Source organism: Pseudoalteromonas sp. APC 3250 (assembly GCF_030407915.1).
GTDB lineage: Bacteria > Pseudomonadota > Gammaproteobacteria > Enterobacterales > Alteromonadaceae > Pseudoalteromonas > Pseudoalteromonas tetraodonis.
The window spans coordinates 1-81,431 of record NZ_JASDCM010000018.1 but is presented as its reverse complement, the minus strand read 5'-3'; the positions used below and the strand labels follow the sequence as shown (position 1 = coordinate 81,431).

Sequence of the window (81,431 nt, the reverse complement as noted above, 5' to 3'; positions counted from 1 at the left end):
AGTATCTGGAGAGTCTAACGATTGTTCAACTGCTTTTGTTTTAAATTCAATTGAATGACTACGCCTAGTTTTGATTTTCATAACACTTATTCCTTAAATAAGTGTCCACTTTTATAGAGTCGTATCAACCTTTGACCTTTAACCTTTGACCTTTAACCTAGGAACCTAAAGCCCGTAGCTCGAAACCCGTGGCCCGCACCCCGAGGCCCGAGGCCCGAATCTCACACCTAAATTTCAGGCATAAAAAAAGCCGCATAAAATGCGGCTTTGGGGGTTTAGTCTCACTTCACTTTGGGCGTGTCTCCAAAACTTAGTGAATACGTTACCAAGGAACTGTTGTTAACCTAAGAGGTTAATTAAATTGACTCTAGGGCAATTTTAACCATTTCGTTGAACGTGGTTTGACGCTCATCTGCAGGTGTTGCTTCGCCGGTGATTACATGATCACTGACGGTAAATAATGCCATTGCTTTTGCGCCGTATTCTGCTGCTACGCCGTATAAGCCAGCTGTTTCCATATCAACAGCGAGTACACCTAGCTTGTCTAGATCTTTATAAAACGTGTCGTCTGCTTGATAAAAAGTATCGGTAGTAAATACGTTACCTACTTTCGCATCAATACCTAAATCTTTAGCTGCATTTACGCCGTTTAAAAGTAATTCAAAGTTAGCAATGGCAGCAAAGTCAGTACCACGAACGCGGGCACGATTTACGTTTGAATCTGTGCTTGCACCTTGTGCAAAAATTACGTCGCGAATTTTAATATCGCTACCAATACCACCACAGGTACCTATACGAATAATATTTTTAACGCCAAAACTGACAATAAGCTCACGAGCATAAATTGACATTGAAGGAATGCCCATGCCAGAACCCATAATGCTCACTGGCTTACCTTTGTAAGTTCCAGTAAAGCCGTACATGTTACGTACGCCGGTTACTTGCACTGCATCATCTAAAAAGTTTTCAGCAATATATTGTGCGCGTAGCGGATCGCCTGGCATTAATACTGTTTCGGCAAAATCACCTACGTTTGCACTGATATGCGGAGTACTCATCGATTGTTTTCCTTTTGTTTGGCTAAAAGCCCTATTACTTTAAAAATAACGAGCGTATTTTTAAGTTACTTAACTGTGTTCAGCTTATCAATAAAGCCATCACCATATTCTAACGCTTTAAGATTAAACCATTGTGCAAGCGTTTGGCCAATATCGGCAAAGCTATTGCGTTCGCCCAGCGGGATATTTTTCATCCCTGTCTGATAGGCAATAACCGGCACATATTCACGGGTGTGCTCAGACCCTGGAAAGGTCGGGTCACAGCCATGATCGGCGGTGATCATTAATAAATCATCCGGCTTTAATTGCGCTAAAATAGTGGGTAAGTAATCATCAAACTCTTTGAGCGCTTTCGCATAGCCAACAGGATTACGGCGGTGACCAAACTTTTCATCAAAATCAACTAAATTGGTAAAAATCAAACTGTGATCCGGCGCCGTCGCCACCACTTCGCTGGTTTTTTCTAGCAAGTTAATTAACCCTGGCGCTTTATGCTTTTGGGTAATGCCTTGATGCGCATAAATATCTGAAATTTTACCAATACTGATAACTTCGCCACCGTCTTTTGCAAGTACATCAAGCAATGTTGGCGATGGCGGTAATACTGAATAATCACGACGATTACCTGTTCTGGCAAAATCTTGATTATTAGAACCCAAAAATGGCCGCGCAATCACTCGTCCTATATTCATTTCATCAAGCAGCGCCCGTGCGATTTCGCAAACTTGATAAAGCTTCTCTAGGCCGAATGATTCTTCATGCGCGGCTATTTGAAACACACTGTCAGCTGAGGTGTAACAGATTGGTTTACCTGTTTTTACGTGCTCTTCACCTAGCTGCTCTAAAATCGTGGTTCCTGAGGCATGGCAATTGCCTAAAATGCCCGGAATACCTGTGCGAGCAATAAACTCGTCTACAAATTCTTGTGGGAAACTCGGCTGTGTTTTAGGGAAGTAACCCCAATCAAATAACACTGGCACGCCTGCCATTTCCCAATGACCCGATGGCGTGTCTTTACCGCTTGAAAGCTCTTTTGCGTAACCCCATGCACCTTGTGGTTCATGCCGCTCAGCAACTAAACAGGGTTCTTTACCAGCGGCTTCACATGCATCCACTAACCCTAATTTTGAAAGGTTAGGAAGCGAAAGCTTACTGCCAGTCTCGTCATAATATGCCTTGAGTAAATGTGCGAATGTATTAGCACCAACATCACCAAATTTATCTGCATCGGGTGCTGCGCCAATTCCTAAACTATCCGCCATTAAGATAATTGCTCTTGCCATTGTGACCTCACATCTGTTCTAGGTGGTTACTTTATCTGCTCTTCGAATTTTCCGTACAGGACATAAGTCCTGTTTCATAAAACCTAAACATTATAAATTTGCACTCTTAAGCGAAGCAAAAGAGATTAATCGTGTCTTTTTTGCTATTGTGATCTACCAACAATATATCCTTCTGTGTGGGTGAGAACTTTAGTGACACGAACTATTATAGCTATTGCAGGCGCATCGGCGTCCGGCAAATCTCTATTTAGCCAAACTATTTACAATGAATTGGTAAATGAGCTTGAACCAGGCGCTATCGCCATTATTGAAGAAGATGCTTATTACAAGGATCAATCGCATTTGCCGATGGCACATCGTACGCAAACGAATTACGACCATCCTGATGCATTTGAACACGAGCTATTGCTTGAGCATTTAACGCAACTTCGAAATGGCCACTCTGTTGAAGTACCAACTTATGATTATGCTCAGCATACACGTAGCGATAAAACGCGCCGTGTGGCTTCGGCTAAAATACTCATTGTAGAAGGTATTTTATTACTGAGTGATAAAGCGCTTAATAAAGAATTTGATATCAAGGTGTTTATAGATACGCCATTGGATATTTGTTTAATGCGCCGAATGCAACGCGACATGGAACAAAGAGGCAGAACATTACAATCTGTTGTTGAGCAATATCAAGCAACTGTTAGACCGATGTTTTATCAATTTATTGAGCCTTCAAAGCATAACGCTGACTTAGTTGTGACTCGAGGCGGTATGAATCGCGTTGCGATTGATATTATAAAAAGTAAAATAAAGTACATTTTACAAGAATAACAACGGGAAACGTTTGTATGACAACATTTATGAGCTTAGTAGGCATGCTAGTGCTACTAGGCATCGCTTTTGCGGCCTCAACTGATCGCAAAGCAATAAAACTAAGAACCGTGGGTATCGCATTTTTAATGCAAGTCATTATCGGCGGTTTTGTACTGTTTTTTGAAGCAGGCAAAAATGTATTAGCGAGTATGTCTCGCGCCGTTTCATCGGTTATTGGGTATGCCAACGATGGAATTGGCTTTTTATTTGGCCCATTAGCATCGCAAGATACACTTGGGTTTATTTTTGCCATTCAAGTATTGCCAGTGATTGTGTTTTTCTCAGCACTTGTTGCTGTGTTATACCACTTAGGCATTATGGATTGGATAATTAAAATTTTAGGCGGTGGTTTACAAAAATTATTGAAAACCTCTCGCACCGAGTCGCTTTCAGCCACCGCAAATATTTTTGTTGGCCAAACTGAAGCGCCACTCATTGTTAAACCGTTTATTGCGACAATGACCAAATCTGAGTTATTTGCCGTAATGGTAGGTGGTTTGGCCACCGTAGCAGGCTCTGTAATGGCCGGTTACGTAATTATTGGTGTAGACCTTAAATATTTAATTGCAGCCAGTTTTATGGCAGCACCAGGTGGTTTCTTAATGGCAAAAATGATAGTGCCAGAGACAGAAACACCTAAAGATGATTTAGCCGATATAGATTTAGGCGACGATAAACCGGTTAATGTTATTGACGCAGCAGCATCAGGCGCAGCAAACGGTATGCACTTAGCATTAAACGTAGGTGCCATGCTTTTAGCATTTGTTGCACTGATTGCGTTATTAAACGGTTTATTAGGCGGTATTGGTGGGTTGTTTGATTACCCTACATTAACGCTACAAGAAATTTTAGGTTACTTATTTGCCCCTGTTGCATGGTTATTAGGTGTACCGTGGAATGAGGCAATTTTAGCCGGCAGCTTTATTGGTCAAAAGTTAGTAGTGAATGAGTTTGTTGCTTACTTAGACTTTATAAATTATCGCGATACGTTAAGTGCGCATACACAAGCAATTGTTACCTTTGCTTTGTGTGGCTTTGCTAACTTATCATCGATAGCCATTTTACTAGGTGGATTAGGCGGTATGGCGCCTAGTCGGCGAAAGGATATCGCACGCTTAGGGCTCAGAGCAGTGTTAGCAGGATCTATGGCTAACCTTATGAGCGCAGCAATTGCTGGGTTTTTCCTCTCGCTAGCTTAGAAACTTAATGAGACGATCCAACTGTTGCAAAACAATAGGATAGCGCTTTAAGGGGTTAAAGCACTATCTGACTTGAACGATACTTCACCAAGGGCCGCAAGGCCCTTTTATCGTTTTTATAGCCTCTACTTTCTAAATCCTCAGCAATTCATACCTAAAAATTCCCTAGCAAAGCTTTCATTCACGCACTCCTTACGCCATCAAAAGCCATCATTGCACTCACTAAAAAATATGAACAACTGTGTAACTGCAGAAGCATTTAATTGTCAGCCCTTTACAAGGCACTTGAGAGTATAAAAGGTAGCGAAGTTAACAAGAATGAATGGCTGTGAAGAGGTAATATAGGCATTATTAAGTGGAAACTTTTTGAGCTTTTCTGTGCTTAGGCGTGTTTATTATTGTCTATAGGCTTAATTTTTTACATAACGTTTAATGTAAGGTTCATAGCCAAACTCTGCCTTAAGCTGCTCAAGTGCTTGATTAAAGCGTTTTACTACCACAGGTGAAGCGGCTTTGTTAAAGCCAATATAGTTGCCTTTAAGCTCATCCACATGAATTTGCTTGAGCTTCACCAAGTCATCCCTAGAGTACCCAAATGGCTCAGTTTGATGATCAATAGTAAAGTCAGAGCCAATAATTAAATCGATGCGTTTTTTAAAAAACAGTCGCATAAATGAGTCTGCTTCACTAAACAGTAGTAAGTTTTTATCGGTAACAAACCCAAGTCGACGCACCAGCATTTCATAAATGTCGCCTCGCACTATGCCCAACGAGTAGTTTTTAGCTTGTGAAATATCATTCATCACAATATGATCGCTAGTTTTTAATTTAAAAAAGTAGGTTTGGCTCGATACCAAAGGTCCCACCCATTCAAAAAGAGGAATACGTTCTTGCGTTTTTGCTAGAGAAATGATGGCTGAGTGTGGATTATTTTGCACTAACTGATAAGCACGCTTCCAAGGTAACATAATAAATTCGCACTCTAGTGCGGCACGAGCACAAGCATCTTTCACTATGTCATGATTAATACCCGCTAGCTGCCCAGCTTCATTTTGAAAATTGTAAGGGGCAAAGCTTTCGGTATAAATAACCAATTTAGGCGCATTAGCCTGGATATTATGGCTAAATAGCAACCCTAACGCTAATAATGTAAATTTAAAAATAAACACCCCCTATAATTTAAGTAATAACCTTAACCTAGAAAGCGTACAGAAACTATTAATTTATAGCACTTTTATAATGTTAAAAATAGCAGGTGATTTGAGAATGACTATCGTTAATAATACCAATCCGCAATAATACTCAATCATTTTGCGGGGCTAAACGTGTCGCTATCTGTGTTAAAAAATTCTAATTTCGAACAACTAAATAGCGAATTTTTTGCCTAGCTATCAACCCGTTTTTCCTGCCTCAAAATAGACCGCTTAATTAAGCGAATTGGTATAAATTTACAGATGGTGGGGAAATATTCTTAAATTTTAGACACAAAAAAAGCGCCTTAAGCGCTTTTTTTTCATTTTACTTAAAAGTAAAATTATAGAGCTGTGATGTTATCAGCTTGAGGACCTTTTTGACCTTGTGAAAGAGTGAACTCTACACGTTGGCCTTCAGCTAAAGTTTTGAAACCTTCGCTTTTGATTGCTGAGAAATGTGCGAAAACGTCTGGACCATTTTCTTGCTCGATGAAACCAAAACCTTTAGACTCGTTGAACCACTTAACTGTACCTGATACGATGTTAGACATAGTATTATTCCTGATATAAAAATTAAATTGTGCCCTAATGGGCGGTGTAGCAAAAAATGAGATGGTACTTAAAAACTTCAGGACGGTACTACAAGTATTACTTATACAACAACGAAATGGAGATTTATAAATTATCATGCTTTCTTTCTAGCTGCGGACTACTATATAGAGTTACAGACTCAAGTCAACCCTTAATGCGATTTAATTTATAAAATAGCTTAAGCAGCCCGCTTTATAAATTAAGTACTTGTTTAAAGAGCTTAAAATTCAAATTCTAGTGCCATTCTAAAGCTATGATTTTTCTCTGACTGGCTGATTTCAGTAATAAAACCGGCTTCCCACTTTAATTGTTTTTGTCCATCAAAGCGATGTAACCCTATAAATCCGGGGCCAATACCGACAAAGTCTTCGCCAAGATAAACCTCAACCGCGGGCTGAAAAGCAGACAAATAGCGGTAGCGATATTGCGCTCTAAATTCGCTTTCCCACTCATTTTGTATATCTTGGCCCCACTCGTACACTAAAAATGCATTCATAGTGAGACTTGCACGACCAAACTCTTTTTCAATCACAAAACCGGTGGTTGCTTCGTATGCGTCGGCGTCATGCTGTTTTTCAAATTCAAATAACGCGCCCCAATCAGCCCATAGCCTGCCCTGCTCTATTAACTGCCAACGGAGTTCTAACTCATACGCTTGCAAGCCAAAGTCACCATTATCATCGCGCTCGCCCACTAAATAGCCTTCCAATGCCATGGTGTCGTTAATTGCGCCGCCTAAGCCAACGCGCTGCGCTAAAATATTACCACTGTCGGTTTGATGTGACACAAGCCGCCACTCTAGCTCGCGCTCAAACGGCAACACATAAGGATGATAAACTTTATCAACCACTATGCCATCAGCATAAGCCAGCTTAGGTATTAATAAACAAAAACCAATTAATACAGTGGCTGCAAATAGGTTTATTGCTTTCATGATTGTTCCTTAGTTATTGATTTAGGAATAAAATAACAAACTGATAAAAATAACACGCTGCTCAGCACATAACTTAAAACACTGGTTAAATTAGGCGTAGCCTCATAACCGATAAGTGCGCGCAAAACCCGTCCAAACTCTGAGTTTTCAGTTAAAATAGCACGTAAATCCCATACGGTTGCCGTTGTTGCTATCAAATCAATTTGGCTCGCCAAATCAAGTGCCACAACCAGTTTTGCCGCACTGTTTAATGCTAACAATACCAATAAAGGGATAAGCCCAAAGCGCTGTTTGATTGCACTCAATAAAAAATACAACAACACACTAAAGCTACTGCATATCCCTAAGCCTAAAAAAGTGCCAATAAATAAGCTTTGTGCTGCTTCGTTGTTTTGCCAAAAGCCAATCAGGTAAATAATGTAATGACTTAAATAAAGAGTCATTACACTGATAATCGCAATCATAAATGCAGGCGTTGCTTGTTTAATGGCGTAGTACAGCGCACTGATAAACACTAAAATACATAAAGCAATTTGGGTATATTCTAAACCCTGGTAGTCGAACAAGGGACTAATTAGCGGAGCACTTTTTACAAATAAAAATGATAGCCCCACACCTAAAACAAGCATCCCCAGTACCTTCACTAAACTTTGCTTGGCAATCACTTGGAGTAAAATAAGTAAAATGGCCACCGGCAATAACTGATTGAGGCTCATCACAAGGCTAGTTATTAGCATCAGAACCCTCCTTTTCGGTCGCTATTACAGCACCACGCGCCGTATTGGGTGAAAACTCGCCAAAAAATTCATAACGCCCAGGAGTTAACGGCCCAATATAAATAACGCTTTTGCGATTAGGGTAAAGTACTTTCTCTCGGTTGAGATCGAAACTGTCGAATTCTTCAGGCGTACTATCTTGATTTTCGATTAACAAGCGTACCTTTTCATTGGCCGGCACCACGATTTCTGCGGGATAAAACAAATGATCTTTAAGTACAATAAGATAGTCTTTACTGGCGGCGTTAAATGATAAAAATACGCAACAATATAAATAGGGGTGAATAAGTCGTTTAATCACATTTAGCTCCTGCAAAAACTACCTGTACTTTTAAGCCGCCCAAATCGCTGTCTGTTAAATTAATTTCAGCGCTATAAATAGCAATAATGTGCTGGACTATTGCCATGCCTAAGCCCGCACCTTGTTCACCCGAAGGATGTTGGTCACCGCCAACGCGATAAAAACGGTTAAATATCCGTTGTTTTTGATCGTCCGTCATACCTGGACCGCTGTCTTCTATTTGCCAAATACGCTGCCTGTGCATCTGCTTTAGGGTAATTTTTATTTGTCCGTTTGCAGGCGCGTACTTTATAGCATTACTCAGTAGGTTTGAAATCAACGTCACTAAGGTAAACTCATCACCGTTAATAGTAAAGTCATCTCCCTCAAGGCTAATAGTGTGATTTTTAGCCTCTATTTTTTCATATAGTTGGCTAACTACTTCTTGCGTGATCGCTAATAATGACTGTTCTTTAAACTGCTTTTGCCACTGCTCTGGCTGAGTACGCCCTAGTATTAGCATTTGCTCCACTATATTGGTGAGTCGATTAATACCTTGAGTCATGGCTTGTAATTCTTGGTTATCGCCTTGTTGGGCGGCCAAATTATGCACATTAATTTTTAAACTGCTCAGAGGTGTACGTAATTCATGGGCGGCATCTGAGGCAAAAAAACGTTCTCGTAAATAGGCCGTTTCTACGCGTTTAAATAAGTCGTTTAAGCGGCTGATCACTGGTTTTATTTCTTCATCCGTCACCTGCCAATTGATCGCTGTGAAATCATTTGCTTGGCGCAGGGCTAACTGTTTTGATAAACGGGTTAACGGTGCCAGTGCATATTTAACAAAAAAGCTAATAAATAGCGCAAGCAAAGGAACCGCCCATAACATGGGTAACATGGCTGATAAAATCACCGCCTCGGCAAGCTCAAACCGCTTAGCAATCGGCTCGGCAACAATAACGGTGCGTAAAGAAGTAGCAAAAACGAATACCCGCATTCGCTGCCCTGCAATATTAAGCGTTTGAAAACCTGCTTGATATTGGCTCAAATCAAGATTTAATTCGTCAGAACCGCTAAGTAGCTCACCACTTTGCCAAATTTGATACAGTAACTGGGCGCTTTCTTGCATTTTTGGCGCCATAGCGTTTATAGATAGAGGCTGTTGCATCAAGACTCCAGCCACCACTTTTAGCTCACTATCGAGTAATTGCTCACCATGGCTCATACTTTTTTGATAGCCTTTTACTAAAGCTAAAAAGCAGGTTAACACCATCATTGACAGTAAGATAAGTGTTAAACGCTTACGAATTGACATAGAGCATGGTTACCTTTGTAAATTCAAGTTTGTGCAATCTAGGGGTGTTTTAATCACGTGAGCTATCTCTTTCCCACAACATAGCCAATACCACGGAGAGTTTTAATAAAATCGCTGGGGAATTTTTTTCGTAGGTGATGAATATGCACCTCAATGGTGTTAGAGCCAACCTCTTCACCCCATTGATAGAGTTTATTTTCTAATTGCTGCTTAGATTGCACGCGACCTTGGTTTTCCAGTAACGCTTTTAGCAGCATGTACTCTTTTCGCGGCAGAGAAAGTAGCTCATCGTTAAGTGTGACACTGTGCGCTGACGTATCCATAGTAACATCACCACATTGTAATAAGCTCGACTGAGCTTGATTTACACGTCGGCTCGCTACGCGCAAACGAGCAAATAATTCGGCTGGTTCAAATGGCTTAGCTAAATAATCATCAGCCCCCATATCAAGCCCTTGCACTTTATCATCTATGCTACTGCGAGCGGTTAGTATCACCACCGGAATGACTTTTTTTTGTGCTTTTATGTGCTTTAAAATTTGCGAACCATCACCATCAGGTAAGCCTAGGTCAAGTATAACCAACTCTATTTCGCCACTGCCTAAACATTGCAACGCATGCTTAACCGTTGCGCTGTGTTCTACACTGTAGCCTTCTTGGCGCAATGAACGGCAAAGCCCTTGCGCCACAAGATGATCATCTTCAACTAATAATAAATGCATTGTTTGTTTTGTTATCTCTTTAGTTTTTTATCAACTTTAGCTAATAATTGGCTAATTGCTTGCTGACGATATTTGTCCGCTTTAGCGCGAGTATCACGAATACCGGCCGCTTGTGCAACTAACAAATGGGCTTTGGCTTGCTTATATTCACGTTCGTCGTATAAAAACTCACCATACAAGTAATTAGTATCAATGCCTTTTTGATTAAAAGCGAGTGCTTGCTTAAAAAACTTATCGGCGGTGTCATCATCACCAAAGCCAATTGGCCACCCTGGTACTTTACTGTATAAGGTTGCCAGGCTGGCATACGCTGAGCCACCTAAAGCACTGTCGTCTATTTTAAGGGCTTGCTCTAATGATGCCTTTGCATCTTTGGCATAACCCAACGCCCCTAAGCCGCCTTTTGCACCCGCAAAACTTGCCAGCACAATGCCGTTCCATGTATAGCTATTTGCTGAATTAGGATAGTTTTCGATAAATTGAGCACTTTGCTCACTCAGTTGAGTAAAGGCTTTGATTTGTGCGTCATCTTTAAGCTCATAATTAGCGACCGCCCACTGCTGTTGAATAGCGAGTAAGTCGCTTTGTTCATCTGCAAATACCGGCGATGAAAACACACTAACAATGCTTAAATAAGCTGTTAAAGTAAATTTTTTCATAATAAATCCTCTATTATTTAGGGTCTGCTGACCTTTCAAGGTTGAATTTGCAGCAGCCTGTTTGGTATTTAGGCAAGGCAGCGCCTATGTGGTGTGGTTATTCCCCATAAATTGGCGATAACGCAGCATCAATGCCAAACAGGCGCTGCCCGAAGGGTTCTGCCTAGGGGCGATTTACTCTTTGTTGCTCGGTTTTTACTTAGCCCACTAGGTTACAAACCTCGCGCCGCGATTAAATCGCCCCTAGTTTGAACAAATTTCAATCCGCAAAGGTCAACAGACCCTAGTGAACAACTAACCTAAAAAGCTTTTTATTTTAGGGAGTTGTTTAGCAATTGCGTTATCTACAATACGTGGAAAAACGCCATTGATACGTGCAAAAAGTTTCTCAGGAAAACCAATAAATCGTCTGGTTTTATTTGAGTTTAATAACGCAACTAACTCATCAGCCACCAACTGCGGAGAGTCCATTTGATTACCAAGCGCTTTGTTCATTGCCCGCGTTTGAGCATCATTAATGTCGGTATCAGTTGCTCTAGGTGCCAAATAAGTAACTCTAACGCCAGTGTCTGAAAGCTCTCGTGATAACGCTTCGCTAAAACCACGCAAACCAAATTTACTGGCACAATAAAGTGTTTGATATGGGTAACCTATGCTACCAAAAGACGACCCAACATTAACTATGGTGCCTCTATTCGCTTGCAGCTGCTCTAAAAACAGTTGGCATAGTTTCATCGGGACGGCTAAATTAGTGCTCAGTAGATTATCAATTTGTTCACTACTACAACGACTTAAGCTTTGCATAACATTAATGCCTGCATTGTTTATGAGTAATTTAGCACCGCCCAATTTTTTGGCTTTAATTGCCAATGCCAGCATGTTTTCTGCAACGGTTAAATCTCCTACAAAAGTCATACTACCTGGGCACTGGCTACTTAGCGCATTTAGCGCATCGCCATTACGCCCTACTAATAGTAATTGCCAACCTTGTGCGTGCAGTGTTTTGGCAATCGCTTGGCCAATTCCCCCTGTGGCTCCTGTTAACACACATAAGCCGGTATTCATGCGTGTTGCTCTTGCGCTGATGCTTTAAAGAACGGCTCGTCATCTAAAGCGCGGAAAATATCACCGTACAAACGATAAAAACATTTTGCGCCATGTAAAATAGCTTGCTGATCGGCCTCATTAGTAATTTTGTTCATCAAGTTTTCAAAAAACTTTACGTGCTCTATATCAAGCGCACCATGAGAGGTTAAATAGCTAAATGCTTTTTTAGGTAAACCAACTGCATCAGCAATATTTGAAGCTGCGCCATCAGCCAGGGCAATTGAAGTCCCTTCGAGTACATGAACCATGCCAAAAAAGCTTAATGGATTTTTACGAGCGATACTGTCATACGCATACGAGACCATCATTTCGGTAGCAAATTGTGGCTTACTATGGCGCACGCTTTCTTTATCAAAACCACACGCGGCAATATCGTTAAGCACCCATTCTTGGTGGCCAATTTCCTCTTCAATGTATTCGGCTACGGCTTCACGTAACCATTCTTGTTCGTCGGTTAAACGGGCACCTAACGACATCATTAATGGCACAGTGTGTTTTACATGATGATAGGCTTGCGCTAAAAATGACGCATACTCTTCAAGTGATGCTTGGCCTTTAAAAACGCGCTGTATAATTGGCGCAGCTAATAAGTACTCGCGCTCGTTTTGAGTTTGTGCTTTTAATGTATTAAAAAAATCAGTCATGGATCACTTCTCCAAGTCGGTAAAATTGTTCAAAAATAAGGTTAAATTGCTGGCTAATAGCCTGGCGCTTAGGACGATTATTGGTCGTTAGTAACCCTTGCTGAACACTTAAAGGCTGAGCTAACCGATGCCACTTTTTAACTTGTGCATAATCGGGTAACTGTTGATTTATAAATTTCATATGCTCACTGAGTTGTTGCTCACTCAACTCAGGGATTGCATAAATAATCGCGGTTAAAAAAGGTTTGCCCTCACCAAAAACAACGGCTTGTATAATCGCGCTTTGGCTCAATATTAATGACTCAGGCCATTCAGCACTGACATTACGACCCATGCTGGTAATAATCAGGTTTTTAAGTCGCCCTTTTATATAGAGCTTATTGCCATGCTGGGTCACTAAATCGCCTGTTGCATACCAGTTATTTGGGTTATGCGGCGCTTGATTTAAATACCCTAAAAATAGCTCACCCTTTATGTACAACTGGCCTTTTTCGATTTTGGTTTGTATGTGCGGTAATACAGTGCCGGCACTCTTTAAATCATCATTTTTGGGCGTATTTAAACTTACGACAGATGCCGCCTCTGATAATCCATACCCCTGATAAACAGGTAAATTAAGCTCTCTGGCGGTGGCAATTAAAGCATCACTCACGAGCGCTCCGCCAACTGCAATAAACTGTAATGACTTTGGCGGCTGCCAACCTTGTTTTGCAAACGCTACTAAACACGTTAATAACTCAGGTACTAAAATAAGGGTGTTAGGTTTTACACTGTCAATTGCCCTAATTAGTTTTTCAGGATTTTTTAACCCTGAGCCAACAAAACCCAATTCGTTTAACGGCATTAAATGTACACAACCGCCACTTAATAATGGTGCATAAATACCTGCAATATTTTCCAGTAATACAGGTAATGGCAGTAAACATAAGTGAGTTGGTTTACTTATACCTATTTGCTCACATAACGATTGTGCAACTTGCATTTGGCTATGAGTTGATAAACACACCCCTTTTGGCTCGCCTGTAGAGCCTGACGTAAAAGTGATTTTTTGCGTGCCCTCAAAGTAACGAATCGATTCTTTAACGTTGAGCTGATAAATATATAAGGTGTAATGATCAAACAAAGTAATAGACAATGTATGCGCACCCAAAGAAAGCCTTGGCATATCACTTATAAACAGCTGTGCACCACACTGTGCCAACACATATTGCGTTTGTTGTTGACTAAAAAAATGGGCGATCGGTATAGCCACTTTATTAGCAACGCTGGTCGCAGCATCAAGTACCAACCATGCAGGTGTGTTATCAAGTTGAAATGCAATTGCATCAGCATCTGAATTTGCAAAAATTTCCGCTACTTTATTAATTTCGTGAAGCAGCTCAGCACCTGTGAACTGTTGTGTTTGATTCGCAAAATGCGCAACTACCGCCGGCTGAGTAGCTAAATCACTTAAGCTATTTAACATACTCATACCGCCTCCAGCGCATTGATTAATGCCGTAATGCCATGTGTATTTTGTTGTTTAATATCAAGTAGCATTGGCGTATTAAGTACTTGTAGATGTGCTTGCTCTAAATTAACAATGCATACTGTAGGCTGGTTCGCGTAGTAACTTCCCCATCTTTTTGGTTGCTCAACAACACTGCTGTTAGCCAATGCAATTTCATTACACGTTACCCCTAATAAACGCAATAAAGCGCGTACATGTTTGGTGGCACAAAAAACCAAATTAGTAGCACCAATAGCTCTTAAAGCTTCATTAACAATAATAAAATGCGATAACGTGGCTTTTCTGTGTGTTGAATAGAGATTACCTAACTCAAACACTTTACTGCGCTGTGTGTCCATTGGTAAAAACTGCTCAATGGGCGCTGCTAAATATTGTTCAATAAATAAAGGAGAAGTGGCGTTTCTAAGCCCTAAAGTGCAATGCCCTTGCTGAGTTTTATACTGACAGAGTAATGGCATAAATGAAGTTAGGCTGGCATTGTACGCAGCTAAAAAGCCTTGTTTTACTGTATCTTCAAGGCGCTGACGGTGTTCATCACATTCTCTGGCGCTCACAAACTGTGTGAACGACTGAAAAAGTGTTGATGCTGACTGTTGTTGTTGAGCTAATTGCATAAAAGCATCGCCTGTATTAAATCTATAGGTAGAATTTAATAGGCGAAACTTAAATAAAACTTAAGGTAAATTAATTTTTTAAAAATTTAATTTAGACTGGCAATAACGGTTTTATTTCGGCCCGTTTCTTTTGCATGATAGAGCGCTTTGTCAGCACATTTGTATACTTGATCAATATCATCACTGTGCTGCGGCCATGTAGCAATGCCGATGGAGACATTTATACAACCAATTTTGGCCATCGGTGTATTCGCCACTTCATTACGTAACCGCTCAGCAATAACAAACGCACTATCGCTATTTTCGTTCGGTAATATAAGTAAGAATTCCTCCCCACCAGTTCGCGCGACAATATCATCTTTGCGAGATACCTGCTTGATCACACACGTTAAAGTTTTTAGTACCTCATCGCCCACATCATGGCCAAAGGTGTCATTAACCCGTTTAAAAAAGTCGATATCTATTTCTAGAACCGCAAAGGGGATCTGTTCTTGAATTAATTTATCTAACAATAAATACAAACCTCGCCGATTATGCGCACCAGTTAGCGGATCGGTGAGTGCATCTTGGCGTAATTGCCCCATTTTCGACTGCAGTATATTAACTCCTTCTAACATGGCTGCTTTAAGTTGCTGACTTTCAAAATACCAAGATTTAATACTTTTAAGATTCGCCACGTTTTGTTGATCAGTCGATAAATTTGCACTGTCAGCTAGTAACCTAAGGGGCTTAGCAATAAAATGCGCTAACACACCAATCAATACAAAAGTAATTAATACAATTGGTAGCATTCGCTTAAGCACCAGCCCTTGAAAAGTATCTAACGTGGCAAGTGTTGCCACCTCACTTCGCTGGGCAACTACGCCCCAATTAGCAAGTTTAACGGGCGAATATCCAGCAAGCATAGACACGCCTTGGCTATTTAAAACCCGGGTGTATCCATCTTCGCTTTGCAAAACACGCTCTATTACAGGGTTATTAATGACTTGTTCGCCAATCCGCTCAGTCTCAGGATGATAAAGTAAGGTTTTATTATCAGCCACCACATAAAAGTATGCCCCGCCATCGTAACTATGCTGTTTTAATAAGGCGTTTAAAATGCTCTGTTGTTCTAAATAAAAGCTACCGCCAATATAGCCATAGTAGTTACCCATCTCGTCAAATAAAGGATAAGAAAGTACAACAATTAAGTTATTCGCAAGCGATACATAAGGACGACTAACCAATGGACGCTGTAGTTTAAAGGCTTGTTTAGAATGAGGTGAATTAACGGTTTTATTAATAATATTTAATGAAACAGGTGAGGCCGCTTTAACGACACCTTGCATGTTAATTGCTACCGAATTAAAGCTATGTGTTTGGTTTAAAAGGCGGTTGGTTTCAGCTTGGAGTAACTCAGTATTGGTAATATCTTTAGCAATAATTTTGGCTGAAAACTCAAGTTGCTGCATCGCAGCTGCTAAAAAGTGATCGGTCGCCGAGGCAAGCTTACTAGCAAATACATGGTTACTTTTAAGAGTATCTTCTATTACCCGTTCTTTTTGTACTTGGTAACTAATGTATAAACCACTGAACAAAATAGCGGCTGTAGCAGTGATAGCTAACAACAGAATTAATTGCCTAAGTTTAAAAGTAAATGGTGATCGAAAACGCAACTTATTATCATCCTAAGCAAATAAAAACGACTGCTATGTACTACATATATCCTAAATATAATACAGAAATTAAACTAAGTAGCCTAATTTTTGTTATTTTTGGAATAATAAAATGACATTTATTATATATGTCGGGTTTTGCAGTTAAGCTCAATAATAGTTAAGCTGCATGCACTTTATTTTTATTTAGCCTTGAGGTGTGTGTTGCTAAATAAGTACCTGTTGTCGTCTTCTCTTTTTTTAATCGGATGTTTCATGCCAATAAAATCTTCTTTTGCCGATTCTGCGCTGTCACTTGAACAGCAACTTGGGCAAAAGCTCATGCTCGATTTACGCTATTTTTGTCACCAAGGCAGCAGTGAGCGCTGCAGAACAGCGTTAACTGAATTACCAGATACACTAGCCAAAGCGATTAGCCGTTATGATGTTGGCGGGGTTATTTTATTTTCTGAAAACACCCAAAGTATTGAACAAATAATTAGCCTTAATCAGCAACTGCAACAAGCTGCGTCTCACTCTAAATCAGGCTTACCGCTTTTTATTTCAATTGACCAAGAAGGTGGACGAGTAGCACGACTGCCACGCGATGTGGCCACTTCATTTACTGGTAATATGTCAATTGGCGCCACCTACCCTGAGCATGGCACTTATTTCGCAACTCAAACCGCGAATGTTCTTGCCACGGAGCTTTCAGCATTGGGGATTAATGTAAATTACGCGCCAACCGTTGATGTTAATATGAACCCAGACAATCCTGTCATTAATGTCCGCTCTTTTAGTGAAAACCCCGATGAAGTTGCGGCAATGGGTGCAGCACAAGTTATTGAATTTGAAAAAAATGGCATTATTAGCGCACTAAAGCATTTTCCTGGGCATGGCGACACCAATGTAGATAGTCATACCGGCTTGCCTAAAGTGATGCATTCAAAAGAGGTGATTTACGCACAAGATTTAGCGCCCTTTAAACACATTATTGAGCAGCATAGTCCGGGCATGATAATGACCGCGCATATTCAATACCCTGAGCTTGATAGCAGTACATTAACCAATGTAGACAGTAAGCAAATGATCAAGCCCGCGACAATGTCGCGTAAAATCATGACCGATATTCTACGTAAAGAACTTAACTATCAAGGTGTGGTGGTAACCGATGCACTTGATATGGCAGGTATTAGTCACTTTTTTAGTCCAACTCAAGCAATTATAAACACCTTTGCCGCTGGGGTTGATATTGCGCTGATGCCAATAGAGATTAGAACGCCAGATGACATTAAAAAGCTCGATGCTCTCATTGAGTCATTAGTCAGTGCGGTTAAATCAGAGCAACTAAACGCACAGGAAATTGCGCATTCAGCACAGCGTATTATCTCACTTAAAAGTAAATTTAAATTAAACGCTTTTCCTGATCCCATTAAAGCATTAGCCAATGCCAAACACATTATTGGTAATAAAGCACATCGCGAATTAGAAGCGTCACTGGCATTAGCGGCGATCACCCAAATAAAAAATAACAACAACACCTTGCCACTTAAGCTTAATGCTGGCCAACACATTCATATTATTATGCCCGATACGCGTAAATGTATGGCCATACAACAAGCCATAACGGCGCTCAGCTCACACGCATTAGTTTTTAGCTGTAGCAGTTTACAAGGTTTTGACCCTGTTGATGCTCAGCGTAATATAAACCAAGCTGATATTATTATTGCTGGGAATGCCACGCCTAATCAAAGCGCGGTGGAAATTGGCGGGATGGATGATTTAGCCGATAACCCAGACTTTGCCCTCAATAACGCAGAGCAACCTAAAGCACTTGAATCATTACTTAAAATGGCTAACAAGCACCAAATACCCACCGTGTTTATTAGTTTGCGAGCCCCTTATGATATTGCGCAGTTTGGCGACTCTGCCGATGCAGTATTAGCTTCATATGCTTATAATATTGACGTAGACAAAAACGAGCAAGTATCTGGGCCTGCGTTTACAGCACTTGCTAAAGTATTACTCGGTCAAGCCCCTGCTAAAGGCAGCTTACCGGTAACTATTAAACAATCAAAGAGCCACTAATATGAAACTCAATTGTGATTTAGGTGAAAGCTTTGGCGCGTGGAAAATGGGGCTTGATGATCAAGTAATGCCGCATATTGATATGGCAAATATTGCCTGTGGTTTTCATGCGGGCGATCCTAGCGTTATGGCCAATACTCTTAAGCTCGCTAAACAGCATAATGTTATGATTGGCGCTCACCCAAGCTACCCCGATAAACAAGGATTTGGCAGACGCTCAATGAACCTAAGTGTGGCCGAGCTCACTCAGTGTTTACACTACCAAATAGCTGCCCTTGATGGTATGGCAAAGGCACAAGGATTAACCCTTAGCTATGTTAAACCCCACGGGGCACTTTACAACGACATGATGAAACACCAGCCACTACTTAGTGCTGTGATGGGCGCGGTTGCCAGCTACCCTGCTGACCTAAAATTAATGATACTGGCCACGGCCGATACTAAACACCACCATACAATGGCACGTCATCTTGGACTAACGCTTGTTTTAGAAGCGTTCGCAGACAGGCTATATACTGATCAAGGGCACCTCGTAGCAAGAAATATAGCAGGCAGTGTGCATGATAAAGCAGCATTATTGGCTCAGGTTAAACAGCTTTTAACTAGTAAAAGTGTGACTACCCAGTCAGGAAAATCGTTAAAACTTAACGCCGATAGTATTTGTGTGCACGGTGATAACGCCCAAGGTGTTGCGCTTATTGAAGACATTAAGGCACTTTGCAGCGCGAGCGTATAACTTCCTCTAAGCTGTAAACCCCCTTTACAGCTTTTACTTTCTTTTATCACCTTCATTCATTGGTAGTTTTAAATACTGGCTTCGTCGCATCTGACTGTTAATTATCCCTCTCCTACCCTATAAATAGAACAGTGATTTAAAACAGGGATAAATAATGAAAACGCTTTTAGCTATGAGTCTTATACTGGGCAGCAGTCAATTAGCTGTTGCCAATACCGATACATTACAACTTCAAGATATCTTCAATCTTGAATATGCCAACCAAATAGACATAACAGAAGACGGTAAAACCGTGTATTTTGTCCGCAACCGCATGGATATTAAAACCGACCGTAAAGTAGGCAATATTTGGTCTGTTGATTACAGCACAGGGCAACTACAGCCATTAACTTCTGGTGTATATATGGATTACTCGCCAGTAGTCTCTCCTGACGGACAGCGACTTGCTTTCATATCAAACCGAGATGGTAGCAACCAAATATATATTAAATGGTTAAAAACAGGGGCTATCGCTAAGGTTAGTAATTTAACTAGCAATCCAAGCTCACTAACTTGGACTCCTGATTCAAACCAGCTGGTGTTTAGTATGTTTGTTCCAATGGCGGCGTCTGCGCCTGTCAGCTTACCTGGAAAACCAAAAGGTGCCACGTGGGCAGAGCCTGCTAAATATATTGACGATGTTTATTATCGTGCCGATGGAGGGGGTTATACTGAAAAAGGGTTTAGTCAATTATTTACACTTGATGCCAATGGCGGTAATGCTCAACAACTCACCAACGATAATTTTAATAATGGTGGGGAAGTCAGCTTTAGTAAAGACGGTAAAACATTGTATTTTTCTGCTAATCGCAATGAAAATAATGAATTGAAGCCCACTAACACTGAGCTCTATCAACTCGATTTATACTCGCTAGCCATTCTCCCTCTAACTGAGCGTAATGGGCCTGATCAACAACCTAAAGTGTCACCTGATGGCAAATACCTTGCCTATACAGGGTATGACGACAAGCGTACTAATTACGAAAACACCCAACTCTATATTCGCGATTTAAAAACAGGGAATACTCAAAGCCTAACCACCGATTTTGATAGAAGTGTTGGCCAAATTAAGTGGAGCGCGAACTCAAAAGGGCTTTATTTTAGCTATGCCGATGAAGGGCAAACTGCGCTGGCTTATCAACCTCGAAGTGGCAAACGCAAAGTGATTACCGAACAAATAGGCAGTGTGGCGTTTGGTCGCCCTTATTCCGGTGGCGATTTCGATATTAGTGAAAATGGTCATGTTGCATTTACATTGGCCGATACCCAGCGCCCTGCTGATGTAGCCACAATAAAGCGCGGTAAAGCGCAGCGCTTAACCGATTTAAATTCTGATGCACTCGCAACCAAGCAACTCGCTGAGGTTGAAGAATTATGGCTTAAATCAAGCCACGATGAGCTGCCAATACAAGGCTGGGTTGCTTACCCACCGGGTTTTGATAAATCAAAAAAATACCCACTAGTGCTTGAAATTCATGGCGGCCCTGTCGCTAATTATGGCCCGCACTTTAGTGCCGAAGTACAACTTTTTGCCGCTAAAGGGAACGTGGTTTTATACATGAACCCACGTGGTAGTGATTCATACGGTAAAGAGTTTGCGCAAACCATTCATCATAATTACCCCAGCAATGACTACGATGATTTAATGACGGGTGTTGATGCGCTTATTGCAAAAGGGTTTATTGATGAATCTAAGTTATTTGTAACCGGTGGCTCTGGCGGCGGTGTATTAACAGCGTGGATTGTAGGTCATACAGATCGTTTTGCTGCAGCCGTGGTTGCCAAACCGGTGATAAATTGGATCAGCTTTGTACTCACTGCCGATTTTTATCCATTCTTTGCTGACTATTGGTTCCCAGGTAAACCATGGGATCATATTGAGCATTACATGAAACGCTCACCCATCAGTTATGTAGGTAATGTTAAAACCCCGACCATGTTACTCACGGGTGAGGCAGACTACCGTACGCCTATTTCAGAAACAGAGCAGTTTTATCAAGCCTTAAAATTGCAGGGGGTTGATACCGCGATGGTGCGTATTCCAAACGCTTCACATGGTATTACTGCCCGTCCATCTAACTTAATGACCAAAGTGGCTTATATTCAATGGTGGTTTGATAAGCATTCGAAATAAAACGCAGAGTTATGAGTGACGAGCTATATAAGCTCGTTGCTCGAAGCTCACAAGTGTAAACCCCCTTTACAGCAATAATGTGAGTAACCCCTTACATACTCAAACTAAATATCGGACTTAGCTTCAGACTGAGTTGGTAAAAAATCGGTTTATAGAAGAAATAGTGCTGTGAGTTAGTAAAAAATCGGTTTGAGTCACTGTTTATAAGCCCTCAGTTAGTAAAAAAATGTTTTATAAGCTGCAGCAGTTAGTAAAAAATCGGTTTATTACTCTCTCGATACCTGCCTAAAACCTTTAAATTAATCGTTTAAGTGGCCAAATTGTGGGTTAGAAAGACAAATACCCCCCTTTAATAATAAAAAATGGCCGTTATTAGCATGGTTAGTTAAAATCTGATCTGTATTAAGAGCAGCTAGTTAAATCGTGATCTGCTTTAAGTCAGTTAGTTAAACTCTGATCTATATGCGGCAAAAAACAGTTAATTTATCGTGCTTATACGTGTCAAAGCGTAACCAGACTATCAAGCCCTACAGCCGAGCATAAACATCCTTGAAATTTTATTTACACTTTTAACCTGCATTGCATTGAAAAATCTCACTAACCAAATGGCTAGTAAAATACTGATCTATTAAATTTTGCCTTTATGCAAGCATAAAAAAAGGGCCTTGCGGCCCTTAAGTAACACTATCTAGTTGAATTAAAATTGGTTCATGGTGTTAGCTTCACCACCGGCTTTAAGTGCATTCTCACCTGAGAAGTACTCTTTGTGTGTATCACCAATGTTTGAGCCTGCAAGGTCTTGGTGTTTAACAGACGCTTGCTCACGACGGATTTCTTGACGCTGTACATCACGTACATAAGCCAGCATACCTAAGTCACCAAAGTAACCTTCAGATAGAATATCTGTGCTTAATGCTGCTGTGTGGTACGTTGGTAGCGTGATTAGGTGGTGGAAAATACCCGCTTCACGTGCACCATCGCGTTGGAAGTTTTGTACTAATAAGTCAGCGGCTGCTGCAAGCTCTGTTGCATCCATTTCTGGAGCCATAAGCGCTTTGTTATCATCAAGACTTGGGTAAGCGCTCAGGTCACGACCTTCTTCCTGCCATTCTTGGTATACTTGCTCACGGAATTTCAGCGTCCAGTTGAACGATGGTGAGTTGTTGTATACTAATTTAGCATCTGGTACTTGCTCTTTTACGCGATTAACGAGTTCAGCAATTTGTTTTACATGTGGTTTTTCTGTTTCAATCCACAGTAAATCAGCACCTGACTGTAGGCTCGTTACACAATCTAGTACTACACGGTCTTTTTCAGTGCCTTCGCGGAACTGGTATAAACCATTGTCTAGGCGTGTTGGCTTACAAAGCTGACCATTAAGCTTCATTGCTGTTTCGCCTTCATTTAAGTCATCAACACTGTTTACTGGGGTTGTTTCTAAAAATGCATTGTATTGGCTTGCTAAGTCATCTGGTTTTTTTGAAACCGGTACTTTTTGCGTAAGGCTTGCACCTAGTGAATCGGTACGCGCAACGATAATACCGTTATCAATACCTAGCTCTAGGAACGCGTAACGCACTGCGTTAATTTTTGCTAAAAAGTCTTCATGTGGAACCGTCACTTTACCTGCTTGGTGACCACATTGCTTAGCATCTGATACTTGGTTTTCGATTTGGATAGCACATGCACCCGCTTCAATCATCTTTTTAGCTAGCAGGTAAGTTGCTTCTTCGTTACCAAAACCGGCATCAATGTCAGCAATAATTGGTACAACATGCGTTTCAAAGTTATCAATTTTGTTAAGTACTGCTTGAACGTCGCCGCCGTTTGCTTTTGCGTCGTCTAGTTCGTTAAATAAGTGGTCAAGTTCACGTGCATCCGCTTGCTTTAAGAAGGTATAGATTTCTTCGATAAGTGCCGGCACTGATGTTTTCTCATGCATACTTTGATCTGGAAGAGGACCAAACTCAGAACGAAGCGCTGCAACCATCCAACCACTTAGGTATACGTAACTGCGCTTAGTTGTTTTTTGATGGCGCTTAATTGCCATCATCATTTGTTGCGCAGTAAAACCATGCCAACAACCTAAAGACTGTGTGTACTGGCTTGTGTCTTTATCGTATGCAGCCATGTCTTCACGCATGATGTCTGCTGTAAATTGTGCAATATCAACACCAGAGCGAAAACGATTTTGTAAACGCATACGTGTTGCGTATTCAGGATTAATTGTTTTCCATGCACTGCCTTGTGATTGGCATAATGTTGCTAGTGTATCTGTTTCGCCTTGATATGTTGTCATAATAAAGTCCTTCGAACGGGTATTAATATTTATTGTTGAGAGAGTGACTACATCACGTTAGCTCTGTAGCGCTTAATTAAACATTAGGCTTATTTTTTAGATTTAGTAAATTTATAGTTTTTATTGCGGCTATACATATAGTGAATGACTAAAAAGCATTCAAAGCCACTTTTTTGCGATATGGTAGGTGTACGCATATAAAAAATTGCACACTGTCGGACCGTTTAAGGATATTAATTATGAGCCACACTCTCACCCATTCAGGACTCAGCGTTGATAAGCAACTTGCTGAATTTGTTAAAAAACAATTATTACCTGGTACCCATCTTGATGAACACCAGTTTTGGAAAAGCTTTGCCCACATAGTGCAAACACTTACACCATTGAACAAATCACTACTGGCTAAGCGTGAACAGCTACAAAAGCAAATTGATGACTACCACCTTGCAAATAAAAATGCTGACCAAGCTCAGTATCAAGCGTTTTTAAAAGATATTGGCTACCTAGTTGATGAGCCTGAAAATTTTAGTATTGAAACTCAAAATGTAGAGCCAGAAATAGCGTTGACTGCAGGGCCACAGCTAGTTGTGCCGGTTAGTAATGCACGCTTTGCACTTAATGCAGCTAATGCACGTTGGGGGTCGTTGTACGATGCTTTATATGGAACCGATGTATTAAGCGAAGACGACGGCGCCGAAAAAGGCAGCCAATACAACCCTGTTCGTGGCTTTAAAGTAATGGCTTACGCAAGGCAGTTTTTAGACAAAGCATTACCGCTTGAAAATGGCTCGCATATTGAAAGTACTAACTATTCTATTGTTGACGGCGCCCTTGCTATTACCCTGCGCGACAGTTCGCACACCACACTTAAAAACCCTGAGCAACTGATTGGCTATCAAGGTGAAGCACAAAACCCGAGTGTTATTTTACTTAAAAACAATGGATTGCATATTGAGCTGCAAATAGACCATCACCACCCTATTGGTCAAGCTGATAAAGCAGGGTTAAAAGATGTGGTGCTAGAAGCCGCACTAACAACCATTATGGACTGTGAAGACTCGGTTGCCGCAGTGGATGCAGAAGATAAAGTACAAGTTTACAAAAACTGGCTTGGTTTAATGCAAGGCAACTTGGTTGAAACGTTTAGAAAAGGCGACAAAATGGTCGACCGCACGTTACAAGCTGACCGACAATATACAGGTCTTGATGGCCAAAAACTGACCCTCAAAGGGCGCAGTATGATGTTTGTGCGTAACGTGGGACATTTAATGACAAATCCAGCCATTACCGATGTAAGCGGCAATGATGTGTTTGAAGGCATTATGGATGCCATGTTCACCGCAACAGCCGCACTGCACGATTTAAACACTAAAAATGCCATTCAAAACTCAACTGCACAAAGTATTAATATTGTAAAACCAAAAATGCATGGCCCTGATGAAGTGGCATTTGCTAACACCTTGTTTGGTATGGTTGAAGAGGCACTGAGCTTGCCTAAAAACACCCTTAAAATGGGTATTATGGACGAAGAGCGTCGTACATCTGCTAACTTAAAAGCATGTATTCATGCAGCAAAAGAGCGTGTTGTATTTATTAACACCGGCTTTTTAGACCGCACCGGTGATGAAATACATACCTCTATGCAAGCGGGTGTTGTATTGCCTAAAGCCGCTATTAAAGCACAGCCTTGGATCAGCGCTTACGAAGATCGCAACGTTGATATTGGCCTAGCCTGTGGTTTAAGCCACAAAGCACAAATTGGTAAAGGTATGTGGGCAATGCCCGATAAAATGGCGATGATGATGGAGCAAAAAATAGCGCACCCTCAATCTGGTGCAAATACCGCTTGGGTGCCCTCCCCTACTGCCGCCACATTACACGCAATGCATTATCATGATGTTGATGTATTTAGCCTGCAGCAAAGCATTGCCACGCGTCAAATAGCAAGCCTAGAGAGCTTACTTACACCGCCGCTCATGCCAAACCCTGAAACGCTGTCAAAAGAAGATATTCAAAGCGAGCTTGAAAACAACGCGCAAGGTATTTTAGGCTACGTAGTACGCTGGATTGACCAAGGAATAGGCTGTTCTAAAGTGCCTGATATTAACCATATTGGTTTAATGGAAGACAGAGCCACCTTACGTATTTCAAGCCAACATATCGCCAACTGGCTACATCATGGAGTATGTAGCAAAGAGCAAGTGCAAAAGGTAATGGCAAAAATGGCTAAAGTTGTTGATGGCCAAAATGAGCATGACAGCCTTTACACACCAATGGCAACTAATGAGCAGACATTAGCTAAAAGTATTGCGTATCAAGCTGCTTTAGCACTGGTATTTGAAGGGGTTAGCCAACCGAGCGGTTACACAGAGCCGCTACTACACAGCTACCGCTTGAAATATAAAGCACAGCACTAACTTAAAACTTAACCTAAAAATAAAAAAATCAGCTTTACTAGGGTCTGTTGACCTTTCAAGGTTAAATTTACAGCAGTCTGTTTGGTATTTAGACAAGGCAGAGCCTATCTATACCCAAATTACCTTAATCTGCGAGTTTCAGTTGGAATTAAAAGCTATTTTGACAAGGCATTGATTGAAAATAATGGTTATTCCCTTGTTAAAATCAATAACGCAGCATAAATAGCTTTTAAACCAACCCGTAGGGCGTTTCACAGGAACTTACTCCCTTCGTTGTTCCTTTTTAAAAGGGAGGACCATTATTGCAAAGGGAACGCCTTGATATTAAGTCCCTGTGAAACGCTGAATTCTGTATATTAAGGCAATTTGGGTATAATGTGGTTATTCCCCATAAATAGGCGATAACGCAGCATCAATGCCAAACAGGCGCTGCCCTTCGGGTTCTGCCTAGGGGCGATTTACTCTTTGTTGCCTACATGGATGTAGGTAAGGGGCGTGAGCAGGACGCGGAAGCTTTGCTCGGTTTTTACTTAGCCCACTAGGTTACAAACCTCGCGCCGCGATTAAACCGCCCCTAGTTTGAACAAATTTTAATCCGCAAAGGTCAACAGACCCTAAGCTAATTTTTTATAACGCTAGTGAATAATCACTATTCAGATCGCTACGAATTAATTTTTAATGGTCGCGTTGTGATAAACATTTTGTACGTCATCGCAATCTTCAAGCATATTGATAAATTTATCAAAGTTGGCAATAACTTCTTCGTCAGTAATTTCAACATGTACTTGTGGCACAAAGGTAATTTCATCAACTTCAAAGTTAATGCCTTCAAATGCCTCTTCCAGTGCCGTTTTAGCTTTAAAATACTCAGTATGCGGTGCAAACACCGATACCTTGCCATCTTCGGCTTCTACATCGGTTACATCAACGTCAGCCATCATGAGGGCTTCTAACACAACTTCGTCGTCATCGCCCGCAAATCCTAAAACAGCAAGGTGATCAAACATATGTGCAACACACCCAGGCGTACCTATTTTTGAATCTGTTTTAGTAAACGGTAAACGTACATCTTTAATTGTGCGGTTTGGGTTGTCGGTTAAACAGTCAACAATCACCATACAATTACCAGGGCCGTAACCCTCGTAACGGGCTGAAGAGTAATCTTCCCCTGCCCCGCCGGCTGCTTTTTCAATTGCTTTTTCGATTACATGCGCAGGAACTTGGTCTTTTTTGGCTTTTTCAATTAAGCGGCGCAATGTTTGATTTACATCGGGATCAGGTTCACCACTTTTGGCTGCAACGTAAATTTCTTTACCGTACTTCGAATTTACTTTAGTTTTCGCATTGGCTGTTTTAGCCATCGAACTTTTGCGGACTTCAAATGCTCTGCCCATCTTGTGCCTCTATTGAATACGTTCTGTTTTTGATATTTTACCAATTCAAAGCGTATTGGGCTAGTGGTTCAACATGTTATGCTGTGCAAAAGCTGTGGGGTATTAATTTAAATAATACCCGTTATGCTATTAGCGAAATAAAATACAGCGCAATTTAACATAATTCCACTTTTTCAGCGTAACTTTCAACTAACGACACTAATTCATCAAATGCATGAATAACAAAATCGGCTTGTTCGGCATACCCGGGGGTTACATCAGGTGCATACAAACAGGCACGCATATTAGCATTGTGCGCCGCTTGTATGTCGTATAAATAATCACCAACATAAATCACATTATCAACCGGCATTTCCCATTGAGTTGCAACCGTTAATAAAGCGCTCGGATCGGGTTTTGCTGGTGCGTCTGTTCGGGTGAGTACTGTTTCTATTGGTAGCGGGTTATTCTGTAACTTTAATGTCGCCGCCTTATCAAAATTACGTGTAACAATGGCCATAGGTATGTTTTTAGCTTGTAGCGCTTTAACAGCCTCTACAACGCCAGGTAGAAGCTTAGCCGATTGTGCATCTAACAACTCATGCTGATGCACTATATTCATTGCTTCTTCACGCATATAGGGGGAAGGCAGTTGTTCTATGTAATCGAGTAAGTCTTGCTCTGCAGGGCAACCTACTTGGGCTTTTATCAATGAAAAGTTTAATTCTGAAGATACTAAAGTTCCGTCTAAATCAAAAATAACACCTTTGATTGCCTCAATTTGCGTTTTCATTTCATTCCTTGCGCTAAATAATTAGCTCAGTATGCTAGGTTTGGCTTAGGTTATCTAAACCTTTAATAAAAAGTATATCAATAAACATATAAAAAACAGCTCAGTCCATTGAAATTTAATTATAGCTCATTTGATAACGTAATAGTTTGGGTTTGTATAACTGGTATAGTAAAGACTTTACGATGCAATTAATTAACTCGATCAGCTATAAAGGAAAGTGCGCACCCTCTAAAGGTGCGCAATAATAGTGGTTATTTCGGCTCAAATTTCGCTTCAAGCCAGGTATCGTCTTGGCTAAAGTTTAAGGTTTTTATCTGTCCTCGCCCTTCAACATTCACCATATTCACTTGTGCAGGCCACAAATCACGCAGTGCACCATGACTCATTCTAATGCCCTCAATCTCATCGGGAATAGCAGCTTCTTGGTACACCCAAAAAAACTTACCATCCACTTGTGCACCTACATAATTAAGGGTGAGGGGCTCACCGCTCAAGGTTTGTAAGGCAACATGGGATTCAACATACTTGGCAAAGCGTTTTTGGTCACGCTTGTTACTCATAATATCCACTTTGCCTTGAAACAAGTTACCAACAGCATGCTCTGTGTCATGTAAATAAAAACGATGCATCAATTCAATATTGTGCGTACGCTGATTAAATAACACGGTTGTAACGGATGATTTTAATTGATGCGCCATACTTGGCGCAGCAATTAAAAAACAAACAATAATAAGCAAAAAACGCATTATTATTGATCCTCGTCGTTATTTTTTTCGTCTTTTGGCTCGTCTTTTTTCAGCTCTGTTTTGATATCTTGCATAATATCGCGGCTTACTTTTGCCTTACTCTTTTCACGTTTATACACTTCAATACGCGAAGGAATAATACGACGTGGGTAGTGGTTATTTTCTACATCAACATCCGCTGTTTCCCAGCCTGGATCAACCGTTACTGAGGTAAGCGGTTTGTTTTTGTCGGTAATAATCAGCTTTCGTACGTTTTTGTGATTACGACGCCAAATTTCTGCAGGAATATAACGTTCCTCTTTAGTGCCATCTTCATACGTTAGCTCTAAAAGGATTGGCATCACTAAGCCACCGAGGTTTGAAAACTCCATCACGTAGTAGTTTTTGTCTTCTTCAAGCGCGCGATCAAGTGTTTTACGCTCCCACGGCTTTAAGCCTTTTAAAAACTTATTGTACGTATTACGCTCTTTGTTTGTAACGGTAAAGCGATCGTTTTCGTCATAAAAGTCTGTCACATCTGGATTTTTTTCAACCCACGTTTTTTTACCTTCAGCGCGATTACGCTCAACAAATAATGAACTTGGCTTATCAGCTTCAATATCACGTAAACGTTTAAAGTCAATATCTGGATTTTTGGTGTCTAAACGTAATTGATATACTTTATCAAGCGAGATATCAACATGGTCTGTGGTGTAGAACCAACCACGCCAAAACCAATCTAAATCAACACCTGAGGCTTCTTCCATAGTACGGAAAAAATCAGCGGGAGTAGGGCGTTTATACTTCCAGCGCTGAGCGTACTCTTTAAAGGCAAAATCAAATAATTCACGCCCTAAAATCACTTCACGTAAAATATTTAATGCCGCAGCAGGTTTAGTATAGGCATTAGGGCCTAAACGTAGCACGCTGTCTGATTGCGTCATGATAGGCACTTGAGTCTCTGACTTCATGTAAGCAACAATGTCACGTGGTTCAACGCCCCATGGAATCGTTGGATCCCATTCACGCCCAGCAACACCGTCTAAAAAGCTATTTAAGCCTTCATCCATCCAAGTCCATTGGCGCTCATCTGAATTTACAATCATTGGGAAGTAGATATGACCTACCTCATGGATAACAACACCAATTAAAAAGCGTTTTTCTGCTTGAGAGTAAGTGCGTGTACCATCGTCTTGTAAATCTGTACGTGGGCCATTAAAAGTGATCATTGGGTATTCCATACCCCCTACAGGGCCATTAACTGACTGCGCAGTTGGGTATGGGTAATCAAATGAATACTGTGAATACACTTCCATCGTGTGTACAACCGCTTCAGTTGAGTATTTCTTCCATAAGTCGCCACCTTCTTTAGGGAAGAACGACATCGCCATAACGAGTGGTTGTTCATCACCACCTTGCTGGTAACCTTTAGCATCCCACATAAATTTACGTGATGATGCCCAAGCAAAGTCACGAACATTTTCTGCTTTAAAATGCCATGTTTTTGTTTTGTCTGTACCGGCTTTTTCGTTTTCGAGCGCTTCTTCTTCGGTAACAACAAACACAGGGCGTTTTGCTGTTTCAGCTTCTTTTAAACGCTTGCGCTGAGTGCTGGTCAATACCGAGCTTGGGTTATCAAGCTTACCAGTTGCCGATACAATATGATCCGCAGGAACCGTAATTTCAACATCGTAGTCACCAAACTCTAAAGTGAACTCACCACTACCTAAAAACGGTTTGTTTGTCCATGCTTCGTAATCGGTGTAAGCCGCTAAGCGAGGAAACCACTGTGCAACCAAGAAAATATCGTTACCGTCTTCTTCAAAATGCTCGTAACCTGCACGTGCGCCTACCGCGTCTTCTTCAACGAGGTTAAACGCAAAGTCCATACTAAACTCAACATCCTTACCGGGTTTAAGTGGGGTATTTAAATCAATGCGCATTAAGGTATCAACCACAGTCACGCGCAGTGCTTTACCATCTTCATCTTTAACATTGCTAATGGTGTAACCCAGTTCATTATCGTCCATAAATTGCTGACGACGTAAATCACCTAAGCTTAACTTAGCAGGCTTTGCATCTGGCTCGTTCTGTAGGGTACTTTTAAATGTTTGCGTGGTTTCTGCAATTGAGTCATTTTTAAAAATATTTTGATCAAGCTGAAGCCATAAATACTTTAATGTATGCGGAGAGTTATTTTTATATTCAATTGTTTGACTCCCCGTTAAGCGACGCTTTTGCTCATCAAGCTTTACATCAATATCGTAATCAACGCGTTGTTGCCAATAATTTTCAGCAGGGGCACCTGCTGCACTGCGGTAAACATTAGGCGTAGGTAAAGCTTCATCTAGTTGACGAAACTTATCAACATAACTGCCTTTAGTTTGCTCAACAGATGAGGCAAGCACAGTGCTTGCCATTGCCAAAGGCAATACAAACGCGCTCAGTGTAAATAAATTTTTCTTCATTGTTAATCCTGATCGATTTTAGTAACGCTACTGTGACAAATTTACAGCTTAGCTTCAATAAAATAGCGATAAAACCCTGCTTTTATAGGGTGATATTCCCCACCTTTTTGTAAATACAATAAATAGCGTTTTATACAACAAAAAAGAACGGACATTTCGTCAGAAATTGAATAAAAAAACAAAGGCAATTAATACGCCAAACAAAACTGTAAAGGGGGTTTACAAAACACACTGGCTATTAGGGTTTGTTGACCTTTCAAGATTAAATTTGTAGCAGATTGTTTGGTATTTAGGCAAGGCGGAGCCTATGTGGTGTGGTTGTTCCCCATAAATAGGCGATAACGCAGCATCAATAACAAACAGGCGCTGCCCGAAGGGTTCTGCCTAGGGGCGATCTACTCTTTGTTACTCGGTTTTGACTTAGCCCACTAGGTTACAAACCTCGCGCCGCGATTAAACCGCACCTAGTTTGAACAAATATTAATCCGCAAAGATCATCAGACCCTATTAAAAGTAGAGATAAAAGCAAAAAACACAGCTATTTTCATTAAAAAAGCTAAATAACGCAGTTTTAGGTTGATCTTTACTATGGTTTGTAATTAGAATCGCCCACTTTTTTAATTTGAGAGCATTTTTTTAGCGTTTCTCTCAAATATTTTTTGTTCTAACTAGTCGTAACAAGTGTGGTGAGTTTATGGATTTTTATGTCCTAAAAAAGCAGCAAAAACTAATTGCAATACCAGCAGACGTGCAAAATTGTAAGCAGTATATAAACTCGGGTTATCTGTATATTGATAAAGTCGCTGCTTGTAATGAAACTAATGCACTGCAAGTATTACAAGCTAAAAAAGCCAAAGCATTAAAGTGGCCTTTAACAATCGCGCTCGCTGCTTTGCCCGTTATTTTTATAGCTTGGTATACTTTAACCTAAAGCGATACTTGCATCTTTAATTGCCTTGGGTATATTGGCGCTCTTATGGTTTTTTAAGAGCGCAAAATGAAAGTTCTTCACACTTCAGACTGGCACCTAGGTCAGCAATTTTATGAACATGATCGCCGTCATGAACACCATGCTTTTTTCTCTTGGCTGTTAACCACCCTCGTTAACCAACAAATCGATTTATTGCTTGTTGCAGGTGACATTTATCATACTGCCACACCGAGTGCTAGCGCCGAAAACCAACTCTATCAATTTATAAAAAACGCCAAAGCCCAGTGCCCACAATTACACGTTGTTATTATTGCGGGTAATCATGACTCCGCTAATCGTATTTTGGCTGCACAACCCTTATTAGCCCAGTTTGATACTCATGTGGTAGGGCGGTTTGATCCTGCTAAACCCAGTGACGTTGTAATAACGATTAATAACGATGATAAACGCGCTGTGGTACTCGCTATGCCTTTTTTACGCACCAGTGACATAAGCACGCTTAGCCAAACCGAAAATGGCCCCAGTTACGCACAGGGCGTTGCAAAAGCCTATGAACTTGCTCTTGAACATGCGCTAACACTTAACGCTGAAAATACGCCTTTAATTGTTATGGGTCATTTGCATGCAAAAGGCGGTAATATTTCCGGTGACTCTGAACGTAATTTGGTCATTGGCGGTGAAGAAGCTATTTCAGCGTCGGTATTTGGTAAGCAAGCCAATTACGTCGCACTAGGCCACTTACATAAAGCACAACTAGTAGCTAAAAATGAGCAAATACGTTACAGCGGCACGCCTATTCCAATGTCGTTTTCAGAGAGAAAGTATACCCATCAAGTAAATGTGGTTGAATTTAGCGAGCAAAAAAACCAACCGTTAAACACCACTGTAAACCCCCTTTACATTCCGCGCTTAGCTGAAGTCATTGTACTTCCTGAAGGAGAATGTGTGCCTTTAGCGCAGCTGTGTGAGCAAATAAAAGCACTCGATACAGAGCAATACGACATTGCTCCTTACTTGCGAGTAAAACTTAAATCAAGTGATATCGATACCACCTTTCGAGAACAAATCGAGCAAGCACTTAAAGGAAAACAGGTTAATTTTTGTGGCATAGAGCGAGTTCGTGACCAGCAAATGAGTAATTCCTCAGAAACGGTATTTGAAGATTTAAGTTTTGTGGAAATGCTCAACCCAATTAGCTTACTCGAACAAGCATTTAATAATGATAAAGATATGGCCGCAGCGACCGTGCCCAATGAATTAAAAGCACTGTTAACCAACGTAATTGAAGAACTTGAACAGGAGCAACTGCTATGAAAATAACGGCTGTTCGTATTCATAATTTAGCCTCTATTGCCGATGCCGAAATCGACTTTTTAGCCTCACCACTCAAAGACGCAGGCCTCTTTGCCATTACAGGTGACACCGGCGCAGGAAAAAGCACCGTACTCGATGCTATCTGCTTAGCACTTTATACTAAAACTGCGCGTTTGAAAGGCGATAAAGGTAACCTAATTGATTTTAATGGCGATAACATTAAGCTTAACGATGCCCGCAATTTATTGCGCCGTGGCAAATGGGAAGGGTACGCCGAAGTAGATTTTAGTGGCCAAGACCAACAGCTTTACAGAGCACGTTATAGTATTCAACGTACGCATAAAAAAGTAACCGGCAAACTTAAAGTGGCCGAACATACTTTACATAGCCTACCCGATGAAACCTTAATTGCTGACAAAAGTGGCACCTTAAAAGCCATAGAAAATAAAATAGGTTTGACCTTTGAGCAGTTCTCGCGTGCGGTGTTACTAGCACAACATGAGTTTGCCGCCTTTTTAAAAGCCACTGGCGATGAGCGCGCGCAGCTTTTAGAGTGCCTGACTGGCACCGATAAATTTAGTCGAATAGGGCAGCGTATATTTGAGCGCAACAAAGCTATTAAAGATAAATTTGAATTACTAACGGCAAGTTTAGCCAGTTATACGTTATTGTCTGACGATGAGCTGAGTGAAAAACAACAAACGCTGGCTGATTTAAAACAACAAATTGAACACACTAAAACAACTTTAGCAACGACAGAGCAAGGCGTTAATTGGTATAAGCAAGCACATAGCTTGGAGCTGACATTAAAAAATGCTCAGCAAAACGAGCAACAAGCACATGCCGCACTCAATGCTGTTAAAGCGCAAACGGAGCAAGCGAAACAAGCGCAAAGTGCGCTTGAAATTAAAGATAACCGCCAGCGCTGTGAAAGCTTAACAGCACAAAATAGCCAGTTAAATACACAAATAAAACAATTAAACGAGCTTGATCACAACGCGCTGATCACCGAGCAAGCAAGTAACGTTAAAAAACAGCAAAACGAATTAGATACAGCAAAACAACAAAAGCTAACAGCAGAGCCTCTGATTGCAAAAGCGCGAGAGCTCGACAGCCAATTAGCAATATATAACCAAACTATAAAAAGTCTGACTCAACAAAGCGCCAAAGAGCAGCAACAATTAAGTGATTTACAACAGCAGCTACAACAAAACAAAATAAGTGCAGAGCAAGCCACAACGCAAATCACAGGGCATCAGCACTGGTTGAACGAGCAGAGTCAATTAAAGCCATTGGCAACTGATTGGAACTATTTTCATCATAGTTTTAAGCAGTTTTTTAATACTCAGACACAACTAAAAACAACCCAGCAGCAAGCTCAGGCTCACGCAGAGCAACAAACAATACTCACAGCAAAACTTAGCGAGCAAAATAAACAACTCGAACAAGCAGAGCAAACGCTTACAACGCAGCAGCAAAGCCTAAATAAGCTAAACCAGCAGCACGCTCAATTTAACATTGAACAATGCGACGTTAAGCTTAAAAACATTGATTATTTAAAAGATCAGCGCACACGCTATAAGCAGTTTAACCAAGAATTAAAACACACGGTGCAACAGCAACGTGATGTGGCAGAAAAGCTCAGCCACAGTGAACACTCTAAAACTACGCTGCTTACGCATTTAACCAGCAAAGAGCAGGCACTTAAACACGCAGAGCAAGCGCTTAATCAAGCGAGGCTTCGTGCCAGTGAGCATGTTGAGCATTTACGCGCACAACTGGTTCCAAATGAGTCGTGTGCCGTTTGTGGGGCTACAGAGCACCCGTTCGCGAGCAATCAAAGCCAACCTTTTACAAACCTAATAACCGACTTTGAAAATGCATATAATAACGAAAAGCAGCAACACCAAGATGCTCAAACACAGCTTCATCAGCACCAAACACAACACGCGGTTTTGGTGGCAGAGCATGCTCAGTACAGCCAAGCCATTAGTGATGCACAAGCCAAAATGCTGGAAATTAAAAATACCATGCAAGCGGCTAAAACCGAGCTTAATGAGTTAACAGTTGAGCAGCTTGATGAAACTTATAAGCAATTAAGTGAACAAAAAACACAGTATTTTTCGGCGCAAAAACAGCTCAGTAATTTGCAAGAAACTGTTAACCAGCTGCAAAGCACAGTTAAAAAAGAACAAGCGACACAGCAACAATTAAATACACAGCATGTTGAGCTGAGCAATCAGCAATCTCAGCTTAATAACAAATGCGATGAACTAGCAACTCAAAGCGAAGCGCTTATAAAAGAGCTCAATTTACATTTTAAACACAGTGATTTTTGGCACGCATTGCAAGCAGGCTCGTTACCGCTTAGCGATTTAGCTCAGCAGGTAGAACAATATCAGCAAATCCAAGCACAGCTTGAACAAAGTCAAAAACAATTCGACAGCGCCAATGTACAGTTACAACAACTAACACCGCTTATAACCAAAGCAGAGCAGCGAGTTAACACGCTCAATGAAGAATTAACTCAAACACAGCAACAGCACAATAATACGCAGCAACAGCGCTTAGCCTTGTTTGATAACCAAACTATTAGCGCCGATGACTACCAAGCTAAACTGTCAGCACAGCTAGAGCACTGCCAAAACCAATTAAGTGCCAGCCAACAAGCACACGACAGTGCCGTAAAACAGCGCGATGAACACGCCATCACGCTTAAAAACCTTGAGCATCGTCTGGCAGATAACCACCAAGAGTTAGTGATGCTTGAAACGCGTTACAACGACTGGTTTAAAGAATTTAACATCCTTCATGGCGATATCAGTCATGAGCAAGTCACATTTTTACTAACTATCAGCAACGACGATATTAAAACTCAGTTAAAACAAGGCGAGCAACTATCGCAAGCAGTCGTTGATGCCAGTGCCGCGTTAAAGCAACAGCAACAAGCTAATGAACAGCATCAACAAAATAATCAGCCAACGCAAAGCGAAGCACAGCTAATTGAGCAACAAAACCACTTAAATACCCAGCAAACACAATTGCAAAATAGCTTACTCACCATCAACACCGCGATTGAGCAGCACAACCAAAATGCAAAAGCGCTTGAGGGCAAACAAGCTGAACTGAGCCAGCTCAAGCAACAGGTTGACCAATGGCATTTACTTAATAAAGTACTAGGTGATGCCACAGGTAAAACAATGCGTAATTTAGCGCAAACACAAACACTCAAAATATTGCTGCATTATGCTAATAGCCATTTAAAAACCCTTAACAAGCGTTATGAGCTCACTGCAATTGCTGAGTCACTTGATATAGCCATTATCGACCGCGATATGGCCGATGAACAACGCTCGGTCAATACGCTATCTGGCGGTGAATCGTTTTTAGTGTCGTTGGCATTAGCACTGGGACTTGCCTCACTATCTTCGAACAAAGTGCAAATTAACTCGTTATTTGTTGACGAGGGCTTTGGAACACTAGATAGTGAAACACTCAGTATTGCCATGGACGCGCTAGATTCATTGCAAGCGCAAGGTAGAAAGGTCGGTGTAATTTCACATGTAAGTGAAATGAGCGAACGCGTTGCTACGCAAATTCATGTCGCTAAAAAACCGGGTGGATACTCCACCATAAACGTAATTTAAGGAGACAGCATGCCCACTTTCAAAGGCGAAGAAGCACAAGAATATGATAACCGCATTACCCGTTTAGTCCCAGGCTATGAGCTACTTCATCAACTAACCAATGCACAACTGCAAACCACGTTAAGCGACGATGCACACATTTTAGTGATTGGTGCCGGCACAGGTAAGGAAGTATTAGCATTAGCACAAATAAATCCTAAATGGCAGTTTACTGCCCAAGACACCTCCAGTGATATGCTCGATATTGCAAAACAGCGCTTTGCAGAGCAAGGTATTGATAGCCGTGTCACTATTGAATGTAGCCCAGTTGATAAAGTAAAAGCGAAAGCAGACGCCGTATTATGTTTACTGGTGATGCATTTTGTAGAAGATAACGGCGACAAAAAACAAATTCTTAAAAGCATTAAAACTAACCTTAAAAAAGGAGCGAATCTTTACATTGCTGATTTAATGCGCCCAGAAACAACATTTGAGCGTGAGTCACAATTAAACACCTGTGCTCAATTAGGCTTAACTGAAGCTGGCAAAACTCAAATGGGGCATAACCTCGAAAGAGAGTTTTACCCCCTAGATCGTATGCGCTTTAGTGAACTACTGAATGAATGTGGATTTGGTATTCCAAAGCTTTATTTTAAAGCACTTGGCTTTAGCGGTTACGTTGTATAAATTTTTGTCAAAAAAAAAAGCTAATATCATAATGATATTAGCTTTATTGCTTAACACGAGTTTAAGCGGAGTGAGTGCGCTTTAAAGCCCACTCCTTCTATAATTAGATGCAAACGATGTTTTCAGCTTGCGGGCCTTTTTGACCTTGAGTAACAGTAAACTGTACACGTTGGCCTTCAGCTAGCGTTTTAAAACCGTCGCCAGAGATAGCACTGAAATGTGCGAAAACGTCTGCGCCAGATTCTTGCTCGATAAAACCAAAACCTTTTGCTTCGTTAAACCATTTTACTGAACCAGTAGTTGTATTAGACATAATATGTATCCTAAAAATTAATTAAAGTGTGCCTGAAAAGAGGCGATTGAGCCGAAAAAATAGTTAACTTGAGGATATCGCGTAGGATTATTACTAAAACAACGGGGTACTAACAAATAAAACAAAACTTCTTTCAAACTTATAAATATTGATGGGTTAACACTAACCCATCAATTAAAACTATTTAGATGCAAACGATGTTTTCAGCTTGCGGGCCTTTTTGACCTTGCGTTACAGTAAACTGTACTTTTTGGCCTTCGGCTAATGTTTTGAAACCGTCGCCAGAGATAGCACTGAAATGTGCGAAAACGTCTGCGCCAGATTCTTGCTCAATAAAACCAAAACCTTTTGCTTCATTGAAAAATTTTACTGTACCAGTAGTTGTATTAGACATAATAATATCCTAAAAAAATAATAAAAAATTTGCCTTAAAATAGGCGTTTAACAGGAAGAAAACAAACATTTAACTTGAGGATATCGCGAAGGATTATTACTAATAACAACGAGGTACTTACAAATAAACAGGGCTTTCTATCAACCCGATGGCAAGCAGAATAACAGCAATACACTTTATAACAAGCTTTATTTACACTTTATTTTTACCTATTTAGGCAAAGCCCGCTGCCATAGGCTTTGCAGCGTCATCGCCTTAACTTTTTAAAGTTCGTGTAAAACATAACCTGTTAAAAGTGCAAGTTACGCGCTCTTACAATATCTTTCATCACAATGGTTGAGGTTAAACGTTGTACACCCGGTAAGGCTGATAGCTTGTCATCGTAGAGTTGCTGAAACGCGGCTAAATCTTTAGTAACGACGTGTAATAAGTAATCAGGGGTGCCAAATAAGCGTTGTGCATTGGTGATCTGAGGAATAGCATCCACCGCTTGCTCTAATTTGCTTAACGACGCTTTATCACCTTCTTTAATAGTAATAAATACTAACGCAGAAAAGTTTAAACCCACTTTTTCAGGTGATATTTCAGTTCTGTAGCCAACAATTGCTTTGCTTTTCTCAAGCTCTTTTACACGACGATGACAAGGTGACACGCTTAGCCCAACACGATCAGCCAATTCAGAAAGGGTGAGCCTGCCATCAACTTGCAACTCAGCAAGAATTTTCCTATCTATGGTATCCATAGTTGATTATTTCCTAAAATGAACGCTTATGTCAGTAAAATACAGTAACTTTTACTCATCAGAAAGAAATAAAATAGCAGCTCACTTATTTTGGGTTTTAGCGCATGGATACGTATGGATATTAATATTATTTTTTCTTTTTGGCTGGTATCAATCTTGTTTGTACTTACCCCCGGTGCCGATTGGGCTTATACAATCAGTGCAGGTATAGCGGGTGATAAAATCATTCCTGCAGTAGCGGGGTTAATACTTGGGCATTTAATGGCCAGTTTAATAGTGGTGGTAGGTTTAGGCGCGTTATTAGCATCGCATGCCATGTTTATAAAGCTGTTAACCTTATTTGGTGCTTTGTACATAATTTGGATTGCCGTATCACTGTACCGATTTCCTCCAATGCCTGCAGCCTATAACGATGGCCAAGAACACACCTCAGATACGCCTCTAAAGTGGGTGAGAAAGGGCTTTATAATTAGTGGCTTGAATCCCAAAGTGATGCTGTTATTTTTAGCCTTATTGCCGCAGTTTGTTTTACCAACACTGTCATTTTCTATTACTGAACAATTGCTGCTACTTAGCATTATTCATTTAGTTGGCTGTGCGCTGGTATATTGGTTAATAGGGGTAAGTGCCAGAAAAATCCTCAGCAATAATCCGGCGCTCTCACTAAAATTTGGCCGTGCATCGGCCTGCATCCTATTTATTTTGGGCTCGCTCATGCTAGTTGATAGCGCTAACACACTGAGCGTAACACTTACCTAAAAAACGAAAGTGGCTTAGATTATTCGCAACTGAGCCACTAATTCACTCAAACGGGCAATTTTAATATTACTCAGCTGCCTATAATCAAAATAGGGGCATACAATAATATTCTGGCTTTTATCTATAGCAAACTCATCATCAAGCCAATCAAGTTGGGCGTTTAACTTACCTTGTTGTATCAAGTTTTTAGCGTGAGTTCTTCCTGCAATAATGTGCAATTGATTTTTATGCTCAGTAAGCACCGGCGCACTAAAGAGTAATGCAGTCCCGCTATGCTGCTGTAACAACAGCTCATCGCGATATGCTTGCCAACTCACGGCTTGTTTAGCAAATGAGTAATACTCGCTTGGCAGCGCAAATAACACCTTGGCGTACACATTAAAAACTTTTCGCCAGCCATTGCCACAGTGCTGGTTTATGCTATTTATTTGCCCACTAACTACAGGCTCTAGCTGCGCAAGTGTTTCAAAGTAAGGCATAGGGGGCGCTTTTGCTACATACACAGCAACACTGAATGAATTATCACCTAACCCTATTAACTGGCTGCTCACTTTAACTGCTCTTATTTTGCGCTAAAATACGATCAAGATTGTTAGCAAAGTTTTGTCTGTCACTTTGGCTTAATGGAGGCGGCCCACCACTCATTTCTACGCCACTTGAGCGCATAGTATCCATAAAATCGCGTACATTTAGTAATGAACGAATGTTTTCAGTGGTGTAAAGCTCACCGCGCGGATTAAGCGCTTGGCCGCCATTATCAATCACTTCACTTGCCAGTGGAATATCTCCAGTGATCACTAAATCGCCTTTTTCTATTCGTTTTACTATTTCATTATCAGCCACATCAAAGCCCGATGACACTTGTAGTCGGCTAATAAATTTTGACGGTGGGATGCGCATGGCATGATTTGCAACCAGTATTGTTTCTGTTTGCGTACGCTCTGCGGCTCTAAATAAAATTTCTTTTATTACCACCGGACAAGCGTCAGCATCAACCCAAATTTTCATGCTAAGTTCTTTAAATTGCTTTAGTATTAAAGCGATCCTATAGCAATTTCTAAAGAAAAGGAAACAACATGAAACTCGCTTTTAAAACCGCATTATTTATTACCACCGTGTTTTTACTCAGTGCCTGTACCAGCGCACCCGAAGGAATAACCCCTGTTAAAAACTTTGATTTAGAGAAATACCAAGGCAAGTGGTATGAAATAGCACGATTAGACCACTCTTTTGAACAAGGAATGGAGCAAGTAACAGCCACTTATTCAATTAACGATGATGGAACGGTAAAGGTATTAAACAAAGGCTTTATTAGTAAAGTACAAAAATGGGACGAAGCTGAAGGCTTAGCTAAATTTGTAGAAAAAGCCGATACAGGGCATTTTAAAGTGTCATTTTTTGGCCCGTTTTATGGTGCCTATATTATTTTTGAGCTCGACCAACCTGATTATCAATATGCGTTTATTACCAGTTATAGCAAAGATTACTTATGGTTTTTATCGCGAACACCTACAGTGAGTAAAGAGCTCAAGCAGCAGTTTTTAAGCCAAGTAAAAGCGCTTGGTTTTGCAACTGATGAGATTATATGGGTAAATCAAAAATCGCTGTAAAGGGGGTTTACACGCCCCTAGGTTGTAATAAAACGTTCACCTTACTGTAAGGTAAACTAAATAAAGAGGGGCTATATTAGCCTCACTTGCAAAGAGACAGGCAAGTACAAGACATAATGACAATCCCCCTTTTTAATTGGCAAGCCTGATGGCTTGCCATTTTTTTACCTCAATTTAGCCTATTCTTTGGGATCAGATTTTTACTAACTAAAGCCCATTTAAACCAAAAAATAACGTACTCGTGGCCAATATCAATAATACAAGCAAGTTAAAAAGCTTAGTTAGATTGACTAAAAAACTATAAAAAATCATTATAATTAAAGCACTTAACGACATAAACCCGCAAAACTGTAGAGCGCCATAGCCGTGTAATTCGCTAACACAAAGTAGTAAACTTAGTAAAATACTGATCCAAGCAACACTCAATAAAATTAAACGCTGCTGATCAGTCGGGCGCTTGTTAAAAACATCCTTAAAATGATTAAACTTAGCCAGTGCAAAGCAGTTAAAAGCCACCAAACATAAACTAAAAGGGAGCAGTGCCATCATACTTTTTGCTCCTTAGTGTTTATCGGACTAGGTTTTTTAGCTTGCAGCGCAGTACGTAATTTTTCGGTTTGTAACAAAAACAGCAAACCAAACAGTAAAAAGAGACTATCAAACATAAATAAAGCCCACTGTTCATTACGTAAATAACTGATTATATTCCCTTGTGTTGTTAGCGCATTAACCACTGGCACACTAAAACAAGCAATGCTGTTTATGGCAGCCATAACACACCACTGCGACTTGTCACGCTTTACAAAAGCGATAATAAGTACACACAACCAAGTTAAAAAGAAGGCAAGTATCTCTTTATCCGCGCGCTCCATTGCGCGTGTGCTGATTAATCGGTTTGCTAAAAAGAACGCAGACGTTGCCAAGGGCAATCCCATTAAAGTTCCTAAATTAAGCGCTTCGACGAGTTTTAAACCCCATGATGGCTGGGCATTTTTTTTCATTCGCTCCCGAATACGCTTCGCCCACATAATACAGCCCGTGGCTATCATTATGCAGCCAGCAATGCCGCCTAAAAAGTATAAAACACGTAATAATGGCTCTGCTAAACGCCCAGTGTGCATTGAATTTAGTGACTCATACAGCGCTTTACTGCCGGTAAGTTCATCATCAGTTTGAGCAACAAGCTCACCACTCGCTCCACTAAATATCAAACGCGGTGCTTGATCCCTTAATGTTTTTCCAGGACTGACCAAAACCATAATAGTCGCAGCGGCCTTATTCGGCTTATTTATAATCACCCTAGTTATATCAGCCTCTGGCCACTTAGTATAAACCTGATCCAAAATAGTATTGATAGGCACTAACGGTGCAGTGCCTTGCAACGACTCTGTTGCAGAACTACTTGGCGAAACATCATTAAAAAAGCCTCGTATTCCATCCTCATAAACGGTTTGCGCGGGGTAGGGGAAAATCATAAATATCAGGGTAATAATGCCCGTATAAGTAATCATTAAATGAAACGGTAAGGCAAATACCGAACTTAAATTATGCACGTCTAACCAGCTACGGCTGCCTTTATTAGCTCTAAAAACAAACATATCTTTAAAAATACGTTTGTGAATAACGACGCCAGATATCAACGCAATGAGCATAAATAAACTAGCAAAGCAGACAATCCAACGCGCCGTTTTAACATCAATATAATGCAAATCAAAATGCAGGCGATAAAAGAAATTCCCCCCTCGAGTATCTACAAAGGGTGCTAAAGGCTGCATATTATTTGGATCTAAACGGGTATTTTCGAACTGCGCTCTGCGCTGTCCAGGCTCTTTTGGTTTTGCATAACCATACGTTAAATAAGGTATACGCTCCTCAGGAAGCGTTATACGCCAATTAGGCGCATTAGGTGCTTGCGCATTTAAATACTCAACACCCGACACGATTTGTTGCTTTTGCGCGCCAATACGATCTGCCTGCTGCTCAATATTATGGACACTTGGCTGATTCCATAAGCTCACTTCATCTCTAAAAAAGCTAATAGTGCCTGCAAAAAATATTAAATACAGTAACCAACACACGAGCAAACCCACCCATGTATGTAACCACGTCATTGAACGAAAAAAACTCCCTTTCATAACCATCCCTTCAATAGCGATAACACGACAAGTTGCGCTGCAATACTTAGTAAAATACTGATCCAAACAGTTTTTAATGAATGAATATAAAAGCTATAAATAAACACCAGGGCATAAATTAAAATACTCGCAGACACACTAAGCAAAACCGCGTCAACTTTAGGCACAGGCACTACTGCACTTAATAGCGACACACTAACGGCTGTAAAAAAATACCCGCCAACAATAGCAATAAAAAAACGCGATAAAACCGCTAATTCATAGCTAAAGCGCTGCATAAATTGCCATAACATAGAAAAAACGGGTTTGGGAAAGTCTAAAAGACGGTTGGAGGCCTGCATAAACTGCAAATTCCTTTTAAACATAGCTAAAAAAAGATGGCGATATTATAACGCCAACAAATACAAAAGATAGTAATTCTTATTTGTATTTGAATGCAGCAATAGGCATTTAATTGAGTTAGTTAAATAGTGATCTATATAAAGATTAAAAGTCAGCTATAAAATAACCTATCTAAGTGAATGCTTGCTCTGGATGCGTTGCTGTTACCGGCTAAATACATAAAGACACAGTAAACACACGTCCGTGTATGAAATTAAAAGTTAAATAAAGCACTGTATTTAATAAGTTTTTCCATAGCCTTAACAGGTAATTTTGATATAAGAAGCTAATAATTAGAGACCTTTTAAGCTATAAATTTCTCTCAAATAACACTGGATCAGTATTTTACCAACAAGGCATAAAATACCGCTGGCATAAACCGATTTTTTACTAACTTATTACCAAAGAAAGCTAAAAAACAATCAAAACGATGAAAAAACAGGCTTGGAAAATTAAATTTTATACTTTTAAACCGACATGTTAGTAAAAATCTGATCTTTGATAAATGCAGTTTAATCCGTAATGATTTTAACTGGGAAGGTAACAATAGAGATACAACGCGTAAATTATGCTCAAAAAATAAACATTTCGCATAGATGTTGCAGTCACTTTATTTCACCGCTTAAGCACAGAGCGACTGCCATAAAAAACTACAAAGTGGTTATGAAAGATTAAAAATAGTTTATAAACATTCATATAGGCTCAACATCAATTAAGTCGCTTTGACTATGCCTTAAAATAACTCCCTCTAGTGTTAAAAAATAATTAACATCGGTGCTATTTTTCTTGTTGCATTTTGCTGGTCAAAATTAATAACTTCATACTAATTATCTCTTTTAAAAAGCCTTAATGTTAACAAAAGATTTCATTTTGATAACAATTGTGTTTAAATCCGAAACAATGGACTGAGATAACCCTCAAAACTAATTTGCACGGAAGTAAAAAAATAATAATTTTTAAAAATGGAAAAACTATGAATAAAAAAATCTTTGCTGCTTCCGCTTTGCTAGCAATTTCATCAACTTCTTTACTTGCATCTAACCAAACATTTCAAGCAAGTGTAAATGGTTGGACTGAGCCTACTTTTGCAGAAGATAGCCCACTGCACTTTGGTAAAATTCGCTTATCTACAAGCTCAACCTGTACGATGGATAATGCAGGCGCTGTATCGGGTGACTGTGATGCGTCAGATGCAAACATTCAATTAGGTGGAATTACTGTATCTGGTTTAGCGCCAAATTCAGCAATGAATATTACTGTATCTGGAAGCACAGGCACTAACTTAACTTTTGTTCCAGTAACAACGGCTACAGATGGCACAACCAGTGTAACAACTGCTGACAATGTTGCGTCTGCTTTCACTACTGATGCAAGTGCAACCGATATTACTGTTAGTGTATATGGTGATATGACAGTTGATTCTACACTGACAGCGGGCGCTGCTTACACTGTAGATTACACTGTAGATGTGTCTTTCCAATAAGACTATGAAAGCTGAGGCTAACTTACTTAGTTAGCCTCAGTTTATTTTTTTGCGCAATTGCGCATTAAAAATAAAATGTGTGGAGCAACGCGCTCCACTTTTTATTATCATGTTGTTGAGTTGTCCCATGATTCTTAAACTTTTTTGTTGGGCCGCCCTTTGCCTAACTCTTTTACTACCTGAAATTTGTAGTGCCAACCTTGCGCTGTCTGAATACCGTTTATACTTTGATGGACGTACTAAAAATAATTCACTACTTATCAGAAATACCTCTAATAAAAATCTCGATTTTAAACTTGTTGTTACCCATAAAGATATGACCGAAGAAGGAGCACTTATAGATGTTACTCCGCAACAAGTTGAAGGACGCTCTGCCAAAAACATGCTACGGTTTTCTCCACGTCGCGGCACTATTGCCCCAAAAGGGATGCAAGCTATCAGAATGACCGTTCGCAAAAAAGCTGAGCTTGCTGTAGGCGAATATAGGGCGGTGCTTAAAATCATAGCCTCTGAGTCACAAAACCCCGACATTGATGGAATAAGCATTAGACCTAAAGTTGCTTACAGCGTGCCTGTTATTGTTCGTCATGGCCAATTAGAGGCTGACTCAGAATTAATAAACCCGCAATTAATTACTCAAAATGGGCGTCCGACTCTAACATTTTGGCAAACACTCACAGGGAATCGCTCTGTGTATGGAAACTTTGAATTAGTCGATGAGAATAATGTAATGATTGGTGAAATAGCCAATGTGGCCGTTTATACCCCTTTATCACGTCGCAAGGTATACATCACTTTACAAGCCCCTGTGACAGGGCCTGTGACACTCAATTACAAAGAAAACGAGCTTTACGGCGGTAAAATCGAGTTAGCGATCCCTATTAATATCAAATAACAAATGCTACACATTAATGCCTTATACTATGGTATAACGGCTCGCTTGTTACTTTGTACATTACTGTTAATTGTACCCAAAGCAATCATCGCAAAGCAGTTACCGACTCTTTATCAATGGCCTATTGATGAGGAGTCTTTTGTGATTATAAATGTCAGGGTAAATGGGCGCTCAGTTGTCTCCGACTTAGAAGCTTACTACTCAAAATCAAATAAGTTGCTACTTCCCATAAGCGGCCTGAAATCGACCATGGGAATTAGCTTAAACGTGTCACAAAATACACTGTCTGCTAACGTTGACTCAAGTGAGCAGGTGCTGAATGCTGAGCTTTCCTCAACTTTAGCCCCCTCAGAAAATGTTTCATTGTGGGCTGTCGATGACTACGACCACTATGTTGATTTATCTGTTATAAATACACTTTTAAATACCGACTCGCGCTTTGATTACTCACTGATGCAGGTTTCATTTTCTAGTAACTTGCTTACTTATAATAACAACCAAGTAACGAGTGGTATTACAAAAAAAATTAAGTCCAAAGCACTGCAATACGACCACTTTATAGACGACCAATACCAAGCGCTAACCTACCCCGTGTCTGAATATTCGCTATCAGCAAGCTATAAATCGTCTAATAATCGTTATAAGGGACTACTCAGGCTTAATAGCTACTTTGACTTATTTCATCATCGAGCTGAACTACGATTCAACAAAAACGAAAACACCGCTAATACCTTTTTAAAAATAACTAAAGACTTTAACTTAAGTGAACAAGATCACTCACTGGCACGCATTCACTACCAATTGGGAGATATTCAATCTCAGTCAGATCAGCTTATTACTAGCTCAAACCAAGGCCGGGGATTTTATATTTCAAATGCTAACCCGCATTCGGCACAAAATTTTTCAACTATCACCATTGAAGAACCGGCACTACCGGGCTGGCAAGCAGAGCTGCATCGAAATGGCCAATTTATTGCCACGACTCAAGCTAACGACGAAAATTTGGTTCGATTTACCGATGTTGAAACTTTTTACGGCAACAATATCTTTGAAATTAAACTTTTTGGCTCACAGGGTGAGCAAATTACACGCACTCAAAAATATACAATAGGGCAAGACGCACTATCGCCCGGAAAAATAAGCTATCAGGTGGAGTTTTTAGAAACAGATAAAAGCGTTTTTAATCAATCCAGTAACTCCTCAACGGCGATGAGTAATGCCTTTAAAAGTAATCTCTCTTATGGCATTAGTGAGTTTATTACTTATGACGCTCAAATTACTCATTTGCAAACTGAACAAAATAACAGCAGCTACCTATCATCTGGGCTAAACACACTTACAGATCACGGCAGTTACCGTTTTTTAGCCACAAAACAACTCGATGCTGGCTATGCTTATTTTGCCGGTTTTAGAGGCCTACTTTCTAATAAACTTTATAACGATATCAATGTTAATGTTGAATACAGTGCCCTTAATAACTTTTCTAGCGCTTTATTTGTAGCAAAAGAGAACTCACTCAAAAATAGGCTGTCACTGAGCCTCAATGGCCGCACTGATTTTTTTAACTCCCTTAACTGGAATATGAGGTGGAACAATGAAGTACGTAAAAATACTAACACTAAAAATCGGTTCTCATTAGGCATCAATAAAAGTTATGTCGCAGGAACATGGTCAAGCCAACTATTTTATGATGACGATACCAATAACCTAATAAACCGGCTTTATTCTTCAATAGATATTGCCTCTTGGAAATGGACCAACACCTTAGATTGGCAGGCTAATAATGGCGCAGAACTCACTCGTTTGAGAAGTAGTTTACGCTGGCCACAAACACAAAGTACCTTTAATCAAACCCAGCTGACGTATCAGTCTAACTCTGCGGCAAGTACGCTTTTAAATCATCAATATACTTACCGCCATGAGATATTTAATATACAAGTATCAGGGCAAGTTGATAATCAAGGAGATTGGCGCTTATCTTTAGGTTTAAATGGCACATTTAGTTTTGATCATTTAGAAGCAGACTTTAACTTTGACACTCCTCGCTCATTAAATTCCGGGCAAATAGAAGTTAGTTCGTTCATAGATTGGAATGAAAATGAAATCTTTGACCAAGGCGATGAGCCAATTCAAGACGTTAATTTTACTGGCAACTACCTATGGCGAGATAAATACACCAATAATGACGGAAAGGTCTTGCTACCAAGCAGTTACGGTGGCCAGGTTTTAGATGTTAATTTACGCTCGTTGTCTAATCCTTACTTGCAGCCCTCTTTAGGAAAAATTAAAACATTGGCTCATAGAGGCGGACAAACCAAAGTAAATATTCCTCTAGTGGTCTACAACGAGGTTGAGGGGACTATTTATCTATCGAGCAATGAAAAGAGTAAACCTATCGCAGGACTCACGGTTGTACTTAAAGAAAAAGACGGCGAAAAGCATTATTCAACGGTCACTGAATATGATGGTTATTATTATTTCCCCAATGTTTCTCAAGGAAATTATATGCTTGAAATAGAAAAAAATGAGCAACTCTCAGAAAACATAACTATAAAAAATCTTCCTGAGCAGGTCATCACTGAAAAAAGCGGCGATACCATAATATTGCAAGATATTATTATATACACAAATAACGCTGATACCTTAACTGAACAAGCTACAATAGCGGCTGAATCAAACCAACAAACACCTTATTTTGTGCAATTAGGCGTATTCAAAAAGTTTCAATCGGCACTTACTGTTGCGAATAAAATTGATAAAGCAGCCTATGCTTTGCAGTTATATAAGCATGAACGTCGTGATAGCTATTACCTCGTTGCAGGCCCATATAACAATGCAGCTAAAGCACAACAAACCATTAATGATGTTTATTCAATACCAGCGCTTCATGGTAGCTTTATGGTTGATGCAAGGCGATATGCCTCACCACAGTGGCGAAAAATAGGGGAGTGGAGCGATATGCAAACCAAAAATACTGAGACTTATTTTTGCCAGTATGGTGCATATACCTCTAAAAAATCCGTTAACAAAAAACTGCTAAGGGAAAACCCATCACTGTTCATAGCAGAACGAGCAATAAAAGGTAAAGCCCACTATTTGATGCTGTCAGGACCTAATAATGCAAAGCAAACAGCTTGTGATACGCAAGTGATTAAACAAATAAAAGGGCTCACCACCGCGATAAAGAAACCTTGGCACAGCATTTTTACTATAAATCAGTAGTAAAGTACTGCGCCTGTGTTTTGCCATCACTGTTTAAATGCGACTCACATTTTATTTCACAACGCGCTCCCGCAGATTCAGCAACCCAAATCGATTGCGCGCTCTTTTTGATATAACACGCAGAATACAGAGCATCTTCTTTTTGCGCAGCAACAACAAAGCAACGCTGAAAATCACCCAAAGCTAATACTTTGATTGGATAAACTTGTTCTTGTGCAATTACACCAGCACTAAATGTTTGTGATGATTTAGCATAAACAGCATATGAAATAGCGAGCATACACACCAAAAACATTAAAATAGATATTTGTTTCATATAATTAAAGCGAATTAAAAAGCAATATAGTAAGTGTAGAATAAATTAGTTTTTATGTGTTTATTTAACAAATATTAGACTGTAAATAGCAATGACCGCTTGATTCACCACAAGTCAATGTACTGATGATATAATACATTTTTTGCAAAAAGAGCGGGGCACTATGTTAACTATTTCAAATACCGTAACCATAGATGAATGGGAAGTAGAGCTCAGCGCTATTCGCTCACAAGGTGCAGGCGGGCAAAATGTTAATAAAGTAGCCAGTGCTATACATTTACGCTTTGATATTAATCGCTCTAAATTACCTGACTTTTATAAAGAACGATTACTTGCTTTAAAAGATTCAAGGATCACCAAAGAAGGGGTATTGGTTATTAAAGCGCAAAGCCATCGCACCCAAGAGCTCAACAGGGAAGATGCATTAAAACGGCTAAAAGATTTAATTTTAAGCGCCACTAAGGTTAATAAAGCACGTCGTGCTACCAAACCTAGCCGTAACTCACAGCGTAAACGCATGGACAAAAAAACCAAACACGGCCAAACCAAAGCCCTACGCGGTAATATTAAGCTATAACTTTAGTAACCTGTACTGTGGTTAAGTATATAAAAAGGCTGCGGATGCAGCCTTTAATTTAATCATAAGTATGATGGCGGGTGACGCTAAATCGGTTGAGGATTCGATGCACTACATACACTGCACTTAAGCTTACTGTTACTGCAACAGCCACCGAGCTAAATCGATACATGGCGCTGTATATTAAATCTTGCCCTGGGCCTAACGACTGACCAAATAAAATGCCAAACGTGGTTAATACCCCAAACCCAACACCCGGTGGACCACCGCCTAAAATATGAAAACGACTGAATATAAAAGACAAAATCCATAATATAGCCACCGGAAAAAGCAAAACGTCAGTATGGTTATACAAAAACAATTGCGCAACTAAGGCAGCATTACAGCCTATCAGTGTACCAATAATACGTTGCCAACTTGCGGTGCCCGCAGCCTTAAAACACAACGAAAACAAAATTAAAATAGACGCCGCTTGCGCCGAAATTGAATCTTGTAAGTCAAGTACCTGAAAAACCACGAATGATAAAGTCGCAACGCTAGCGCATAGCAACACCTCGTGACGAATACTTTCTTTATCCTTGTGTGGCACAGCCCGCATGGGCCGCGCTGTCACATCAGGAAACAAACCATGCATCAAGAGCGCAATAATAATAGTAATAAAAATAGCCATACCATTACTTAAAATAAGCGGGTAAATGCTGCTTCCTTGATCAACATGGCTGGCAAAGTGCAACTGAATCGATAAACTCACCGCACCTAACGCACCAAATAAAAACGCACCACCAGAGCTCATTAAGTAAAACAATATACAAAAGCTGGCAAAAATAATGAGCGTCATTAACACCGGCAAGTGTGAAAATAAGCCCTGTAAAATAAGCACTATAAACGCACTGTAGGCAGCACTGGCAACAAATTGACGGATCACGCCTTTGTTAATACTTGGCACTAAACCGAGTAATAACATAGGGTAAACTGTAAAAAATATTCCATTGGGCCAATTCATTAACTTGCACAAAGTAAAACCAATAGTGCAACCACCGGCAATCCGCAGCGCTTGGCGTAAGCCATTTGAATCGAGTTGTGGCGCTTGGCTAACATGTTGTGTCATTACTCGCCCCACTAATAAATGTAATGTAACCAACTAATAAAGCGGATCTGTACTGATCCCAACCATTGACCTATAGCCGATTGTGGAAGTAACTGCACAGTGGCACGCGCACCACTGGGCATATTATTTATAAGCTGAGTGTTATTTGGCAGCACTAAATGAATACGTTGACGCTGAGCGTCACGAACCCAGCGGTTGCTGGTTTCGGTGGTGCTAAGTAATCCATTCGCACTAAGTTGCCCGTCACTAACACCTGCTTCGAAGGTTTCAATTTTAGCGTCGAATACTTCACCAGGTCGGCTGTCAAACACTACTTTTGCTAAACTGCCTGGCTGCATATTTAATAGTGACTTTTCACGAAAATCAGCCACTAAATCTGCTTTTCTTGCCACAATAGCAAGTAATGGCTTACCCGCAACAGCATAGGAACCCTCAAGTAACTGTAAATTAGCCACTACACCATCACTTAAAGCACGCACTTGCGTATAGGATAAGTTAAGCTCGGCTTGCGCTAACTGATTGGCCGCATGGCGCAGCGCTAAATTATCTTGCCCTGAATCGCCACGCGCTAAAACAGCTTCAGAAAGCTGTGCTTCAAAGGCGGCTAAATTAGATTGGCTTGCTGCAAAATTTGCACGAATGCTTTCAAGCTCTTGTTCCGAAATAGAGTTTTGTTTATAAAGCGTTTCGCCACGCTTTTTTAATAGCTGCTGCTCATGCAATTTAGCGTTAGCTGCACTTATTTGTGCCTCAAGCGCTTTTACATTGGTATCAAGGCGTTTATTTTGAAGTTTAGCATCGTCAAGGGCAAGCTGTGCTTGCTCAAGTGCTAGTTGGTAAGTATTTTTATCTATCTCAAATAATACATCACCCGCTTTAACCGCTTGGTTATTACTGACCAATACATCGGTAACACGGCCATTTATTTGCGGTGATATTTGCACAACCGGATGATAAACCCGTGCCTGTGGCGTAACCGGCAACCATACATCGGCAACAATATAATAAAAAAAGACAACAATAAAACCAACAAGCGAAACTTTAACGTAGCGGGCAAATTTTTGATCAGGTGTCATACTTATTTATCTCCAGATAAGCTTGCAATACAACGCCGCGCGTTTTCTTCCATTTGCACTAAACTGTGCGCCATACCATCAAGTTGCTCAGTACTTAAACCGGCATATAAACGCTGTTTAATATCGCTTGTTAGCTCTTTTAAGTGTTCTAATAACTTTATACCCTCATCGGTAAAGTACAATTTTTTACTACGTTTATCGTGTTCATCAACTTGTCGAATAACCAGATTTTGCTGCTCTAATTGCTTAATGGTGCGCGTTAATGAGGGCATTTCAATCCCTAAACTGGTCGCCAACGCTTGCTGTGTTGCCCCTAAAGGTAAATGATGTAAGTGAATCATTGCCGTCCAGCGCGACTGAGTTAAACCTAAGGGTTCAACCGCCACTGTCACCGCTTCTCGACATAAGCGGTGCACTCGACCCATATTGCCGCATAAGGTTAAATCGAGTGTTTCATGAAAAGGAATAGTGCTGCTCATAGGAACTCTTGCTTGTGAATATCCAGCAAATTTTAGCATTAGTTAGCAGGCTAAGTAAATGTTTGGTATTTTAACTTCACGTAAATAAGTATTATTTAGATAAATAGTGTACGGCAAGCTTATCTAAGAAAGTATAAAGCTTATTGTTCATTTCACTATAGTCCTGACTTAAGAGCTTTTCGGGATTTTCTACAAAGCGATGGTTTTGGGCATTGCTTAAATCATCGTTGGCAATGAGGAGGGTAACCACCTCGGTGGTCAGTTCCATGTGGCATTGAAAACCAAATACTAAATCGCTATAAGCGACTATTTGCCTTGGACAACCTTCGCTATAGGCAATAATACTGGCTGTAGTAGTCAGCCCTGGCATATCGTTATGCCAATGCCCCACATTAAGCTCACTGCCAAAATGGCTAAATAACGGATGATTCAAACCTGCATCAGTGAGGGTAATAGCAAACTTACCAATTTCCTTTTCTGGACTAGGTTGATAAGCCGCGCCTAACGCTTCACCAATTAATTGCGACCCCAAACAAACGCCCAACACTACTTTGTTTGCCGTGATCATGCTGGCAATAAAGGCTTGTTCTTTTTTGCTATCAAAATAAGCGCATTCTGCAAGCGATGTAGCGGGCGATTGTGGCCCACCCATTACGATTAAAAAGTCTATATCATCAGCATGTTGCGGTAAGTTTCCAGCTAAATAAATACGGGTATAAGACAGCGTATGACCATTCATTTTAGCCCAGGTTTCATAAGCGCCTGGCGCTTCAAAATGTTCATGAATAATAAAGTGAATGTGCATTATCGCTTCCTTAAAATATTATCTTTTTAATAAGTAATGGCCACCGGATATAAGTGACCATATAACAGCTACTAAAAGTTAAGTAAATTTGCTGGAGAGTATTGATCGGTTAGCACCTTAGTATCACTTGGCCAATCTTTACCATCTTTGGTGAAAAACATACGCTGGCTAATTGCCTTTATATCTACGTCATAAGGGGCAAGTAACGGAGCTAGCTGCGTCACCCGCTGCGCTATTTGTTGCTCTGTAGGGATATTGCTATAACCAGCTAAAATAATACGATTACTATTATTATTGGCTGTTACATTAATAAAATCGCCAAATACCGCATGATAGGTTGCCGACTCATGCTCATAGAGTTTACTTGATGAAAACGTGTTAGCAGCCACAATTCCGCCTTCGGCTAATACGCTTTTTATCTCTTCAAAAAACTCTTTTGTGAGTAAGTGCTCAGGAATGTAATCGCCATTAAACGCATCTAAAATAATCCAATCAAATTGCTGTTTTTTAAGCGCCGCACGTTTAATAAAAATACGCCCATCTTGCACTTTAGCAGTTACGTTATCGGTTTCTATAAAGTTAAAATAATCGCGCGCCACTTTAATTACCGCAGGATCTATTTCTACATTTTCAATATGCGCACTCGGGTATAGCTCGTGAATCATATTAGAAAGCGTTCCACCACCTAAACCAATAATGAGCACATTTTTAGGGTTATCAATCAGTAACAAACTAGAAAAAGCCAGCTTAGTGTAGTTAAACACGAGTTTTTTAGGGTCGCTAATGTACATGCAACTTTGGCTGCTTTGTCGGGTTTTTTCATCAAACTTTAAACAGCGTAAATCGCCAGTTTCTTCAACGAGTAGATTTCGATACAAGGAGCGCTCTTTATGCACAACATTAGCTGCACTGTATGATGAAAGCAGTAGCGCCGTAATACAAACAAACAGGGATTTAAACTTAAGCATAAACGGCCTCTCGTACTTTAAGTTTGTCAAAGGTAATAGCAATTAGCCCAAGCGTGCCCAATACACCAGCAAAACCTAAAATAATCGCGTTAACATCAAACGCCAGTACCATATAAAAAGAGGTAATAATGGTGCCCAGTGCGCTGCCTAAGGTACTTACAAAATAAAGGCCACCTGCTACTTGGCCGCTGCGCTCACTATTTGTGACCAGTAAACGTACGGAGTAGGGCGAGATCATGCCTAAAATAATGGTGGGTATAAAAAATAACGCGGTTGAGGCGAGTAACGAGCCATAGCGACTGTCTTCAATATGCGAAAAAATAAATGCCATAATTGGCTCAGCAAACAAAGCAATGGGTAGTACCATAATACTGGCAACTAAAAAGATTAACCCATATTTGGTCAACGAAGGATGACGAATAGACAGCTTACCCCCCAGTAAATACCCAAATGATAAGCTAAGCATAAATACCGTAATAATACTGCCCCAGATATGCACACTACTGCCAAAGTAAGGCGCTAAAATTCGCCCACCTAATAGCTCTATTCCCATAATACTAAAGCCACTACTAAACGCTAAAAAGTAAATTAATGCATTTGTTTTTGTTAACATTATATTGTTCTTATTGTGTTATTTTTATCCATCTTAACGTGATAGCTGCATAGTCGCTAGTGTAAAAATTAGACGCACACATAGAGCGCAAAAAAACATTTTGTTATAAAGTAACACATGTTATAGTTTTGGTTATAATATAACGTTACTAAAAAGCATTTTATGAAGTACTCATTAATTTACTTAGCCTGCTTAAGTGCAAGCGCACAAAGCCTTGCCCAAAGTCAACCAATAGAGAAAATTGCGGTTACATATAAACAAGCTTACCGAGGCGATATTCCTCAAAAGCAAATGCCACAATCAATCGAAACCCTCGATAACGCGGTACTTGATCAAAAAGGAATAACTCAATTACAAGATGCGCTGGACTTTTCTGCCAGTATTTCACGTAAAAATAACAGTGGCGCATTATGGGATAGCTTTTCGATTCGTGGATTATCGGGTAACGAAAACATGCCATCGGGTTACTTAATTAATGGTTTTAGCGGTGGGCGCGGATTCAGCGGCCCTCGTGATGTATCAAACATTGAGTACATTGAAGTATTAAAAGGCCCAGGCTCCGCACTTTATGGCCGCTCAGAGCCCGGCGGTACAGTTAATATCGTGACCAAAAAACCTCAGTTTGAGCAACAGGGTGAGCTAAAGCTCAGCTTAGGTAGTGATAATTTTAATCGCGTTGAAGGTGACTATACAAACGGCATTAACGATAACACTGCATTTAGAATAAATGGCGCATGGCAAGATAGCGACAGCTACCGCGATGAGGTGTACACCCATAAAAAGGTGGTTACACCATCGATTTATCATCAAATAAACGCTTCAACCAGCATCACTTATGAATTTGAATACGTTGATTTAGCCCAGCTATTTGACCGTGGGGTTGTTGTACTTAATGATAATTTTAATACTGTCCCTAACTCGCGCTATTTAGGCAATCCAAACGATGGTGACACGCAAGTATATTCTCGTGGTCACCAAGTGACTTTAAATCATGATATAAACAATGAATGGTCACTCGTTGTAGGCGCAAACTACCGCAGCTCTACACTAACTGGGTTTTCGTCTGATGCTGAACTTGCACCCTCGCGCCAATCATTATTCGATGATGGCCGCACACTTACCCGCCAACAGCGCTACCGCGATTATGAAGTTGATGATACCAGCCTTAAATTTGAGCTAAGCGGGCATTTTGATACCGCAGGCATTACCCATCATTTATTAATGGGAGCCGATGCATACAAATACGACTTACGCACTGGACTTTATCGTTATCGCGGCGGTAACGGCACCTACACAATTGATATTTATCAACCTAATTATAACGTTGCGCGTCCTGAAGTAGGTTTACTCTACGAAAACAACGAACAACAAGATGCTTATGGTATATACGTTCAAGATCAAATGGATCTGACTGATAAATTTAAGCTATTAGTTGGCCTTAGGTTCGATAGCGTAGATCAAGACATTTTAGAAACCAAAAGTGCTGTGCTTTCAAGTAGCTCACAGAGCCAGGTAAGCCCGCGAATAGGCTTATTATACGAGCTAAACAACGCTGTAACCTTATACAGCAGTTACTCTGAAGGCTTTTTACCATTAAGTGGCACAGATGCAAGTGGCGACCCATTTGGCTTTGAATACAGTGACTCATTTGAAGTAGGCGCTAAATTTAGCTACCAAGGCATAACGGGAACCCTAGCATTATTTGATGCCACTAAAAGTAATATGTTAGTAGCCGACCCTGTAAACGTTGGTTTTTCAGCGCCTATTGGTAAAGCAAACAGTAAAGGTGTTGAACTCGATTTAAGTACTTACATTACTGATGATACAAAGTTTAATTTATCTTACGCTTATATAGATGCCAGTACGGCAAACGACATAATAAATGCTGATTGGGGCGTGCCAATAAAAAAAGGCAGCCCATTAGTCAATGTGCCTAAAAATAACTTAAACCTAACGCTTAGCCATCAAACAGCCTTGCTTGGTAAAGAGCTTGAGCTAGGGGCTAGTTATCAGTACACCAGTGAACGATTAGGCGATGCCGCCGATTTAACATTTAACTTACCGAGTTATCAACTAGTTGGTATTTTTGGGCAGGTAAACTTAACCGAGCGCACCAAGTTAAATATCAGTGTTAACAATATTTTTGATGAAGAATATGCTCAAAGTAGCTACAACGCATTATGGGTTTACCCCGGTGCGCCTACTCAATTTAAGATGTCATTGGCCTATCAATTCTAACAATTTCATAGTCCCGATTAGCTATTTTAACGTCTAATTATTTATAGTTTTTCATCCAAAGCGTCTTAATGTAGTGGTTAAGGCGCTTTTTTATTTTTTTGTATAATACATAGCCGCTGTTAACCCCCTTTACAGTCACTTTCATATCATAAAATAGCTGTCTGCATTATGACATTTTAGGTACGCTGTATTATAAAACATGTTATAAATATCACACTAAAATACAGCGACTCCGGTTAGATTTAAAGGACAAAAATAAATGGATACAAGCAGCAATAATAGCTCGTTAATTATTTTTCTTATTTCTGCATGTTTATTGTTACCATTCCTAGAAAGCATGCACGGGGGAGCGCTATGGGGGTTAAATTGGCACTCACCACGGCTTATGGATACATTAAGCCATAATCTACTTTATATAAAATTAGTGTTGGTAATTACGGGTTTAATACTGCTTTTCACCAAACCTAAAAAAATTAAAAGCATAATTAAAAATAAAATAGCCCAGTGGTTGTTCTATATCATTCTTACATTAGTCGGTGTAATACAAATTCCTTTTTTGTGTTTAGGGATTTTAGTCAATGGTTCTTCATTATCAACGCCTGATTATATTCACAAACAAAACACGTTTACTGATCGTACTATTTATATTTATACCGCAGACCCTGGGGCAATGGGGAAAGCCTATCATTATGCGTATTTAAATTGCCCGCTAGCATTTGGCCGTTATGAGCTAAAGCGAATTGCTAAACTCAATTGGATGCGCGAATACACGTTTTACATTGAAAAGAATAATCTGATAGTAATTGATAAAAATTCTGATGGTTTAACGCATACTTTTGGTATGAGTGATGTAACCTGTTCGAGCTGATACCTCCTTTTTATAATTAGCTTAGGTTTCTCGTGTTGAATACGCATGCCATAAGTGCCTTTAGTAAACCAATATTGATTTAAACGCACTCTTTTGAAAATGTATGCATAGTGCTATTGAAATATATGAGCAGTACAAAAATTATAGAGACGTAAACCCCCTTTACACTATGGTGCAATACGCAGTGTTTTCTAGTGCTTTATATACCAATCAGCTTAAACATAAAAAAATTCAATCCGTTAAATTATTCAGATATTTATGCCGATTGGTATATATACAACTTTTAATATTAATTAAAACTGATAGCTTATCCGAGCCGAAACATTACGTCCTGGTTGGCTATATTGGCTAAAATCAGTACCTTTGGATTGACCAGCAATAAGTTCAAACGGTACGTACTCTTTATCGAGTAGGTTAAGTAAACCTACATTCATTTGCCATGCTTGCCACTGATAATTTGCATATAAATCAACAACACCATAACCGTTACCTTGTGTTGTTTTATTACCATTAGTATCAAGTACTACATCAGACTGCGCCTTAGCTAAACGCCAAGCAGCGGTCCAATTAACATTGCCAAACTCAGTGCTTACTAATATAGAACCATTTAACGGGCTAATACTAGTGAGTGGCTGGTCAGAATCTTTGTTTTCACCATCTACGTAAGCAACATTGGCTTCTAATAAAATATCGTCGGTAACATACATAGCAATACCAGCTTCTACACCGCTGATCTGGGTTTCGCTAATATTTTGATATTGGTAAAATGTTTTATTTACATTAGGAATATAAGTTGGTTCAACACCCGCGATTGTTGTTTCGATAAAGTCATCATAGGCAGCATAAAAAGTACTTAGATTTACACTAATATCGCTACTTGCGTATCTTAATCCGATCTCGAATGAGTCACTGCTTTCAGGGTCTAAATCTGCATTTGGTAATATTTGATAAAATGGCTCAACACCATGGCTTTGATAAGCTTGGTCATGTGGCGGTATTTTAAAGCCTCGAACATATTGCCCATACCAAGATAAATTATCGTCTACCTGATAAATCACACCCAGCTTTGGTGAAAACGCAGACTCGGTAATATCATCAAGCTCGATGTCAGCGTATAGCGCATCTTTTTTTGCTTCAAGTGCATAATAATCGTAACGAATACCCGCAACTAACGACCAATCAGTCTCATTAAATTTAATACTGTCTTGCATATATACACCAACTAAAGAAGTATCGGCGCCAGGAAATGCTTTTTGTTTTTCATTCGTAAAATCAACAGTACCATCATTTAATACACGGGTTTTTAAGCGTGGTCGAGTAGTATCATATAAATCAATATCGATTCCATAGACAAATTCATGCTCGGTATTTTCTCCTTTAACTTCCTTACTAAATACCGCTTTTAAGCCTAAAATATCTTGCTCAAACCCGTAGTCATTATAATCGATGTAATTTCTAGCTGCGCTTATTTGGTCACTTTGTTGCTCGTATCGACTATAAGATAGTTGCCCATACCATTTATCAAATATAGCTGTTGCCATATCTGAATCATAATCGAGTGCAAATGAGATATTTGTGTCTTCGTCTTCGGTTTCTTGAATGGATGGAGTGATTACTTGTTCTGTCGTTTGATTAAAGTAATCTAAGGTGTATTTAAGGGTGCGTTTTTCATCAAGTTTTTGCTCAACTTTAAGCAGCAAAGCGTCCGAGCGGGCATCGTAACCTGGTAAATCTTCAACGTAGTTTTGTACTTCTTCACTATCGCGATGGCTATAAACAGCGCTAATAGCAAAGTCACCTAAATCTTTTGCTGCTGTAATATCAGCAGCAACCTGATTACTTTGGCCTTGGTAGCCTAACGCTACTTTTACCAAGCTTTGTTGATCCACTAAATAATCACTCGGGTCTTTAGTTGTTATTACTACAATTCCCCCTAGTGCATCAGAACCATATAGCGATGATGCCGCCCCTTTTGCAACTTCAACTTGTTTAACACCCGCAACATCAAAGTAGTTTCGACCCACTAAATAACCGCCGCCGCCAGCGTAGCCATCGTTTGTGCGTCTTCCATCTTTAATAAAAACAACTCTGTTGCCACCAACACCCCGTACAGTTAATGTTTGCGCGCCTGCGCCACTGCCAGTACTTGAGATACTTGGATCGTATTTAAACATAGTTTGTAAATCTACAGCGAGCTGACGCTCAATATCTTGTTCGGTAATAACCGTTACTGAGCCAGTCACATCTTCAAGCTTTTGTTCAAAACGAGAGCCACTAACCACAATATGATCGTCAATAACATTTTCGGCCAGTGCGCTACCAGAGCTAATTAACAAAGAGGCTAATGCTGTAAATTTAAAAGAAAAGGGATTCATCTCCACTCCAAATGATAATAGTTATTATTTACTTTCAAATGGTACAACCAACCCGAAATAAGATCAATTGATTATGATAATCATTTTCATTTAGATTAAAGTAGTTATAATACTAAAAAATAAAATCGGAGTTTGTTATGAAGTACCTAATTTTTTTTCTGGCTTTAGCCACTCAATCAGCACTCGCGAAAGAGCGTGTGATCAGTGCTGGCGGCACATTAACTGAAATAATCTACGCACTAGAAAAACAAAATAGTTTAGTCGCGGTTGACCAATCAAGTATGTATCCGCAACAAGCAACACAGTTGCCACAGGTAGGTTACTATCGAGACCTAGCCGCTGAGGGAGTGCTTTCAATGCGCCCAACTACGTTACTTGCACTTGAAGGTGCAGGAAGAGAGCAGGCGCTCAAGCAAATAGAAGCGACCGGAGTGAAGGTTATTCACTATAAAAAACCGACTTCTGTAAATGAACTACTTGAGCTAATTAAGCGCCTTGGTAGTGATTTAGATGCAAACCTAAAAGCTCAAAACCTAATTACTAAAATAAAAAAATCGTTACCTACTAAAGCAAAAACACAGACTCACAACGCTTTGTTTTTACTTTCAGCTAATGAGCGTGGGCTCGTCGCAGCAGGACAAGAAACGGTGCCCAACTTGCTGTTTAATTATGCGGGCATTACCAATATAGCTGCTACGCATACAGGCTTTAAAGCAATTAACAGTGAAGTACTGGCTGTAAGTCAGCCCGATTTTTTAGTGGCGCCAGCGCATGTTGTGCAAAGCCTTGGTGGGAAACAAGCCTTTTGTAAACAACCTACACTTCGTTTATTAAAAGCAGCGCAAGAGTGTCAGTTACTGGTCATGGACAGCTTACTTTCACTGGGCATGTCGCCGCGTATTGCAACTGCGATTCAAGCATTGCATGAGTATAAAACACGCTTATGAGCACGTTAACTTTGAATCGTTTTAACGCCATAACACTGAGTAACCCGCATAAGTGGATGCTATTAAGTTATGGCTGCATTTTTGCTTTAGCATTACTTAGCATAGGCTATGGAGCCGCAGGATGGGATTGGCGTTTAGCTATTGCATGGCTAGCTCCTGAACATTTTAGTCAATTTGATGCGCTACAAATCAATGTGGTTACACAAATACGCCTGCCTCGTTTTGTCCTTGCAGTGATGGTAGGTTTAGTACTTGCACAAACAGGGGCTGCAACCCAAGCGCTATGTCGTAACCCGCTTGCTGATCCCTCTATTATTGGTATAAGCGCAGGCGCTGCAATGGTCGCGGTTGCTTTTATCGCCCTTAGTGCACAATTTAATTTTAACGCCCAACACTACTTACCTTATGCCTCATTTTTGGGCGCACTCTCAGTAACGTCGCTGGTATATTTAGTCTCAAAACAACAAAAACAAATTAATATAAATACGCTTATATTAGTCGGTGTCGCCATTAATGCATTGGCATTCGCTGTTATTGGATTATTAAGTTTTTATGCCGATGACAGCGCACTGCGGTTAATTAACTATTGGACCATGGGCTCATTAGGCGGTGCGAGCTGGGATAATATAAAACAGGCGAGTCCTTTGCTTTTACTGAGCCTTATCGGGCTATGGCGATTAAAAGAGCCAATGAATCTACTTCTTATCGGTGAATCACAAGCTCAATACTTAGGAGTCGATACCAGCAAGCTTAAATTATACGTCATTATATTAGTGGCATTGGGCGTAGGTGCGGTGGTTGCGCTAACAGGTTTAATTGGCTTTGTTGGTTTAGTTGTCCCTCATATTGCACGCCTAATGGTTGGGCCTCATTTACGAAATATGCTGCCACTTTGTATGCTTTTAGGTGTCATAGTGTTGCTACTTTCAGATTGGTTAGCACGCTTGGTTGTTATGCCTGCGGAGCTGCCGATAGGCATTATAACGGCGTTACTTGGGGCTCCACTATTTATATATTTGATCATTAAAAATAAGCGAGATTGGTCATGATCACGTTTAACAACCTCAATATAGGCTTTAACACCCATCGTGTTTTAGAGGGTATTAGCGGCAATATCCAAGCAGGACAACTTGTCGCACTGATAGGCGAAAATGGCGCAGGTAAATCGACCTTACTGCATACTTTGGCAGGCATGCATCCCTTTGAGGGAGATATACTATTTAATACCAAACCTTTGCATTCATTTTCTAAAGAGCAATTAGCTAGCAAGCGCGCTGTAATGATGCAAAGTAACCATGTTGGCTTTGATTTTAGTGTAGTTGAACTCATTGCTATGGGTCGCTATCCCTATACAGAGTCTCTTAAAACACAAGCCAATAAAGTTCAAAAATATGCCTCACTTATGGATTTAACCCATTACCTAACACGTCGAATGAGTGCGCTTTCGGGCGGCGAACAACAGCGTGTTCATATGGCGCGCACATTAGCACAGTTAGATGCTTTTACTGCGCAAACGGGGCCTAAATTAATGTTGCTCGATGAGCCAACATCAGCGCTAGATATGCGTCATCAACATACTTTACTTAGCTGTGTTAGAACCTTTGTAGAGCAAGGAAACAGCGCCATTATTGCTATACACGATCTTAATTTAGCAAGCCTTTATGCAACCAACGCTATTTTATTACACAACCAAAAAGTGCTGCAAAGCGGGTCTATAAATACCGTTTTAACAGCACAAAACTTACAACAAATGTACGCCATGAAATTGCACGTTAACCCTCATCCTTATAACGATGCGCCCATGGTTTTTTCTCAACGTCAGGAGTTTTCATGAGAGAGCAAGCATTAAACGACGCACGTACGCTCGTTTTTAAAACCCATGCCGGCGTAATGTCGACCATTTCAAATAATTTACGCGGCTATCCGTTTGGCTCTGTTACACCTTATATGTGTGACGAACAAGGTCGCATCTACTTTTTTATTAGTGACATAGCTCAGCACACCAAAAATTTAAAACAGGACTCACGCATGAGTCTGACTATTTTTGATGCCGCCGATTATGGCGATCAAAACGAACATGGGCGAGTAACACTCGTAGGTGATGGCTCTATTGTGGCAAAAGAGCAAAGCGAAGTGCTACTTGATAAATATATAGCTTTGTACCCTGAGGCTGCAAGCTATCGCAATGCGCATGATTTTCAGCTTTGGCAATTAGATGCAGTACGGGTGCGTTATATTGGCGGTTTTGGAAAAATATTTTGGCTTGAGCAAAACGAGTGGCAAGCTCAGCCTAAAAAGTGGGATGAAAGCCAGCAGCAAAGCATGATCACTCATATGAATGAAGATCATCAAGATGCTATGTCGCTGATATTAATGCAGCACTATAACGTAGCCGATAACACCCCAATAATGAGCGGCCTACTACCCACAGGCTTTTATATACAAAGCCACAAGCGTAATTACTTTATTAATTTTGCGAACGAGTGCGATAGCCCATTAGCCGTGCGAAAAGCACTTGTAGCCTTAACAAATAAAGCTCGAAACAGCTCAAACCAACTAGCACAGACAGTATGAAAAAATTAATAGCCTTACTAAGCACTACACTGCTACTGAGTACCAATGCTGCATATGCAGACGAATGCACACTAAATATAGATGCAAACGATATGATGCAGTTTTCAACTAAAACACTAAGCGCCCCTAAAAGCTGTAAGCAAGTGACCGTAAAGCATAGGGCGTGTTGAACTTTGCGGATTGGAATTTGTTCAATCTAGGGGCGATTAAGTCGCGGCGCGAGATTTGTAACCTGGTGGGCTAAGTAAAAATCGAGCAACAATGAGTTTATCGCCCCTAGGCAGAACCCGAAGGACAGCGCATGTTTGGTATTTATGCTGCGTTATCGCCTATTTATGTGGAATAACCACACTTCATAGGCTCTGTCTTGCCTAAAAACCAAACACACTGCTGCAAATTCAACCATCAAAGATCAACACGCCCTTGCCACACCGGTAAATTACCTGCCAATGTAATGGGTCATAACTGGGTGCTATCTACGATTAAAACATGCAAGGTATTATCACAGATGGCAACGCTGCAGGGCTTAGCAACCACTACATAAAGCCTAATGATAGTCGTGTGATTGGTGCTACAGACATTATTGGCGGCGGTAAAACAACCGACGTTACTTTTAAAACCAGCGGCTTAACCGCCGGAACCGATTACACTTTCTTTTGCTCTTTTCCTGGCCATTACGCCATGATGAAAAGCACATTTACGCTTAAGTAAATATTAAAAAGTGTATTACACAAACACAGTGCCAACCTATTATTGGCACTGTGTTTTCTCCCCTCGTTTGGCTAAAGCTTTAAATGCAGCTTGTTGATGTGCTTTTTGCACATAGCGAGCAGGCAAAGCGTTAACTTCTAATTGATAACCACTTTGCTCAGATTGTACCTTTGATACTGGCGAAACCCATACAACATTAAGCTCTGGGGCAATTCGCTTAATTACCCGCGCTATGCCTTCACCATTTCTCACATGAAAGTCACCAGCTAAATGTATAACCTGCGTGCCCTTATTTTGACTAATATAGTTAACGATAGACTCAGCCATGGTTTCGTCCCAAGTAACTTGCGCGGCGTAAAGTTTTTCGTTTTTACTCGCCGTTCCATGATGCATGGATTGCATAAAGCGTTCTTTATAAAGGCTTGGAGAAGTATCTATCTCTTTTGCAATAAAACTACGCTGTTGTGGGTCGAGTTTATTAATATAATTAATACCTTGGCGACCAATACAGGTAACAATATGCTTAGGCGCATTTGCAGCTATTACATCGCTATTTTGTATCTTCGCCAATTCCACTAACGCACGATAATCGCTCTTATAATTAGGCCAAGCCTTAGTATTATCAATTAGGTATTGTTCACCTATTTTACTCTCAAGATAAAGGTTTAGTGTTTGCTGATCAGCGCGACTAAATTGCTCAAGCGATAAGGCAATAGGCTTATTTTGTGTGCTTAATTGCTGAAATAGCTGAGCCTGAAATAAGTGCACACCGGGGTGTGTATGCCATTCACCGACTAAAACAACATCGGCATTCAAAAGCGTGGACTCTGACAATATTGAATTAACTCGCTGGCCATTTGCATTATAAAGCCCGTAATTATACAAGGATGAATTTTGAGATATTGATACTGTGTTTGTACTGCAGCCTGATAATCCACTGAGTAAAACAAGTGCTAAAAATGGGTTTTTCATATCGGTTTTTATAAAAATAAGAATCAAAACAATGAAGTTAGTATACACAACAAACTGCTTTAAACCTATAAATGCAAATAAAAACAATTATCATTTGATTTTTTAAGATTTCTGTTTTACAGCCTTAAAAAATATACAGATATGGAACGTCCCATGGCCTTACCTTTTTTATGTGCTCGACACAAACAACATGTTTTATGTCAACCAGAGCAAGCAATTATAGATATTCAAAATGCGCAGCTAAGTGGCGAAGCGCTGTTTAAACGATACCAATTTGCACAAGCATTGCCGTATTTGGGGTGTGCACTTGAAAGTGCGTCCTTATTAGCTCAAATGTATAACTGTGCGAATAAACAGCAAATCATACAAATTACCTCACTTACAGAGCGCCTTTATTCCACACTTCACTTTTTAGACGAACAAAGTGCTGCGCACAATGCACTCATACAATCTATTAATCTGCTAAACGAGATATTGTATAGCGATGATGAATATCATGACTTAGCGCTTTCATGCATTACACAGCTAAAAAAATTAGCACTGCAACATCCTCCACACCTTACTAAGCACTAATCTTTATGGCAATAAGCAACGCGCTAAACAAAATTGGGTTAACTTTTTATATTAATAATGGCTAACATATCTTCTTCGTCTTCATCTAGGCCAACTTCTTCAAACCCAAAACTAGAATAAAAATCCTTAGCAACAGGGTTTTGCGGGTTATAACAAATCTCGATTTGTTCAAGCTTAGAAGTCGTTTTAATCTCTGCAATTGCCATTAATAATGCTTGGCGGCCAATACCTTTATTTTGATGATGTTCATCTACCATAAAACGCCAAATAGAAACTTTTGTAGGGGTTTCTTGCACCCACATAAAAAAGCCTACAGGCTTATTATTTTGGTAAATAGCTTTACAGGTATGTCCACTATTGTAGTGCGCCTCAACTAACGACCACATATTACACGCTACGTATTCTTGTTGCGCTTTGGTAACGTCTAAATCGCATACCTCTTCGTAATTAGCAGAAGTGATATCTTCCAATGAAATGTTCATTATTGTCCTTAATTTAAAACATGGAGTTATAAGTAGTTTTGTTTTATCACGTTATCAGCACTAACATATCTAGGCAATGTATTCTTTTTAGGCACAAAACCACAGTAATAAATACTGCGGCTTTGTTTTTACTAAATACTTTAAGCTATGTGCTTTTAGTATGCGCCTGCGCTATATATAAGCTCGTAACTGTGGCTGTAAATCTCAAGGATGTTACCAAACGGGTCTTCCATGTAGATCATGCGGTACGGCTTTTCACCAGGGTAGTAGTAACGTGGCTCTGGCATACGTTTTTTACCACCTGCGGCAACAATGCGATCTGCTAAGCCTTCTACATCTGGGTCTTGTACACAGAAATGGAAGATACCGGTTTTCCAGTATTCAAAGTTGTCTTTAGGGTTTTCTTGGTCTTTAAATTCAAAAATTTCTACACCAATTCGGTCGCCTGTTGAAAGATGCGCTATTTTGAATTTTTCCCAATTTGGACCAAATACATCGGTACACATTTCGCCAATTGGGCTGTTGTCTTCAGTGATCACGGTAGGCTCCATTATGGTGTACCAGCCCATCACCTTAGTGTAAAACTCTACGGCTTTTTCAACATCGGGAACTGAAATACCAATGTGCGAAAAACTACGTGGATATGTATGACTCATAATAAATACTCCTACTTAACTATGTTTAGTTGATGGAGTTAGTTTACGAATTGACCAACATTAAGTAAAATTATCATTAATCATCATTTTGAGTATATTTTGTAATGATAAATCCGACATGGTTAAACACGTTTTGTACTTTAGTTGATGTAAATCATTTTACCCAAACCGCCGAGCGCCTTTATATGACCCAGTCAGGCGTAAGCCAACATATAAAAAAGTTAGAGCAGCAACTAGATTGCGCCTTGCTTGAGCGTCACGGTAAACAATTTACGCTTACTATTCAGGGTCAAAATTTATATCAGCAGGGTAGTCAGTTACTCAAAGAATGGCAGTTTTTAGAGCAGCAATTAAAAGATGATTCACCTTACAGCGGTTTAGTTAAAATACAGTCGCCAGGCAGTTGCGGGCTAAAGTTTTACAATCAACTATTAGCATTGCAAGTAGAGTACAAGGAGCTAATTATAGATTACCGCTTTGCTCCAAATACCAGTGTTGAACAAGCAGTGGCCAATCATAGTGCCGATATTGGCTTTTTAACTCAAGCGCCTACCCTTAGTGAAGTTACCAGCCACAAAATTGGTAAAGAATGCCTATTATTAGTAACGCCCGCACATATAGAAAACCCAACATGGAGCGCATTAAATCAACTAGGTTTTATTAGCCACCCCGATGCAAAACATCATGCACAGCTTTTATTAAGTGAAAATTTCCCAGAATTTGAACATGTTGATCAAATTAAGCAAACGGGGTTTTCTAACCAAATAAGTTTAATACTGGAGCCGGTAAGTTTAGGGCTGGGTTTTACGGTTTTACCAGCACACGCAGTAAGTGCTTTTAATAAACCTGCGCTTATTAAAACGCATCATTTAACCAAACCAATTAGCGAAAATATTTATGTGTGTCATCACCGAAATAGACCATTAGCAAAGCGTATGCATAGCGTTATTAACGCAATAAAAGCAGGCTAGGGCACCCAAATCAGCGCCCGTAAAGCCCCTTTACAGCTTAAGCTGTACGTTTAGTTTTTTGCGTAATGTCTGTGAAGCTCTGTTTGCTTTTTAAATAAACCTTATGCACAGCAAAAGTCAGTAAAGTCATTAGTACCATCATACAAAGAGTCGGCCAAAGGCTAAGGGTATGATAACCAAGCGCCCCCATAAACCAGCAAATAAGTACCCATTGAATAACATATAGCGCGGTTACATTTTTACTGGCATATAAAAGAGCACGTGTAATAGGACCATTATATTTATCAGCAAAAATATACTGTATAGCCGCTAGGGCACATAAATTTAAGCCAACTAAATAGCTAATACCGCCGCCATTTAAATGGAAAAAGTTGCCAAACTGTCCTTTAAAATCAATGGCTAACCATATGCCGCCAATAACAAGTAAAGCAGCACCAAGTTGTGCACATACTTTATATAAGTAATCGGCATTTTGTTGATTACTAAGGTATAAACGACCAAGTACATACCCCGTTAATATCGCACTTATCCAAGGAAATGCCGGAAAATACACTTGATAGTTATTAGCAAAAAACAAATCGCTAATATAAGGTGAAAGCGTAAATTGTTGCCCCCTCACAAACTGGCTCATAACTGCAATTGCAATGGCTAAAACCGCAATCCATATTGTTTTCCAACGGGCAATATTAAGCACACCAAACAGCAATAAGCTAACTCCAGCCAGTTGTAAAATATCACCTGTTAACACCATAAATTGTAACTGCCCAGCACTGAGCGGACTTTGCCAGCCATAAGCATTTATAAACGCCTCGGGCATGGTATTAAATACTTCAATAGGTAGCCAAAACTTGGCCGCATTCATTAAATAGGCAAGCAGTAAAAGCTGTAAACCACGCTTAATTAATAGCAAGGGTGTTTGCCTGCGCGAAAGCGCCATAGATAGCCCCATTGCCACCAAAAACGAGGCGGTGCCTTTGCCAAGTATATGTACAACCGTACCAAATGCGCTTTCACTTTGAAGCGCTGTGGTGGCATACATCCATAAGGTATGCACAATAATCATAATGAAAACGCTCGCACCACGCGCAAGATCAATCGTTTTAAGACGTTGGTTCATTGGTTTTAATATCCTTTTTAGGGCAGGTTTGGCATTTGCTATAACCGGCTAAATAATAGCGGCAACAGGTTAAACGCTGGGGGTTTTCAGTAAATGGCGCATCAAGGCTAAAGTGCTCACAAATAAGGGTATGCAGCTGACGATGGCAATTATTGATATGTAAAGTGGTTGCAAGGGCTAAGCTATGAGCTCGCTCAATAGCACTACTTAACGAATCGAGTAATAACCGTGCTTGTTCTTTTTTACCCAGCGCGTAGTCGGTATTTACCCATTCACCAACTTGGCTTATAAAATGAGTAAACGCTTTGGTTTGCTCAGCTTTACTTACTAACACGCCATTATTCAGGTTAAACCCACGACAATAAGCGCCATTTACCGCTAACGGCATGTTAATGGGGTCAGCCGTACTTTGCTTGCAAGCAAACCAATAGCAATAAGCGTAAATAGCTTGCCAACAAAGCTGCAAATACAAATGCCGACTAATAAATTGCTTAGGCGCAGTCGGGTACTGCGCCTTACAACGAACTGTTAAAGCGCGCACTAATAATAAGCTCGGTTTAAAAGTTCGTTGTACGGGTTGATGGCAATATAAAAACTGCGCAAGGGTAATCGGTTTAGCCATACAGCTTTGCCGATACGGGGTTGTTTAAGTTACCAGCAAACTGCAAACTACCTGCCGGATCCGTTAAATCAACCATTTGCTCATTATTACCCAGCTGTAAGCGGTTTAAACAAGAGTGAGCAAACTCATCACTAAAAAAGTCATACTCTTTAAATCGCTCATTTAAAGCAGGGTTAGCATGTTGATATGCTTTAACACTTTGCGTAACACACTGCCAAAAGTCATGCTCTGTAATACGCTCTTCTCGCACTAAAATTGCCACTAAGTATCTAAAGAAGCAGTCAAATACATCGGTAAATATACTTAACAGCTCAAGCTCTTTAGGCATAGAAACATGAATACGTTCAACCCCTGCAGGCAATACTTCAGTGCTATTAAGTAAGGCAACCTCTTCACCTATGTCTTTCATATATGCGCCCACTGGCACCGAATTTTTAAGCTTTAAAATGAGGTTTTCACCGTGGGGCATAAACACTAATTTATGCGCGTAAAAGCAATGTACTAGCGGAATTAAATAGGCATTAAAGTACTCATGTAACCACTGCTGCGTGCTCAAACCACTTTGCGCTATCCATTCGCCCACTAAACTTTGGCCATTATTATCTAAGTGTAATAACGCTGCCATAGTGGTCAGTTGTTCATCACTATTTAAATTATGGTTTGGGTTTTCTCGCCATAAGCAGGCAAACATTTTACGATAGGGTGTATCCCCAAGGGCGTGTTGCTCAAACGTATGATGGGCATAACCTAAGGTGGCGTATTCTCTAAGCGCTGTAAAATTAGCGCCTGCGAGTTGTTGATCTTGGCTAACCTTTTCAAATACCCAATCGTTAATGGCAGGAGTCACCGCCATGTAAGCACGCGATAGGCCACGCATAAATCCCATATTTAAAATCGACAACGCCACTTTTAAATACGGCTTATGCGGGTGCGAGCAATTATATAAGGTCCGAATTGATTGTTGCGCTTGATATAAATCGTCACCTTCACCTAAATACACTAATCGCTGATTTGCCAACTCATTTGCAAATACCACACTCAATTTATGTTGGTACTGCCAAGGGTGAGCAGGAATGAGTAAGTAATCACCGGGGTTTAGGTTTTGAGCTTTTAGCGCTTTGTTAAACGCATCTCGGGTGGTTAAATCTAGCTCATCACTTATATGGCTTGGGTAATCGGCAAAGTATTCACTATGGGCAAAGTCGCATACCGCTTTATGCGCTGCTAACCACAGTACTTTAAACGGTTTGCCTACTTCTGGCGCATAACGTAAAAAGTCAGCTTTACTAAAACCAATGCGGCCATTATTAGCAACAAAGGCAGGATGCCCTTCACTCATTGCGGCTTCTATTTTTTGCAGCCCTAAATTAGCTAACTGCGCCGCTGTTAACGTGTTATTTTCACGTTTAAAGCACGCACTGGCTAAAGTAGCATTTAGCTCTTCAAGGTAGGTGGCAAGGCGCTTACCCGTTAAACCTAGCGCAGGCCCTTGCATACTAAAAAAGTGCAACACATCTAGTGGTTGCAGCTCTTCGTTAAGATTGTAAAAGCATAAGCTTGGCTCGTCTATATCAATGTGGTTTAGTGCCATAGCACGGCCATTAAAAATAAAGTAACCGCCTTCAACATTCACTTTAAAGCCTCGCTTTGTTGTCTCTGCGGCCAATAAACGCTCGTGCACTAGCTCGGTGAGTGCTTTAGCTTGTAAATGCCGATTTGCCCATTGCCAATGTGGCTGTATCACGTAATCAGTTTGCAAAGGCGCTAACGAATCAGTAAATAGTTGGCTGTGCCTATCAAAGGCTGCTTTATTACAAAAGCCTAAATAAGCGGCTTTTTCGCCCAGTTGAACTTGCTGGGTATGCACAAACCCCAAACGTTTATTTAACGTATGAATTTTACTATTAGCAATGTCGGGCTCAACCACAACACGGGCGGCACTGTTTTGAGCAAAAATACTTTGCAGCACGCACTGCATCATTTCAAAACTAAAATGGCGCTTAGGTGCCGTGTTAGGCGCTAATAAAATATGCATACCCACATCATTAGGTTCAACCTCGTACGCCGCTTTCATTAAGCTTTCGTGCTCAGGGCTATAAAGCTCAACTAAAGCCAATAGGTTATTATTTTGCTCGATCACGTATGCCTGATGATGAGGCGTATCAATAATATCTTGATACGCTTTAGTTATTTGTTGCTCGGTTTGCTGCTGCATACCCCAAAAAAGTGCATACGGTTGCTTAAGCCAATAGCAAACTGTTGGCATATCTGTTTGTTGTAATAACCGCATAGTCACTTTGCCGGTATGCTGTAGGGTGGTTACAAAAGATGAAAAATACATAAAAACTCCAAAAAATCTTAAAAACTAAGACGCTGAACGCGCAGTTCGAGCAACAGCCTTAACCCGCCAAAGCAAAATAAAGGCAAGGCTTGCAAAGCCAATGGCAGCAAAGTAAAACACAACCGTTGTTGAAAGATGCTCTACGCTCATACCCACTAGTAACGATGCTAAAATAACCCCTATATTTTGAGCAATGTGCACTTTGGCAAAGTCGCTGCCGTAATGTGCAGGCTCACTTTTAGCAAATAGCATTACCTCTAGTAGTACCATCACTTGAAATAGCGCAAAACCATATAAAACACGTGATAAAATCACTACCCCCACCGACTCCTGCGCTTGTAAATAAAGCCCAAGTGCCCCCAAAATAAGTGCACATAACAAAGTGCTAGTGCGGCTTAATGTTGGCAGTGGTAGATGCTGCCTGAAATGGTTAAAAACCAGCATAACAAGCGCGGCAAAGGCAGGAATGGCGTATACAACAGCGCTTTGCAACGTGCTGCTTTGTGCGTTTAATGCTTGCCAATGAGTAGTAAAGAAGGGGCGAATTAAAAACGCGCTAAAATAAACCACCACACTTAAAAAGCAAAATTGCCAAATAAAATAGGGAATACGTTCTCGCGGTTTTTCAGTCGCTATTACTTGCTGATAAATACCTGTTTTTAATGAATACATTAAGTAGGCGCATAATAAAACCTGAACTAGGTCACCGGCACTACTGAGTAATAACGCGTAGCGTGGCTCTGCTAAACTAAAGAAATAACCACCAATTAAAGCGCCACCAATCGCACCAAAATGCATCAATACAGAAAACAGACCAATAATAGATAAATGCTTAGTTTGTTGTTCTAATCGCAGTGCAAATGGGTAAATAAGTAGGTAACTTGCTTTTAGTACCAGCATGAGCTGGTAGTAAAACCAAAACTCCCACGCCGTTGTTGCAAAATAACAAAGCACGCCAAAACCAGCGGCTACCACCTGGGTTACTAACCACAAAGCCAACTCATTGTATTTTTTAGCGACTTTAGCCCATAGCGGTAAAGCCAGCATTACAGTAATACATGAGTTAGCCACAAAGAGGCCGATTAGGGTGGCGTTACTAATAGCAAATTCACTAGCAAAAAATTGCGGATAAAACGGTAGCAGCAAGGTATCGCATACCACCGAAATAACCGTCAGCAAAATTAGCGCTAAACGAAGACTCATGCGGCGCTACTCTGCTGTTGTGTTGATAGGGTGACATCACTTAAATCAAAGTTTTGAAAAGCAATTTTTTGCTCAACCTGATAAGGCGAATAACCTAAAATTTCACGTAAAATAATACTATTACGGTAGCAAGCCATACCTAAATCTGGAGTTACAAAACCATGAGTATGCTGCTCGGCATTTTGTACAAAAATACGTTTTTGTTCGCTATCTACCGCATATTCACGGCTTACTAAATAACGACCTTGCTCATCTTGGGGTAATTGCTGGGCAATATTATTTAAAAAAGCAGGGCGCTGATATTTAAAGCCCGTGGCGCAAATTAAAAAGTCGGTTTCTATTGAAAAGGGCTGCTCAAGCTCCTGATGATAAAACTCAGTCAGTAAACGCTTACCTACTTTTTGAGTGCTTGTTAGCTTGCTGTTAGTTTTAAATGTAGTGGAAATTGGCCCATCAAGGCTTTGTGCGTAGAGGGTGTCGAAAATGTCGTTAATTAAATCGCCGTTAATGCCCTTAAATAGATTTTTTTGGTTTTGATTGAGCCAATCTCGCTGCTCAGTTTTTAAATTATAAAAGTAATCTACATACTCAGGAGAGGTCATTTCAAGGGTGAGTTTAGTATACTCAAGCGGAAAATAGCGCGGTGAGCGTGCTATCCAATCAAGCTGCAAGCCTTGCGGTACTGCTTGTTGCAATAAGGTGTGGTAAATTTCTGCTGCACTTTGTCCAGCCCCCACCACAGTAACTCGTTTAGCCGCTTTTAATTCATCAAGCCGATGACAAAAATCGCTACTGTGCATTACGTTATTTGAGTTACTTTGCACAGCGCAATCAGGAATATACGGTGCAGGCCCTGTGCCCAAAACAATATGGCGAGTCACATAATGTTGTATGCCATTAGGGGTGTTACAGCTAACGGTATAACACTCACTTTGCGGGCAAAACTCAACTTGAGTGACTGTTTGTTCAAAGTTAACATTTGAAAGCTGCGAGCAAACCCATTGGCAATATAAGTTGTATTCACGGCGCAATAAAAAAAAGCTTTCGCGAATATAAAACGGGTATAAACGATTATTTAATTTGGCATAATTTAAAAAGCTATACTGGCTGGTTGGATCTGCCATGGTTACTAAATCCGACATAAACGGAGTTTGTAATGTAACGCCCTCAAGCATCATTCCTGGGTGCCAATCAAATTCACTGCGCTGCTCTAAAAACAGACTTTTTACATCTTCGAGCGGTTCACTTAAACACGCTAAAGATAAGTTAAATGGGCCAAGGCCAATAGCTATAAAATCGTAAGGTTGATTATCCATTATGCAATTTCCCTATAAGTTTGCCATGCAATGTGGCTAATTTGTTCAATAACAGCGCGTACATCTGTTAATTGGCACTGCGCATTAAGCAATGTAAATTTAAGATAATGACGACCATTTATTTTTGTACGGGCAATCATGGCTTCACCGGTTTGTAAAAACGTTTGTCGTACATGCAGGTTTAAAGAGTCGAGTAAATCAAGGTCATGTTTTAAATCATCAGGGGCAAATCTAAATACTAAGGCACTAAGCTCAGGGTAGTTAACTACTTCAAAGTCGGGATGGTCGTTAAGTACAATATGCGTTTGGCGCGCAAGACCAATAACTTTATCGAACGCGCGACCCAGCGGCGCTTCTCCAGTGGTGCGCAGTGTTAGCCATAACTTTAAGGCATCAAAACGGCGAGTGGTTTGTAGGCTTTTATCAACCAAATTAGGCGTGCCATTACCGGCCTCTGCTAATGGGTTTAAATAATCGGCATATAAAGTAATGTGGCTAAAATGGCGTTTATCGCTTAATAAAAAGGCACTACAACTAACCGGTTGCATAAATGATTTGTGATAATCAATCGTTATTGAATCAACCAACTCAATGCCATTAAGCGCATTGCGGTGGTGCTCGCTCACCAACAAACCGCCACCATAAGCGCAATCTACGTGGCACCATAGCTGCTCTTCTTTAGCTAGCATGGCAATATTATGGATTGGATCGATGGAGCCAAAATCGGTTGTGCCTGCGGTAATAACCACTGCAATGGGTAAATCACCTTGCGCTTTGCTTGTTGCTATGGCGGTTTTAAGTGCCTGCATATCCATTTGCATTTCGCTGTTTGTAGCCACCGGCACCACAGCGTTGTAACCTAAGCCCAGTAACGCCGCTGCTTTTTGAATACTAAAGTGCGCCACCTCAGAGCAGTAAATTTTAAAGCGCGAGGCAACAGCTGGTAAGCCCTGAAGTTTCACCTGATGCTCTGGCGCATATCGGCTTACTGCTACTTCACGAGCAACCAACATTGCCATTAAGTTTGATTGTGTGCCGCCACTAGTAAATACTCCATCGGCAGTGCTTGGCAATGCTGCTTTTTGGCATGTCCAATCAATCAGCTTTTGCTCAATTAAGGTCGCACCTGCACTTTGATCCCACGTATCTACCGAGGTATTAATAGCAGCAATAATGTGTTCGGCCACCACAGCAGGATAGGTTACAGGGCAGTTTAAATGCGCCATGTAGCGAGGATGATGAAAATACACGGCATGATCTAAATACACGCCTTTTAGCTCTTCAAGCACCGCCGGAAAGTCAGCCAAAGGCTTTGATAAATCAACATCGTTTACTACTTTTGCTAACGCATTTACCGACACACCTGAAAATGGCTTTTGGGCTTTAGCCATCGCTTGCTGTACCGCCGACAACCCTTGCAAAGACGCTATTTGATAATTAATGAACTGCTCTAAATTGAATTGTGGGGGCAGGCCGCTTTGTTCAAATACAGCCTGTTTTTCAATGGTATTAATATTTAACACGTGAGATTGAGACACATCAACATTCCTTGAGTACACTTTTTAGGTGCAAGGATCTTAATGATAATGATTTCTATTTACAATAATGAAAAAAGATTAGATAACAACTTTTTTTAAATTAGAGCTAATAAGCTTGTCGTATATTTTTAACAAAAATCGATAAGCCATATTATTAAACGACAAGCATTACATGCAAAAATAAAGTTAAAAAAGGGGGAATTGAGCAATTATTTTAGCGGTAGCAAAGCCACGTTTAGCGATTGGCACCTATTTAAACATGAGCAATAAACACGCAATTGAGCTCAATAATCACTGTTTATGAAATATTTAATACAAAATTTAAAGTATTGGCGGTTTTTCTGTTACGTTGGTGTTTGTATTAACGCTAAAGGACGTCATGATGGAAGTAAAACAATTAGCAAGTCAGACCTTAATCGGCTTAAAAGTAAGAACCTGCAACGCCAATGAAATGAACGCTGGCACTGCAAATATAGCTGAACTTTGGCAAAAATTTGGTGAAAAGTTTGCCAACAGCCTTACCCAAAACACCAAAGTGTATGGTGTGTATACTAATTACGAAAGCGATCTCACTGGCGATTTTGACGTAATTGCCTGCTGCGATAATTTATCAATTAAACTCCCTGAAGCTAAAAAAGTAACCACCCAAGCGGGGCGTTATTTGGTATTTAAAGGTGAAGGTGAAATGCCCGATGCAGTAATCGATTTATGGGGCGAAATTTGGCAATACTTCAGCTCAGACGATTGCCGCTATGAACGTACTTACACCAGTGATTTTGAGTATTATAAAAACAGTAACGAAATAGAAATTGCCATTGCAATTGAAGACTAAAAAACGGCTAGGTTTGTAAGCGCAAACCTAGCCTTTCATTGGTGTAATTTAACTCCTGCCCACTAAATCATTGGTTATTACTGGCCAGCTTGGTTTTTAAATCATGTAAATCGCACGCCGTTATTGTAGGCGTTAGTTCCCAGGGGTCAAAAATAGCCTCACTTGAGCGCTGTATCCACGCAGCACGCATACCGTGCGATAACGCCCCAATCACATCAAACGGGTTACTCGATATCAACCAGGTATTAGCACCGGTTGAATTTGCCTCGCGTAAAAAATGACTATAAACACCGGGGTTGGGTTTAAAAGTTTTAATGTCATCGGCGCTCAACACGCCTTCAAAGTAATCACTTATACCTGCCGCTTCGAGCAAGGTATTTACCGCACTGGCCGCACCATTAGAAAACGCAAATAACCGATAGTTTTGTGCTTTTAAGCTCTCAAGCCCTGCTTTAACATCATCGAATGCGGGGAGGGTTTTATAGCGTGCTAATAACTGTGCTTTTTGCTCATCGCTTAAAGTTACCTTGTGCAGTAAACACGCATAATTAAGTGCCTGCTCAGTACACACCGAAAACGGCACGTAGTTTTGCATTAAGCCACGCCTAAACGAATATTCGAGTTGTTTTTCACGCCAAGTAGTTGAAAATGCGTGCGCGTTATCGCCAACCATATTTTCAAGTAACGACACCACGCCATGAGTATTTATAAGCGTACCGTATACATCAAACGCCAGTGTAGTTGCCATTAATGACTCCTGTTTAAATCGTTACTAAAACGCAATTTTATTGCTTCGCTTAATCACCTTATCAGTTAATAAAGTACAGTAACAGCACCCGCGTTTTAAGCAGTTGCTGTAAACCCCCGTTACGGTTTGGTTAAAAATACCGCATGTAGGTGGGGGTTGATAAAGTAATTAATCAGCAGCGCGAACAAACCCAAAACACACGCTTTGTTTTAGAATGGGTAGAAGGACTGTTGAGTTTGTAAGTGCTAGTTAGAAATCAAACTAAGTAATAGCTAAAAGTAGGGGTTATTTGTTTATCTTATTGTTTTAGACTGTTACTGATAAGCAAAATATTGATAATGGGTCAGCCAAAGTATTTGATGCCTGAAGTTAAGATTTTCCTCCTTTGTCCTTTATATCGGAGGGATAACCTCAGGTATTGCTACGAATGAAATAGTTCGAAAAAGTTAGCTGCCTTGGTTGCTGCATCAAATCAATGAGTTAACCTGCTTAACTGCTCAGGCTAATAGCGGCTGTGCGAGCGAAAAATATCCTTGCTTAACGGTTAAATATTAGGTTTAATGGATAAATAATGAACACTGAGCGACGCAGGGAAAGCTTAAATTATAATTGGTCAGCTTATTAAATTAGCTGTTTAGCTTAGATGATAAAAAGCCTTTCTTTTATATAAAAGTCCATAGCATAAACAACACCAACTCTGACACACCGAGCAGGTAGCGCATCAGTCCAACAAGCTATTTTGCAACACAAACAGCGTGTCGCATAAATACTAAAATGTTATAAGCACAAGGATAGTCATGTCACTAGCGAAATTTTCGGAAGTCCTCACAAATTTAGGTTGTTCAGTTGAAATTGACGATAGAACCCTCCTAATAGATATTGATGATAAAAAAGTTTTTTTGGAAGTTGATGATGTTTGGATTAAGTCAATAAATCATTTTTATCGTGCTAAACAGTATAGTTTTAACCCTGATATAAGGGTTTTAACAAGTAATAATTTCGTCGAGTTTCAAATAGTAAGATTAGATCCTAATTTTATCCCAAGACCAGAATTTGAATTTACAGATGACAAAGGTAGTTTGTTAACTATTACTAGAGCGTCAAATGAGTTTGTTTTAAGTCATTACTCCTCAACAGCTTATGAATACTTATTTGATTATGTAAAGCGTAGAATCGAGAAGCGTAGCGAAAGATTAAAAGCTCGGAAAAACGGTCGGTTACGAATTAGATTCGATGACTTGTTCTTTAACCCTTTTACTGCGAAGTACACTCCAAAACCTAAACTGTCTAAAGAAAAGATAGAGGTAGTAGGAAAAGAAAAAATCAAAGCCTGTCTGTTCAATTTGGCTTACGCCAAAGGGGAATGCTGGGAGCTTAGAGACGATATCAAGGCAAAACATTTCCAACATCTACAACCGGAACTTGAAGAAGAACCTTTAAAAATACCTAACGTAAAATATGATGATGATCTTGTGAGCTTTTATAAGGTAGCTAAAAGTAGTCAATTTCCAGGACAATCTTATTTGTCTTTCTATCATGTATTGGAATATAACTTTTTGAGAGTTGCTGACGAAATTCTCTTTAACTCTGTAAAAACTCAACTTAATAAGCCAAATTATAAGGCAACCTATTCAAATGTTAATAAGTTACTTTCTGTAATAAAAAAACATGATAAACATCAAGATGAAACTGAAATGCTAAAAGCAGTTTTGGCTAAGTATGTACAAGAAGATGAACTGATTGAATTCATAAAAAAATTGGAAGCGGAGTTAGATGAAAAAATATTCTCAAATAATAAAGCTATAGTCTTTGGTGAAAAAATGTCTATTAAATTGGAGTCAGGTCATGCAATCTCCAATACAGCAAAAGTCATTAAGCATATACGTAACTCTTTAGTCCACTCAAGTGATAGATATTCTAGAGAAGACTGTTTCATGCCTTTTTCAGAATCAGAATCGATTGTGAGTCAATATATACCGATTATTAAGTTTTTATCTGAGAGTGTTCTATTTTCTACAGCAGCGTAGGTGCTTATAACAAGCAATTCAATAAGGACAATGCTCCTGCGTCGATATTTTAACCAACTGTTTTTTGCCCATTATTTGGGCGCTATGTTTTTAAGGAGGTTTTGTGCAGGGATTAGAACATCTAAATTCACTTTATGATCGAATTGAATACTTTCAGAATGCTTTAATTGCTCAAGCGACTGGTGGTAACGCTGATGATGGTCATTATCAATTAATAAGGAAGGAAGCGCTTGATAAGCCAACAATTTCAAACCTTCTACCTCGTTGGGTTAGAGTAAATAGAAACTTATCTCAGTTCTGGCAATGAATCGCCCCGAGTTCATCGGAGACCAGTTTGTTTAAGTCAGGCCACTTTACCTGACTCGTTTAAATTATCATAGTAGTCTGTTTCATATTGAGCTGGTGAAATATACCCAATTGAAGATAATAAG

75 protein-coding genes are annotated in these 81,431 nt (G+C 40.2%); 29 read left to right on the top strand and 46 right to left on the bottom strand.

Features of this window, described 5'->3' with window-relative positions:
- Positions 1 to 356: 356 nt before the first annotated feature.
- Both deoD and QL986_RS16010 read right to left on the bottom strand, forming a co-directional pair.
- On the bottom strand, positions 357 to 1,058 hold the full coding sequence (gene deoD, locus QL986_RS16015; RefSeq protein WP_036955453.1) for a purine-nucleoside phosphorylase: 702 nt from the start codon (positions 1,056 to 1,058) through the stop codon (positions 357 to 359).
- Positions 1,059 to 1,123: 65 nt separating this feature from the next.
- The gene (locus QL986_RS16010; protein WP_128583658.1) at positions 1,124 to 2,341 is read right to left on the bottom strand and encodes a phosphopentomutase; all 1,218 of its coding nucleotides are present in this window, start codon (positions 2,339 to 2,341) and stop codon (positions 1,124 to 1,126) included.
- A 192-nt stretch (positions 2,342 to 2,533) separates the two neighbouring features.
- On the opposite strand from QL986_RS16010, the gene udk reads away from it, so the two are divergent.
- Positions 2,534 to 3,163: a uridine kinase gene (gene udk, locus QL986_RS16005; RefSeq protein ID WP_013462847.1), complete on the top strand. Its 630-nt coding sequence runs from the start codon at positions 2,534 to 2,536 to the stop codon at positions 3,161 to 3,163.
- A 17-nt stretch (positions 3,164 to 3,180) separates the two neighbouring features.
- Positions 3,181 to 4,404 (top strand): NupC/NupG family nucleoside CNT transporter, encoded by a 1,224-nt coding sequence (locus tag QL986_RS16000; protein ID WP_013462846.1) that lies wholly within the window; start codon positions 3,181 to 3,183, stop codon positions 4,402 to 4,404.
- A gap of 410 nt (positions 4,405 to 4,814) precedes the next feature.
- Here the strand turns inward: QL986_RS16000 and QL986_RS15995 are convergent, their stop codons facing one another.
- The 13 genes from QL986_RS15995 to QL986_RS15935 form a co-directional block, all read right to left on the bottom strand.
- Positions 4,815 to 5,573: a transporter substrate-binding domain-containing protein gene (locus QL986_RS15995; RefSeq protein WP_128583657.1), complete on the bottom strand. Its 759-nt coding sequence runs from the start codon at positions 5,571 to 5,573 to the stop codon at positions 4,815 to 4,817.
- A gap of 365 nt (positions 5,574 to 5,938) precedes the next feature.
- Positions 5,939 to 6,148, bottom strand: a complete 210-nt coding sequence (locus QL986_RS15990; RefSeq protein WP_008467029.1) for a cold-shock protein — start codon at positions 6,146 to 6,148, stop codon at positions 5,939 to 5,941.
- Between the two features lie 260 nt (positions 6,149 to 6,408).
- Positions 6,409 to 7,122, bottom strand: a complete 714-nt coding sequence (locus QL986_RS15985; protein WP_028834668.1) for a hypothetical protein — start codon at positions 7,120 to 7,122, stop codon at positions 6,409 to 6,411.
- Positions 7,119 to 7,859: a hypothetical protein gene (locus QL986_RS15980; RefSeq protein ID WP_013462842.1), complete on the bottom strand. Its 741-nt coding sequence runs from the start codon at positions 7,857 to 7,859 to the stop codon at positions 7,119 to 7,121. Before QL986_RS15980 ends, QL986_RS15985 begins: the two co-directional genes overlap by 4 nt.
- Complete coding sequence (locus tag QL986_RS15975) at positions 7,846 to 8,199, bottom strand: cupredoxin domain-containing protein (protein WP_290191702.1); 354 nt, start codon at positions 8,197 to 8,199, stop codon at positions 7,846 to 7,848. Before QL986_RS15975 ends, QL986_RS15980 begins: the two co-directional genes overlap by 14 nt.
- Positions 8,192 to 9,493 (bottom strand): ATP-binding protein, encoded by a 1,302-nt coding sequence (locus QL986_RS15970; RefSeq protein ID WP_029609982.1) that lies wholly within the window; start codon positions 9,491 to 9,493, stop codon positions 8,192 to 8,194. Before QL986_RS15970 ends, QL986_RS15975 begins: the two co-directional genes overlap by 8 nt.
- A 62-nt stretch (positions 9,494 to 9,555) precedes the next feature.
- Positions 9,556 to 10,215, bottom strand: coding sequence for a response regulator transcription factor (locus QL986_RS15965; RefSeq protein WP_013462838.1), 660 nt, complete (start codon positions 10,213 to 10,215; stop codon positions 9,556 to 9,558).
- 11 nt (positions 10,216 to 10,226) lie between these two features.
- Entirely contained in the window at positions 10,227 to 10,874 is a 648-nt protein-coding gene (locus QL986_RS15960; RefSeq protein WP_290191701.1) for a hypothetical protein, read from the bottom strand.
- A gap of 294 nt (positions 10,875 to 11,168) precedes the next feature.
- Complete coding sequence (locus tag QL986_RS15955) at positions 11,169 to 11,939, bottom strand: SDR family oxidoreductase (RefSeq protein ID WP_290191700.1); 771 nt, start codon at positions 11,937 to 11,939, stop codon at positions 11,169 to 11,171.
- A complete protein-coding gene (locus QL986_RS15950) occupies positions 11,936 to 12,625 on the bottom strand; it encodes an iron-containing redox enzyme family protein (protein ID WP_016900001.1) in 690 nt (229 codons plus the stop codon). The genes QL986_RS15955 and QL986_RS15950 overlap by 4 nt, the downstream gene beginning before the upstream one ends.
- Positions 12,618 to 14,096, bottom strand: a complete 1,479-nt coding sequence (locus QL986_RS15945) for an AMP-binding protein (RefSeq protein ID WP_290191699.1) — start codon at positions 14,094 to 14,096, stop codon at positions 12,618 to 12,620. The genes QL986_RS15950 and QL986_RS15945 overlap by 8 nt, the downstream gene beginning before the upstream one ends.
- Positions 14,093 to 14,749 carry a thermostable hemolysin gene (locus QL986_RS15940; RefSeq protein ID WP_290191698.1) on the bottom strand — a complete coding sequence of 219 codons (657 nt, stop codon included), beginning with the start codon at positions 14,747 to 14,749 and terminating at the stop codon, positions 14,093 to 14,095. The genes QL986_RS15945 and QL986_RS15940 overlap by 4 nt, the downstream gene beginning before the upstream one ends.
- Before the next feature lie 86 nt (positions 14,750 to 14,835).
- Positions 14,836 to 16,356: a sensor domain-containing diguanylate cyclase gene (locus tag QL986_RS15935; protein WP_290191697.1), complete on the bottom strand. Its 1,521-nt coding sequence runs from the start codon at positions 16,354 to 16,356 to the stop codon at positions 14,836 to 14,838.
- 303 nt (positions 16,357 to 16,659) lie between these two features.
- Between QL986_RS15935 and QL986_RS15930 the strand changes: the two genes are divergently transcribed.
- The 3 genes from QL986_RS15930 (at position 16,660) to QL986_RS15920 (ending at position 21,380) form a co-directional block, all read left to right on the top strand.
- Positions 16,660 to 18,471: a glycoside hydrolase family 3 N-terminal domain-containing protein gene (locus tag QL986_RS15930; protein WP_290191696.1), complete on the top strand. Its 1,812-nt coding sequence runs from the start codon at positions 16,660 to 16,662 to the stop codon at positions 18,469 to 18,471.
- A 1-nt stretch (position 18,472) separates the two neighbouring features.
- On the top strand, positions 18,473 to 19,207 hold the full coding sequence (locus QL986_RS15925; RefSeq protein WP_290191695.1) for a 5-oxoprolinase subunit PxpA: 735 nt from the start codon (positions 18,473 to 18,475) through the stop codon (positions 19,205 to 19,207).
- A 154-nt stretch (positions 19,208 to 19,361) separates the two neighbouring features.
- Positions 19,362 to 21,380 carry a S9 family peptidase gene (locus QL986_RS15920; protein ID WP_290191694.1) on the top strand — a complete coding sequence of 673 codons (2,019 nt, stop codon included), beginning with the start codon at positions 19,362 to 19,364 and terminating at the stop codon, positions 21,378 to 21,380.
- Positions 21,381 to 22,077: 697 nt separating this feature from the next.
- Here QL986_RS15920 and QL986_RS15915 read toward each other — a convergent pair.
- Positions 22,078 to 23,679, bottom strand: a complete 1,602-nt coding sequence (locus QL986_RS15915; protein WP_138686733.1) for an isocitrate lyase — start codon at positions 23,677 to 23,679, stop codon at positions 22,078 to 22,080.
- A 239-nt stretch (positions 23,680 to 23,918) separates the two neighbouring features.
- Between QL986_RS15915 and QL986_RS15910 the strand changes: the two genes are divergently transcribed.
- Positions 23,919 to 26,096, top strand: coding sequence for a malate synthase G (locus QL986_RS15910; RefSeq protein ID WP_138686732.1), 2,178 nt, complete (start codon positions 23,919 to 23,921; stop codon positions 26,094 to 26,096).
- Between the two features lie 668 nt (positions 26,097 to 26,764).
- Here QL986_RS15910 and QL986_RS15905 read toward each other — a convergent pair.
- From QL986_RS15905 to QL986_RS15890, 4 genes are all read right to left on the bottom strand, one after another.
- Positions 26,765 to 27,490 (bottom strand): YebC/PmpR family DNA-binding transcriptional regulator, encoded by a 726-nt coding sequence (locus QL986_RS15905; RefSeq protein WP_013462824.1) that lies wholly within the window; start codon positions 27,488 to 27,490, stop codon positions 26,765 to 26,767.
- Between the two features lie 154 nt (positions 27,491 to 27,644).
- Positions 27,645 to 28,262, bottom strand: a complete 618-nt coding sequence (locus QL986_RS15900) for an HAD family hydrolase (RefSeq protein WP_138686596.1) — start codon at positions 28,260 to 28,262, stop codon at positions 27,645 to 27,647.
- 251 nt (positions 28,263 to 28,513) lie between these two features.
- The gene (locus tag QL986_RS15895) at positions 28,514 to 29,008 is read right to left on the bottom strand and encodes a DUF6702 family protein (protein ID WP_033103224.1); all 495 of its coding nucleotides are present in this window, start codon (positions 29,006 to 29,008) and stop codon (positions 28,514 to 28,516) included.
- A 2-nt stretch (positions 29,009 to 29,010) separates the two neighbouring features.
- Entirely contained in the window at positions 29,011 to 31,455 is a 2,445-nt protein-coding gene (locus QL986_RS15890) for a M1 family metallopeptidase (RefSeq protein WP_138686597.1), read from the bottom strand.
- A 694-nt stretch (positions 31,456 to 32,149) separates the two neighbouring features.
- On the opposite strand from QL986_RS15890, the gene QL986_RS15885 reads away from it, so the two are divergent.
- The 4 genes from QL986_RS15885 to QL986_RS15870 all read left to right on the top strand — a co-directional run bounded on the left by QL986_RS15885 (position 32,150) and on the right by QL986_RS15870 (position 38,013).
- Positions 32,150 to 32,386, top strand: coding sequence for a hypothetical protein (locus QL986_RS15885; protein ID WP_013462818.1), 237 nt, complete (start codon positions 32,150 to 32,152; stop codon positions 32,384 to 32,386).
- A 66-nt stretch (positions 32,387 to 32,452) separates the two neighbouring features.
- A complete protein-coding gene (locus tag QL986_RS15880) occupies positions 32,453 to 33,700 on the top strand; it encodes an exonuclease SbcCD subunit D C-terminal domain-containing protein (protein ID WP_024602426.1) in 1,248 nt (415 codons plus the stop codon).
- A complete protein-coding gene (locus QL986_RS15875; protein WP_290191693.1) occupies positions 33,697 to 37,347 on the top strand; it encodes an AAA family ATPase in 3,651 nt (1,216 codons plus the stop codon). Before QL986_RS15880 ends, QL986_RS15875 begins: the two co-directional genes overlap by 4 nt.
- A gap of 9 nt (positions 37,348 to 37,356) precedes the next feature.
- On the top strand, positions 37,357 to 38,013 hold the full coding sequence (locus QL986_RS15870; protein ID WP_016899984.1) for a class I SAM-dependent methyltransferase: 657 nt from the start codon (positions 37,357 to 37,359) through the stop codon (positions 38,011 to 38,013).
- Between the two features lie 103 nt (positions 38,014 to 38,116).
- Here the strand turns inward: QL986_RS15870 and QL986_RS15865 are convergent, their stop codons facing one another.
- The 3 genes from QL986_RS15865 to QL986_RS15855 all read right to left on the bottom strand — a co-directional run bounded on the left by QL986_RS15865 (position 38,117) and on the right by QL986_RS15855 (position 39,462).
- Positions 38,117 to 38,326 (bottom strand): cold-shock protein, encoded by a 210-nt coding sequence (locus tag QL986_RS15865; RefSeq protein WP_007377377.1) that lies wholly within the window; start codon positions 38,324 to 38,326, stop codon positions 38,117 to 38,119.
- 184 nt (positions 38,327 to 38,510) lie between these two features.
- The gene (locus tag QL986_RS15860) at positions 38,511 to 38,720 is read right to left on the bottom strand and encodes a cold-shock protein (RefSeq protein ID WP_008463923.1); all 210 of its coding nucleotides are present in this window, start codon (positions 38,718 to 38,720) and stop codon (positions 38,511 to 38,513) included.
- 289 nt (positions 38,721 to 39,009) lie between these two features.
- Complete coding sequence (locus QL986_RS15855) at positions 39,010 to 39,462, bottom strand: Lrp/AsnC family transcriptional regulator (protein ID WP_013462814.1); 453 nt, start codon at positions 39,460 to 39,462, stop codon at positions 39,010 to 39,012.
- A 114-nt stretch (positions 39,463 to 39,576) separates the two neighbouring features.
- Here QL986_RS15855 and QL986_RS15850 point away from each other — a divergent pair, with 114 nt between their 5' ends.
- Positions 39,577 to 40,221, top strand: coding sequence for a LysE family translocator (locus QL986_RS15850; protein WP_290191692.1), 645 nt, complete (start codon positions 39,577 to 39,579; stop codon positions 40,219 to 40,221).
- 14 nt (positions 40,222 to 40,235) lie between these two features.
- Here QL986_RS15850 and QL986_RS15845 read toward each other — a convergent pair whose 3' ends face one another.
- Positions 40,236 to 40,772 (bottom strand): hypothetical protein, encoded by a 537-nt coding sequence (locus tag QL986_RS15845; RefSeq protein ID WP_024602429.1) that lies wholly within the window; start codon positions 40,770 to 40,772, stop codon positions 40,236 to 40,238.
- Between the two features lies 1 nt (position 40,773).
- Complete coding sequence (locus QL986_RS15840) at positions 40,774 to 41,229, bottom strand: YaiI/YqxD family protein (RefSeq protein WP_024602430.1); 456 nt, start codon at positions 41,227 to 41,229, stop codon at positions 40,774 to 40,776.
- Between the two features lie 68 nt (positions 41,230 to 41,297).
- Between QL986_RS15840 and QL986_RS15835 the strand changes: the two genes are divergently transcribed.
- A complete protein-coding gene (locus QL986_RS15835; protein ID WP_024602431.1) occupies positions 41,298 to 41,831 on the top strand; it encodes a lipocalin family protein in 534 nt (177 codons plus the stop codon).
- 207 nt (positions 41,832 to 42,038) lie between these two features.
- Here the strand turns inward: QL986_RS15835 and QL986_RS15830 are convergent, their stop codons facing one another.
- The 3 genes from QL986_RS15830 to QL986_RS15820 are packed head-to-tail and all read right to left on the bottom strand — an operon-like array spanning position 42,039 to position 44,307.
- Positions 42,039 to 42,380: a DUF3325 domain-containing protein gene (locus QL986_RS15830; protein WP_016899981.1), complete on the bottom strand. Its 342-nt coding sequence runs from the start codon at positions 42,378 to 42,380 to the stop codon at positions 42,039 to 42,041.
- On the bottom strand, positions 42,377 to 43,966 hold the full coding sequence (locus tag QL986_RS15825; RefSeq protein WP_138686598.1) for a PepSY-associated TM helix domain-containing protein: 1,590 nt from the start codon (positions 43,964 to 43,966) through the stop codon (positions 42,377 to 42,379). Before QL986_RS15825 ends, QL986_RS15830 begins: the two co-directional genes overlap by 4 nt.
- Entirely contained in the window at positions 43,963 to 44,307 is a 345-nt protein-coding gene (locus QL986_RS15820; protein WP_033103215.1) for a hypothetical protein, read from the bottom strand. Before QL986_RS15820 ends, QL986_RS15825 begins: the two co-directional genes overlap by 4 nt.
- 1,013 nt (positions 44,308 to 45,320) lie before the next feature.
- Between QL986_RS15820 and QL986_RS15815 the strand changes: the two genes are divergently transcribed.
- From QL986_RS15815 to QL986_RS15805, 3 genes are all read left to right on the top strand, one after another.
- A complete protein-coding gene (locus QL986_RS15815) occupies positions 45,321 to 45,830 on the top strand; it encodes a hypothetical protein (RefSeq protein WP_036955510.1) in 510 nt (169 codons plus the stop codon).
- A 127-nt stretch (positions 45,831 to 45,957) separates the two neighbouring features.
- Entirely contained in the window at positions 45,958 to 46,725 is a 768-nt protein-coding gene (locus QL986_RS15810) for a hypothetical protein (protein WP_232311369.1), read from the top strand.
- A 3-nt stretch (positions 46,726 to 46,728) separates the two neighbouring features.
- Positions 46,729 to 49,947 (top strand): SdrD B-like domain-containing protein, encoded by a 3,219-nt coding sequence (locus tag QL986_RS15805; RefSeq protein WP_290191691.1) that lies wholly within the window; start codon positions 46,729 to 46,731, stop codon positions 49,945 to 49,947.
- On the opposite strand, the gene QL986_RS15800 is transcribed toward QL986_RS15805, so the two are convergent.
- Positions 49,934 to 50,263 (bottom strand): hypothetical protein, encoded by a 330-nt coding sequence (locus QL986_RS15800; RefSeq protein ID WP_013462804.1) that lies wholly within the window; start codon positions 50,261 to 50,263, stop codon positions 49,934 to 49,936. The genes QL986_RS15805 and QL986_RS15800 overlap by 14 nt on opposite strands.
- A 163-nt stretch (positions 50,264 to 50,426) precedes the next feature.
- On the opposite strand from QL986_RS15800, the gene arfB reads away from it, so the two are divergent.
- Positions 50,427 to 50,840: an alternative ribosome rescue aminoacyl-tRNA hydrolase ArfB gene (arfB, locus tag QL986_RS15795; protein WP_028834645.1), complete on the top strand. Its 414-nt coding sequence runs from the start codon at positions 50,427 to 50,429 to the stop codon at positions 50,838 to 50,840.
- Between the two features lie 58 nt (positions 50,841 to 50,898).
- Here the strand turns inward: arfB and QL986_RS15790 are convergent, their stop codons facing one another.
- The 6 genes from QL986_RS15790 to QL986_RS15765 all read right to left on the bottom strand — a co-directional run bounded on the left by QL986_RS15790 (position 50,899) and on the right by QL986_RS15765 (position 55,889).
- Complete coding sequence (locus tag QL986_RS15790; RefSeq protein WP_013462802.1) at positions 50,899 to 51,948, bottom strand: DUF2955 domain-containing protein; 1,050 nt, start codon at positions 51,946 to 51,948, stop codon at positions 50,899 to 50,901.
- Positions 51,949 to 51,959: 11 nt separating this feature from the next.
- A complete protein-coding gene (locus QL986_RS15785; protein WP_024602436.1) occupies positions 51,960 to 53,024 on the bottom strand; it encodes an HlyD family secretion protein in 1,065 nt (354 codons plus the stop codon).
- A 2-nt stretch (positions 53,025 to 53,026) separates the two neighbouring features.
- The gene (locus QL986_RS15780) at positions 53,027 to 53,503 is read right to left on the bottom strand and encodes a MarR family transcriptional regulator (protein ID WP_024602437.1); all 477 of its coding nucleotides are present in this window, start codon (positions 53,501 to 53,503) and stop codon (positions 53,027 to 53,029) included.
- 91 nt (positions 53,504 to 53,594) lie between these two features.
- Positions 53,595 to 54,308: a type 1 glutamine amidotransferase gene (locus QL986_RS15775; protein WP_024602438.1), complete on the bottom strand. Its 714-nt coding sequence runs from the start codon at positions 54,306 to 54,308 to the stop codon at positions 53,595 to 53,597.
- 71 nt (positions 54,309 to 54,379) lie between these two features.
- A complete protein-coding gene (locus tag QL986_RS15770; protein WP_024602439.1) occupies positions 54,380 to 55,276 on the bottom strand; it encodes a fused MFS/spermidine synthase in 897 nt (298 codons plus the stop codon).
- Complete coding sequence (locus QL986_RS15765; protein WP_024602440.1) at positions 55,269 to 55,889, bottom strand: fused MFS/spermidine synthase; 621 nt, start codon at positions 55,887 to 55,889, stop codon at positions 55,269 to 55,271. The genes QL986_RS15770 and QL986_RS15765 overlap by 8 nt, the downstream gene beginning before the upstream one ends.
- A 162-nt stretch (positions 55,890 to 56,051) precedes the next feature.
- Between QL986_RS15765 and QL986_RS15760 the strand changes: the two genes are divergently transcribed.
- Together QL986_RS15760 and QL986_RS15755 are read left to right on the top strand one after the other, a co-directional pair.
- Positions 56,052 to 58,127 (top strand): TonB-dependent siderophore receptor, encoded by a 2,076-nt coding sequence (locus QL986_RS15760; RefSeq protein ID WP_024602441.1) that lies wholly within the window; start codon positions 56,052 to 56,054, stop codon positions 58,125 to 58,127.
- Positions 58,128 to 58,386: 259 nt separating this feature from the next.
- Entirely contained in the window at positions 58,387 to 58,995 is a 609-nt protein-coding gene (locus QL986_RS15755) for a hypothetical protein (protein ID WP_024602442.1), read from the top strand.
- 293 nt (positions 58,996 to 59,288) lie between these two features.
- Here QL986_RS15755 and QL986_RS15750 read toward each other — a convergent pair whose 3' ends face one another.
- The gene (locus tag QL986_RS15750) at positions 59,289 to 61,370 is read right to left on the bottom strand and encodes a TonB-dependent hemoglobin/transferrin/lactoferrin family receptor (protein WP_024602443.1); all 2,082 of its coding nucleotides are present in this window, start codon (positions 61,368 to 61,370) and stop codon (positions 59,289 to 59,291) included.
- A 137-nt stretch (positions 61,371 to 61,507) separates the two neighbouring features.
- Between QL986_RS15750 and QL986_RS15745 the strand changes: the two genes are divergently transcribed.
- The 6 genes from QL986_RS15745 (at position 61,508) to QL986_RS15720 (ending at position 65,602) form a co-directional block, all read left to right on the top strand.
- The gene (locus QL986_RS15745) at positions 61,508 to 62,317 is read left to right on the top strand and encodes an ABC transporter substrate-binding protein (RefSeq protein ID WP_024602444.1); all 810 of its coding nucleotides are present in this window, start codon (positions 61,508 to 61,510) and stop codon (positions 62,315 to 62,317) included.
- Positions 62,314 to 63,366 carry an iron ABC transporter permease gene (locus QL986_RS15740; RefSeq protein WP_024602445.1) on the top strand — a complete coding sequence of 351 codons (1,053 nt, stop codon included), beginning with the start codon at positions 62,314 to 62,316 and terminating at the stop codon, positions 63,364 to 63,366. Before QL986_RS15745 ends, QL986_RS15740 begins: the two co-directional genes overlap by 4 nt.
- Positions 63,363 to 64,151 carry a heme ABC transporter ATP-binding protein gene (locus QL986_RS15735; protein WP_029750413.1) on the top strand — a complete coding sequence of 263 codons (789 nt, stop codon included), beginning with the start codon at positions 63,363 to 63,365 and terminating at the stop codon, positions 64,149 to 64,151. The genes QL986_RS15740 and QL986_RS15735 overlap by 4 nt, the downstream gene beginning before the upstream one ends.
- On the top strand, positions 64,148 to 64,891 hold the full coding sequence (locus QL986_RS15730) for a DUF2470 domain-containing protein (RefSeq protein ID WP_024602447.1): 744 nt from the start codon (positions 64,148 to 64,150) through the stop codon (positions 64,889 to 64,891). Before QL986_RS15735 ends, QL986_RS15730 begins: the two co-directional genes overlap by 4 nt.
- Positions 64,888 to 65,061, top strand: a complete 174-nt coding sequence (locus QL986_RS15725) for a hypothetical protein (RefSeq protein WP_235190268.1) — start codon at positions 64,888 to 64,890, stop codon at positions 65,059 to 65,061. The genes QL986_RS15730 and QL986_RS15725 overlap by 4 nt, the downstream gene beginning before the upstream one ends.
- Positions 65,062 to 65,380: 319 nt before the next feature.
- Complete coding sequence (locus QL986_RS15720; protein WP_051385875.1) at positions 65,381 to 65,602, top strand: plastocyanin/azurin family copper-binding protein; 222 nt, start codon at positions 65,381 to 65,383, stop codon at positions 65,600 to 65,602.
- A 39-nt stretch (positions 65,603 to 65,641) separates the two neighbouring features.
- Here the strand turns inward: QL986_RS15720 and QL986_RS15715 are convergent, their stop codons facing one another.
- Positions 65,642 to 66,574, bottom strand: coding sequence for a ChaN family lipoprotein (locus QL986_RS15715; protein WP_290191690.1), 933 nt, complete (start codon positions 66,572 to 66,574; stop codon positions 65,642 to 65,644).
- Positions 66,575 to 66,727: 153 nt separating this feature from the next.
- On the opposite strand from QL986_RS15715, the gene QL986_RS15710 reads away from it, so the two are divergent.
- The gene (locus tag QL986_RS15710) at positions 66,728 to 67,147 is read left to right on the top strand and encodes a hypothetical protein (protein ID WP_010388755.1); all 420 of its coding nucleotides are present in this window, start codon (positions 66,728 to 66,730) and stop codon (positions 67,145 to 67,147) included.
- A gap of 38 nt (positions 67,148 to 67,185) precedes the next feature.
- Here the strand turns inward: QL986_RS15710 and QL986_RS15705 are convergent, their stop codons facing one another.
- Both QL986_RS15705 and QL986_RS15700 read right to left on the bottom strand, forming a co-directional pair.
- A complete protein-coding gene (locus QL986_RS15705; RefSeq protein WP_024602449.1) occupies positions 67,186 to 67,629 on the bottom strand; it encodes a GNAT family N-acetyltransferase in 444 nt (147 codons plus the stop codon).
- A gap of 155 nt (positions 67,630 to 67,784) precedes the next feature.
- Entirely contained in the window at positions 67,785 to 68,285 is a 501-nt protein-coding gene (locus QL986_RS15700) for a lactoylglutathione lyase family protein (protein ID WP_008130525.1), read from the bottom strand.
- A gap of 104 nt (positions 68,286 to 68,389) precedes the next feature.
- Here QL986_RS15700 and QL986_RS15695 point away from each other — a divergent pair, with 104 nt between their 5' ends.
- Positions 68,390 to 69,256: a LysR family transcriptional regulator gene (locus QL986_RS15695; RefSeq protein ID WP_024602450.1), complete on the top strand. Its 867-nt coding sequence runs from the start codon at positions 68,390 to 68,392 to the stop codon at positions 69,254 to 69,256.
- Between the two features lie 37 nt (positions 69,257 to 69,293).
- Here QL986_RS15695 and QL986_RS15690 read toward each other — a convergent pair whose 3' ends face one another.
- Genes QL986_RS15690 through QL986_RS15665 form a run of 6 tightly spaced genes read right to left on the bottom strand, consistent with a single transcriptional unit; the run spans position 69,294 to position 77,393 of the window.
- Positions 69,294 to 70,373, bottom strand: a complete 1,080-nt coding sequence (locus QL986_RS15690; protein WP_024602451.1) for a heparan-alpha-glucosaminide N-acetyltransferase domain-containing protein — start codon at positions 70,371 to 70,373, stop codon at positions 69,294 to 69,296.
- Complete coding sequence (locus QL986_RS15685; protein WP_024602452.1) at positions 70,357 to 70,995, bottom strand: hypothetical protein; 639 nt, start codon at positions 70,993 to 70,995, stop codon at positions 70,357 to 70,359. Before QL986_RS15685 ends, QL986_RS15690 begins: the two co-directional genes overlap by 17 nt.
- The gene (locus tag QL986_RS15680) at positions 70,988 to 73,336 is read right to left on the bottom strand and encodes a GNAT family N-acetyltransferase (RefSeq protein WP_024602453.1); all 2,349 of its coding nucleotides are present in this window, start codon (positions 73,334 to 73,336) and stop codon (positions 70,988 to 70,990) included. The genes QL986_RS15685 and QL986_RS15680 overlap by 8 nt, the downstream gene beginning before the upstream one ends.
- Positions 73,337 to 73,360: 24 nt before the next feature.
- Positions 73,361 to 74,539 carry an MFS transporter gene (locus QL986_RS15675; protein WP_024602454.1) on the bottom strand — a complete coding sequence of 393 codons (1,179 nt, stop codon included), beginning with the start codon at positions 74,537 to 74,539 and terminating at the stop codon, positions 73,361 to 73,363.
- On the bottom strand, positions 74,536 to 75,855 hold the full coding sequence (locus QL986_RS15670) for a SidA/IucD/PvdA family monooxygenase (protein WP_024602455.1): 1,320 nt from the start codon (positions 75,853 to 75,855) through the stop codon (positions 74,536 to 74,538). Before QL986_RS15670 ends, QL986_RS15675 begins: the two co-directional genes overlap by 4 nt.
- Entirely contained in the window at positions 75,855 to 77,393 is a 1,539-nt protein-coding gene (locus QL986_RS15665; protein WP_024602456.1) for an aspartate aminotransferase family protein, read from the bottom strand. The genes QL986_RS15670 and QL986_RS15665 overlap by 1 nt, the downstream gene beginning before the upstream one ends.
- A gap of 382 nt (positions 77,394 to 77,775) precedes the next feature.
- Between QL986_RS15665 and QL986_RS15660 the strand changes: the two genes are divergently transcribed.
- The gene (locus QL986_RS15660) at positions 77,776 to 78,225 is read left to right on the top strand and encodes a GyrI-like domain-containing protein (protein ID WP_138686829.1); all 450 of its coding nucleotides are present in this window, start codon (positions 77,776 to 77,778) and stop codon (positions 78,223 to 78,225) included.
- 67 nt (positions 78,226 to 78,292) lie between these two features.
- Here QL986_RS15660 and QL986_RS15655 read toward each other — a convergent pair whose 3' ends face one another.
- The gene (locus QL986_RS15655; RefSeq protein WP_024602458.1) at positions 78,293 to 78,973 is read right to left on the bottom strand and encodes a haloacid dehalogenase type II; all 681 of its coding nucleotides are present in this window, start codon (positions 78,971 to 78,973) and stop codon (positions 78,293 to 78,295) included.
- A 797-nt stretch (positions 78,974 to 79,770) separates the two neighbouring features.
- Between QL986_RS15655 and QL986_RS15650 the strand changes: the two genes are divergently transcribed.
- The gene (locus QL986_RS15650) at positions 79,771 to 81,000 is read left to right on the top strand and encodes a hypothetical protein (RefSeq protein WP_290191689.1); all 1,230 of its coding nucleotides are present in this window, start codon (positions 79,771 to 79,773) and stop codon (positions 80,998 to 81,000) included.
- 103 nt (positions 81,001 to 81,103) lie between these two features.
- On the top strand, positions 81,104 to 81,307 hold the full coding sequence (locus QL986_RS15645) for a hypothetical protein (RefSeq protein WP_290191688.1): 204 nt from the start codon (positions 81,104 to 81,106) through the stop codon (positions 81,305 to 81,307).
- Positions 81,308 to 81,431 lie beyond the last annotated feature (124 nt).

Coding starts and splice junctions, on each gene's coding strand:
- deoD (WP_036955453.1), bottom strand. CDS start 1,058: ATGAGTACTCCGCATATCAGTGCAAACGTAGGTGATTTTGCCGAAACA.
- QL986_RS16010 (WP_128583658.1), bottom strand. CDS start 2,341: ATGGCAAGAGCAATTATCTTAATGGCGGATAGTTTAGGAATTGGCGCA.
- QL986_RS16000 (WP_013462846.1), top strand. CDS start 3,181: ATGACAACATTTATGAGCTTAGTAGGCATGCTAGTGCTACTAGGCATC.
- QL986_RS15990 (WP_008467029.1), bottom strand. CDS start 6,148: ATGTCTAACATCGTATCAGGTACAGTTAAGTGGTTCAACGAGTCTAAA.
- QL986_RS15985 (WP_028834668.1), bottom strand. CDS start 7,122: ATGAAAGCAATAAACCTATTTGCAGCCACTGTATTAATTGGTTTTTGT.
- QL986_RS15980 (WP_013462842.1), bottom strand. CDS start 7,859: ATGCTAATAACTAGCCTTGTGATGAGCCTCAATCAGTTATTGCCGGTG.
- QL986_RS15970 (WP_029609982.1), bottom strand. CDS start 9,493: ATGTCAATTCGTAAGCGTTTAACACTTATCTTACTGTCAATGATGGTG.
- QL986_RS15965 (WP_013462838.1), bottom strand. CDS start 10,215: ATGCATTTATTATTAGTTGAAGATGATCATCTTGTGGCGCAAGGGCTT.
- QL986_RS15960 (WP_290191701.1), bottom strand. CDS start 10,874: ATGAAAAAATTTACTTTAACAGCTTATTTAAGCATTGTTAGTGTGTTT.
- QL986_RS15955 (WP_290191700.1), bottom strand. CDS start 11,939: ATGAATACCGGCTTATGTGTGTTAACAGGAGCCACAGGGGGAATTGGC.
- QL986_RS15950 (WP_016900001.1), bottom strand. CDS start 12,625: ATGACTGATTTTTTTAATACATTAAAAGCACAAACTCAAAACGAGCGC.
- QL986_RS15945 (WP_290191699.1), bottom strand. CDS start 14,096: ATGAGTATGTTAAATAGCTTAAGTGATTTAGCTACTCAGCCGGCGGTA.
- QL986_RS15940 (WP_290191698.1), bottom strand. CDS start 14,749: ATGCAATTAGCTCAACAACAACAGTCAGCATCAACACTTTTTCAGTCG.
- QL986_RS15930 (WP_290191696.1), top strand. CDS start 16,660: ATGCCAATAAAATCTTCTTTTGCCGATTCTGCGCTGTCACTTGAACAG.
- QL986_RS15925 (WP_290191695.1), top strand. CDS start 18,473: ATGAAACTCAATTGTGATTTAGGTGAAAGCTTTGGCGCGTGGAAAATG.
- QL986_RS15920 (WP_290191694.1), top strand. CDS start 19,362: ATGAAAACGCTTTTAGCTATGAGTCTTATACTGGGCAGCAGTCAATTA.
- QL986_RS15915 (WP_138686733.1), bottom strand. CDS start 23,679: ATGACAACATATCAAGGCGAAACAGATACACTAGCAACATTATGCCAA.
- QL986_RS15910 (WP_138686732.1), top strand. CDS start 23,919: ATGAGCCACACTCTCACCCATTCAGGACTCAGCGTTGATAAGCAACTT.
- QL986_RS15905 (WP_013462824.1), bottom strand. CDS start 27,490: ATGGGCAGAGCATTTGAAGTCCGCAAAAGTTCGATGGCTAAAACAGCC.
- QL986_RS15900 (WP_138686596.1), bottom strand. CDS start 28,262: ATGAAAACGCAAATTGAGGCAATCAAAGGTGTTATTTTTGATTTAGAC.
- QL986_RS15895 (WP_033103224.1), bottom strand. CDS start 29,008: ATGCGTTTTTTGCTTATTATTGTTTGTTTTTTAATTGCTGCGCCAAGT.
- QL986_RS15890 (WP_138686597.1), bottom strand. CDS start 31,455: ATGAAGAAAAATTTATTTACACTGAGCGCGTTTGTATTGCCTTTGGCA.
- QL986_RS15885 (WP_013462818.1), top strand. CDS start 32,150: ATGGATTTTTATGTCCTAAAAAAGCAGCAAAAACTAATTGCAATACCA.
- QL986_RS15880 (WP_024602426.1), top strand. CDS start 32,453: ATGAAAGTTCTTCACACTTCAGACTGGCACCTAGGTCAGCAATTTTAT.
- QL986_RS15875 (WP_290191693.1), top strand. CDS start 33,697: ATGAAAATAACGGCTGTTCGTATTCATAATTTAGCCTCTATTGCCGAT.
- QL986_RS15870 (WP_016899984.1), top strand. CDS start 37,357: ATGCCCACTTTCAAAGGCGAAGAAGCACAAGAATATGATAACCGCATT.
- QL986_RS15865 (WP_007377377.1), bottom strand. CDS start 38,326: ATGTCTAATACAACTACTGGTTCAGTAAAATGGTTTAACGAAGCAAAA.
- QL986_RS15860 (WP_008463923.1), bottom strand. CDS start 38,720: ATGTCTAATACAACTACTGGTACAGTAAAATTTTTCAATGAAGCAAAA.
- QL986_RS15855 (WP_013462814.1), bottom strand. CDS start 39,462: ATGGATACCATAGATAGGAAAATTCTTGCTGAGTTGCAAGTTGATGGC.
- QL986_RS15850 (WP_290191692.1), top strand. CDS start 39,577: ATGGATATTAATATTATTTTTTCTTTTTGGCTGGTATCAATCTTGTTT.
- QL986_RS15840 (WP_024602430.1), bottom strand. CDS start 41,229: ATGAAAATTTGGGTTGATGCTGACGCTTGTCCGGTGGTAATAAAAGAA.
- QL986_RS15835 (WP_024602431.1), top strand. CDS start 41,298: ATGAAACTCGCTTTTAAAACCGCATTATTTATTACCACCGTGTTTTTA.
- QL986_RS15830 (WP_016899981.1), bottom strand. CDS start 42,380: ATGATGGCACTGCTCCCTTTTAGTTTATGTTTGGTGGCTTTTAACTGC.
- QL986_RS15825 (WP_138686598.1), bottom strand. CDS start 43,966: ATGAAAGGGAGTTTTTTTCGTTCAATGACGTGGTTACATACATGGGTG.
- QL986_RS15820 (WP_033103215.1), bottom strand. CDS start 44,307: ATGCAGGCCTCCAACCGTCTTTTAGACTTTCCCAAACCCGTTTTTTCT.
- QL986_RS15815 (WP_036955510.1), top strand. CDS start 45,321: ATGAATAAAAAAATCTTTGCTGCTTCCGCTTTGCTAGCAATTTCATCA.
- QL986_RS15810 (WP_232311369.1), top strand. CDS start 45,958: ATGATTCTTAAACTTTTTTGTTGGGCCGCCCTTTGCCTAACTCTTTTA.
- QL986_RS15805 (WP_290191691.1), top strand. CDS start 46,729: ATGCTACACATTAATGCCTTATACTATGGTATAACGGCTCGCTTGTTA.
- QL986_RS15800 (WP_013462804.1), bottom strand. CDS start 50,263: ATGAAACAAATATCTATTTTAATGTTTTTGGTGTGTATGCTCGCTATT.
- arfB (WP_028834645.1), top strand. CDS start 50,427: ATGTTAACTATTTCAAATACCGTAACCATAGATGAATGGGAAGTAGAG.
- QL986_RS15790 (WP_013462802.1), bottom strand. CDS start 51,948: ATGACACAACATGTTAGCCAAGCGCCACAACTCGATTCAAATGGCTTA.
- QL986_RS15785 (WP_024602436.1), bottom strand. CDS start 53,024: ATGACACCTGATCAAAAATTTGCCCGCTACGTTAAAGTTTCGCTTGTT.
- QL986_RS15780 (WP_024602437.1), bottom strand. CDS start 53,503: ATGAGCAGCACTATTCCTTTTCATGAAACACTCGATTTAACCTTATGC.
- QL986_RS15775 (WP_024602438.1), bottom strand. CDS start 54,308: ATGCACATTCACTTTATTATTCATGAACATTTTGAAGCGCCAGGCGCT.
- QL986_RS15770 (WP_024602439.1), bottom strand. CDS start 55,276: ATGCTTAAGTTTAAATCCCTGTTTGTTTGTATTACGGCGCTACTGCTT.
- QL986_RS15765 (WP_024602440.1), bottom strand. CDS start 55,889: ATGTTAACAAAAACAAATGCATTAATTTACTTTTTAGCGTTTAGTAGT.
- QL986_RS15760 (WP_024602441.1), top strand. CDS start 56,052: ATGAAGTACTCATTAATTTACTTAGCCTGCTTAAGTGCAAGCGCACAA.
- QL986_RS15755 (WP_024602442.1), top strand. CDS start 58,387: ATGGATACAAGCAGCAATAATAGCTCGTTAATTATTTTTCTTATTTCT.
- QL986_RS15750 (WP_024602443.1), bottom strand. CDS start 61,370: ATGAATCCCTTTTCTTTTAAATTTACAGCATTAGCCTCTTTGTTAATT.
- QL986_RS15745 (WP_024602444.1), top strand. CDS start 61,508: ATGAAGTACCTAATTTTTTTTCTGGCTTTAGCCACTCAATCAGCACTC.
- QL986_RS15740 (WP_024602445.1), top strand. CDS start 62,314: ATGAGCACGTTAACTTTGAATCGTTTTAACGCCATAACACTGAGTAAC.
- QL986_RS15735 (WP_029750413.1), top strand. CDS start 63,363: ATGATCACGTTTAACAACCTCAATATAGGCTTTAACACCCATCGTGTT.
- QL986_RS15730 (WP_024602447.1), top strand. CDS start 64,148: ATGAGAGAGCAAGCATTAAACGACGCACGTACGCTCGTTTTTAAAACC.
- QL986_RS15725 (WP_235190268.1), top strand. CDS start 64,888: ATGAAAAAATTAATAGCCTTACTAAGCACTACACTGCTACTGAGTACC.
- QL986_RS15720 (WP_051385875.1), top strand. CDS start 65,381: ATGCAAGGTATTATCACAGATGGCAACGCTGCAGGGCTTAGCAACCAC.
- QL986_RS15715 (WP_290191690.1), bottom strand. CDS start 66,574: ATGAAAAACCCATTTTTAGCACTTGTTTTACTCAGTGGATTATCAGGC.
- QL986_RS15710 (WP_010388755.1), top strand. CDS start 66,728: ATGGCCTTACCTTTTTTATGTGCTCGACACAAACAACATGTTTTATGT.
- QL986_RS15705 (WP_024602449.1), bottom strand. CDS start 67,629: ATGAACATTTCATTGGAAGATATCACTTCTGCTAATTACGAAGAGGTA.
- QL986_RS15700 (WP_008130525.1), bottom strand. CDS start 68,285: ATGAGTCATACATATCCACGTAGTTTTTCGCACATTGGTATTTCAGTT.
- QL986_RS15695 (WP_024602450.1), top strand. CDS start 68,390: ATGATAAATCCGACATGGTTAAACACGTTTTGTACTTTAGTTGATGTA.
- QL986_RS15690 (WP_024602451.1), bottom strand. CDS start 70,373: ATGAACCAACGTCTTAAAACGATTGATCTTGCGCGTGGTGCGAGCGTT.
- QL986_RS15685 (WP_024602452.1), bottom strand. CDS start 70,995: ATGGCTAAACCGATTACCCTTGCGCAGTTTTTATATTGCCATCAACCC.
- QL986_RS15680 (WP_024602453.1), bottom strand. CDS start 73,336: ATGTATTTTTCATCTTTTGTAACCACCCTACAGCATACCGGCAAAGTG.
- QL986_RS15675 (WP_024602454.1), bottom strand. CDS start 74,539: ATGAGTCTTCGTTTAGCGCTAATTTTGCTGACGGTTATTTCGGTGGTA.
- QL986_RS15670 (WP_024602455.1), bottom strand. CDS start 75,855: ATGGATAATCAACCTTACGATTTTATAGCTATTGGCCTTGGCCCATTT.
- QL986_RS15660 (WP_138686829.1), top strand. CDS start 77,776: ATGGAAGTAAAACAATTAGCAAGTCAGACCTTAATCGGCTTAAAAGTA.
- QL986_RS15655 (WP_024602458.1), bottom strand. CDS start 78,973: ATGGCAACTACACTGGCGTTTGATGTATACGGTACGCTTATAAATACT.
- QL986_RS15650 (WP_290191689.1), top strand. CDS start 79,771: ATGTCACTAGCGAAATTTTCGGAAGTCCTCACAAATTTAGGTTGTTCA.